Source organism: Bacteroidota bacterium, from assembly GCA_016715425.1.
Lineage (GTDB): Bacteria > Bacteroidota > Bacteroidia > Chitinophagales > BACL12 > JADKAC01.
Genome location: JADKAC010000005.1, coordinates 461,374 through 576,716 on the forward strand (window position 1 = coordinate 461,374; position 115,343 = coordinate 576,716).

The 115,343-nt window shown below is 34.2% G+C and carries 102 protein-coding genes, 1 tRNA gene and 1 pseudogene (2 of these 104 only partly in view); 46 read left to right on the plus strand and 58 right to left on the minus strand.

Annotated features, from left to right (window positions below):
• The 4 genes in view from IPN31_07785 to IPN31_07800 are tightly spaced (at most 11 nt apart) and all read right to left on the minus strand, a layout consistent with a single transcriptional unit that may run on beyond the window.
• Window positions 1–602, minus strand: partial view of an ABC transporter permease gene (locus IPN31_07785; GenBank protein MBK8681789.1) — the 5' end (the start) only. 607 nt of this gene lie to the left of the window's left edge; 602 of the gene's 1,209 nt are visible here — the first part of the coding sequence; it begins with the start codon at window positions 600–602; its stop codon lies beyond the left edge, outside the window.
• Window positions 603–613: 11 nt separating this feature from the next.
• The gene (locus IPN31_07790; GenBank protein MBK8681790.1) at window positions 614–1,396 is read right to left on the minus strand and encodes an ATP-binding cassette domain-containing protein; all 783 of its coding nucleotides are present in this window, start codon (window positions 1,394–1,396) and stop codon (window positions 614–616) included.
• A gap of 3 nt (window positions 1,397–1,399) precedes the next feature.
• Complete coding sequence (locus IPN31_07795; GenBank protein ID MBK8681791.1) at window positions 1,400–2,296, minus strand: TraB/GumN family protein; 897 nt, start codon at window positions 2,294–2,296, stop codon at window positions 1,400–1,402.
• Window positions 2,293–4,119, minus strand: a complete 1,827-nt coding sequence (locus tag IPN31_07800; protein ID MBK8681792.1) for a S9 family peptidase — start codon at window positions 4,117–4,119, stop codon at window positions 2,293–2,295. Before IPN31_07800 ends, IPN31_07795 begins: the two co-directional genes overlap by 4 nt.
• 335 nt (window positions 4,120–4,454) lie before the next feature.
• On the opposite strand from IPN31_07800, the gene IPN31_07805 reads away from it, so the two are divergent.
• Complete coding sequence (locus IPN31_07805; GenBank protein ID MBK8681793.1) at window positions 4,455–5,117, plus strand: ribulose-phosphate 3-epimerase; 663 nt, start codon at window positions 4,455–4,457, stop codon at window positions 5,115–5,117.
• A gap of 26 nt (window positions 5,118–5,143) precedes the next feature.
• The gene (locus tag IPN31_07810) at window positions 5,144–7,591 is read left to right on the plus strand and encodes a carboxypeptidase-like regulatory domain-containing protein (protein ID MBK8681794.1); all 2,448 of its coding nucleotides are present in this window, start codon (window positions 5,144–5,146) and stop codon (window positions 7,589–7,591) included.
• Between the two features lie 244 nt (window positions 7,592–7,835).
• On the opposite strand, the gene recN is transcribed toward IPN31_07810, so the two are convergent.
• The 5 genes from recN to bamD are packed head-to-tail and all read right to left on the minus strand — an operon-like array spanning window position 7,836 to window position 12,947.
• The gene (recN, locus tag IPN31_07815; GenBank protein ID MBK8681795.1) at window positions 7,836–9,497 is read right to left on the minus strand and encodes a DNA repair protein RecN; all 1,662 of its coding nucleotides are present in this window, start codon (window positions 9,495–9,497) and stop codon (window positions 7,836–7,838) included.
• A 56-nt stretch (window positions 9,498–9,553) separates the two neighbouring features.
• Window positions 9,554–10,453 (minus strand): DUF4835 family protein, encoded by a 900-nt coding sequence (locus tag IPN31_07820; protein MBK8681796.1) that lies wholly within the window; start codon window positions 10,451–10,453, stop codon window positions 9,554–9,556.
• Window positions 10,446–11,663 (minus strand): bifunctional phosphopantothenoylcysteine decarboxylase/phosphopantothenate--cysteine ligase CoaBC, encoded by a 1,218-nt coding sequence (coaBC, locus tag IPN31_07825; GenBank protein ID MBK8681797.1) that lies wholly within the window; start codon window positions 11,661–11,663, stop codon window positions 10,446–10,448. The genes IPN31_07820 and coaBC overlap by 8 nt, the downstream gene beginning before the upstream one ends.
• A complete protein-coding gene (locus IPN31_07830) occupies window positions 11,663–11,989 on the minus strand; it encodes a DNA-directed RNA polymerase subunit omega (GenBank protein ID MBK8681798.1) in 327 nt (108 codons plus the stop codon). The genes coaBC and IPN31_07830 overlap by 1 nt, the downstream gene beginning before the upstream one ends.
• A 4-nt stretch (window positions 11,990–11,993) precedes the next feature.
• Window positions 11,994–12,947 carry an outer membrane protein assembly factor BamD gene (gene bamD / locus IPN31_07835; GenBank protein MBK8681799.1) on the minus strand — a complete coding sequence of 318 codons (954 nt, stop codon included), beginning with the start codon at window positions 12,945–12,947 and terminating at the stop codon, window positions 11,994–11,996.
• Between the two features lie 15 nt (window positions 12,948–12,962).
• Between bamD and IPN31_07840 the strand changes: the two genes are divergently transcribed.
• Both IPN31_07840 and IPN31_07845 read left to right on the plus strand, forming a co-directional pair.
• Entirely contained in the window at window positions 12,963–14,204 is a 1,242-nt protein-coding gene (locus IPN31_07840) for an aminotransferase class I/II-fold pyridoxal phosphate-dependent enzyme (protein MBK8681800.1), read from the plus strand.
• A gap of 61 nt (window positions 14,205–14,265) precedes the next feature.
• Window positions 14,266–14,463, plus strand: coding sequence for a histone H1 (locus tag IPN31_07845; GenBank protein MBK8681801.1), 198 nt, complete (start codon window positions 14,266–14,268; stop codon window positions 14,461–14,463).
• On the opposite strand, the gene IPN31_07850 is transcribed toward IPN31_07845, so the two are convergent.
• The 3 genes from IPN31_07850 to IPN31_07860 are packed head-to-tail and all read right to left on the minus strand — an operon-like array spanning window position 14,460 to window position 16,877.
• On the minus strand, window positions 14,460–15,341 hold the full coding sequence (locus IPN31_07850) for a 4-hydroxy-tetrahydrodipicolinate synthase (protein ID MBK8681802.1): 882 nt from the start codon (window positions 15,339–15,341) through the stop codon (window positions 14,460–14,462). The genes IPN31_07845 and IPN31_07850 overlap by 4 nt on opposite strands.
• 26 nt (window positions 15,342–15,367) lie before the next feature.
• Window positions 15,368–15,895, minus strand: coding sequence for a hypothetical protein (locus IPN31_07855; protein ID MBK8681803.1), 528 nt, complete (start codon window positions 15,893–15,895; stop codon window positions 15,368–15,370).
• Window positions 15,896–15,905: 10 nt separating this feature from the next.
• The gene (locus IPN31_07860) at window positions 15,906–16,877 is read right to left on the minus strand and encodes an acetyl-CoA carboxylase carboxyltransferase subunit alpha (GenBank protein ID MBK8681804.1); all 972 of its coding nucleotides are present in this window, start codon (window positions 16,875–16,877) and stop codon (window positions 15,906–15,908) included.
• A 118-nt stretch (window positions 16,878–16,995) separates the two neighbouring features.
• On the opposite strand from IPN31_07860, the gene IPN31_07865 reads away from it, so the two are divergent.
• Window positions 16,996–17,069, plus strand: a tRNA-Asp gene (locus IPN31_07865).
• Window positions 17,070–17,430: 361 nt separating this feature from the next.
• Here the strand turns inward: IPN31_07865 and prmC are convergent.
• Complete coding sequence (gene prmC / locus IPN31_07870; protein ID MBK8681805.1) at window positions 17,431–18,264, minus strand: peptide chain release factor N(5)-glutamine methyltransferase; 834 nt, start codon at window positions 18,262–18,264, stop codon at window positions 17,431–17,433.
• A gap of 44 nt (window positions 18,265–18,308) precedes the next feature.
• Here prmC and ribD point away from each other — a divergent pair, with 44 nt between their 5' ends.
• Together ribD and IPN31_07880 are read left to right on the plus strand one after the other, a co-directional pair.
• Entirely contained in the window at window positions 18,309–19,337 is a 1,029-nt protein-coding gene (gene ribD, locus IPN31_07875; GenBank protein MBK8681806.1) for a bifunctional diaminohydroxyphosphoribosylaminopyrimidine deaminase/5-amino-6-(5-phosphoribosylamino)uracil reductase RibD, read from the plus strand.
• The gene (locus IPN31_07880; protein ID MBK8681807.1) at window positions 19,334–20,203 is read left to right on the plus strand and encodes an EamA/RhaT family transporter; all 870 of its coding nucleotides are present in this window, start codon (window positions 19,334–19,336) and stop codon (window positions 20,201–20,203) included. The genes ribD and IPN31_07880 overlap by 4 nt, the downstream gene beginning before the upstream one ends.
• A 49-nt stretch (window positions 20,204–20,252) precedes the next feature.
• Here IPN31_07880 and IPN31_07885 read toward each other — a convergent pair whose 3' ends face one another.
• The 4 genes from IPN31_07885 to IPN31_07900 are packed head-to-tail and all read right to left on the minus strand — an operon-like array spanning window position 20,253 to window position 23,336.
• The gene (locus tag IPN31_07885; GenBank protein ID MBK8681808.1) at window positions 20,253–21,662 is read right to left on the minus strand and encodes a Glu/Leu/Phe/Val dehydrogenase; all 1,410 of its coding nucleotides are present in this window, start codon (window positions 21,660–21,662) and stop codon (window positions 20,253–20,255) included.
• An 11-nt stretch (window positions 21,663–21,673) separates the two neighbouring features.
• Window positions 21,674–21,979: a hypothetical protein gene (locus IPN31_07890; protein MBK8681809.1), complete on the minus strand. Its 306-nt coding sequence runs from the start codon at window positions 21,977–21,979 to the stop codon at window positions 21,674–21,676.
• 2 nt (window positions 21,980–21,981) lie between these two features.
• Window positions 21,982–22,671: a cytochrome c biogenesis protein CcsA gene (gene ccsA, locus IPN31_07895; protein MBK8681810.1), complete on the minus strand. Its 690-nt coding sequence runs from the start codon at window positions 22,669–22,671 to the stop codon at window positions 21,982–21,984.
• 5 nt (window positions 22,672–22,676) lie between these two features.
• Complete coding sequence (locus IPN31_07900; GenBank protein MBK8681811.1) at window positions 22,677–23,336, minus strand: ABC transporter permease; 660 nt, start codon at window positions 23,334–23,336, stop codon at window positions 22,677–22,679.
• Window positions 23,337–23,386: 50 nt separating this feature from the next.
• On the opposite strand from IPN31_07900, the gene accC reads away from it, so the two are divergent.
• The gene (accC, locus tag IPN31_07905) at window positions 23,387–24,880 is read left to right on the plus strand and encodes an acetyl-CoA carboxylase biotin carboxylase subunit (GenBank protein MBK8681812.1); all 1,494 of its coding nucleotides are present in this window, start codon (window positions 23,387–23,389) and stop codon (window positions 24,878–24,880) included.
• 89 nt (window positions 24,881–24,969) lie between these two features.
• Here the strand turns inward: accC and IPN31_07910 are convergent, their stop codons facing one another.
• The 6 genes from IPN31_07910 to IPN31_07935 all read right to left on the minus strand — a co-directional run bounded on the left by IPN31_07910 (window position 24,970) and on the right by IPN31_07935 (window position 31,941).
• Window positions 24,970–27,381: a M1 family metallopeptidase gene (locus IPN31_07910; protein ID MBK8681813.1), complete on the minus strand. Its 2,412-nt coding sequence runs from the start codon at window positions 27,379–27,381 to the stop codon at window positions 24,970–24,972.
• 541 nt (window positions 27,382–27,922) lie between these two features.
• Window positions 27,923–28,813 carry a T9SS type A sorting domain-containing protein gene (locus IPN31_07915; GenBank protein MBK8681814.1) on the minus strand — a complete coding sequence of 297 codons (891 nt, stop codon included), beginning with the start codon at window positions 28,811–28,813 and terminating at the stop codon, window positions 27,923–27,925.
• Window positions 28,814–28,896: 83 nt separating this feature from the next.
• The gene (locus tag IPN31_07920) at window positions 28,897–29,934 is read right to left on the minus strand and encodes an FAD-binding oxidoreductase (protein MBK8681815.1); all 1,038 of its coding nucleotides are present in this window, start codon (window positions 29,932–29,934) and stop codon (window positions 28,897–28,899) included.
• Window positions 29,927–30,607 (minus strand): tRNA (5-methylaminomethyl-2-thiouridine)(34)-methyltransferase MnmD, encoded by a 681-nt coding sequence (gene mnmD / locus IPN31_07925; GenBank protein ID MBK8681816.1) that lies wholly within the window; start codon window positions 30,605–30,607, stop codon window positions 29,927–29,929. The genes IPN31_07920 and mnmD overlap by 8 nt, the downstream gene beginning before the upstream one ends.
• Window positions 30,597–31,328, minus strand: a complete 732-nt coding sequence (locus IPN31_07930) for a rhomboid family intramembrane serine protease (GenBank protein ID MBK8681817.1) — start codon at window positions 31,326–31,328, stop codon at window positions 30,597–30,599. The genes mnmD and IPN31_07930 overlap by 11 nt, the downstream gene beginning before the upstream one ends.
• Window positions 31,306–31,941, minus strand: a complete 636-nt coding sequence (locus IPN31_07935) for a thioredoxin family protein (protein ID MBK8681818.1) — start codon at window positions 31,939–31,941, stop codon at window positions 31,306–31,308. The genes IPN31_07930 and IPN31_07935 overlap by 23 nt, the downstream gene beginning before the upstream one ends.
• Window positions 31,942–32,034: 93 nt before the next feature.
• Here IPN31_07935 and IPN31_07940 point away from each other — a divergent pair, with 93 nt between their 5' ends.
• Together IPN31_07940 and udk are read left to right on the plus strand one after the other, a co-directional pair.
• The gene (locus IPN31_07940) at window positions 32,035–33,093 is read left to right on the plus strand and encodes an alkane 1-monooxygenase (protein MBK8681819.1); all 1,059 of its coding nucleotides are present in this window, start codon (window positions 32,035–32,037) and stop codon (window positions 33,091–33,093) included.
• A gap of 1 nt (window position 33,094) precedes the next feature.
• Complete coding sequence (gene udk / locus IPN31_07945; protein ID MBK8681820.1) at window positions 33,095–33,718, plus strand: uridine kinase; 624 nt, start codon at window positions 33,095–33,097, stop codon at window positions 33,716–33,718.
• Between the two features lie 463 nt (window positions 33,719–34,181).
• Here udk and IPN31_07950 read toward each other — a convergent pair whose 3' ends face one another.
• A complete protein-coding gene (locus IPN31_07950) occupies window positions 34,182–35,627 on the minus strand; it encodes a leucyl aminopeptidase (GenBank protein MBK8681821.1) in 1,446 nt (481 codons plus the stop codon).
• A 90-nt stretch (window positions 35,628–35,717) separates the two neighbouring features.
• On the minus strand, window positions 35,718–37,088 hold the full coding sequence (locus IPN31_07955; protein MBK8681822.1) for a 3'-5' exoribonuclease: 1,371 nt from the start codon (window positions 37,086–37,088) through the stop codon (window positions 35,718–35,720).
• 103 nt (window positions 37,089–37,191) lie between these two features.
• Here IPN31_07955 and IPN31_07960 point away from each other — a divergent pair, with 103 nt between their 5' ends.
• Together IPN31_07960 and IPN31_07965 are read left to right on the plus strand one after the other, a co-directional pair.
• Entirely contained in the window at window positions 37,192–37,944 is a 753-nt protein-coding gene (locus IPN31_07960; protein MBK8681823.1) for a 1-acyl-sn-glycerol-3-phosphate acyltransferase, read from the plus strand.
• Window positions 37,941–39,338, plus strand: coding sequence for an MBL fold metallo-hydrolase (locus IPN31_07965; GenBank protein MBK8681824.1), 1,398 nt, complete (start codon window positions 37,941–37,943; stop codon window positions 39,336–39,338). The genes IPN31_07960 and IPN31_07965 overlap by 4 nt, the downstream gene beginning before the upstream one ends.
• 106 nt (window positions 39,339–39,444) lie before the next feature.
• Here IPN31_07965 and IPN31_07970 read toward each other — a convergent pair whose 3' ends face one another.
• Window positions 39,445–40,032, minus strand: coding sequence for a hypothetical protein (locus IPN31_07970; protein MBK8681825.1), 588 nt, complete (start codon window positions 40,030–40,032; stop codon window positions 39,445–39,447).
• A 137-nt stretch (window positions 40,033–40,169) separates the two neighbouring features.
• On the opposite strand from IPN31_07970, the gene IPN31_07975 reads away from it, so the two are divergent.
• The 8 genes from IPN31_07975 (at window position 40,170) to IPN31_08010 (ending at window position 48,918) form a co-directional block, all read left to right on the plus strand.
• A complete protein-coding gene (locus tag IPN31_07975) occupies window positions 40,170–42,554 on the plus strand; it encodes a heavy metal translocating P-type ATPase metal-binding domain-containing protein (GenBank protein MBK8681826.1) in 2,385 nt (794 codons plus the stop codon).
• 128 nt (window positions 42,555–42,682) lie between these two features.
• Complete coding sequence (gene ccoS, locus IPN31_07980) at window positions 42,683–42,862, plus strand: cbb3-type cytochrome oxidase assembly protein CcoS (protein MBK8681827.1); 180 nt, start codon at window positions 42,683–42,685, stop codon at window positions 42,860–42,862.
• 2 nt (window positions 42,863–42,864) lie between these two features.
• Window positions 42,865–44,991, plus strand: coding sequence for a cytochrome-c oxidase, cbb3-type subunit I (ccoN, locus tag IPN31_07985; GenBank protein MBK8681828.1), 2,127 nt, complete (start codon window positions 42,865–42,867; stop codon window positions 44,989–44,991).
• Between the two features lie 6 nt (window positions 44,992–44,997).
• Window positions 44,998–45,195: a hypothetical protein gene (locus IPN31_07990; GenBank protein MBK8681829.1), complete on the plus strand. Its 198-nt coding sequence runs from the start codon at window positions 44,998–45,000 to the stop codon at window positions 45,193–45,195.
• A gap of 11 nt (window positions 45,196–45,206) precedes the next feature.
• Window positions 45,207–46,334, plus strand: a complete 1,128-nt coding sequence (locus IPN31_07995; GenBank protein ID MBK8681830.1) for a c-type cytochrome — start codon at window positions 45,207–45,209, stop codon at window positions 46,332–46,334.
• A gap of 38 nt (window positions 46,335–46,372) precedes the next feature.
• Window positions 46,373–47,767: a cytochrome c oxidase accessory protein CcoG gene (ccoG, locus tag IPN31_08000; GenBank protein MBK8681831.1), complete on the plus strand. Its 1,395-nt coding sequence runs from the start codon at window positions 46,373–46,375 to the stop codon at window positions 47,765–47,767.
• 6 nt (window positions 47,768–47,773) lie between these two features.
• Window positions 47,774–48,205 (plus strand): FixH family protein, encoded by a 432-nt coding sequence (locus IPN31_08005; GenBank protein MBK8681832.1) that lies wholly within the window; start codon window positions 47,774–47,776, stop codon window positions 48,203–48,205.
• Complete coding sequence (locus IPN31_08010) at window positions 48,202–48,918, plus strand: sulfite exporter TauE/SafE family protein (protein MBK8681833.1); 717 nt, start codon at window positions 48,202–48,204, stop codon at window positions 48,916–48,918. Before IPN31_08005 ends, IPN31_08010 begins: the two co-directional genes overlap by 4 nt.
• A gap of 1 nt (window position 48,919) precedes the next feature.
• Here IPN31_08010 and IPN31_08015 read toward each other — a convergent pair whose 3' ends face one another.
• Complete coding sequence (locus tag IPN31_08015; protein MBK8681834.1) at window positions 48,920–50,617, minus strand: serine hydrolase; 1,698 nt, start codon at window positions 50,615–50,617, stop codon at window positions 48,920–48,922.
• A gap of 123 nt (window positions 50,618–50,740) precedes the next feature.
• Window positions 50,741–52,996: an aconitate hydratase gene (locus tag IPN31_08020; protein ID MBK8681835.1), complete on the minus strand. Its 2,256-nt coding sequence runs from the start codon at window positions 52,994–52,996 to the stop codon at window positions 50,741–50,743.
• A gap of 185 nt (window positions 52,997–53,181) precedes the next feature.
• On the opposite strand from IPN31_08020, the gene IPN31_08025 reads away from it, so the two are divergent.
• The gene (locus IPN31_08025; GenBank protein MBK8681836.1) at window positions 53,182–54,411 is read left to right on the plus strand and encodes an ABC transporter permease; all 1,230 of its coding nucleotides are present in this window, start codon (window positions 53,182–53,184) and stop codon (window positions 54,409–54,411) included.
• Window positions 54,412–54,474: 63 nt separating this feature from the next.
• On the opposite strand, the gene IPN31_08030 is transcribed toward IPN31_08025, so the two are convergent.
• From IPN31_08030 to rpsF, 3 genes are read right to left on the minus strand one after another with little or no spacing between them, the layout of a single operon-like run.
• Window positions 54,475–54,921 (minus strand): 50S ribosomal protein L9, encoded by a 447-nt coding sequence (locus tag IPN31_08030; protein ID MBK8681837.1) that lies wholly within the window; start codon window positions 54,919–54,921, stop codon window positions 54,475–54,477.
• A 9-nt stretch (window positions 54,922–54,930) separates the two neighbouring features.
• A complete protein-coding gene (locus IPN31_08035; protein MBK8681838.1) occupies window positions 54,931–55,197 on the minus strand; it encodes a 30S ribosomal protein S18 in 267 nt (88 codons plus the stop codon).
• 10 nt (window positions 55,198–55,207) lie between these two features.
• On the minus strand, window positions 55,208–55,585 hold the full coding sequence (gene rpsF, locus IPN31_08040) for a 30S ribosomal protein S6 (protein ID MBK8681839.1): 378 nt from the start codon (window positions 55,583–55,585) through the stop codon (window positions 55,208–55,210).
• A 251-nt stretch (window positions 55,586–55,836) separates the two neighbouring features.
• Here rpsF and IPN31_08045 point away from each other — a divergent pair, with 251 nt between their 5' ends.
• Window positions 55,837–56,991 carry a 5-(carboxyamino)imidazole ribonucleotide synthase gene (locus IPN31_08045; protein ID MBK8681840.1) on the plus strand — a complete coding sequence of 385 codons (1,155 nt, stop codon included), beginning with the start codon at window positions 55,837–55,839 and terminating at the stop codon, window positions 56,989–56,991.
• Window positions 56,988–57,500: a 5-(carboxyamino)imidazole ribonucleotide mutase gene (gene purE, locus IPN31_08050; GenBank protein ID MBK8681841.1), complete on the plus strand. Its 513-nt coding sequence runs from the start codon at window positions 56,988–56,990 to the stop codon at window positions 57,498–57,500. Before IPN31_08045 ends, purE begins: the two co-directional genes overlap by 4 nt.
• 178 nt (window positions 57,501–57,678) lie before the next feature.
• Here the strand turns inward: purE and IPN31_08055 are convergent, their stop codons facing one another.
• Window positions 57,679–59,061: an MFS transporter gene (locus tag IPN31_08055; GenBank protein ID MBK8681842.1), complete on the minus strand. Its 1,383-nt coding sequence runs from the start codon at window positions 59,059–59,061 to the stop codon at window positions 57,679–57,681.
• Window positions 59,062–59,274: 213 nt separating this feature from the next.
• Here IPN31_08055 and IPN31_08060 point away from each other — a divergent pair, with 213 nt between their 5' ends.
• Genes IPN31_08060 through IPN31_08075 form a run of 4 tightly spaced genes read left to right on the plus strand, consistent with a single transcriptional unit; the run spans window position 59,275 to window position 63,289 of the window.
• Window positions 59,275–60,309 carry a polysaccharide deacetylase family protein gene (locus IPN31_08060; GenBank protein ID MBK8681843.1) on the plus strand — a complete coding sequence of 345 codons (1,035 nt, stop codon included), beginning with the start codon at window positions 59,275–59,277 and terminating at the stop codon, window positions 60,307–60,309.
• Entirely contained in the window at window positions 60,309–61,409 is a 1,101-nt protein-coding gene (locus IPN31_08065; protein ID MBK8681844.1) for a GNAT family N-acetyltransferase, read from the plus strand. The genes IPN31_08060 and IPN31_08065 overlap by 1 nt, the downstream gene beginning before the upstream one ends.
• Window positions 61,410–61,463: 54 nt before the next feature.
• Window positions 61,464–62,135 carry a hypothetical protein gene (locus IPN31_08070; GenBank protein ID MBK8681845.1) on the plus strand — a complete coding sequence of 224 codons (672 nt, stop codon included), beginning with the start codon at window positions 61,464–61,466 and terminating at the stop codon, window positions 62,133–62,135.
• 59 nt (window positions 62,136–62,194) lie between these two features.
• On the plus strand, window positions 62,195–63,289 hold the full coding sequence (locus IPN31_08075; GenBank protein MBK8681846.1) for an AI-2E family transporter: 1,095 nt from the start codon (window positions 62,195–62,197) through the stop codon (window positions 63,287–63,289).
• Between the two features lie 102 nt (window positions 63,290–63,391).
• Here the strand turns inward: IPN31_08075 and IPN31_08080 are convergent, their stop codons facing one another.
• The 4 genes from IPN31_08080 to IPN31_08095 all read right to left on the minus strand — a co-directional run bounded on the left by IPN31_08080 (window position 63,392) and on the right by IPN31_08095 (window position 68,894).
• Complete coding sequence (locus IPN31_08080) at window positions 63,392–64,780, minus strand: TolC family protein (protein ID MBK8681847.1); 1,389 nt, start codon at window positions 64,778–64,780, stop codon at window positions 63,392–63,394.
• Window positions 64,773–66,272, minus strand: a complete 1,500-nt coding sequence (locus tag IPN31_08085; protein ID MBK8681848.1) for an MFS transporter — start codon at window positions 66,270–66,272, stop codon at window positions 64,773–64,775. The genes IPN31_08080 and IPN31_08085 overlap by 8 nt, the downstream gene beginning before the upstream one ends.
• An 84-nt stretch (window positions 66,273–66,356) precedes the next feature.
• Window positions 66,357–67,370: an HlyD family secretion protein gene (locus IPN31_08090; GenBank protein MBK8681849.1), complete on the minus strand. Its 1,014-nt coding sequence runs from the start codon at window positions 67,368–67,370 to the stop codon at window positions 66,357–66,359.
• A 315-nt stretch (window positions 67,371–67,685) separates the two neighbouring features.
• Window positions 67,686–68,894: a DEAD/DEAH box helicase gene (locus IPN31_08095; protein ID MBK8681850.1), complete on the minus strand. Its 1,209-nt coding sequence runs from the start codon at window positions 68,892–68,894 to the stop codon at window positions 67,686–67,688.
• Window positions 68,895–69,071: 177 nt separating this feature from the next.
• On the opposite strand from IPN31_08095, the gene IPN31_08100 reads away from it, so the two are divergent.
• Window positions 69,072–69,914, plus strand: coding sequence for an alpha/beta hydrolase (locus IPN31_08100; GenBank protein ID MBK8681851.1), 843 nt, complete (start codon window positions 69,072–69,074; stop codon window positions 69,912–69,914).
• Between the two features lie 549 nt (window positions 69,915–70,463).
• On the opposite strand, the gene IPN31_08105 is transcribed toward IPN31_08100, so the two are convergent.
• Window positions 70,464–72,767 carry a CRTAC1 family protein gene (locus tag IPN31_08105; GenBank protein MBK8681852.1) on the minus strand — a complete coding sequence of 768 codons (2,304 nt, stop codon included), beginning with the start codon at window positions 72,765–72,767 and terminating at the stop codon, window positions 70,464–70,466.
• Between the two features lie 277 nt (window positions 72,768–73,044).
• Here IPN31_08105 and IPN31_08110 point away from each other — a divergent pair, with 277 nt between their 5' ends.
• On the plus strand, window positions 73,045–73,227 hold the full coding sequence (locus IPN31_08110) for a hypothetical protein (GenBank protein MBK8681853.1): 183 nt from the start codon (window positions 73,045–73,047) through the stop codon (window positions 73,225–73,227).
• 349 nt (window positions 73,228–73,576) lie between these two features.
• Here IPN31_08110 and IPN31_08115 read toward each other — a convergent pair whose 3' ends face one another.
• Window positions 73,577–77,422, minus strand: coding sequence for an autotransporter-associated beta strand repeat-containing protein (locus IPN31_08115; protein ID MBK8681854.1), 3,846 nt, complete (start codon window positions 77,420–77,422; stop codon window positions 73,577–73,579).
• Between the two features lie 301 nt (window positions 77,423–77,723).
• Between IPN31_08115 and IPN31_08120 the strand changes: the two genes are divergently transcribed.
• The 4 genes from IPN31_08120 to IPN31_08135 all read left to right on the plus strand — a co-directional run bounded on the left by IPN31_08120 (window position 77,724) and on the right by IPN31_08135 (window position 83,527).
• Window positions 77,724–78,992: a T9SS type A sorting domain-containing protein gene (locus IPN31_08120; GenBank protein ID MBK8681855.1), complete on the plus strand. Its 1,269-nt coding sequence runs from the start codon at window positions 77,724–77,726 to the stop codon at window positions 78,990–78,992.
• 250 nt (window positions 78,993–79,242) lie between these two features.
• Window positions 79,243–81,702 carry a carbohydrate binding family 9 domain-containing protein gene (locus IPN31_08125; protein ID MBK8681856.1) on the plus strand — a complete coding sequence of 820 codons (2,460 nt, stop codon included), beginning with the start codon at window positions 79,243–79,245 and terminating at the stop codon, window positions 81,700–81,702.
• 220 nt (window positions 81,703–81,922) lie between these two features.
• Window positions 81,923–82,906 (plus strand): pyruvate dehydrogenase complex E1 component subunit beta, encoded by a 984-nt coding sequence (locus tag IPN31_08130; GenBank protein ID MBK8681857.1) that lies wholly within the window; start codon window positions 81,923–81,925, stop codon window positions 82,904–82,906.
• Between the two features lie 84 nt (window positions 82,907–82,990).
• Window positions 82,991–83,527 (plus strand): hypothetical protein, encoded by a 537-nt coding sequence (locus IPN31_08135; protein MBK8681858.1) that lies wholly within the window; start codon window positions 82,991–82,993, stop codon window positions 83,525–83,527.
• A gap of 518 nt (window positions 83,528–84,045) precedes the next feature.
• Here IPN31_08135 and IPN31_08140 read toward each other — a convergent pair.
• A complete protein-coding gene (locus IPN31_08140; GenBank protein ID MBK8681859.1) occupies window positions 84,046–85,500 on the minus strand; it encodes a trypsin-like peptidase domain-containing protein in 1,455 nt (484 codons plus the stop codon).
• A gap of 121 nt (window positions 85,501–85,621) precedes the next feature.
• On the opposite strand from IPN31_08140, the gene IPN31_08145 reads away from it, so the two are divergent.
• Window positions 85,622–86,413 (plus strand): diaminopimelate epimerase, encoded by a 792-nt coding sequence (locus IPN31_08145; protein ID MBK8681860.1) that lies wholly within the window; start codon window positions 85,622–85,624, stop codon window positions 86,411–86,413.
• Here the strand turns inward: IPN31_08145 and IPN31_08150 are convergent, their stop codons facing one another.
• The gene (locus IPN31_08150; GenBank protein ID MBK8681861.1) at window positions 86,414–86,956 is read right to left on the minus strand and encodes a hypothetical protein; all 543 of its coding nucleotides are present in this window, start codon (window positions 86,954–86,956) and stop codon (window positions 86,414–86,416) included.
• A gap of 163 nt (window positions 86,957–87,119) precedes the next feature.
• Here IPN31_08150 and IPN31_08155 point away from each other — a divergent pair, with 163 nt between their 5' ends.
• The 3 genes from IPN31_08155 (at window position 87,120) to IPN31_08165 (ending at window position 90,166) form a co-directional block, all read left to right on the plus strand.
• A complete protein-coding gene (locus IPN31_08155) occupies window positions 87,120–88,076 on the plus strand; it encodes a magnesium transporter CorA family protein (protein ID MBK8681862.1) in 957 nt (318 codons plus the stop codon).
• Window positions 88,077–88,175: 99 nt separating this feature from the next.
• Window positions 88,176–88,982: a hypothetical protein gene (locus IPN31_08160; GenBank protein MBK8681863.1), complete on the plus strand. Its 807-nt coding sequence runs from the start codon at window positions 88,176–88,178 to the stop codon at window positions 88,980–88,982.
• A gap of 362 nt (window positions 88,983–89,344) precedes the next feature.
• Window positions 89,345–90,166 carry a hypothetical protein gene (locus IPN31_08165; protein ID MBK8681864.1) on the plus strand — a complete coding sequence of 274 codons (822 nt, stop codon included), beginning with the start codon at window positions 89,345–89,347 and terminating at the stop codon, window positions 90,164–90,166.
• Between the two features lie 83 nt (window positions 90,167–90,249).
• Here IPN31_08165 and IPN31_08170 read toward each other — a convergent pair whose 3' ends face one another.
• Window positions 90,250–91,173: a methionyl-tRNA formyltransferase gene (locus tag IPN31_08170; GenBank protein ID MBK8681865.1), complete on the minus strand. Its 924-nt coding sequence runs from the start codon at window positions 91,171–91,173 to the stop codon at window positions 90,250–90,252.
• The gene (locus IPN31_08175; GenBank protein MBK8681866.1) at window positions 91,173–92,570 is read right to left on the minus strand and encodes a DUF1343 domain-containing protein; all 1,398 of its coding nucleotides are present in this window, start codon (window positions 92,568–92,570) and stop codon (window positions 91,173–91,175) included. Before IPN31_08175 ends, IPN31_08170 begins: the two co-directional genes overlap by 1 nt.
• On the opposite strand from IPN31_08175, the gene IPN31_08180 reads away from it, so the two are divergent.
• Window positions 92,569–93,675, plus strand: a complete 1,107-nt coding sequence (locus tag IPN31_08180) for an ABC transporter permease (GenBank protein ID MBK8681867.1) — start codon at window positions 92,569–92,571, stop codon at window positions 93,673–93,675. The two genes, IPN31_08175 and IPN31_08180, sit on opposite strands and share 2 nt — an antisense overlap.
• On the opposite strand, the gene IPN31_08185 is transcribed toward IPN31_08180, so the two are convergent.
• From IPN31_08185 to IPN31_08195, 3 genes are read right to left on the minus strand one after another with little or no spacing between them, the layout of a single operon-like run.
• Window positions 93,613–93,825 (minus strand): hypothetical protein, encoded by a 213-nt coding sequence (locus tag IPN31_08185; GenBank protein ID MBK8681868.1) that lies wholly within the window; start codon window positions 93,823–93,825, stop codon window positions 93,613–93,615. The genes IPN31_08180 and IPN31_08185 overlap by 63 nt on opposite strands.
• A 2-nt stretch (window positions 93,826–93,827) precedes the next feature.
• Complete coding sequence (purB, locus tag IPN31_08190; GenBank protein ID MBK8681869.1) at window positions 93,828–95,180, minus strand: adenylosuccinate lyase; 1,353 nt, start codon at window positions 95,178–95,180, stop codon at window positions 93,828–93,830.
• Between the two features lie 54 nt (window positions 95,181–95,234).
• A complete protein-coding gene (locus tag IPN31_08195) occupies window positions 95,235–96,218 on the minus strand; it encodes a glycosyltransferase family 9 protein (protein MBK8681870.1) in 984 nt (327 codons plus the stop codon).
• Between IPN31_08195 and IPN31_08200 the strand changes: the two genes are divergently transcribed.
• Window positions 96,196–96,825 carry a tRNA-(ms[2]io[6]A)-hydroxylase gene (locus tag IPN31_08200; protein MBK8681871.1) on the plus strand — a complete coding sequence of 210 codons (630 nt, stop codon included), beginning with the start codon at window positions 96,196–96,198 and terminating at the stop codon, window positions 96,823–96,825. The two genes, IPN31_08195 and IPN31_08200, sit on opposite strands and share 23 nt — an antisense overlap.
• Here the strand turns inward: IPN31_08200 and queG are convergent.
• From queG to IPN31_08220, 4 genes are read right to left on the minus strand one after another with little or no spacing between them, the layout of a single operon-like run.
• Complete coding sequence (gene queG / locus IPN31_08205; protein ID MBK8681872.1) at window positions 96,822–97,754, minus strand: tRNA epoxyqueuosine(34) reductase QueG; 933 nt, start codon at window positions 97,752–97,754, stop codon at window positions 96,822–96,824. The two genes, IPN31_08200 and queG, sit on opposite strands and share 4 nt — an antisense overlap.
• Window positions 97,748–98,434: an NAD(P)H-binding protein gene (locus tag IPN31_08210; GenBank protein MBK8681873.1), complete on the minus strand. Its 687-nt coding sequence runs from the start codon at window positions 98,432–98,434 to the stop codon at window positions 97,748–97,750. The genes queG and IPN31_08210 overlap by 7 nt, the downstream gene beginning before the upstream one ends.
• Window positions 98,435–98,443: 9 nt before the next feature.
• Window positions 98,444–99,196, minus strand: coding sequence for a glycosyltransferase family 2 protein (locus tag IPN31_08215; protein ID MBK8681874.1), 753 nt, complete (start codon window positions 99,194–99,196; stop codon window positions 98,444–98,446).
• 1 nt (window position 99,197) lies between these two features.
• Complete coding sequence (locus tag IPN31_08220) at window positions 99,198–100,001, minus strand: glycosyltransferase (protein MBK8681875.1); 804 nt, start codon at window positions 99,999–100,001, stop codon at window positions 99,198–99,200.
• 311 nt (window positions 100,002–100,312) lie between these two features.
• On the opposite strand from IPN31_08220, the gene IPN31_08225 reads away from it, so the two are divergent.
• From IPN31_08225 to IPN31_08250, 6 genes are all read left to right on the plus strand, one after another.
• Window positions 100,313–101,365 (plus strand): hypothetical protein, encoded by a 1,053-nt coding sequence (locus tag IPN31_08225; protein MBK8681876.1) that lies wholly within the window; start codon window positions 100,313–100,315, stop codon window positions 101,363–101,365.
• Window positions 101,366–101,367: 2 nt separating this feature from the next.
• Window positions 101,368–102,192 carry a class I SAM-dependent methyltransferase gene (locus IPN31_08230; protein MBK8681877.1) on the plus strand — a complete coding sequence of 275 codons (825 nt, stop codon included), beginning with the start codon at window positions 101,368–101,370 and terminating at the stop codon, window positions 102,190–102,192.
• On the plus strand, window positions 102,192–103,073 hold the full coding sequence (locus tag IPN31_08235; GenBank protein ID MBK8681878.1) for a glycosyltransferase family 2 protein: 882 nt from the start codon (window positions 102,192–102,194) through the stop codon (window positions 103,071–103,073). The genes IPN31_08230 and IPN31_08235 overlap by 1 nt, the downstream gene beginning before the upstream one ends.
• Before the next feature lie 182 nt (window positions 103,074–103,255).
• Window positions 103,256–103,642 (plus strand): hypothetical protein, encoded by a 387-nt coding sequence (locus IPN31_08240; protein ID MBK8681879.1) that lies wholly within the window; start codon window positions 103,256–103,258, stop codon window positions 103,640–103,642.
• Between the two features lie 50 nt (window positions 103,643–103,692).
• On the plus strand, window positions 103,693–104,106 hold the full coding sequence (locus IPN31_08245) for a hypothetical protein (protein ID MBK8681880.1): 414 nt from the start codon (window positions 103,693–103,695) through the stop codon (window positions 104,104–104,106).
• An 11-nt stretch (window positions 104,107–104,117) separates the two neighbouring features.
• A complete protein-coding gene (locus tag IPN31_08250; protein ID MBK8681881.1) occupies window positions 104,118–105,011 on the plus strand; it encodes a hypothetical protein in 894 nt (297 codons plus the stop codon).
• Between the two features lie 109 nt (window positions 105,012–105,120).
• Here the strand turns inward: IPN31_08250 and IPN31_08255 are convergent, their stop codons facing one another.
• From IPN31_08255 to IPN31_08285, 7 genes and pseudogenes are all read right to left on the minus strand, one after another.
• Entirely contained in the window at window positions 105,121–105,561 is a 441-nt protein-coding gene (locus IPN31_08255; protein ID MBK8681882.1) for a PepSY-like domain-containing protein, read from the minus strand.
• 120 nt (window positions 105,562–105,681) lie between these two features.
• Complete coding sequence (locus tag IPN31_08260) at window positions 105,682–106,128, minus strand: PepSY-like domain-containing protein (protein MBK8681883.1); 447 nt, start codon at window positions 106,126–106,128, stop codon at window positions 105,682–105,684.
• Between the two features lie 81 nt (window positions 106,129–106,209).
• A complete protein-coding gene (locus IPN31_08265; protein MBK8681884.1) occupies window positions 106,210–107,496 on the minus strand; it encodes a HAMP domain-containing histidine kinase in 1,287 nt (428 codons plus the stop codon).
• Complete coding sequence (locus IPN31_08270; protein MBK8681885.1) at window positions 107,493–108,170, minus strand: response regulator transcription factor; 678 nt, start codon at window positions 108,168–108,170, stop codon at window positions 107,493–107,495. The genes IPN31_08265 and IPN31_08270 overlap by 4 nt, the downstream gene beginning before the upstream one ends.
• A gap of 211 nt (window positions 108,171–108,381) precedes the next feature.
• Window positions 108,382–108,951: pseudogene (locus tag IPN31_08275) on the minus strand (YkgB family protein).
• Window positions 108,952–109,499: 548 nt separating this feature from the next.
• Entirely contained in the window at window positions 109,500–110,612 is a 1,113-nt protein-coding gene (locus IPN31_08280) for a T9SS type A sorting domain-containing protein (protein ID MBK8681886.1), read from the minus strand.
• Between the two features lie 704 nt (window positions 110,613–111,316).
• Window positions 111,317–111,877 carry a helix-turn-helix transcriptional regulator gene (locus IPN31_08285; GenBank protein ID MBK8681887.1) on the minus strand — a complete coding sequence of 187 codons (561 nt, stop codon included), beginning with the start codon at window positions 111,875–111,877 and terminating at the stop codon, window positions 111,317–111,319.
• A gap of 694 nt (window positions 111,878–112,571) precedes the next feature.
• Between IPN31_08285 and IPN31_08290 the strand changes: the two genes are divergently transcribed.
• Window positions 112,572–113,312 carry a hypothetical protein gene (locus IPN31_08290; protein MBK8681888.1) on the plus strand — a complete coding sequence of 247 codons (741 nt, stop codon included), beginning with the start codon at window positions 112,572–112,574 and terminating at the stop codon, window positions 113,310–113,312.
• Between the two features lie 293 nt (window positions 113,313–113,605).
• On the opposite strand, the gene IPN31_08295 is transcribed toward IPN31_08290, so the two are convergent.
• Window positions 113,606–115,093, minus strand: coding sequence for an SAM-dependent DNA methyltransferase (locus IPN31_08295; protein ID MBK8681889.1), 1,488 nt, complete (start codon window positions 115,091–115,093; stop codon window positions 113,606–113,608).
• Window positions 115,090–115,343, minus strand: partial view of a hypothetical protein gene (locus IPN31_08300; GenBank protein MBK8681890.1) — the end only. The gene runs 340 nt beyond the window's last position; 254 of the gene's 594 nt are visible here — the last part of the coding sequence; its start codon lies off the right edge, out of view; it ends in the stop codon at window positions 115,090–115,092. The genes IPN31_08295 and IPN31_08300 overlap by 4 nt, the downstream gene beginning before the upstream one ends.

A 115,343-nucleotide genomic window follows, 5' to 3' on the forward strand; every position in this document is an offset into this window, starting at 1 on the left:
CAACCGAGTAAACAAAATATCATAAAGAAATACGGAATCATTCCACCGATGATTGCACCTGTTTGTTCACGTTCACTTGCAAGATTAATTCCTCTGGATGATGCAGGATTTAATTGTGTGGCATTTATATTTAGTTGCGCTATTCTTTTTGCACCGAGTATGCCTTGAAATTCTGCATCCATTTTTCGAATACCATCTACTTTATATTCATTATTAGTTGAGTTGTAATAATAATTATAAGTGGTTGGCAAAATAGAATCAATAGCGGCAACAAAATCTGCAGGAAACCAATAGATCACATCAAAGCTATCTGTGGTAACTAATTGCTTTGCTGTAATTGTATCTATTGCAAGATTTGTAATTCTTGTTTGCTTAGTGGAGTGTGCGTATTCATCAAATAACATTTCGCCACCGGTTTCAATAATACCAATTCTTGTAATACTTGCATCCGCTTTTTCTTGCTGTGATTCCAAAAAATTTGTAACCACTGTGAGTATTACAGGATAAAGTAACAAAGGCATTAACAGCATCATGTATAATGTGCGTTTATCCCGTGTAACATCTTTAAATTCTTTTCGGAATATGGTAAATATATTTTTCATCTGTGTAGTATTTAGGCTTTAGTGTTTTCGTGATTAGTTGCAATGCGAATAAACTCATCTTCCAATGTTGGTTCTTGCATTGTTGATTTAAAATTTTCGTAAGTATTATTATAAATTAAATCGCCCTTATGAATAATTGCAAGATCATCACTCAACATATTTACTTCACTCATAATATGCGTAGAAAAAATAACGGTTTTATTTTGATCTCTGCAATCACGAATTAATTGAATAATATTTTTTGCAGTGAGTACATCTAATCCTGAAGTTGGTTCATCAAATACCACTACTTCCGGATCGTGAATCATGGTGCGGGCAATAGAAACTTTTTGTTTCATACCGGTACTGAATTTTGCAATGCGTCTGTTTGCAAATGAATTTATATCCAATCTGTCGAACAATTCTTTTTTTCTTTTTTCAATTAAGTCATCCGGCATTCCACTTAATTTCCCGAAGTAAGTAATAAACTCATTCGGTGTAAGTCTGTCGTATAATCCTGTAGAGCCGGTAAGAAATCCCAATCGTCTGCGTACTTCCACTTCTTGCTCCACCACATCATAACCCGCTACTTTTATATGTCCGCCTGTTGGCTTTAATATCGTTGCAATCATGCGTAACGTAGTTGTTTTTCCCGCACCATTCGGACCCAGTAAAGTAAAGATGCGACCGGGTTTACAGCTAAAGGAAATATTGCTGACTGCATCAATTGTGTTGCCCGAAATTTCGGCGCCCATTTCTTTTTGTTGCTTTTTTGAAAGCGAAAATGTTTTTGAAAGATTAATTACTTCAATCATAATTTAAAGTGGTTTTAATGTATAGCCTTTGTCTTTTAATAATTGTATTACTCCAGTATCGAATGGTAAATGTCCGGCACCAACTGCAATAAATGAAGCACCTGATTGCATGATGGATTCAATTTCAGGAATCCATTTTTTATTGCGGTTGATGAGCATTACATCTTCGTATTTCATCAAGCCTTCATCGCCCTCGTTCATTAGTGTGCTGATAGTTTCCAAATCTTCTGATTTATAAGCTTGAATGATCGCATCCCATTGTGCATTCAGATTTGTTGTATCATTTATTCCATCTACCATCCATTGCAATTGTTCGATATAGGGAATGCTATCAAAAATTGCCAACTGATCATCTACTGTTTCCAAACCTTTTATTTTCTTTTTGTTTTGCATACTCTGCATTAAAAAATATAATTCATACGATTCAATTTCACCATCAATTATATTAGTGAGCAGAAGTTGTTGAAGTGCCAAGGGTTTTTTATTATCGAATTCTTCAAGATTAATATCAAAAGAATCTATCAGATATGTTTTTAATATTTGATAATCATCGGGTGCCATCATGCCGCTGATAGTTTGTCCTTCGGGTAATTCCATTTTTTTTTCTAAACCCATTAATGCAGACATATCATCCAACTTAATTTCAAATGCCACCTGATTGCAAAGTTTAAAAACAGAATCTACTTCTTTACGCACAAAAAAATCTTCTTTGCTAATTAAATGAATAGTGCCATATAAATAGGAAGGAGAAGTAAGTCCATTACCGGAAATTTCCCAAAGCAATGAGGATGTTTTTGTTTCTGTTTGTGCATTAACCGGCTTTGCAAATATTAGAAAAGCAACACAGCTTATTACAACTATTCTTATTTTAATAAATACTATTCTATTTAAATTTATCACGAGTTATTTTTATTTGTATTCAACAAATGTTCTGTAAAGAATTGCTCCATTGCTTCATAAAATTCAAAGCGATTTTCTTCATTTGCAAAACCATGTCCTTCATTTTCTTTCACCATATATTTTACTTCCACACCATTATTGCGCATTGCTTCCACCATCTGATCACTTTCTGCTTGCACTACTCTCGGATCTTTTGCACCCTGTGCAATAAACAGTGGCACTTTAATTTTATCTGCATGAAAAACAGGTGAAGTATTTTCAAATTGTGTTTTATCTGTTTCCGGATTTCCAACCATTTCATACATCATTTCTAAATACGGTTCCCAATATGGCGGAATGGTTTTCATAAACGTAAATAAATTTGATACGCCTACATAATCAACTCCACATGCATATAAATCAGGAGTGAAAGCCAGACCTGCTAATGTTGCATAACCACCATAACTTCCACCATAAATTCCAATGCGATTTTTATCTGCAATACCTTTATCAATTAACCAATGCACACCATCAGTAATATCATCCTGCATTTTTTTTCCCCATTGTTTAAAAGATGATTCTAAAAATGCTCTTCCATATCCTGTACTCCCACGAAAATTCATTTGCAAAACAGCAAAGCCTCGGTTAGCAAGAAATTGCACATCGGGTTGAAAGTGCCATTCATCTCTTGCCCAGGGACCACCATGTGGATTTACAATTACAGGCACCGGCAATTTTGTATCGGCAGGTAATGTTAAGTATCCGTGAATTTTCAATCCATCTCTGCTGCTATATTCTATTGCTTGCATTGATTGCAATTGATTAGGATCTAACCACGGACTTACATTTGCAAGATGTGTGAGTTTTTCTGTTGCAACATCATAGATATAATAATTGCCAAGCGATTTATCGGATAATGTTCTTATAATAAAAATATCTTCTGCTTTATTTCTAGCGGTAATATAAATTTCAGCATCGTAATTTATTTGTGCTCTAATATTTTCATACACCTGTTTTGTAAAGTCATCAAAGAAATGCAGTTCAGTTTTCCAGGTAGTAAATTTTGCATAAGTAATTACTTTGCGTTTGCGTGAATAATATATGCCGGAAATATCTACTGCATCATGTTCAAATAATACTTCAGTTTCTTTAGCTGTTTCCGGATCAAATAATACAACCGCCATTTTATCTCTGTTCAGATTTGATAATGCATATACTTGCTTATTATCAAAATCAAAAAACACCGGCATAATTCCTTCTTTAAAATTTGTGGTAAGAATATTTTCAAAAGTTGCAGAACCATTTTTTCTGTAAAGCAAACTTGTATTCACGCCATCAGTTGTCATAGCCATACGTACTGCTCCCGTATGATCGGTAATCCATTGTGTAATATTCCCGGGATTCTCTTCCACCAATTTTAATTCTCCCGTTAATGCATTTAATTTATATACATCAAAAAAAACAGGATTGCGTTTATTCATTTGAATTAAAACAAATTCCGGCTCATCTATTAATTCATCAACAATACTTGTCTTTACATTTTCGAAAGGAGTTACATCTGTTGATTCTCCTGAAATTAAATCCGTGATATATAAATGTTCATTTTCATCTCCACCGGTATCTTGCAAAAAAGCAAGCTTAGAATTATTCAACCAGAAGTAAAACATGATATCTCTTTCTGTTTGATTCGTAATACATTTTATTTCTTCCGTTTCTCTATTTTGAATATGAATATTTAAACGATTATTTACAGAAGCCAACCAGGAAATATGAGTTCCGTCCTTTGAAATTTTAAAACCTGTTTTATCGGGATTGCGAAAAAAATCTCTTAATGGAATTGCCATTCTACTTTATTAATTTGAAGTCAGCAAATGTAGTACTTCTTGTGCATGGCTTTCACTATTGCATTTACAAATACTATTAAGAGTTGTTAATAGTGAAAAGTGAATGGTGAATTGTGAATTGTGAGAAGTGAATGGTGAATTGTGAATTGTGAAAAGTGAGTAATCAGTATTAAGTGATCAGTAATGAGTAATCAGTGAGGAGTTTTTTTTCAATAGTCAATACTCAATAGTCAACGTTATTTGCCAATAGCTAAAGGCCAAAAGCCAATAGCTTGATTTTTTCATTGTCAACTGTCAATTGTCAATTTTCAACTGTCAAAGTTTATCTTTGCAACATGAGTCATTTAGTAGCTCCTTCTATATTATCCTGTGATTTCGCTTACGTAGCACGTGATGTGGAAATGATTAATTCATCTGCCGCTGATTGGTTGCATGTGGATGTAATGGATGGTGTGTATGTTCCCAATATTAGTTTTGGATTGCCTGTGGTGGAAGCTATGAAACGCCATTCTAAAATTCCTTTGGATGTGCATTTAATGATAGTGGAACCGCAAAATTATATTGATGATTTTCGCAAAGCAGGAGCGGATAGAATTTCTATTCATGTAGAAGCATGTATTCATTTGCATGCTGCTGTTGCGCAAATTAAAAAATCAGGAGCCAAAGCAAGTATTGCAATTAATCCTTCAACATCACTTTCTGCACTGGAAGAAATTTTACCTTTTATTGATGGAGTATGTTTGATGAGTGTAAATCCCGGATTTGGTGGTCAAGCTTTTATTGAAACAGCAATTAATAAAATAAAAAAATTAAAGCAGATGATTCAGCATTGCAGCAACGAAGTATTGATTGAAGTGGATGGTGGTGTGAAGTTGGATAATGCGCAAAGAATATTAGATGCTGGTGCTGATATTTTAGTAAGTGGCAGTGGTGTATTCTCACAAGCAGATCCTATTGCTGCAATTCAAACACTGAAAAATCTTCAAAGAAATAATTAATTATTAAAGCCCTCGTTTACTCATACATGTTACGCAACAGCTTTACTGCGATGTTGATGATAATGTTTTCTGCATTATCGTTTGGGCAAACATCTACAGCAACAATTTATGGAACAATCACCGACACAAATGGGGTGCGTAAAGCAGATGTGAATGTGGTGATTTTGGGTAAGTCCGGCGTGGGTACTAATTCAAATGATGAAGGATATTATTTATTAGAAGTGGAAGCTGGTGATACTGTGGTGCTGGCTTTTTCTTTTACGGGATATCAAATAGTTTATAAAAAAGTATTTGCCGAAGAGGGTAAAACTTATAAGATGAATGTGCGCATGAAATCGGAATTGTCGTTGGAAACTGTGGTGATAACGGAGAACAGGCGCAATGAAATGATAATGCAAATCCCGATTGAAGAAATAGAATATATTCCTGATCCAACAGGAGATCCGATAATTGCATTGCTGAAAAAATATGTTACTTCAAATAATGAATTGAGTTCGCAATATTCTGTGCGAGGTGGAAATTTTGATGAGAACTTAGTATATGTTAATGACTTTGAAATTTATCGTCCATTATTAATTCGTTCCGGTCAACAAGAGGGATTGACATTTGCCAATTATGATTTAATTCAATCGGTTTCATTTTCTGCAGGCGGTTTTGAAGCAAGATTCGGCGATAAACTTTCAAGCGTATTAGATATTCAATATAAAAAACCAAAAGAATTTGAAGCGGGTGTTACAGCAAGTTTTCTGGGTGGATCTTTTTATATCAATAATGGAAGTCCGAATAAAAAAATGTATTCCTTATTTGGTGCCCGATATAAAACCACACAGTATCTTTTAAATTCATTGAGTACACAAGGTGAATACAACCCCGAGTTTTTTGATGTGCAGGGATTATTGGGATTTAATTTAACCGAGAAAAGTACTTTAGAAATACTCGGCAATTACTCTTATAACAAATACAATTTTATTCCTGTGTCAAGCGAAACATCCACAGGAGTTGTAAATAATATTCTTCGGTTGGAAGTATTTTTTGATGGCCAGGAAGTAGATAAATATGTTACAGGTTTCGGGGGTATTTCATATCAATACAGACCAAATCAATCTACAGGATATAAATTATTATTATCGGGTTATCGCTCGTTAGAAGATGAAACTTTTGACATCATCGGCGATTATTGGTTGGGAGTGGTGGAAACAAATCCGGGTGATGAAGATTACAATGAAATAAAATATGGATTAGGTTCTGGTACGTTTCAAAATTTTGCCCGCAATTATTTGGATGTAAATGTTTCTAATCTTGGATTGGAAGCGTATGCTGAAAAAGGTGCACATTATATTCGTTATGGAGGCAGAGTGCAATATGAATTTGTGAATGATGTATTGAAAGAGTGGGAGATGGTGGATTCAGCAGGATACTCTTTACCCTATACCGGCGAGCAAGTGCTGGTGAAAGAGTATTTTAGTTCAAATATCAATTTACAAAGCATGCGCTACAATGCGTTTGTGCAGGATACCTGGTCACCGGAATTTAATCCCAATATATTTTTTACTGCAGGAGTGCGCTCGCAGTATTGGGATGTAAATAAAGAATTGACAATTTCTCCAAGAGCACAAATGGCATGGAAACCGGTGTGGAATAAAACAGATACCAGCTTTTATGATATTGTAATTAAAGCGGCAGTTGGTTTATATCATCAACCACCTTTTTACAGAGAGTTGCGCAATCTGGATGGTGTAATAAATGAAGATGTGTTATCACAAAAATCTATACATATTTTAATTGGTGCTGATTATAATTTCAAAGCATGGGACAGAGATTTTAAATTTATTACGGAGCTGTATTATAAATATTTATACGACTTGAATCCTTATGATTTAGAAAATGTACGCATTCGTTATTATGGTGAAAATATGGCAACAGGTTATTCGGCCGGAGTTGATTTTAGATTATTTGGTGAAATTGTAGAAGATGCCGATTCATGGATTTCACTTAGCTTAATGCAATCCAGAGAAAATATTGATGGTGATTCTACTTTCACCGACAATGGTGAATTAGAAGCTCGTGGATATATTCCAAGACCTACAGATCAATTTTTTAACTTCGGTATGTTCTTTCAGGATTATATACCCGGCAATAAAAATTTTAAAGTACATCTCAACTTTTTATATGGCTCCGGATTACCTTTTGGACCACCGGACAATCCTTACTATCGTAATTCATTTCGCATTCCCGCATATCGTCGTGTAGATATTGGATTCTCTGTTTTGTTGCTAGATAAAAATCGTCAGCGAGGAGATAAAATGTGGAATCATATAAATAATCTCTGGGCAGGAATTGAAGTATTTAATTTGTTGGGAGTATCTAATACAATTTCTTATGTCTGGGTAAAAGATATTAATGATGTTCAATATGCATTTCCAAATTACTTGACAGACAGAAGAGTGAATTTGAAAATTATAATGAAAATATAGTTTGGAGTATTGGGTATCGGTTATCAGACAGTTGACAATTGACAGTTGACAATTGACATTGAAAAAAACGAACTACTGATTACTCATTCATATATAATTTACAATTTAGCATTTACCATTCTTTATTTCTTTCGCTTTTCCAAATTCCCCAATTCCCCAATTCTACAGTTCTACGATTCTACAGTTCTACGATTCTACAGGTCTACATTTTAGCCATCGCCTTCGCTTTTGCCTTCGCCCTTCCTCAATCCACCCCCATTAATTCTTTCGCATTTTCAAACGCCGCTTTCGATGGATTTTCTCCACTTAACATCAGTGCAATTTCTTGAATACGATCCTCCTTATTAAGTAGTCGGAGATGTGTGGTTGTATTATTTTTTTCTATTTGCTTAAACACTTTTAAATGGTGTTTTCCTTTGGCAGCTATTTGTGGTAAATGTGTAATTGCAATCACCTGATGATTCACAGAAAGTTTTTCTAAAATCACTCCAACTTTCATTGCCGTATCGCCTGAAACTCCTGAATCTATTTCATCAAAAATTAATGTAGGTAATGCAGTGTTTTTTGCAATAAGTGATTTGATGCTTAACATTAATCTCGACAACTCTCCACCGGAAGCCACTTTTTTAATATCCTGTAAAGCGCTTCCTGGATTTGCAGAAAAAGTAAATTGAATACTATCACCACCAGTCTTATTTAATTGCTCTGCTGAAAAATGATGATCTACTTTTAAAATGGCTGATTGCATACCTACTTCTTTAAGTAGTTGAGCTACATTTTTTTCGAATGGTGCAAATTGTTTTTTGCGTAAATCAGAAATTGATTTTGCATGTTCAACTACATCCTTTAATTGTTGCGACACTTGTTTGCGCAATGCAGAAATATTATCCGATGCATTTTCGATTTGTGAAAATTGCGTTTGGAAATTTTGTTGAATTTCTAGCAATTCATTTACAGAGGAAACATTATGTTTCTTTTGCAAATGATAAAGTGAATCCAAAACACTTTGAACTGTTGTCAATGTATTTGGATCTGCAGATATTTTATCGGCTTGTTGTGTGAGGTCGGAAACAATATCCTGAAGTTCTAATTTATTACTCTCTAAACGTTGAATAGAACTCTCTAAATCAGGTGCAAATTTTCTGATAGATTGCAATTTACTTGTAGCATCACGCATTAAATCAATCGCATTAAATTCTGCATCTTGCAATATCTGAAGTGTTTCAAAAACTCCACGTTTTATTTCTTCTGCATGCGTAAGTTGTTGCAAAGTATTTTCTAATTCCTCTTGATTAATATCTTCAAGTTTTGCTGTTGTTAATTCCTTTAATTGAAATTCTATATAATCTTTATCTTTTTCTGCTTTTGCTGCATTTTCAATTGCTTCTTTCAATACTTGTTCTGAAGATTTCCAGGTATTAAATAGTTTTTGATATGCAGGAAGTAATTTATTTGTTGATGCAAGACTATCAATTACCATCAATTGAAATTTAGAATCTGCTAATGCTAAAGTTTCGTGTTGCGAATGTATTTGTATCAGGTTATCTGCTAATTGTTGCAACACAGAAAGTGTAACAGGTGTATCATTAATAAATGCTCGTGATTTTCCTGATTCATTTAATTCACGACGAATAATAGTTTCATCCGCATAATCAATATCTGCATTTTCAAAAAATAGTTGAAGCTCATATCCTTTTAAAAAGAACAAGCCTTCAATTATGCATTTGCCGGAATTTTTAAATAATATTTTTGAATCAGCTCTTGCACCTAATAATAAACCTAATGCACCCAACAGAATGGATTTACCTGCGCCAGTTTCACCGGTAATAATATTTAACCCTGCAGAAAAATCAATTTCTGCATTTTCAATAATAGCGTAATTGGATATGTTGAGTTTACGTAGCAAATTAAAATAATTGTATGGGGTAAAATTAATAGGTGCAACGCAAGTAGAAAACAGAATTAATTTCCGCCAACCAAAGATTGATATTTTTGAATGTTAACCGGATCTAATTTCATTAGAAAATTTGCTGCCTTTGCTCTATCCTGAGGAATTGCCTTTGAAAAAATTCCTACTAACTCATCAGATTTTGCAGTAAAAAATAATTGCACATACATGCTGTTCGGATTCGATTTATTGATATTGTCAATACTTTGAAGATTACCCAAAACTACTTTTACGGCATCGGCAGGCTTTTCACTCATTTGATCTAAGGCTTGTCTATGATAACTGTAATATACATCTCGCAACCCGGCATATTTCACATCCAAAATATTATTTATCAGCCAATATCTGTTGCGTGTTCCATCATACGCCTTCCATCCTTTTTCTTCACGGGATGTTGCCTGAGTTACAATAGTAAACGCTTTTTGAAAGTATTTTTCGCCACCCTTGTCGCTAAACGTATCGTAATCCATTCCTATAATTATAAAAGCATAAAATGCAAGTGAGGAAGTGAGATTAGATTGAAATGTGTTTTCATTAAAGTCCAACGGTTCATATTCTGTATAAGCAAATTCAAAATCTTTGTCCACTGTATTTACAACTGTAGAATTATAATCAGTACCAAAAACAGGTCTTCTGGAAATAATACTTGCTTGCGCTTTATATCTGCCTGCAGATTGTTCTTCGGTAACGGTAATAATTATTTCACAATCAATTTTTTCTTCCGGGAGAAATATATCATCCGTCCAGCGACGATTATTCATAAATTCCCGAATAGCAGTTTCTAATGTTTTAAAAACTTTCACATCTGTTGTGGTAAGCTGTTGTGTATTAATTGTAATTCCACAACGCAATTCCTGTGCAATTGAAAACTGTGCAGAACAGATTAGAAAAATGAAAAAAAGTAAATTACGCATATAGAGTTTTGCTGATATATCTCGTGATGTCTTTTGCAACTTCAATTTTTGTCTTTAACTCAAATGTAGAAATATTATTATGCTTATCCAATATGGTAATCTTATTGGTGTCATGCCCAAAGCCTGCACCTGCATCAGATAATATATTCAATACAATGATATCCAGATTTTTTTGTTGTAATTTTTTTTGTGCATTTGCAATAGCATCATTTGTTTCTAATGCAAAACCGACAATCAATTGATTTTTCTTTTTGCAGGCACTTAATGTTGCGAGTATATCAATTGTTTTTTCAAGTTGAATACTTATTTCTTTGGTATCTGCTGATTTTTTTATTTTAATAGTTGAAATATTTTTTGGGGTAAAATCAGCTACTGCAGCAGCGGAAATAAAAATATTACAGCTATCGAATTCTTTAGCCGTTTCTTCGAACATTTCGGCAGCAGATTCCACAGCAATAGTTTTAATTGGAGATGGCAGCTCAGGTAAATTAACAGGGCCATGTACCATAGTAACATCTGCACCACAAGCATGTAAAATTTCTGCTAATGCAAATCCCATTTTACCACTGGAATGATTGCCGATAAAACGCACCGGATCAATCTTTTCATAAGTAGGTCCGGCAGTTATCACAATCTTTTTTCCTATAAAGGAGGGAAGGTCTTGTCTAATAAAAAAGTGGTGAATAGATTGCAAAATAATTTCAGGTTCTGCCATTCTGCCTTTACCATGCAGGCCACTTGCAAGCTCACCGGTTCCCGGTTCCACAATAGAAATATTTTGTGCAGCAAGTGATTTAATATTTGTTTGAGTTGTGAGATGCAGCCACATATCTAAATCCATGGCAGGGGCAATCATAACCGGACATTTTGCAGAGAGATAAGTGGCTAATAATAAATTATCGCAAATACCTGTATTCATCTTTGCAATAGTATTAGCAGTGGCAGGTGCAATTATCATCAGCTCAGCCCATAAACCTAACTCAACATGATTAAACCAGGCTCCTGTTTGCGGATTAAAAAATTCAATTCCTACGGGATGTTTTGATAAGGCTGAAAAAGTAAGGGGACCAACAAATGCGTTTGCACCCGGAGTCATTATTACTTTTACATCGGCACCTTTTTTAATTAAACTTCTGAGCAGGTAAACACTTTTATATGCAGCTATTCCACCACACACACCTAACAGGATGCGTTTGCCTTGCAAGGTCATTATTCACCTGTATTTGTTTCCACTTCTGCATCACGGAAATAGGTATCTCCTTCAATAAATTCATTCAACGCTAAAATGGTTGGCTTCGGTAATTTTTCGTAATATTTGGATATTTCTATCTGCTCACGATTTTCAAATACCTCTTCCAAATTATCCTGATGTGTTGAAAATTCATCAAGTTTTGACTGCAGTTCTGTTAGAATTGTTCCTTTTAATTGAAGGGCTCTTTTGGAAATTATATATATAGATTTATATACATTGCCAGTTTGATTTTCAATGTGCTGCAAGTTTTGAACTTCAGCAGATGTGGATACACTTTGATTCATTTTTTTAAGATTGTTCATCGCAATTGTAGTTTATTTTTTCTTGTTCTGATTTTTGTTTAAGAGAAACACTTCGGTCATATAATCCTTTGGCCAAAATGAGAAGATCGCTTTCGGGAAAACGGTCAATAAAGTTTTTATATGCCAGCATTGCCATATCATATCGCTCTGGCTTTTTACAAACAATACTTAAACCCGCATAATTAAAATAGCAACGAATTATCTGCATTGAAATTTCTTCAGCTTTATCTGTTTCAGGAAAATCCCTAAGTAGATTTTGGTATGTGGTAGCCGCCGCAAGATAATTTTCTGTTTTATAATATAACTCTCCGGATTTATACATCTTTAATTCCAGCTTTGCCCGTAATTCATCCATCAAATCATTTGCTTCAAGCACACGTTCACTCTTCTTATAAGAATCTGTGAAATATTGAAATTCATCTAATGCTGAATAGGTAGTTGTTTGATCTAACTCATAACGAGGAGATGCCTTGTATAAACTATAAGCGTTCATATATAAACATTCTTCTGCACGGTAAGATTTTGGAAATGTTTTAAAGAAATTTTTAAATAATGCAGACGAAACCAAAAATTGACTTTGACCATAATAGCAATATGCGATATAATATCTGATTTCTTCTTCTTTAGTGGTTCCAAGATTTACAGTTAATAATTGATCAAGAAGTGGCAATGCCTTTGCATAATTTCCTTCATTATAATATTTCTTTGCCATTTCATCCTTATTGCCAAAATCATCACTCTTTAGTAATTTATCGTAATTACTACACGAGCTGAAAACCAATAATATAAATGAGAATGCTATAATGGAAATAATCCTGATTGACATAAGAGGTGCAAAGTTAATTAAATAAGCAACAACAGGCAATTGAATGCTGTTGTATATGGTATTTTCAGTTGAAATTTTTACCTGAATATTATCTAAACTATCTTTGCCGAACAAAATCAAATATTTCTTATGGATATTTTTGAAAAGCTACGCAAAGACTTAGGCCCTCTTGGAAAATGGAGTGAGCAAGCTCATGGATATTTAATGTTTCCAAAATTAGTTGGAGAAATCAGCAATCACATGCATTTTAATGGGAAAGAACATATCGTTTGGAGTTTAAATAATTATTTGGGTCTCGCCAATCATCCTGAAGTGAGAAAGGTGGATGCAGAAGCTTCTGCTGAATTTGGACTTGCACTTCCAATGGGAGCAAGAATGATGAGTGGCAACAGTGATCATCATGAGAGATTGGAAAAAGAACTTTCCAAATTTGTAAGTAAGGAAGATACTTTCCTTTTGAATTATGGATATCAGGGAATTATGTCCGCAATAGATAGCCTTTGTGGTAGACATGATGTGATTGTGTATGACAGCGAATGTCATGCATGCATAATAGATGGAGTGCGATTGCATCAGGGAAAGCGATTTGTTTATAAACACAATGAAATAGATAATCTTGAAGTGCAATTAACCAGAGCTACGGAATTAGTAAAAGATACTCCGGGCGGAATATTAGTGATTACAGAAGGTGTGTTTGGAATGAGCGGTGATCAGGGAAAATTGAAAGAGATCGTTGAATTGAAATCAAAATATGAATTCCGATTGTTAGTGGATGATGCTCATGGATTTGGTACTATGGGTAAAACAGGTGCTGGTTGTGGAGAGGAGCAAGGTTGTCAAGATGGCATAGATTTGTATTTTTCCACTTTTGCTAAATCAATGGCAAGTATAGGTGCATTTATTTCTGGTGATAAAGATATTATCTGGAATTTGCGCTATAATATCCGGTCGCAGATTTTTGCTAAATCTTTACCTATGCCTTTGGTAATTGGAAATTTGAAAAGACTTGAGTTACTGAAAACCAGACCGGAATTAAAAGAAAAACTTTGGAAGAATGTGAATATGATTCAGGCCGGTTTCCGTGAACGTGGATTTAATTTGGGTAATACCGATTCACCGGTAACGCCGGTTTTCTTGCAAGTATCTATTCCCGAAACAATTAAGTTGGTAAAGGATCTACGTGAAAATTATAGTATATTTTGTTCCGCAGTTACCTATCCTGTTATTCCAAAGGGTATGTTATTGTTGCGTATTATTCCCACAGCGGTACACACTGAAGAAGATATCCGGAAAACATTGGATGCCTTTACCGAAATTCGTAGTAAATTAGAATCAGGTTTTTATGTGAAAAATCTGGAAACTGCGGTTTAATTTTAATACCCTGCCACGGTAAAGAAATTAATTCAATTATTCACTACTTATTGAAAATTTTATGGAGGAGAAATTTGCTCAGTTAAAATCTATTGTTACTATTCTGGAAACAGATATGGAAAAATTTGTTCACAAAGGAAATAAATCTGCAGGTATTCGACTTAGAAAAAATTTACAGGAAATGCGTGAATTAGCTGCTGATTTACGAAAAGAAATATTAGCTACACGCAACAATACAAAAATGAAAGTCAAGGTTTAATTATTTATTTCTGCAACTGCAAGTTGAATTTTATTATCTAATTCATCACTCACTTTCCATAAGGGTAAACGCAAACTATCACCGCAAATACCACCATGCTTTAATGCAGATTTTATACCTCCGGGATTGCCTTCTTTAAAAATTAATTCCATGAAGTCGAGTAATTTATAATGCAGTGATTGTGCTGTTATAAAATCACCTTTAATTCCACAACGTACCATTTCAGAAAAATCATTTGCTGCGTAATTAGCAACTACACTTATAACTCCACGCATACCAAAAGCAATCATCGGCATAGTGAAAATATCATCACCAGATACTACTAAAAAATCTGGATCTGCACCTTGAATAATTCGCATACATTGCACAAAATTTCCTGACGCTTCTTTTATAGCAATTACATGTTTGGCATCTTTTGCTATCCGTAGTGTTGTATTCGCTTCTATATTTGAACTTGTTCTCCCGGGTACATTATATAAAATAATTGGCAAAGGACTTATTGAATCGATTGCCATGTAATGATGGTATATTCCTTCTTGTGTTGGTTTATTATAATAGGGTGATGCAGATAAAATTGCATCCACACCTTTGAAATGATATCTGCCGATTGATTCTTTTAATGCTTGTGTATTGTTACCACCAAAACCGGCTACTACAGGAATTTTTCCATTCACAGTTTTAACTGTAAAATCAATAATTGAAAATCGCTCTGCTTCGGAAAGTGTTGCAGCTTCTCCAGTTGTACCCATACTCACTACAAATTCCACTTTCCCCATTATGACATGATGAATAAGTGCTTCAAGTCCTTGCCAATCAATGGAGCCATCAGTTTTAAATGGAGTAACTAATGCAACACCTGTTCCTGTAAATTTTGAAATACTATCTTTTGAATAAGAATGCATTATTAATGATTTAAAAGTTTTAAATAATGTTCCACCTGATCTAAATAATTAAACGTATCCGTATGGGAATCTATATGCATCATAAAATCATAGCAATAAGTTTTGTTCTCAGAGAAAACTCCTATACGCAATTTAGAATTTGAAAAAGCAGAAATAAATTCTAATGGTCTGATACTATCCAGACTTGTATTTATTAGGATATCAAAATCTTTTTCAATAAAATCTTTTATCGCATTCATCTTCGGAATCCCTGCCCAGCTCAAATCTTTTTTAGTAATCCATTTTATATTTTCTTCTTCAAATGGAGGTAGCTTTTTTACATAGCCAATCATTTCAATTTTTTTGCCTTCACTTTTATAACCGTATAATTTATTCAGTAATAAGCGCAATTGAATTGGATCAGATCCATCTAGTAAAAACCCAATGGATTTTATCTCTTTCCATTGCAGTGTTTTGCGATGACGGTTTTGGGCATATTTTTTTGATTGGAATAATCGTTGAAATACTTTGTTTTTAATTGGAGTAAACATAGCTGCTCAATCAAACCATTTCATTTGTTTTCACTTCATCATACATTCCCATTGCAGAGAATTTATCAATGCGTTGCTGAATGCGATCTTCCGGAGAAATTTTATTGAGTTCTTTGATAGTGGAAATGATTTGCTTTTTTAAAATTGTAGCCATTCCCTCGGGATCAGAATGTGCACCACCCAAAGGTTCTTTTATAATGCCGTCAATAAGTTTATTTTGAAAATTATCTTCTGCGGTAAGCTTTAAATTTTCTGCAGCCGCTTCTTTATAATTCCAGCTTCTCCAAAGAATTGAAGAACAACTTTCAGGAGATATTACACTATACCATGTATTCTCTAACATTAAAACTTTATCTCCCACACCAATTCCCAATGCACCACCGGAAGCCCCTTCTCCAATGATTAGGCAAATCACTGGCACTTTCATCAAAGTCATTTCATAAATATTGCGAGCTATTGCTTCTGCTTGCCCACGTTCTTCGGCTTCCAATCCGGGGAAAGCTCCCGGCGTATCAATAAAAGTTACAATTGGTTTATCAAATTTTTCAGCAAGCTTCATCAATCGCAGTGCTTTTCTATAACCTTCCGGATTAGCCATACCGAAATTGCGATACTGACGCATTTTTGTATTCACACCTTTTTGATGTCCTATCATCATCACCGACATACCGCCAATAATTCCAAAACCACCAACAATTGCTTTATCATCTCCTACATTTCTATCACCATGTAATTCTGTAAACGAATCACACATTGTTTCGATATAAAACATAGTATAAGGACGTTCCGGATGTCTGGATAATTGTACTTTCTGCCAGCCATTTAAATTGGTGTAAATATCCTTTTTCAACTTATTGATTTTATCAACAAGTGCTTTTTCCGGTTGAGAGATATCCGTTTTGGATTTAGCACCAACCGCACGCAACTTTTCTAATTCCTCGTATAAATCAGCAATAGGTTGTTCAAAATCAAGAAATACCATTTAATAATGTTTTCACAAACTTACGCATTACACAACAAAATGGGCGTGTAAGAAATTTTTAAATCTCGGTTATAAACGTTTGCAAAAAGGCCTTATATTTGCAACGCTTTTTAAGCAGGGAGTGGTAGTTCAGTTGGTTAGAATACGTGCCTGTCACGCACGGGGTCGCGGGTTCGAGTCCCGTCCGCTCCGCAAAAAAAAACCTCCGTTATCGGAGGTTTTTTTTTATTTGTAAACTTTTTAATTTTAATAAAAAGTGTAATGTGAATTTGTCCTTCTCCATTTAATATCCATTCGAAGTCAAGATTGATTTTCCTAAAAATTTTTCTTATCTGATATTCTCAATTTTGGTTAAATGAATGCCATTTTATTTGGCAGGTGTGGTATTGATATATACCTGCAGTGGCATTCCATTCGGACATGATTCTTTTACTTGTGTTGCCGGCTGCATCCTTGCGATAGCACCGGCATTGTGTACTAAGCGTTTCATAATTTTTTGTTTAATTAGTTATAAGATGTTTAGATAGCATAATTGCACAAGTGATGCCACAATTTATTTTTTTGCTTTAGCTATGCGTGCCTTGTTTTGAAAATCTTTTAGTATTTCAACATCTGAAAATCCAAATGTGATTAACAAATCTTTAATAGCATCAGATTGATCTTCATGTATTTCAAATAATAATAATCCTGATGATTGTAATAGTTGTTTCGCTTTTTCTGCAATAACTCTATAGAAATATAGCGCATCATTTTCAGGAGTAAATAAAGCAACATGTGGTTCGTATTGCAACACATTGTTGTGCATAGATTTTTTTTCAGCAGGTAGAATATAAGGTGGATTGCTAATGATAATATCAAAATTAGAATTGCTCTCTTTATAAAAATTTTCAATACTGCTTGTATGAAATGAAATTGCTGTTTCCATTTTCTCTGCATTTTGTTTTGCAATTGTGATGGCGTCTTCTGAAATATCTAGTGCATGCATTTCGCATTGCGGACATTGTTTTTTTATACTGATTGCAATACATCCTGAACCTGTTCCTATATCTAAAATTTTTCTTAGCTTATTTTGAATTAATTCAATTGCGAGATGCACTAATTCTTCAGTTTCCGGTCGTGGGATTAATACAGTGGGAGTAACAATAAATGGCAGATTATAAAACCATGCTTCTTCTAATATATATTGAATCGGTTCCGCTTTTAGCAATCTGTTTTTTAGAATATCAAATGTTGCAATTTCTGTTTCTGTTAATTCTTTATCATCACGCAAAAATTGTTTTCCAAATTTTTCTTCTATAAAATATTTTGAAATATTACTCGCTTCACGTTCATCATACAGTGCAGAAAGTTGTATAGTCAATGTTTTTTGATATTGAGATAATTTCATCGTTTAAAATTACAAGTTGTAAATCAAGTAGTAGCTTTGGCGTAATGGATTATTCAGCAATTATGCAGCGATGTTTAATGCTTGCCGAATTAGGTGCAGGGAATGTTGCGCCTAATCCAATGGTTGGGTGTATGATTTTGTATGAGGATAAAATTATCGCAGAAGGATTTCACAAACAATTTGGTGGTCCACATGCAGAAGTGGATGCAATTCAAAATGCAATTGCAGCAGGGTTTGATGATTTTAGTGAAGCGACCCTAATTGTAAATTTTGAGCCTTGTTCTCATCATGGAAAAACTCCACCTTGTGCTGATCTTGTTATTGAAAAGAAATTTAAAAAAGTAGTGATTGCTTCAGTAGATCCCAATCCACTTGTTGCAGGAAGAGGAATAAAAAAATTAAAAGATTCAGGCATAAAAGTCATCACAGGAATTTCTGATGCAGAGAATAAAAAGTCGAATGCACACTTCTTTATTTTTCAAACAAAACAAAGACCGTATATCACTTTAAAATGGGCGCAAAGCAGTGATGGTTTTATTGCAAAAATGAATCATGAACAAATAAAACTCAGCAATAAATTCAGTGATGTATTAGTACATAAAATGCGGGCGGAGCACATGGCAATATTAGTTGGTGGTCGCACTGCGGTGAAAGATAATCCTTTGCTGAACGTCCGTTTGTGGACTGGAAAATCACCGCTGCGTATAGTTTTAGATAACAAAGGATTTGTTCCTAAAAATTTGCATGTATTGGATAACTCTATTCCCACATTAATATTTAATCCGTTAGTAGAAGGGAAAAAGGCAAATACAGAATTTATTAAGTGTATTGGCAAAAATACTATTCAACAAGTGTTACAATATTTATACACACAAAATATTAATAGCTTATTAGTGGAAGGTGGTGCAATTACTTTGAATGATTTTATAAATAGCGGCGCATGGGATGCAATTAAAATATTTGAAACACCACACATTTTATATAGTGGAATTGCTGCACCCATCCGACCAGAATTGCCAAGTTTAAAGGAGAAAATATTAGACAACAATTTGGTAAGCTATTATAATGTATGATCTATCTGCTTTTAAGTATTTTGAGTTCTACATGCATACTTCTTATTTTCAAGTTTATTGCAATAAGAAATATTCCCGCACTTCCCGTAATTGTAATTAATTATTCTGTTTGTATTCTTTGCGGATTCATCGCTTTAAACAATACATTTTTTGTTTCCGCAATACTTCAAAAAAATTGGTTTCCACTTGCATGTTTACTTGGTGCATTATTTATTGTCGGATTTTATCTCATGGCCTTATCTGTACGATATGCAGGAGTTACTGTTACTTCTGTGGCAAATAAGCTATCATTAATAATACCTGTAATAGCTGCATTATATTTATATGGTGACACATTAAACTCATTTAAAATATTGGGAATACTGTTTGGCATAATTGCAATTTTTCTTTTGCGACATAAAGAAGAAATATCTCAAAAGTCGGGCATAAGTATGTATATTATTTTGCCTATAGTTGTATTAATCAGCAGTGGTATGGTTGATACAATTGCAAACTATGCACAAAAAATTGCAGTACCACAAAATGAATACACTTTGTTTCTGATAGTTGTATTTGGTATGGCGGCAATTATTGGTTGGATAGTATTGATTGTAAATATTTTAAAACGCAAACATGCGCTCAATTATAAAATTATACTTGGAGGGATTGCCTTAGGTATTCCTAATTATGGAAGTATGTATTTTTTAATTATGGGCTTAAGTTATTCCGGTTTGCAGAGTTCTGTTTTCTTTCCTTTAAATAATTTAACCGTGGTAATTTTTTCTTTTATTGCAGCCATTATAATTTTTAAAGAGCAATATTCCAAAAGAAATATTATGGGATTAGCCATTGCAATTACATCCATTATACTTATGGCTATTGCATAAAAAAAGCCCATGTAGACACATGAGCTTTTTTATTTGTAATGAAACTATATCAAGGGAAAATACCCATCGCAGTATAGTCAGAAGCAATTTTATTAATTGCCACCACAAATGCTGCTGTACGCAGGTTTTTCACTTTATCATTTTTCTTTAATTCGTTGCGTATTTCAATATATGAATTAATCATTGTTTCTTCCAGACCGGAACGCACTAAATCAATTTCATCTGCACCACGAGATAATGTATGTTTATCTGCATCTGAAAGAGATGCTCCTGTAATTTTTTCAAATGTTTCAATCAAATTTAAATTTGTTGCCTGATCAAAACGTTTACTCAATCTACCGAAGCGCACATGCGATAAATTCTTCAGCCACTCGAAATAGGAAACCGTAACACCACCTGCATTTAAATACATATCAGGTATAACCATGATTCCCATACTATCTAAAATTTCATCTGCTTCTGCAGAGATAGGTCCGTTAGCAGCTTCCGCAACAATTTTTGCTTGAATTCTAGAAGCGTTCTCTTCTGTAATAACATTTTCTAATGCGGCAGGAACAAGGATATCACAAGGCTGTTCTAAAATATCATTTGTATGCGTAAAGTTTTTTGCATCAGGATAATTTAAAATTGAACCTGAAGTTTTGCGATGTGTAAATACGCTATCTATTTCTAGTCCATTTATATTGTATATAGCACCTTCCATTTCACCGATACCGATAATTTTTGCTCCACCTTCCTGAAAAAATTTCGCAGCATAATAACCTACATTTCCAAATCCCTGGATAATAACTGATTTGCCTTTGATGCCTTTAGTCAAACCAAATTTTTTCATATCCTCTTCAAAAGAACATGCTTCACGAGTTCCGTAGAATACACCTAAACCGGTTGCTTCACGACGACCATTAATACCTTGTTGTGTAACTGGTTTTCCGGTAACACATCCGTATCCATCTACTGAATCAGGATTTAATGCCATGTAGGTATCTACAATCCAACTCATTTCTCTTTCGCCGGTTCCATAATCTGGTGCAGGTACATCTTGTCCCGGACCTAACATATTTTTCTTCACAAGTTCTGCTGCATAACGACGTGTAATTCTTTCTAATTGATCTACAGTATAATCTTTCGGATTGATTTTAATTCCACCTTTTGCACCACCAAATGGGACATCTACAATTGCACATTTATAAGTCATTAAACTTGCAAGCGCCATTACTTCATCTTCATTCACCATACTATCATAACGAACTCCACCTTTTGTAGGTGTGCGGTGATGACTATGCTGTACTCGCCATGCTTCAATTACTCTGTATTCTCCTTCTATTTTAATCGGAAATTTCATGTGATATACACTGTTGCAAGCTCTTATCTGATCGAGTAATCCCCGAGGATGGCCTGTAATGTCTGCAGCTTTCTCAAAATTTTTGACAACGCTTTCAAAGAAACTGATGTTGCTCATTTTATTTTTGTTTAATGTTTGTTATTTATTATTTCTTGTTCTAATTTTTTTAATTTTCTGTCAATCGTATTCAAATAAAAAATTAATCCGAATAAAATTATCAATATCACTCCTACAACTACCCAGATTAAACCTGAACTTCTGAGGCCGGTTGCCATTTCCGGACTATTAATCTCATAAGTTGAAATTGTTGTTGAATCGCTACCTGTGCTTGTTAAGGAGTAAGTTGCTTCACTTGATTGGGCAAAGGTATAGGAACTAAATGGAATACAAAAAGAGGCAAGGAGGATACTTACAAATACAAATATTTTTTTCATGATCAAACAGCAATTTTGTTGATTTTATAATGCAAAATACGTATGCGTACATGCAGAGAAGAAATCCATAATCCCAAACCGAAATAAGAAAGAATGGCCGGATAAAAGATAAAGCGCATTGTATTATCTAAATCGTACATGCTAAAGGCCGGATTGCCTCCATTACCCGGATGTAAACTATCGGTGAGTCTTGGAATTACAAAAATGAAAACAATTAAAAGTACATAAGCAAAAATGCTGTAAACAGCAGAAACTTTTGCTCGCTTTTCTTGATCATCTACACTGCCACGCAAAATAAAATATGCGGCATAAATTAATATTCCGATAAATGCACCCAATATTTTTGTATCGGCATAAATCCATGAAAATAAATCGCCCCAGGTATTACTTCCCCATAACATGCCGGTTATAAATCCTAATATTCCAAATACTACAGCCACCTTTGCGCAGCTTTGTGCGACGATGTCATAAACAAGTTTTGAGGTACGTAAATATTTAATACTATAAACTAAGGATACTAATAATAACAATATCATCGTAAACCATACAGGCACATGAAAAAATAAATTTCTGATTGTTTCATGAAGTACATATCGAGCGGGAACATCAATCATTAATCCACCGATAAAAGTATAGAGAAGAAGCAGCACTGTAGCGTATTTCCACCATGATTTATGTAGCTGCTTTAGCATAATTTTTAATCACGCCAAAGGTAAGGAAATAAAATCATTGCCAATGTGATGATTAAGATATTTAATGCGAAAAGATATAACAAGTCTTGTGCATTTGTTTGTAAGGAACTTGCAGAAAGTGATTCCAATGAAATGCGTATTAAAATTTTTATAACCGGTATTAATATAGGAAACGCCAGCACCGCCATTAAAGTACCACTGTTGTTTGCTTTGGATGCTATGGCGGATATCATCGAAAAAACGGATGCAAACGCAATGGAGCCTGTAAGTAATGCTAAATAGAATGATGTATTATCTACAACAGGATAACCTGCACTCATACTATAAAATAATAATGCGATTGCTGTGAGAATCAACATTACTAAAATGTTGTAAATAATTTTTGATAAAATAATGGATTGCGCAGAAACTAAAGTGTACATATATAATTGTCTGCCGCTACTTTCCTGTAAAAAACTTTTTGCAATTGCATTCACTGCAGTAAATAAAATAACTATCCAAAATAATACAATCCACACCGGACCTTTTACTTCTTCAAACGTGAAAAAAATAATGAGAATGATACTGAGCAGATACAATAATATACCACTGAAGGTGTATTTGTTTCTCCACTCTAACACCAAATCTTTTTTTACAAGCCACCATGTGTTACTCCAGAATTGCATGCTGCGAAGTTAGTTTATGAATAGTTTACAGATACTTACTTTTGTAAACTATGATTCAGAAAATTTTAATTGCCAACAGAGGAGAAATTGCAATACGTGTAATGCGCAGCGCAAAAGAAATGCAGATTAAAACAGTAGCTGTCTATTCAGAAGCTGACCGCACAGCTATGCATGTTCGGTATGCCGATGAAGCGTATTTATTGGGGCCGGCTCCTTCTAATCAATCGTATTTAAAAGGCGATAAAATAATTGCAATTGCAAAAGAGTGTGGTGCTGATGCTATTCATCCCGGATATGGTTTTTTAAGTGAGAATGCAGATTTCTCTCGAAAGGTAAAAGAGGCAGGTTTAATTTTTATTGGTCCGGATGCAGAGAGTATTGAAATGATGGGAAGTAAAATTGCTGCAAAACAAGCTGCTAAAAAATTTGATATTCCGATGGTGCCGGGAACGGATCATGCAATTGCAGATTTGGAAGAAGCAAAAAAAATTGCAGCAAAAGCAGGCTATCCTGTATTAATAAAAGCATCTGCCGGTGGTGGTGGAAAGGGAATGCGTGTTGTAAATTCTGAAGAGGAATTAGATGAGCAAATGCATCGTGCAATGAGTGAAGCGCAAAATGCTTTTGGCGATAGTTCTGTTTTTATTGAAAAGTATGTTACTTCTCCACGACATATTGAAGTGCAAATTCTTGGTGACAGACATGGCAATATTATTTATTTGTTTGAAAGAGAATGTTCTATTCAACGGCGACATCAAAAACTCGTGGAAGAAGCACCGAGTAAAGTTGTGGATGAGGCAATGCGAAAGGCAATGGGAGAGAGTGCTGTAAAAGTTGCGAAGGCATGTAATTATGTGGGAGCAGGAACAGTAGAATTTTTAGTGGATGAAAAACTGAATTATTTTTTTCTGGAGATGAATACTCGTTTGCAAGTGGAACATCCTGTTACAGAATTTATTACCGGTTTGGATTTAGTGCGTGAACAAATTCGCATTGCCAATGGTGAAGCTTTGCATTTTAAACAAGAAGATTTAAAAATTCATGGACATGCAATTGAGTTGCGTGTAACTGCTGAAGATCCTGCAAATAATTTCTTACCTGATATTGGGAAATTAATAACTTATCGCCGACCACAAGGTGCAGGTGTTCGTGTGGATGATGGTTATGAAGAAGGCATGGATATTCCTATTTATTATGATCCCTTATTATCAAAATTAATTGTGCATGCAGAAACCCGTGACTTAGCATGTGAACGTATGATTCGTGCAATTGATGAATATAAAATTACCGGTGTAAAAACTACTTTGCCTTTCGGAAAATTTGTAATGCGACATCCTGCTTTTCTCTCCGGAAATTTTGATACACGATTTATTGAAAATTATTTTACTCCGGATGTATTACTAAATAATGATGCAGATGAAATGAAAATTGCTGCCATTGTTGGTACACAAGTTCTGCGCAATACAAAACAAATTGTTGGCTCTGCAATTCAACAAAAGGATGCCGGTAAAAGCAAATGGAAAACGAATAGAGTGCGGAGATAAAAACTTTATAAATTGACAGTTGACAATGGACAGTTGACAATGGACAGTTGACAATGAAAAATACTCATCACTGATTACTCATCATTTTCTTATTCCATCAGATTACCAATTCTTTTCAATTCATATTCAGTCCAGTTGGTTTCTTGATATACTTTATTAATTATTTCAATGAATGCACTTTGCTGTCTGTAATTTTTCAGCACATTTCGGCTGGGTGATGCTAATCTGTAATTAAAAGATACAACTCCGTTGAATAAATTCTTTACCAAATTTTCATCGCAATAATTTAAAGCAACTATTGCATTGAATGCATAATTGCGTGTGCGAAATTCATAACCCGGTCCGGCGTAATTTACTAATTCATCCAACATTTTTTGTGAAGCATCTTTACCATGCATTTCAATCCATGCAATACGAATATTTTTATTAACCCCCATTGCATCTTTGGTAAGTTCTAAGTAATGATTTGTTTTATCCGGATTTAATTTACATAGAGTACGCAATGCAATCTCGGTATTGAAATAATTAAAATCCTGCAATAGTTTTTCATACTCTTTTTGCAGTTTTTTATTATAAACATTTGTGTTGCCAATTGCAGCACGTCGCACCATTACATCGCTATCGTTAAGTGCAGATTTGAATATTGCTACTACACTTTTATCTTCATCATTTGCCAGTTGAAATAGTATTTCTGATTTTATACCATACCAACTTTCAATATTGTATAGCGCAACAAGATCATTGCGTTTAGTTTCAATTGGAATATTGCGCATATCCGTTAAAGCATCAAATCTATCCATCATATTAGGTGCATTAAAAGCCTGGTAAACCAACTCTTTATATTCCTTTCTAAAACTTACAGCGGCATATACCTGACTATTGGGATCGAATAAAACAAAAGCTAATTCTTTATTATAGGAATTAGGAATTTCAACTATTGTTTTTTCTTCTTCCACCCACACTTTCTTTTCATCGAAACTGCCATCGGTATAATGCACTTGCATGATGATGGGCATTTTAAATAAGCCAACAGTTTCAGTTTGTTTTTGAGTTTGTAAAACTGTTATTTCAGTATTCGCAGAACCACCTGTATAACTCACTGTATATTCGGGATAACCGCCTTTATAAATCCATTCATCAAAAAACCAATCGAGATTCATTCCCAATGTTTCTACAAATTGAATATATAAATCGTACGTACTTACATTTTGTAATTTATGTTCTTCAAGATATGCAGTAATTACTTTTCGATATTGTGCATCACCAACCACATAACGCAACATATCTAAAACCAAACTGCCTTTAGGATAATGTCGTGAGCTACCCGCTTTGGAATGCGCTATCGGTAATTCATCATTTGCATCTGCACCAAATGCCGACATCATTTCATCCCTGCGTTTCCACTGATAAAAATCTTCACCGAATTTATATTGCATAAATTTTTTAGCATAGTGTGTTGCAAAACTTTCGTGCAACCAATGGTGTGTGGGATTCCATTCAGTTATGTAATCACCAAACCATTGATGTGCAAGTTCATGTGCATTAGTTGAATAATAATTTCTATCTGCTGCAGCATGTTCATCCTGCATGTAATAGTCAGTAAATATTGTGGCAGAAGTATTTTCCATTGCACCATATAAAAATTCCTGCACCGGTACATTTGTATAAGAACCCCAGGGGTAGGGTACACCAATTTCATTTTCCATCCAATCCATTAACTCATCAGAATAACCGTAAGTAGATTCAATGGTATTTTCTTTTCCGGGATAATAATATTGTTTTGTTACCACACCGCTTTTTGCAATATAATCTTTATGATCATATTCACCAACAGATAATTGAATGAGATAAAATGCATGTGGTTCGCTCATTGCATAATGCCATGTTGTTGTTTTGTTATCCCTGTTGTTTGTTTCTGAAATTAATTTACCGTTTGAAATAACAGTATAATTTTTATCGAAGGTTACTATCAATTCTGAAACTAATTTATCGTCCACATCATCATAACCCGGAATCCAAAAACGATTATCTGTTCCCTGTCCCTGCGACCAAATTTGATTGCGTATTCTATCTGGATCATTTGCATTTGCAGTTTGCGTAACATTCCAACCGATAAAGTATAAACCTTTTTTTGGAGTTGCGGTGTAATCTATTTGCAGAGTATGTTCTGTTTCCCATTGCAAAGCCGGATTAAAAAATACTGTAACACCTGCACTATCTTTTTTAAATCGTGTTGCTTTTTCATCCAATGTAATTGCGTTAATTAAAATACCGGGAGCATCCAAAAAAACGGAATCCACCAATTGCTGTTTCGGAGTGAAAGTATAATGTGCAACACCTGCAACACTACCCTGATTAGCATCAATAGTTAATTCTAAAAGCAGATGTGTAAAATCTACATTATGATTACGAATTCTACCATCCGGATCAGATATATAGGAGACAGTTTGTGTATATGCAAGTATTGGGAATAGAAAAAGTATTAAAATATATTTCCGCATAATTCTGTTTTTCGTAAATATAGTGAAGAGCTATTTTATTCCATTGGTGGATGTCTCCTTTACCGAAATATTGTGGATGTATTTGAGCACAAATCTGAAATGAAAAGCTTGCTGAAAAATAAAATAATAATTGCATGTTATCACAGAGAGTTACCCGACTCTCTGAACTGAATTTATAACGATACATTTCGAAGGGAACTCTGTGAGAGATGTGATACTAATTTCTCATCATTAAATACTGTGGCACTTCCAACTCACCCCTGCCCCTCTCTTTGGAAGAGAGGGGTGATTCCAATACAATTAATTGCATGTTATCACAGAGTTACCCGACTCTCTGAACTGAATTTATAACGATACTTTTCGAAGGGAACTCTGTGAAGGATGTGATACTAATATCTCATCATTAAATACTGATTACTTATTACTATTCACTACTCACCATCCACAATCACCAACTTTTCAGAAAATTGTTTTCTCGTAACTGAATATTTATTAAATTTTACAACTTCATTATTTTAGGAAACTATAAAGTCTTTTTATATTATTTGCCAGTAAGCCAGATTTTTTTTTGATACACACCTTTTTCACTTTGCAATTGAATTACATATAATCCAGTAGGTAAAGTAAGAGGTATAGCTAGCTGATTTATTTCTGCTTCACTTTCATAGCAAACCTTACCTAACAAATCTGTTATTGAAATTTGTAAAAATTGTAATTCTTCCATCTTTATGTAAACTGTATTATTAAAACTATATATAATAGCTTGGATAGTATTTGGATTATTTATTTGAACATAGCTTTCCGTACTTCCAGCTATTATAGGATGATTGGGCTGAGTTTCAAAAGCATAATCATGCACAATAAGAGTGTTTGCAGAGTCTAAAACGCTACACCGTACCCAACCGTAATGCAGGCTATCATCAGTGCCAACCACACGGATACCGAGAAAGTGGTTGGTTAACTCCGGAAACCAATTTCCTCGCCCTGTATGATTTAATAAAAACGTATAAAAATATCTGTACTCTGCCATCCTTTGATTATTGGCTTCTTCAAATTGAAGGTTGTTATTAATGGTATCTCCTTCTTGAAATGCTAACGGATAAAACCAAGTATATCCACCATAATATCCCCAATAAACTGTGCTTGCAGCTATTGCATTTTGGTCATTGTCAAAAGCACCTGCCTCGGCACGATATAGAAATACATTACTATTCCAAAAAGTGAATACATCCTGAAATGTAACATTGGCAAAAACGAAATCATAATTATCGTTGTCGTTCAAATCAATTCCAAAAAATTCCCATGGTTCGTCCATTACCTGATCGGGTTCCACATCTACATATATTACTTGTGCATCTGCATCCGGTTTTCCAGCGATAAAAGCTCCAGACAAAAGTGAATACTGCATTATTTTTACACTCAGAGTTTTCATAGTATCAATATTTATTCTAAATAATTAATTTGCATTTTAATATTATTGAAATTACATATTGCAATTTATCTAAAGATCACTATTTATTTTTTAGGAATTACATTTTCCGGAAGTGCTGCATCATTTAAAATATGCGCTATTAAAAGTGGTGCATAATACGGTGCCAATGAAAATCCTTTTGTGCCTAATCCATTTAATAAAAAAACATTGTTATGTTCGGGATGTCTGCCAATAACGGGTGTACGGTTTTTCATTGTAGGGCGCACTCCGGCTGCATGTTGCTGAATAGTGTAGGGTGTAATTAGTAATTCATCTAACTTATTTTTTAGTTGATTAAATCCTGTTTCTGTTGGCTCATTATTTATGTTATCCCATTCATTTGTTGCGCCTGCCCAAAATAATTCTTTGCCAAGTGGAACAACCGCTATTTCTTTTTGAAATGTATTTTCTGTTTGTAATTCCGGGATATGCAAAATAAAGTATTGGCCCTTCGCCGGTTTAAATTGTAAAAATTGCAGCAACGGATTTTTAATTGCCGCATATCCTTCACAGAAAATAATATATCTGTAATCCATGTTATTCCAATGAATTTTGTTTTCTTTTAATTGCAAATCTTCATGTTGCAATTCTACTTGTAAAATTTTGTTGTTAAGTAGTAATAATTTGCTGTAAGCAGAAATAATTTGTTGCGGAAATATTTGTAATGCATTTTTAATTTTTATTCCCCCAAAATTATTTCTAAAATGAAATCCTAAATTATCCGAAGCATTAAATTCTGAAAGCCAATCATTCATCGCTAAATCTTGTTTTATAGATTTCCATGCTTGCAATGCATCTGCACTTTTATGTAAACGAATTATTTCTGTATTTCTAAAAGTTTGTATTTGTAATTTTTCTTCTAACTCTTTATACGTTGTTTTTGCTTGTTGCAACAGTTGTTCAATATTCCATTGCAATGCATATTTTCTTCCTGTAACCGGATTTATAATTCCGCCTGCGGATAAAGTAGCACTTTGAATTTTACTGGAATCAACTATATGAAAGCTGAGATTTCTTTTTTCTAATTCATGCGCAATTGTGGCACCTGCTATTCCAAAACCTACTACCAAAAAATCAATCATGATGTGTAGTTATTAAAGCCCGCAGCATTTCTCTTTTTCCTGGTGGTCCGGATAATCGTTCTACAATAAATCCCGCTGCTTGCATTGTTCTTCTCACTTCGCCTTTAGCGCAATAGGTTACCAAAATGCCATTAGGTTTCATGAGATGAAATAGTTTTTGAAAATTATTTAAGCTCCAAATTTCCGGTTGCACTCTTGGACCAAATGCATCGAAGTAAACAAGATCATAATGATTTGTTGATTGAAATGATTCCAGCGTTATTTGCTGTTTAATTAAAATAAAATTTTCTGTAATTGTTATTTCTTTTTCAAAAGGCGCAGAATGCATTGCATGGAACAAATTTTCACTCGCATCATTCCTTAGTTGTTGTGAATAATTTAGAGTTTGAATAAGTGTAATATCAAGTGGAGATGGTTCAAGTGTAGTATAATTAATTTGCAATGTATTTTCTTCTGCAAATAAACAACTCAATAACGCATTTAATCCTGTTCCAAATCCTATTTCAAGAATATGAATTGTGCTTTTTGTATTCAGAAATTGTTGTAATCCTGCATGAATAAAAACATGAAGCGATTCGGTGATTGCACCATGCAGTGAATGATAGTTTTCGTCTAAGTCTTTTAGATATAATGTATGCGAACCATCGGCAGTTATTCGCAATTCAGGATTCATTTTCTTTATTGCGGTTTTCTTCTTTTAATTCATATACAACACGCAAATAATCCTGCTCGGTAAAATCATCTTCGTCATCATCATCCTCATCTTCCAATTCTATTTTTGGCGGAAGATCTACATTGCGATAAATAAATGCGATGAATGCACCTGATATGCCACCCATTAAATGTCCTTCCCAGGATATATGCCAGTCGAGTGGTAATAGACCCCAAACAATACCGCCATATAAAAACACAATAAGAAGTGAAAGAGCTATTGACTGAATATCTTTTCTGAATACACCGCTAAAAAATAAAAAAAATGCAAAGCCATATACCAGATTACTTGCACCGATATGATAGGAGGGGCGACCTGTAAGCCATAACATAAATCCGGAGGCAAGATAAATAAAAACAAATGCTTTGAACGCCACCTTGCGATAAGTAAACAACATTAAAAAACCGAGAATAATAAATGGTACTGAGTTAGAAATAAGATGATTCCAATCGCCATGAATTAACGGCGAAAATAAAATGCCACGCAATCCTTTTACGGTAAGTGGAAACACACCCCATGAAGCCAAACTTATTCCGGTTAATACTTCAAAAATTTTCACCAGCCACATTAATGCAACAAAAACAATCGGCATGAATATGCTGGTATAGAGCAGTTGATTTTCTTCCGCTTTACTTAGCGGTTCACGGTATTGTGCTGCATTAATTTTTCGAAAGTTGAACATGCTTTTTTTCTGCAATTTGAAATAGTAATTCTACTATTTCTTTTTGCAAAGTAACACCTTTATCCTGATTGTACCATTTCTGCAAATCTGCTTTCCATACTTCACCATCCACACCATTTTCTCTTGCTGTTTTCACTAAATCAGCAGCAGGTTTTTGTCGTGGTCCCCAGCTTGCAAGAGGCAAATGAGTTTCTGAATCAATAAAAATAAATTTAGGAATACTGCGAGTGCCGTTAGTGAGAAACATATCCATGATTTCAGGATTTTCATCACGCAGAATAATGTCCATATCAATATGTAATTGCTCAGCTAATAATGCTATCGTTGCGGTATTTGGAGCAGCATCCGCACACCATGATTCCACAATTGCTAATATGCGAACCTGAGGAGAATATTTTTCTGATAATGCCACTACTTCAGGTATAACAGTCCAGGTTTTATTTACCCGTTCCATGCGTTGGGCATTCATTTTTGTATAATATATTTCAGTTTCACCTTGCGTTCCGGTAGATCCTTCATTGGCAGCAAGTGAGCGTATCAACTCCATATATTCGCTGTAGCTGTAAGTATTCAGCGTATCAATATCAATAACCTGATTTGTTTTTAATAACATGTTGTATTTCTTTGATTTTATAAAGTGTAAAAGTATTGCGAAGGTTCATTCTTATTATTGACTTTCGTCACAGAGCTATGTAACTTTGGTCGCATGAGATATTTCAAGTATATATTACCATACTCAATTCCGCTTACTTCTTTTATAAGTATTTATGCGGGAGGGATATTCTCATTCCTCGCTTTGTTCTATAGTTTTATGTTTTTGCCCTTGCTGGAATTATTGTTACCCCAAGATGAAAAAAATTTAAGTGCTGCTGAAGAGGAGTTAGCAAAAAAAGATAAGGTCTTTGATTGGATGTTGTATTTTAATATGCCATTGGTATATGGAACGCTGATATATTTTTTATTTCGTGTTTCGGATAGTAGTCTGCTTTGGTGGGAATTAACAGGGATGGTGTTTGCAATGGGATTATGTTGTGGTGTTATTGGAATTAATGTTGGTCATGAATTAGGTCATCGCAAAAATGAAGCAGAAAGATTAATTGCAAAGTTATTATTGATGTCCTCTTTATACATGCATTTTTTTATTGAACATAATCATGGTCATCATAAAAATGTAGGCACAGAAAAAGATCCTTCTTCTGCAAAATATAATGAACCGGTTTATACCTTTTATTTCCGCACTTTAATATTTTCTTTTTTCTCTGCATGGGATATTCAAATGCGAATATTGGATATGAAAGGACAAAAATTTATTTCCTATCACAATCAAATGTTGATTTTTATGTTGGTGGAAGCAATGCTGATAATTGTTATTGGTGCATACTTCGGTTTAAAAGTTATGTTGCTTTTTATTGCTGCTGCATTTGTTGGAATATTATTATTGGAAACAATAAATTATATAGAACATTATGGATTGCGCCGCAAATTAAAAGGTGATGATTTATATGAACGTGTTATGCCCTGGCATTCATGGAATAGCAATCATTATATCGGACGTATGGTGCTTTATGAACTTACACGACATAGCGATCATCATTATTTAGCAAGCAGAAAATATCAGGTATTGCGACATTTAGAACAGGCTCCACAATTACCTGCTGGTTATCCTGCTATGGTGGTGCTTTCCTTGCTGCCTCCATTATGGTTTCGGGTGATGAATAAACGAGTAAGACAATTAAGTACAGTGCAACATCAAATCAATAATTAAATTGCAACCTGTAATCATTGGAATTGCCGGTGGAACAGGCGCAGGTAAAAGTACGCTTGTAAAAAATATCAGTACTGTTTTTAAAACTCATGGTGTTGCAGTAATTCCGCAAGATGCATATTATAATGCAAACACAAACATTCTTGAGAGCGAAAGAAAATTAAAAAATTATGATCATCCCGATGCAATTGATTGGCTATTGTTGCAACAACATATTATTGAATTGCAGAATGGAAATACTATTCATCAGCCTGTGTATTCTATGCTTACTTGCAGCAGAAAGGAAGAAGTAATTATTGTGGAACCTGCACCTGTTATTTTGGTGGATGGAATCTTGATTTTTACTCAAGAGAATATGCGTAATTTATTTGCTTTAAAAATATTTATGGATGCAGATTTAGAATCTAGGTTTCAACGCATTGTAAAAAGAGATATGCAAGACAGAGGACGTAATCTGCAACAGGTAAATGAACGCTTTACAAAAACAGTTCAACCCATGCATATTGCATTTATAGAACCATCAAAAATTTACGCCGACATTATTATCACCGGTGGAGGAAAAAATGCAGAAGCTATTCAGCTCGCAACACAAGCAATAAAAAAATTATTAGGTGATGACGGGTGAGAAAAAACTTAACCGCAAAGAACGCTAAGAAAAAAACGCAAAGGACGCAAAGCAATTGAAAAAAGGTTGGCCGCCAACCATGGAAAAAAAGAAATGCAGCCACGAATGCACGAATATTTATATAACACGAATGCACGAATAAAAAAAATCTATTCGTGCATTCGATTTTTAATTCGTGCATTCGTGGCTATTTTTTTAAAAAAATAAGAATGCTAACCGATCTCCGTGAACCTCCGTGAAAACTCTGCTAAACTCTGTATAATATTTTTTCAATAGCTAATCGGCTAATCAACACATCTGCTAATTCTAAAAAAATCTATGTAGTAAAAAAATATTTCCTCATGAATTAGGTTGGCGGGGATGCCAACCATGAAGAGACCTAGGACAGAATAACATCTCCGTGAACCTCCGTGAAAACTCTGCTAACCTCGGTGTAATATTTTTTCATTAGCAAATCGGCTAATCATTTCATCCTCGCAATAACTCCCGATAAAAAATGATAGAGCAAACGAATTCCAAAACCAACACCACCTCTTTGACGATAACCATTTTCTTCTTTTAGAAATGCAGTACCTGCAATATCTAAATGCAACCAAGGATAATCAGTGAAATGTTCTAAAAATTTACCTGCAGTAGAAGCGCCACCAACTGGACCGCCAATATTTTTTAAATCAGCAACATCGCTTTTTAATAATTCACTGAACTCAGTCCAAAAAGGAATTTCAGAAACACGTTCAAATGTTTGCAATCCACTTTCTATTAATTTGCTTCTATAAGTAAAGTCAGTACCCATTAAAGCAGCGCCATAAGAACCTGTAATTGCTGAAGCAGCACCTGTTAATGTAGCAAGATCAATTACTAATTCAGGATCAAATTGTTTTGCATAATGCAATGCATCGGCGAGAATTAGTCTTCCTTCCGCATCTGTATTTTGTACTTCTACCGATGTGCCATCACCCATAATAATAATATCATCTGGCACTAATGCATTGTTGCCAATTCTGTTATCTGTTGATGGCATTAATCCAATTACATATACAGGTAATTTATTCGATGCAATAGCAGTGATTGTTCCTAAAACCGCAGCAGCTCCACTCATATCACTTTTCATTGTACCCATATAATTTGAGGGTTTCAAACTATATCCACCTGTATCATAAGTTACACCTTTGCCAACAAGAATAAATGGTTTTTCATTTATTGCATTCACAGGTTTATAAGTAAGCACACTAAATGTTGGAGGAATTGTACTGCCAAAATTTACTCCCAACAAGCCACCCATTTTCAATGATTCTATTTGTTGTTTTTGTAACACCTCTGCATTAAAACCAAATTGTTTTGATTTTTCAATAACCAAATTTCCGAGGTCAACAGAGTTGAAAGAAATCACAGGTTCATTAATAATATTTTTAGCAAGTGTAACAGCATCTATAACATTGGTGAATGCATCCAAATCTGATTGTGAAATATTATTTGCATTTAATTGCACTGTTGTCAGCGATAGTGTTTTTGCATCTTTTTTATATTTATTGAATTGATATTGCGCTAAGCAAAATCCTTCCATAATGGCAAATATCTCTTCTGTGTTGTAAGAGTTATTGTTTTGTGTTATTAGCAGAGATTCTGATTTCTCTTTTGCATTTAATCGAAATAATTTTCCACCTGCTTGTCTGCATGCTTCTTTTATTTCAAAATTTTTCATCTTATCATCCTGCTTTATCATCACCACATATATTGTAGTTGAGCCAGTATAAAACACTAAAGCATCGGTTTCTTTATTCTCTAATTTTTTAGAAATTACCTGTGCAAATGGCTGTAAAAGCGGATTAGAAATATCGTCCTGAGTACGCACTAAAACTACTGTGTGATCCGCATTAGTTTCAGATGATTGTATAAATTTAAAATTCATTTATTATTTAATAAGAGTTTGCAAAAATACGTATTAACTGTTTGTTGACTAATGATGTGAGAATAACAAGGAGATCACAATTAATTGAGATTATAATACAGAAACACGATTGCCGGGAAATTGTTGAAGATATTGCGCCAGAATGCGTTGCACATCAGGTGTGTCGAGCCGCCATTTAATACAGTCATGAATTACTTCAGCAGGTGTTTGTCCCAATGAAGAATCAAAAAAACCAAAGCCGAGATAATGTCCTTTCTCTACATATACCACACTGCTTTCATTGTTGTTTCTGCCATTGCCAATTAAATAATAAGTAGCAGATTCTGCTTCCCAATCTTCAATCATCGCTGTTATTCTCGCATTATAAAAGGTGGCAGATTCCTTTTGTACACATGCACCATAACAATCGCCATTTGGATAATTATAACATGCATTATTTACTGTTTGAATATGGCACAATTTCGGGCAAAGCGTATATTCTTTTATTTGTTCAATAAGAAAAGCACGGGCATCGAGGTAGTTGCTGAAAATGCGCAACACTTCTTTTTTGCGATTATATTTTTCAATGGCAAGATGATCATAACCCAACTGATCTGTGTATTTGAAAATACAATAATTATGACTCCATAATTTTTGTGCTTCATTAAATTTTGGTGTGCGTCGTTTTATTTCTTCACTTTCCAAAAGCAATGCTATTAGTTCATTGCCGGTGAGTTCGTAAGTGATATGATGTGTTTCCAATCGCAATGCATTTTCTTTTCCATGTTTATCCGCATAAGTAAAATGATTGAACACTCTGCTCTTGATATTTTTTGCTTTGCCTACATAAATAATATTATTGTCGCCATCTAAAAAATAATATACTCCCGGCTGCGCAGGCAATGCTTCTAATGTTTCTTTAGGAAGATTCGGCGGTAAGTGTTGTTCTTTCGAATTGCGCTTTAATGCAGTGGCAACAAAATTCTCTTTATCATTTTTCAACACCATTGAAAACAAAATAGCAGTTGCATTTGCATCACCCATTGCACGATGTCTGTTTTCAATATCAATATGTAACGCATCGCATATCTTACCCAAGCTGTAACTTTTATATCCGGGAAATATTTTTTTGCTGAGACGAACAGTACATAGTTTTTTTAAATTGAAATAATAACCTTCTGATTCAAATGCTGCTTTTAAAAATGCATAATCAAATCCTACATTATGTGCTACAAAAATTTTATCGTGCAGTAAATGATATAGCTCTTCTGCAATTTCAGAAAATGTAGGCGCTGTTTCCACCATTTCGTTTGTGATGCCTGTAAGCTGTGTGATAAAATCAGGAATAAATAATTCCGGGTTAATAAGTGATTGAAAAGTATCTACAATCGTATTGCCGTCATGCACAATCACTGCAATCTCAGTGATGCCATTGAGATCAGCTCTTGACCCTGTAGTTTCTATATCAACTATTGCGTACATGTTTTTAATTTCTGCCAGCAATAAAATTATAATTCTTTTGTGAGTTATTGCATTTTACCATTTAGTATTTTACACATAACTTGCACGGCAAAAGAATTTTGATTTGATACGTGTATTACAAATGATTTATTCCGGCTGGTGTGCATTGATGTTTGCACTGATGTTATTAATTACACTGCCGTTTTTTCTTGTTTTCCCACTCATACTTGGCAATAAATCTTTAGGCCCTTTAATTTTTTTATGCAAAGTAGTGGCGTATGGGTTTTCATTTACTACGGGAATATTTTATCGCTTTCATGATTGGAAGAAAGTAGATAAAAAACGCACTTATATTTTAATTGCAAATCATCGGAGTAATCTGGATGCACCGGTGGCAGCAGCAACAGTGTGGGGGAGAGTGAAACCTATTGCAAAAAAAGAGTTGTTGAAAGTGCCTGTATTAGGACCTATTATGAAACGCACTTCTATAATTGTTGACAGAAGCAATAAAGCAAGCAGATTAGAAACCATGCAACAAATGCAACAAACCATTGAATCGGGAGCGCATATATTTATTTTTCCGGAAGGTACTCGCAACAAAACAGAGGATAAAAATTTTATCCCATTTAAAGATGGCGCATTTAATATGGCTGTTCAAACGCAAACACCATTGTTGCCAATTTTATTTTTGAATACTGATAATTTATTGCCCAATAAAAAGCCTTATATGAAGCCGGGTATTTGCGAAATATATTATCTGCCTGTGGTTGAAGTTGCAGGATTAACGGATGCAGATATTCCAAAATTAAAAGAAGACGTATGCACTATGATGGAGGAAACATATATCGCATTAAAAAAGAAAAATAATATACTATGAATATAAAATTTTGTGGTGCTGCAGGTACCGTTACAGGAAGTGCACATCTGATTACATTAAGTGATGGATTTAAAATATTACTCGATTGCGGAATTTATCAGGGCAATGAAAAAGAGTTTGAAAATTTTAATGAAACATTTTTATTTAATCCAAAAGAAATTGGTTGTGTTGTTCTATCACATGCGCATATTGATCACAGTGGCAGATTGCCGAAGTTGGTGAAAGATGGTTTTGAAAGTAAAATTTATAGTACATCTGCAAGCAGAGATCTCACTGCAATTTTATTATTGGATAGTGCGCATATTCAAAAAAGAGAAAGTGAATTCACGAACAGAAAATATAGTGAAGATCATGAATTTGGTGAGCCACTTTATGATGCCGAAGATGTACAAAGGTGTATGGAATTATTTCGCACAGTGGAATATAATTCCTGGTTTGGAGTGCATCCTGATGTGGATGTGATGTTTAAAGATAGCGGACATATTCTTGGAAGTGCAAGTGTGAATATGCGTATTCGTCAACAGGGTATGAAAGATATTTATGTTGGATTTACAGCGGATATCGGCAGACCTGATCGTCCTATTTTACGTGATCCGGATCCAATGCTTCCATGTGATTATTTGATTTGTGAATCTACTTATGGCAATAGATTGCATAAGCCTAAAGAACAGGAAAAAAATGACTTGATAAAAATAATTCATGAGACATGTATTGAGCGAAAAGGGAAGGTGATAATTCCTGCATTTAGTGTCGGTCGTACACAGGAAATTTTATATAATATGGATATGCTGCAACAGCAAGGTAAGTTACCTGATGTTCCTGTTTATGTGGATTCGCCTTTAGCAATTAGTGCAACATCAATTTATCGTCAACATCCGGAATGTTATGATAAGGAATTATTGAATTATATGATGAGTGATCCCAATCCATTCACCTTTAAAAATTTAAAATTTGTAAAGTCAGTAGAAGAATCAAAAAGTATAAATACTAAAAAAGGATGTGTCGTAATAAGTGCATCGGGAATGATACATGCGGGCAGAGTGAAGCATCATGTGTTTAACGCAATTGAACATGCGGAAAATACAATTATGTTAGTGGGTTATGCTGCTGAAAATACACCCGGAGGATTGCTGATGCGTGGCGCAAAAAAAATAAAATTATTTGGTAAAGAATTGCATGTGAATGCGAGAATAGAAAGAATGGAAAGTTTCAGTGCGCATGGTGATTATAAAGAAATGATTTACTATCTGCGTTCGATGGATAAAAATAAATTGCGCAAAATATTTTTAGTGCACGGCAATGAAGATGCTCTAACAGGTTTCAGAGAACATCTGCTCAATGAAAAATATATGGATGTTCACATTCCAGTGTTGGGAGATATTGTTGAGTTGTGAGGGTTGGAGGTTTCGATTTTCGGGTAAAAAAAATCAGTGATAATATAACAGCACTAAGTTTTTTTCATTGTCAACTGTCAACTGTCAATTTAAATACCAATTCCCCTTACAACCCAAACGCCATTCCGAAGCGAAGTGTAAATGGACTGCCATAGATGAGGTTTTGAGAATCCCATAATAAATTCCAGATGGCAAGTATTTGAAAAGATGAATTGGCACCAGCTGAAAGATTTAATCCGCCGCCTACAAATAAACCGGGTTGCACATCTTTATAAGTGATAAATGAATCATCATATTTAAACCAGAGATGTTCATATTCTGCATGGGCAAATAGACCATAAAAAATATCGTAGTCGGCGAATACTCGTGGACCAATGATATTGCTATTATAAGATTGATAGTAACCTGTGGGATCATTATAGGAAACATATTGATAAGTCATTCCCAGACCGGGAGTAAATTTTGGCGTTACCCGATACCCAACTAATGGTGAAACATCAATGGCAGTAAAATTTCCAAACTGGGCACCGAGGTAACCACCCACTACAAAACGATTGGCTTGAAAACCACTTCCTTTAGAAGGTTTATTATCCGTTTCTTCATTATCAATGGGGGTTAATTGTGAAAACACTTTTGAATTGTCAAAGCCTATTATTAACAGAGTAAAAAGCAGGTAAACAAAAATTTTGTGCACTTGTATGAAATTTGATTTCTAACGTCAAAGATAAAAATTAGTTGTAAGCTGCTTGTCCGCTTTTAGTTAACTTTAATTTGCCCGATAAATATCATTTTCAAAATGGATTTTAGAGTTTATCTTTCAGCCAATAAATTATGGGTAGCTCAATAGAAAATAAACTGCTATGCTTTCACTGCGGCGAGCCGTGCCCGGATGCCACTTTTACTATTGAAGAAAAAACTTTCTGTTGTTTTGGTTGTAAAACGGTGTATGAAATTTTGCAGGATAATGATTTATGTGCGTATTATGATATTCAGAATTTCCCCGGTCAATCACAAAAAAATAAAATTGCTTCTGCAAAATATGAAGTGCTGGATCGGCCGGATATTAAACGGCGATATATTACTTTCAGCGATGGCAAACAAATACATGTAAAATTTTATTTGCCATTAATTCATTGTTCGTCATGCATTTGGTTATTGGAAAATCTGCATGCAATAAATCCCGGCATAATACAATCTACTGTTGATTTTACACGCAAGGAAATTTTTATTATAGCCGATGAAACTGTGATTGCATTAAAAGATATTGCAGCGGTTTTAGATTCTGTGGGATATGAACCTTACCTGAGTTATTCGGATATGGGTGAAAAGAAAATTGCAATTACCAATGGCAACCGATTACTTAGAATTGGCATTGCAGGATTTTGTTTTGGCAACATTATGATGTTCAGTATTCCGGAGTATTTTGCAGGGGGTGATTTGCAGGATTTACAATTGCAACGCCTGTTTCATTTTCTCTCTTTCATTCTCTCTCTTCCTGTTCTTTTTTATTGTTCACAGGAATTTTTTAACTCGGCATGGAAAGGTTTGCGCAATCGTTTTCTGAATATTGATGCACCCATTGTATTGGCAATTCTGATTACGTTTATCAGAAGTATGTACGCTATTTTAATTGAACAGCAAGGTGGATATTTTGACTCGATGTCAGGTATAGTTTTTTTTATGTTGGTGGGCAGATTTTTTCAGGATTATACTTACCGCTCCATCACATTCGATCGTGATTATAAATCTTATTTTCCTCTCGCAGTTTCAAAATTATCGAAAGGAGTTACCACACAAATTCCATTATCCGAATTACAAAACGGCGATGATTATTTGGTGCATCATGGTGAATTAATTCCGGCAGATTCAGTATTAATAAATGGTATTGCACAAATAGATTACAGTTTTGTAACCGGTGAATCAGAACCAGTAGAAAAAACTATTGGTGATTTAATTTATGCAGGTGGAAGACAAACGGGTGGACAATTGGAGCTGTGTGTTATTAAAGATGTTTCTCAAAGTTATCTTACGCAGTTATGGAACAATACAGGTGCACAAAAAGAAGTAAATGAGTCGGGTTCTTTTGTGCATCTGCTCAGTAAATATTTTAGTTATATCGTAATTACATTATCTGTTACTGCATGTATTTTTTGGATGTTTGTAGATTCATCCCGTGCATTAGATGCATTGGTTACTCCATTAATAATTGCTTGCCCATGTGCTTTGTTGTTGTCGAGTACTTTTACTTATGGCAATGCAATTACCCGATTAGGTCGTTTCGGTTTTTATTTAAAAAATGCACATGTAATTGAAAGATTGCAACACATTACTACAATTGTGTTTGATAAAACAGGTACAATAACAAAAAACAAAAGTGCAGAAGTAATATATGAAGGTGAATTATTAAGTGAAGAAATGCAATCCATTTTATTTTCATTGGCATCGCATTCTACACATCCATATAGCCGAAGTATAGTTCGTTATTTAGGAAAGCAACACAAAATAATTATTTCAGATTTTACAGAATCTGCAGGTGCCGGCATTGCAGGCATTTATGATAGTGATTTTTTTCAGATTGGTTCTGCAAAATTCACCGGAGCAAGTCACGATAATCTGAGTGCTGCATATTGCGCAATTAATGGAAATGTAATTGGTCGTTTTATTTTTAAAAATAAATATGTAGATGGTCTGGCAGAAATGATTACAGATTTAAAAACCCGATATCATATTTATTTAGTTTCGGGAGATAATGCCCGGGAACATCATGCGCTTTCTGAAGTTTTTGGAACCGACAATCAATTGTATAATTGCAATCCGCATGAAAAGAAAAATTTTGTGCAACAATTGCAAAGCAAAGGCGAAAAAGTGGCGATGATTGGTGATGGATTAAACGATGCAGGTGCATTGCTTGCCAGTGATGCCGGTATTGCAATCTCATCTGATATAAATCAATTTACGCCCGCAAGTGATGCAATATTGGATATTCGCTTTTTACAAAAATTACCTGAATTATTTAAATATGCACGGCAGAGCAGACATGTAATTCTCGGCAGTTTTATTTTTTCTATACTGTATAATCTTGTTGGGTTATTTTTTGCGTTGCAGGGCTTGTTGTCACCTGTAATTGCGGCTATACTCATGCCTTTAAGTACAATAACAATTGTGTTATTTACTACAGGCTTGAGCAGTATTTTAGCAAAATCAAAATTCAAATAACATTTCAACTATTTGCATTGCATAAAAAAGAATTCTTTATTTGTAAAATACAAATGATAAAAGTCATTCTATATTTTGAAGTTAATCACTTTGCTATCTTTGAACGAAAGGCAATTTAGCACCAAATTATGAGCATACTATTTTTACTTATCGGAGTTAGTCTTACAGTTGCAGTGTGTTTTCTGATTGCTTTTATTTGGGCTGTGAAAACCGGGCAGTTCGATGATTCCTATACACCTTCTGTTCGCATTTTATTTGACGACTTTTTGAAAAAAAATAAATCTGAAACCAAACACACAAAAGAATAAATATGGAGCTTGAAAAATTCAGTTACGACAACCGAATTGCTAAGCAATTTACTTACGCTACTATTTTTTGGGGGATAATAGGAATGACTGTTGGCCTTTGGGCAGCATTCGAACTTGCCTATCCATCATTAAATCTGGGAATTGATTTTATTACCTATGGTAGAATAAGACCATTGCATACCAATGCAGTGATATTTGCTTTTGTTGGCAATGGCATTTTTATGGGCGTGTATTATTCCTTGCAGCGATTATGTAAAGCCCGCATGTACAGCGATGTATTAAGTCAAATACATTTCTGGGGTTGGCAATTAATTATTGTGAGTGCAGTAATTACAATTCCATTGGGAATGACTTCCGGAAAAGAATATGCAGAATTAGAATGGCCGATTGATATTTTAATAACTATTATTTGGGTAGTGTTCGGTATCAATATGTTCGGAACAATTATGCGGAGAAGAGTGCGACACATTTATGTTGCTATTTGGTTTTATATCGCCACATTTATCACGGTTGCAGTGTTGCATATTGTGAATTCAATGGCAATACCGGTTACATTATTTAAAAGTTATTCCATGTACGCAGGTGTGCAGGATGCTTTGGTGCAGTGGTGGTACGGACATAATGCCGTGGCTTTTTTCTTAACCACTCCATACCTCGGACTGATGTATTACTTTTTACCAAAAGCAGCTAATCGTCCCGTGTATTCTTATAAGTTATCTATAGTCCATTTTTGGACATTAATATTTTTATATATCTGGGCAGGACCTCACCATTTATTGTATTCCGCATTACCCGAATGGGCACAAACTTTAGGAGTAGCATTTTCAATTATGTTGATTGCGCCGTCATGGGGAGGAATGGTAAACGGCTTACTTACTTTGAGAGGTGCATGGGATAAAGTACGAGAAGATGTTATTCTGAAATTTATGGTGGTGGCTATCAGCGCTTATGGTATGGCAACTTTTGAGGGACCCATGTTATCACTGCGAAATATCAATGCATTAGGACATTATTCTGATTGGATAATTGCACACGTGCATGTGGGTGCTTTAGGATGGAATGGATTTCTCACTTTCGGAATTTTATATTGGATTATTCCTAAAATGTTTCGCACAGAACTTTTTTCTAAATCGTTGGCGAACACACATTTCTGGATTGGCACTTTAGGAATTATTTTCTATGCTGTTCCTATGTATTGGGCGGGATTTATGGAAGGCTCCATGTGGAAACAATTTAATGCAGATGGCATGTTGCAGTATCCCAATTTTGTGGAGACAACTCAATATGTAAAACCATTTTATTTATTGCGTTCCATCGGTGGTAGTTTATATTTAATCGGCGCCTTACTCATGTTATATAATTTGGTGAGGACAGTACGCAAAGGAAGTTTTATTGCCAATGAAGAAGCAGAAGCAGCTCCATTACCTGTAGCAGTGAAAGCACATAAAGGTGAATACTGGCATCGTGCTTTAGAGAGAAGACCAATTCAATTTGGAATACTTGCACTTATCGCAATTATGATTGGAGGAATAGTGGAAATAGTACCTACATTTTTAATTAAATCCAATGTGCCCACTATTGCAAGTGTGAAACCTTATACGCCACTTGAATTGGAAGGCAGAGATATTTATGTGCGGGAAGGATGTTACACTTGTCATTCGCAAATGATTCGACCCTTCCGTTCGGAAACAATGCGCTATGGGGAATATTCAAAAGCAGGAGAATTTATTTATGATTTTCCATTCCAGTGGGGATCAAAACGCACGGGGCCGGATTTACATAGAGTAGGTGGAAAATATCCTGACTCATGGCATTATTATCATATGTTAGATCCAACTTCAATTACACCGGGTTCTATTATGCCACCTTATCCTTGGTTACTCGATAGAGATTTAAATACAAAAAATACAGCGGCAAAAATCAGGGCCATGCAAACTTTAGGTGTACCTTATGAAGAGGGTTATGATCAGATTGCAGTGGAAGATTTAAATGCGCAGGCAGAGGGAATTGCAAAGCGATTGGCAGATGCAAATATCCAGACAACACCCGATAAAGAAATCATTGCATTGATTGCTTATTTGCAAAGATTGGGAACAGATATAAAAGCAGAAAAGAGCGTTCAAAAATAATAGGATATGGATTACACGAATCATTTAACATCAATTGCCGGCGTGGATATTTATCCCTTGATATCGCTGATTATATTCTTTGTATTTTTTGTTTTACTGATTATAATTGTTGTAAGAATGCGCAAAGGATATATTGACGAAATGAAACAAATGCCGTTAGAGGATGACACACCGGAAAATAAAAAAATAATTAGCCAACATTAAAATTTACAGTAATGAATTTACTTTCAGAAAAATCAAAAAAAATAGTAGCAGTCGTTATATCACTCATTGCTCCATTAATGGTAATGGCAGCAAATGCAACAGAAGAAGCATCAAAAACATGGTTTATCGAAGAGCCTGTTTTTTGGGTGTTAATTGCAGTGGCTGCACTATTGTTATATCTTATTTATGCCTTAGGTCAATTATTGATTTTGGGCACAAAATGGAGAATAAGAGATAAAGGCGGCAAAGGAATGATGTTGTTAGCATTTGTTACCTGCACATTATTATCTGGTAACACATATGCACAATCTACCGGAGCTTCGGCTTCACAAACTTCAATCGTGAATGATCCCTATTTTCCATTATATATTTTAATTCTTGTTGAATTAATTATCGTTAGCTACTTATTATATAGCATAAGGGTGGCAGATCGAGCTCGCACACAGTATGGAAGAAAACTGGGAGTGTTATCAATGATGTGGAAGGGATTAAATCCGGCGAAACCTGTGGAGAAGGAGGAGGATATTTTATTAGGTGATCATGTGTATGATGGCATTCAGGAATTGGATAATGTGATGCCACCTTGGTTGCGTTTTTTATTTATTGCAACTATCATTTTTGCAGTAATTTATATTCCTTATTATTTTTTGGGATACGGACCAACACAAAAAGAGCGGTATGATGAATCTATAGCAAAAGCAGATGCGGCGAAGGAAGAACGTATGAAAACGGATGTGGCTTTGGTGGATGAAAATACAGTGGTCATAAATCAAGCACCAGAGATATTATCGGCAGGAAAAGAAATTTTTACAACCTACTGTTCGGCTTGTCATGGTAATGAAGGTGAAGGAGGTATTGGACCAAACTTCGCTGATGATTATTGGATACATGGAGGTTCCGTCAAAAATATTTTTGCAACTATTAAACACGGCGTTCCTGAAAAAGGAATGGCTGCATGGAATGAAATTCTTACACCACCACAAATAGCGGATGTGTGTAATTATATTATTTCTTTACATGGAACAAACCCACCAAACCCGAAAGAACCCCAAGGAGAAATTTGGAAAGGAGAAAGCGCAGCAACAGATTCTTCTGCAGCCACTTCAGATACAAGTGCAGTAGTGATGTTGGAGAAATAAGTAGGGAGTATTTCGTTTAATAAATTTATTTCGGGCTTATGAAAAATGAAGGAAAGGATTCGTTCAGAGATAAGATTTATACCGCTGATGAATCTGGGAAACGCAAATGGGTGTATGCTACAAAACCCTTCGGTAAATTTTATAACTACCGCACTATACTCACGGTTTTTTATATTGTGTTTTTCTTTTCAATGCCGTTTATAAAAGTGGATGGTCATCCGCTTTTTCTGTTTGATGTGTTAGAAAGAAAATTCATTTTATTTGGTGCAATATTCTGGCCGCAGGATTTTTTCATTTTCGCTGTCGGTATGCTGGCGTTTATGGTATTCATTGTTTTTTTTACTGTTGTTTTTGGTAGAGTGTTTTGTGGTTGGATTTGTCCGCAAACAATTTTTATGGAAATGATTTTTCGTAAAATTGAATATTGGATTGAAGGCACTGCGGAGAAGCAAAGAAAATTGGATGCACAACCCTGGAATCGTGAAAAAATATTTCGTAAAACTTCCAAGCATATTATTTTTTGGGTATTATCATTCATTATTGCAAATACATTTCTTGCTTACATCATTGGGATTGATAGTTTGTTTAAAATAATTTCAGAACCAATTTCAAAAAATGTAATTGGCTTTTTATCAATCATGGCATTTACCACCGTGTTTTATGGCGTGTTTGCTTTTGCACGGGAAATGGTGTGCACATTTGCTTGTCCGTACGGCAGATTGCAAGGTGTATTATTGGATAAACATTCTATTGTAGTAGCGTATGATTATGAGCGTGGTGAACCGAGAGGAAAAATTAAAAAAGGAGAGGAGCAATCGAATGGAGATTGTGTGGATTGCGGTTTATGTGTGCGTGTTTGTCCAACAGGAATTGATATTCGCAATGGTACTCAATTGGAGTGTGTGAATTGCACTGCTTGTATTGATGCATGTGATAGCATTATGGAAAAAGTGAATCGTCCGAAAGGATTAATTCGTTATGCATCAGAAAATAATATTGCATTAAAACAAAAAACAAAAATCACTCCCCGCATGATAGGTTATTCTGTGGTGTTGGTTTTATTACTGGGATTATTCAGTGTGTTATTAGCAACCAGAAAAGATATTGGTGCTGCAATTACCCGTGCGCAAGGACAATTATATCAGCAGCCCGACAGTTTGCATTACAGTAATTTATATACTATTAAATTGATTAATAAAACAGTGAAAGATGTGCCTGTTACATTGCGATTGGAAGATATCTCCGGTGAAATAAAAATGGTAACTCCGCAATTAAAAGTTACTTCCGAATCCATGGCTGAAGGTACTTTCTTTGTGATTTTATCTCCGGAACAAATACTACAACGCAGTATGGATATTCGTGTTGGTGTGTATTCAGGTGATAAGAAAATTGAAACAGTAAAAACTAAATTTTTCGGACCTGTATTACAATAGATAAATATGAATTGGGGTAAAAGCATAGTACTGGCATTTGTGATTTTTATAGGCTTCATTATGTATATCGTAATTCGATCTGCACAAGAAAGTGTAGATCTTGTTTCGGAAGATTATTATAATGAGGAATTAAAATATCAGGATGTGATTGATGCAGAAATAAATACTTTACCCTTTAAGGATTCTATTCGCATTGAACAAATTGCTCAAACTATTGAGATGGAATTTCCGGATGAAATTATTGTAGATGCTGAAGGTGAAATTTATTTTTTCAGACCGAATGATATAAAGCTGGATAAAAAAATTCTGTTGCAAACCGATGTTAATGGTTTGCAAATAATCGGTGCCGATCAATTTATTCCGGGCATGTATGTGGTGAAAGTAAATTGGAATAAAAACGGAAAAACATATTTCTATCAGCAGAATATTTTTTTATGATTGAGTTAATTGCTGCCGGATTTTTAATTGGATTTATGGGCAGCTTGCATTGTGTGGGTATGTGTGGTCCGCTTGCAGTAATGTTGCATGCAAATGCTCCCGGCAATCAAGTTGTAAATGGTATGCTGTATAATGCCGGAAGAATTATTACTTACACACTTTTGGGAGTCATCATTGCACTTATCGGAAAGACATTTATAGCAGCAGGTTTTCAGCAAGTAGTTTCTATAATTTCCGGTTGCATTATTTTACTTATTCTTTTTTTACCCATTGCATTAAAACAAAAAATCCCTGGCACTCGAATACTAAGAACTTTTGTAGGCAGAATGAAAAAATCTTGGTCAGGTATTTTAAAACAACACACTAAAACAAGTGTTCTTGCCGGTGGAATTATCAATGGATTTTTACCCTGTGGTTTAGTATATGTTGCATTGGTTGCTGCATTAAATGCACAGTCTATTGGTGGAGGTGCACTGTTTATGACGATGTTTGGTTTAGGCACTGTGCCCGCTATGTTTTTAGCAGGTACCGCAGGAAATTTTTTCAGTATGCCTTTGCGTATGCGCATTCGAAAAATAATTCCGGTATTTACTTTTCTTGTGGGTGTGTTATTGATATTGCGTGGACTCGGTTTAGGAATTCCTTATGTGAGTCCACATATGGATGCCAGCGGACATGTAATGGAATGTTGTAAAAATCCGAATGTAAAATAAATCAATCTACTTTTTTTGCATGCATATCACCACCTTGATGTAAAGTCATGCCTATTGTTTCACCGGCATCATTCAATTGAAAAGTAATAGAAGCATCCACAATTTTTAAAAAGAATTCTGTTTCATTTTCTGCAAACATTTCAAAAGCACCTTGGCCTGTTGCTTGTCCGAATAATTTGTTATCCTTAATAAAAATCTTAATAAAAAATCCACCGCCGAAATCATATTTACCTTCATATTTCTGCAATACTTCTTGTGGTAATTCTATTTCCATTCGTTCCGTGGGAATTGGAATATCTGTTTTCATTCCAATATCATTTGGACCATAATTACCAAACACATCAAACATATTTGTTGTCATAATTGATTTGTCTGCCGCATCATGTCCGAATTTTATCCTTGAAAATTTATCAGTAGTATAAAATTCATCATTACCCAAATAAGTAAGTTTATATTTTGCACCACCTGTCCGTTGTGCATATAAATTATTGCTATCAATTGTAAAATATCTGTAAATCAGTTCATCGGAATAATTGCTTACTAATCTTCCTCCGGTTCGGTTTACCTGATATGTTCCTGTATATTTTTTTAATTGTTCTGCATCTATCGGCACCGCATTTCCTGTAATATCAAAATGAAGTAGCTTATTTAAAATTTCATTCATCACACCATCCGGTCTTTGCTTTGTATTGTTGGTGAGCATCACTATATATAAGTGTTTTTCCGGAATACGAATGGCATCACTTAAAAAACCATTAATTGCACCGCCGTGTCGAATTATTTTTACACCGTTGTATTCGCCAACAGTCCATCCATATCCATAATTTGCATATTCACCGGTGCTTAATTTATAGTTGGTAAATGCTTGTTGAATGAGCTCCTGATTTAAAATTTTATTGGTATAAAGTGCATCATCCCATTTTAATAAATCATTCACATTGCTCACAATCTGCCCTGCAGCATACGGCCATGTCCAACTGAATTCAGAGGCAGGCATATAGTTAACCATACTGGGTTGATATCCATTTACAAATCGGGGAATTATTTTTTCTTTTGAACCTAAAGTTGTACTTGTCATTTTTAGTGGATCAAAAATATTTTTTTGCAGATAATCTTCGTAAGTCATTCCACTAACTTTTTCTATTATCATTCCTGCAAGATTGAAACCTGAATTGCTGTAACTCCAATCTGTTCCGGGCTCAAACATTAAGGGTGCATCTTGAAAAATGCCGACCATTTCTTTTAAAGTAATATCCTTATTAAACAATGTGCTAAACGTATCCATTTCAGTAAAACTTGGAATGCCGGCAGTATGCGTAAGCAGATTTTCTATAGTTATTATTTTATCATGCGAATTATAATCAGGCATATATAATTTGATGTCATCTTTTAAATTTAATTTGCCTTGTTGTACTAATTGAAGAATTGCAATTGCCGTAAATTGTTTGGTCATAGAGCCAATTGCAAATACATAATCTTCTTTCATCGGAACAGTGAGTTCCACGCTTGCCATTCCCAATACTTTTTGATAAATGGGTTTTCCTTCTTCTGCAATTAATAATACAGCTCCCGGTTCTATTGCAGAATAATTTGCATTTAATACACTGTCAATAAATTTTTCCGTAACACCGGAAATTGTTTGTGCATTTGCAGTAAAGAATAATGAACTTATGAAAAGGAGAAAGAAAATTTTTTTCATTTCAAGATTTTTGAATTGGATGATTTATTACTATTAAAGGTAGCGGTAAAAATATTATATATGTAGATACAAAAAAAAACACAGAGTGTTTGCTCCGTGTTTTAAAATGAATTAAAAATGTATTTAACTACCAATCATATTCAAAGCACTTCCTGCTTTAAACCATTTAATCTGTTGTGCATTATAAGTATGATTTACTGTTATAGAATCTTTACTTCCATCCGCATGATTTAAAACAACAGTAAGTGGAACGCCGGGTGCAAAATTTGTTAACCCGATGATGTCAATGTTATCATCTTCCAATACTTTATCATAATCATTTTTATCATCGAAAGTCAATCCAAGCATACCTTGTTTTTTAAGATTGGTTTCATGGATACGTGCAAATGATTTTACTAAAATTGCACGCACACCCAAATGTCTTGGTTCCATTGCCGCATGCTCCCTGGATGAACCTTCACCATAATTTTCATCACCTACAACTATACTTCCTATGCCGGCAGCTTTATATGCTCTTTGCACATTGGGAACAGAATTATATTCTCCGGTTAATTGATTTTTTACAGTATCTGTTTTCTCATTGAAAAAATTAATTGCACCAATCAACATGTTGTTTGAAATATTATCCAGATGCCCTCTGAATTTTAACCAGGGACCCGCCATAGAAATATGATCTGTTGTACATTTTCCTTGTGCTTTAATCAACAGTTTTAATCCTTTTATATCTGTTCCTTCCCATGCAGGAAATGGTGCTAATATTTGCAAGCGATTTGATTCCGGACTAATAATTACTTCAATACCCGACCCATCAATTGCAGGTTCTAAATAACCCGGATCTTTTACATCAAATCCTTTAGTAGGTAATTCAATTCCAACAGGTTGATCTAACATCACCATCTTTCCTTCATCATTCATCAATGCATCGGTAAGTGGATTAAAAGTGATATCACCTGCAATTGCAAGTGCGGTAACTATTTCCGGTGAAGCAACAAATGCATGGGTATTTGGATTGCCGTCATTGCGCTTTGCAAAATTTCTATTGTAAGAAGTAAGGATAGTATTTTTTTTATCAGGATCATTGGTATGTCTTGCCCATTGACCAATGCAAGGACCGCAAGCATTTGCCAAAACAACACCGCCCATTTTTTCAAAATCATCAAGTAAACCATCTCTGGCAACTGTGAATCTTATCTGCTCCGAGCCCGGTGTAATTGTAAATTCACTTTTTGCTTTTAATTTTTTAGCAACTGCCTGACGTGCTATACTTGCAGCACGAGTTAAATCTTCATAACTGCTGTTAGTGCAACTTCCTATTAAGCCAACCTCCAAAATTTTTGGCCAGCCATTCACTATTACCGCATCTTTTAATTTACTTATCGGCCAGGCAAGATCAGGTGTGTAAGGTCCATTTACAAAAGGCTCCAATTCATCCAGATTTATTTCTATAACCCTATCAAAATACATTTCAGGATCTGCATACACTTCCGGATCTCCGGTTAAATGTGCTTCCACTGCATCGGCTAATGCAGCAACATCAGAGCGTCCGGTTGCATTTAAATATCTGCTCATACTTTCATCATAACCAAATAAAGAAGTAGTTGCGCCTATCTCTGCACCCATATTACAAATAGTACCTTTTCCTGTGCACGAAATATTTTTAGCTCCTTCACCAAAATATTCTACAATTGCACCGGTTCCACCTTTCACAGTTAATATTCCGGATACTTTTAATATCACATCTTTGGCACTAGTCCATCCACTCATTTTTCCTGTGAGTTTCACCCCGATGAGTTTCGGCATTTTCAATTCCCAAGGGAAACCTGCCATCACATCCACTGCATCAGCGCCACCAACACCAATCGCCACCATTCCTAATCCACCTGCATTCACTGTATGACTATCGGTTCCAATCATCATCCCACCAGGAAATGCATAATTTTCTAAAACTACTTGATGAATAATTCCGGCACCGGGTTTCCAAAAACCAATTCCATATTTATTAGAAACAGAAGCTAGGAAATCAAATACCTCTTTATTGGAATCCACTGCATTAGCCAAATCTTTGCTTGCACCCACTTTAGCCTGAATTAAGTGATCGCAATGCACGGTAGAAGGCACGGCAACTTTTTTCTTACCGGCACTCATAAATTGCAGTAGCGCCATTTGTGCTGTTGCATCTTGCATTGCTACACGATCGGGTGCAAAATCCACATAACTATTTCCTCTTTCATAAATGCTATGGGCAGCACCTTCGGAAAGATGACTGTATAATATTTTTTCAGTGAGGGTAAGTGGTTTATTTAATACTTTGCGGGCAGCGGTAATTTTTGTTGGAAGTTGTTCATATAACTCCTTAATCATTTCAATATCAAATGCCATAATAAACTTGAAATTTTATAGTGAAGAAAATCATTAAAAAAAATTGAAGTCAAAATATCTTAAATGTTGTTGCGAAGCATAAACTATCTTGCATGTTCATTTAAATTTGCTACATACAAAGTTAACACAATACAAAATGGATAGGTTTATAAATATTCAATTTTATAGTTACAAAAATTTAAATAGTGAGCTTACTTGAAAATATATTCGTTGCACTGCGATCAATAAAAGGAAATTTATTACGCACTGCGCTTACCGTAACTATTATTGCTTTTGGATTAATGGCATTGCTTGCAATTCTGACATCTATCGAAGCATTGAAGTCCAGCATCAATAAAAATTTTGCAACGTTGGGAGCCAATTCATTTAGTATTCGCAATAGCGGTGAAATTGATGGTGGTGATATGAGTGATAACAATAAAGAAAGACCGGAGATTAGTAAAAGAGAAGCAGAATTATTTCAGGAAAAATATGAATATCCTGCAATTGTATCTATTAGTTATATACCCTTCAATGGTTTTGCAAAATTAAAAGCAGGAGATAAAGAAACAAATCCGAATGTAACAGTAATGGCAGTGGATGATAATTATATAAGTATCAGTGGTTATGAAATTGGATTTGGCAGATGGTTTACTTCGGGTGAAGTAGATTATGCTGCACGCACAGTTGTACTCGGCAGCGATGTGGTCACGAAATTATTTGGAGAGGTAGATCCTACGGGAAAAGGAATCACAATTCAAAATCAACCCTTCCGCATTATAGGCACTTTTAAAGGAAAAGGAAATAGCATGATGTCGTCGGATAACATTGTATTTATCCCGGTAAATACTTCCAGGTCTTTATTTCCTGCCAATGAAACCAGTTATGTAATTACAGTAGGGGTGAATGAAGTAATTGATTTGGAACCTGCTATAGGTGCAGCTACAGGCGCTATGCGACAAGTGCGCAAATTAAATGTGCGTGAGAGCAATGATTTCAGTATTATGAAAAGCGATAGCATTGTAAATATCGTTTTGCAAAATATTTCTTATGTAACTATCGGTGCAATTATTATCGGCATGATTACTTTATTAGGTGCCGCCATCGGATTGATGAATATTATGTTAGTTCAGGTAAATGAACGCACCCGGGAAATAGGTATTAGCATGGCTTTAGGTGCAACAGGTGCAGTTATTAAAATGCAATTTTTAATCGAAGCAATTACAATCTGTTTAATAGGGGGTGCATTGGGAATTTTATTGGGGGTGCTTTCTGGTAATGCAGTCGCTTCGTTTTTCGATGTAAGTTTTTTCATTCCTTGGGTTTGGGTGTTTGCCGGCTTGGTACTCACTTTTATCACCGGACTTGCTGCCGGATATTATCCTTCTGTGAAAGCATCTAAGCTAGATCCGATAGAGGCATTGCGATACGAATAAATAGCCAAAAAAAACCCTTTATAACTTGCGCCATAAAGGGTTTTTATTATTCTCCAACCTTTTTTATTCTTCCACTACTTCAAACTGTACATCCACTTTAGAATCCTTTTGAAGATTAATCGTTGCGGTGTAAGTTCCAAGAGTTTTTACATCTTCAGGTACTTGTATTTTTTTGCGGTCAATCTCAACACCAAGTTGTTTTTTAATTGCTTCGGCTAATTGTACATTGGTTACGCTTCCAAATATTTTATCACTCTGGCCCACTTTAGCACCCACTTTAATTACAGTTTCTTTAAAGCGGTCCATCATGCCCTGAATTTGAACTAATATCTTTTGTTCTTTTTTGTCGGTTTGACGTTGACGTTCTTTCAACATATTCAAATTGCCCTCATTTGCAATCATGGCTAATTTGTTAGGTAACAGGTAATTCCTGCCATATCCGTCTTTCACTTTAACCAGGGTATTTGCATCGCCCAGTTTTTCTACATCCTTTAATAGTATTACTTCCATAACAATTTCTTATTTATAAAGATCAGTAACATAAGGCATTAAAGCAATCTGGCGGGCACGCTTTACAGCTTGAGCCACACGACGTTGGAACTTCAATGAATTACCAGTTAATCGGCGAGGTAAAATTTTACCTTGCTCATTCACAAATTTCAATAAGAACTCAGGGTTCTTATAATCAATGTATTTTATCCCGCTTTTTTTAAAACGACAATATTTCTTGCGCATCATCCCCAATTTAGGGGCAGCGAGGAATCTTATATTTTTTGAACTAGCCATTTGCCTCTTATTATTCGTTTGATTCAGTTACAGCTTTTGTTTTCTTTTCTGCTTTTCTTCCAATTTCACCACGGCGCTTGCGCTCATTGTAATCTGTAGAGAATTTATCCAATTTGATGGTCATGAATCTCAATATATTTTCATCACGGGTAAATTGCAATTCTAATTTTGCAACCGTATTGTTCTCACCTTTGTATTCCAATACAAGGTAAATACCTGTGGTTTTCTTTTTAATAGCATAAGCCAGTTGGCGTAAACCCCACTGTTCTTCATGCACTATTTCGCCGCCATTGGCTTTTATAATATCTTTATAAGCATCGGCTGTGCGCTTAAATTCTTCATCGCTAAGTATAGGAGTGAATATTACTACGGTTTCGTACTGAGTCATTTGTATGAATTGTTCAATTTCAAAATGGAACGCAAAGTTAGTGAAATGCAATCTAATTAACCAAACACAAGAAAATATAATAATACAGCTACATGCACCTGTTTTCCACATTGGCTTATTTCGGAGATTTAAATTGAGGTGTTTTGTATATATAATAGGGGTGGAAGATGCAGTGCATCTCTAGGATTTATACATTCTTTTAAAGCTTTTCCTCAAAGTCTTGTCTATACAATTACATGTATTTTTGTGGCATGCAAACCGTAAAGACAGGCGATTTAAAACTGGGAATTCTGGGTGGAGGGCAATTAGGCAAAATGCTGATTGAAGCCGCCAGCAACTGGAATATCCAATGTTATGTGCTGGATCCGGACGCAGAATGTTCTTGTGCACATTTAGCTTTTCATTTTACTTGTGGCAGTTTTAAAGACTATGAAACAGTTTATGCCTTTGGTCAAAAGGTTGATAAAATTACCATTGAGATAGAGCATGTGAATGTGGAGGCATTGCAACAATTAAAAGAAGAAGGAAAAATTATTTATCCCGATCCGGAGGTTTTAAAAATTATTCAGGATAAAGGCAAGCAGAAATTATTTTATGAAGACAATGAATTGCCAACTGCTTTTTTTCAGGTATTAGAAGACAAACAAGAAATAATAGATCTGGTGCATGAGGGAAAAATAAATTTGCCCTTTGTTCAGAAATCTTGTAGGTCGGGATATGATGGAAAAGGCGTGCAGGTAATTCGCAATGAATCTGATCTTGATAATCTGTTGGATGGTGAAAGTGTGATAGAAGATTTAATTGATTTTGAAAAAGAACTTGCTGTAATTGTTGCTAGAGATCACAATGGAAATGTAACAGTATTTCCAGCGGTGGAAATGGAATTTCATCCAACTGCAAATCTTGTTGAATTTTTATTTGCACCGGCGAATATTAGAGAACAACATGCGCACATGGCAGAAGTAATTGCTACTGAAACTATCCGTGCATTTAATGTAGTGGGAATTCTTGCAGTAGAAATGTTTTTAACTCGTGATGGTGAAGTATTGATTAATGAAGTAGCTCCTCGTCCACATAATAGCGGTCATCATACTATCGAAGCGAATTTCACTTCACAGTATGAACAATTATTGCGCTGCATTTTTGATTTGCCACTTGGAAGCACAGCAATGCGCTCGCCGGCGGTTATGGTGAATTTATTGGGTGAGGATAATTATATGGGCACTGCAATTTATTCAGGCTTACCGGAATGTCTTGCACTTGAAGGTGTGTATGTACATCTCTATGGAAAAAAAGTAACAAAACCATTTCGGAAAATGGGACATGTTACAATTATTAATAATGAAATGGAAGTAGCAAAAGAATTAGCAAGATTTGTAAAAGACAATTTAAAAATTATTGCATGAGCAAAACAACAGGCACTACAAAAAAACCTTTAGTGGGAATTATTATGGGAAGCGATTCTGATTTAACTGTTATGCAACAAGCAGCAGATATACTCGCAGAATTTGGTATTGCTTTCGAAATGGATATTGTTTCTGCGCATCGCACTCCAAAAAAAATGTTTGACTATGCATCCAAAGCACATACTCGAGGAATACAAGTAATTATTGCCGGTGCCGGTGGTGCAGCGCATTTGCCGGGGATGGTTGCCAGCATTAGTCCATTGCCGGTTATTGGTGTTCCAATAAAATCCTCAAATTCAATGGATGGTTGGGATTCTATACTTTCAATATTACAAATGCCCAATGGTGTTCCTGTTGCAACAGTAGCATTAAATGCTGCTATGAATGCAGGAATACTTGCTGCACAAATTATCGGAAGCAGCAATGATGTAATTCAAAAAAAGATTTTGAATTACAAAGAAGCATTAGGTAAAAAAGTAGAAGAAAAATCTAAGAAAATAAAAATGTGATTGCACTTTAATTTAATTTTTATGTAGGTTATTAGAACTGATAAAATGTAGAATATTTTTGTTTTGATTATAACAGTTTAAGAAAAATTCAGCCATTAATTTCAAGAATAGCCACGAATAAAAAAATCACGAATAAAATAAAAGCCTTAGGCTGATCTGATTTTGTAGGGTTAAAATATTAATCAATCGTTTGAATAATTTGCATTTCCTTTTCCATTGCAACAATTCCCCGATTTAATTTTTTTTCATTGAACATCATAAAAATTATAGCCGCAACAAAACAAAGCCCTGCACCAAAAACGCCGGATAATCGAATCCCTAATTCTTCAAACGGAATATTGGGAAACAACTGCGCCAGCATTTTTCCTGTGGGATGTTCATTATCTATTCCAATTAAAATTGTAAATACTGCAATTCCCAATGTTTGACCAAACTGTATAAATAAACTGCGAATTGCAAAGTAGGTAGCCTCTTTATTTTGTTTTGTTTTAAACGAATCTAAATGAGTTATCTCCGCTAAAATTACTGGTGGTAATATACCGAGCAATGCTAAAGGCAAACTCATAAGTGCACTTAATATTATTGCTTCCATATCATGTTGCAACCCAAATCTACCCAGATAGAAAATAGATAGAAATAAAAAGCTAACTGCAAATAACGACATCACTATTAAAATCTTTTTTGAATAGCGTTGTGCTACCCAATTCACTGCAGGATACCAAATCCATGAACCGACAACCATTACTAAAATCATAACTGTTGCCATAGATTCGGGCAGATCTAGTAATACAGTTACATAATACAATGCACCCGTGCCCATTGTAGTAATTGAAATAAAGTATGTAAAATCTGCAACTAAGTATATCAAGAAACTTTTATTGCTGAGCACAGGCGCCAGATTTTTAAATAAAGATCCCTCTGCAGGATGTGCAATACAATATTTCTTTTCATTAATTCCAAATGCAGTTATTGCCATAAAAATAACAGCAACAAAAAAATTAATCCATATTGAAAATTGAAATGCCCGCAGTGGATTTACGTGTAATTCATCTCTGAAATATTCAAACATGCCGGGGCCGAATGCAGCGATAATCCAACCTAATACAAATCCAAAATTCTGATAAGTACTCAAGCGTAATTTTTCTAAACTAGTATGTCCTAATTCAGGAAGCATGGCATTATAAGGAATAATATAAACGGAGACAAACAGGTTGAAAATGATTTGAATAAAAACAAGCCACCAAATATTACCCATACTTTCAAATTTAGTTGCGGGTACAAACAACAGAATTCCTGCAATCAAAATCGGTAATAAAGTCCAGCGCATAAAAACAATACGTCTTCCTTTTTTATGTTTACTGCGATCGCTAAACCATGCAATTACCGGATCAATAACAGCATCCCAAATACGGGAAGAAATCATTATCAAACTCATTGCATTCACAATTCCCAACACTCCGATTTTTGGAATAAGATTTATTAATCCTGTTTCTTCCGGCGGTTGATAGAAGTAAACCAACATTACAGCAACCGAGCTTGTAAGCACACTCCAGCCTAGCATTCCGCACGCATACGTAAGTTGGCCACGAAGGGGGAGGGTTTCGATTTTCCTGGTCTCAGTCAAAGTGGGCGTAAAGTTATATAAACCCATTATTGTAAATCCAAAGATTTTGAAGTTTTAAAATAAAGGGCTTAATACAAGTGGCTTTCACATCTTAAGTGAGTGGAATGCCGATAATGTAAGCAGTACTCTTATTTTTGTTTGGAATCAGAGATGCAGATACGTAAAACTTTTATCCAGCTGTTTGGTGCCCCCGCATCCATTATTCCTCTCTCACCTTTAATTTCTATTACAGGACAGCGGCTGATTGTTCCGGTATATCATGTGATAACGGATGAGTATTTGCCCCATATAAAAAATCTATATAACTATAAAAATAGTGCAGTCTTTGAAAGCGATTTGGATTTTATTTTAAAACATTACAAACCGGTGGATGTGCAATCAGTAATAGCGCATGTAAATAAAACCAAAGAAATAATTGGCAACGCATTTTTATTGACTTTTGATGATGGCTTGCGTGAATTTCATGATGTGATAGCTCCAATCCTTTTGCGCAAAGGAATTCCTGCAGTTTGTTTTTGCAATACAGATTTTATTGATAACAGAGATTTGTTTTTCCGCTATAAAGTAAGTTTACTGATTGATCAAATTTCTAAGAATAAAAAAGTATTACAACAACCGGAAATTAAAGCATGGTTTCAAATAAATTTTAATGCCGATGTTACACATTTTAAATCTGCATTATTAGGAATGCGATATTCTGAAAAATCATTTTTGGATAATTTGGCAAGTGAAATAGATTTAGATATAAATGCATTTCTTCAAAATAATCAACCGTATTTAACATCAGAGCAAATAAGCAGTTTACAAAGCAAAGGTTTTGCGTTTGGTGCGCATAGTAAGGATCATCCGGAATATAGATTTATATCCATAGAAGAACAAGTAGAACAAACTACTTCTAGCTTAGAGGTAATGCAAAAAAAATATAATGCATCAGAATCTTTATTCGCATTTCCATTTACAGATTATGGGGTAACAAAATTATTTTTTGATAAAATTGCCGCAATGGAAAATTCACCAACACTTACTTTTGGTTGTGCCGGATTAAAGCAGGATTGTATTGCTAATAATTTGCAACGCATTCCATTAGAAATTGCAAACAAAAGTGCGGAAGAAATACTGACAACAGAATACATATATTTCATTGCAAAATCATGCATCAATAAAAACAGAATAACAAGGGATTGATGGAAATTAAATTTTTAAATAAAATCACTTTACAAGAATTTATTGAATCTGATCAGTTTAATAGGATGCCTGTAATTCCTATTTCAAAACATCGTGCAATTTCACATATTAACAATCCTGCAAATACACCCGAAGATATTTTATTATTTCTTGCTTTTATAAATAATGAAATGGTGGGTTATCTTGGAGTGCTGGCAGATGATATTCTATTAGGTGCAAATAATAAAATGCATTGTGGTTGGATGAGTTGTATCTGGGTTTCAGAACAACATCGTGGAAAAAAAATTGCGCAACAATTATTAGCAGCAAGTTTCAAAACCTGGGATAATAAATTAATTGCCACTGAATTTACATTACCCGCCAAAGTATTGTATGAAAAAACAAATCATTTTGCTGAGATGAAAATTTTAAACGGTGTACGTTTATATTTAAGAAGTGATTTAAAGTATATACTTAATAAAAAGGGTGGTTGGTTGCAAAAATTAAAACCATTTTGGACCATCGCTGATTCTATAATTAATTTTGTTGGAGATATACGTTTTAGAAATATTCCTGCCTTGCCAAATAATTTTCAAGTAAACATTGGCAATGAAATTTCTGAAGAAGCATCTGCATTTATCAATAAACAAAATCAATACAACCTATTTCAGCGCAATGCAGATGCATTACAATGGATGTTGCAATACCCATGGATAATTAGACCCCATGAAGGTGATGACCAAACAAGCCGTTATCATTTTACAGCCACAGATAAAAGTTTTGATTTTATTCCTGTTGAAGTCAAGGATATAGAAGGGAATATTTGTGCTTTTATATTATTTGCAAAAAGATCAAACAACCTTACTTTGCCTTATTGTTTTTTTACTTGTAATGCAGATATTGTGGTAAGTATCATTCAGCATTACATGAAAGTTTTAGCTATTAATACATTCACTGTTTATCATGCGTCTATTGCTGAAAAGTTAAAACAGCAGCCAATGCAAGTACTTTGGAAAAAGGAAGTGAAAAGGAGCTATTTTATTTCGAAAGAATTATTTCAACAACTGACTTTGAAAGAATTACATTTGCAGGATGGAGATGGTGATTGTGCATTTACTTAATGAAATAGTACAAATTGAAAAGTTGTTTTCATATTAAAATATTAATAGGTATACATGCAGTTATCAAGTAAAAAGTATTTTGCAGAAGGAGATATTAAGTCCGTAAATTTATTCATGTTTTTTTTACTCATTTTCCATTGTTTTTTTCTTTCTGCATTATCGGATAATGTTTTGACAATTTATTCCAGAGTAAGTTTTAACCTGATTATTATAACTAGTTTTTTTAGTGTTGAAAAAGAATTCAGGGGAATTTCTGGCCCTGCTATCGCTATTGCGTTTATCACCTATTGGCTTGCTTATTTTTTCGATAAAGATTTTATCGTTGTTATTTCTTCAGTATTATTAGCAATCGTTTTTATTATTACTGTATTTAATTTATTGCGGCAAGTTGCTTCTAAAAAAACTGTTTCTGCCGATACTTTAATACAGGCTATTAGCGGATATCTGTTAATCGGTATTGTATTTTCATTATTGTTTACCTTGATAATTCGAGTAAATCCCGAGTCAGTAAATTTTGCTATGAATAAAGGCGATGGAAATAACGTAGTTATTCTGGATACTTTGTATTTTACTTTTATTTCACTCGCCACAGTTGGGTATGGAGATTTTTTACCCGTATCTCCTTTTGCTCGCTCCATGTCTGCATTTATGGGAATCACCGGTCAAATTTATATTGCCACTGTAATCGCATTATTGATAGGAAAATTTTCCTCTTCAAAAACTTAAATACAATACAATTTTATTATACCGAACAAACAATTATTTAATGTAAAAAAAATCATTTTATGAAAGCTTTAGTTGAAAACCGACGTATTGTCGAAGTGGTAATAATCATACTTTTATTATTACTTCTACTTGTTTCTTTGTTTCATATAATTACCCCGTTTATTGGTGTATTTGCGTATGTAGCTATTTTGAGTGTGCCGCTACACGGGCCATTTGAAAAGTTAGTGCGCTTAGTAGGTAATCGACGAAAACTTGCAGGATTTATTTACGGATTTATTGCAGTTTGCATTATTGTTATACCCTTTATTTTTCTCACTGGATTTTTAGCAGATAAAGTAGATATTGTAATTGATTGGTTTAAAAATGCAAAAGAAAATGGTGTGGGTCCATTGCCGGAATGGGTTTCCGGAATACCGGTGGTTGGTGGAAAGATTGCTGCATTTTGGACGTCTGTTGAAGCAAATCCTGCAGGTACAATTCAAAAATACGAACCACAAATTCTTGGATTTCTTACAGGCTTTTTATCTAAAGGTGCAGGTTTGATTGGAGCCGCTTTGGAAATAGTAGTCGCCGTTATAATTTCAGCCGTAGTATTAACAAGTGGTTCTAAAGTATTGAATCCCTTACATGATCTTATGCGCAAATTATTGGGTGATCCTAATGGAGAAGAGATATTAGATGCTACCGGCAGGGCTATTAAAGGTGTAACTGTTGGCGCTTTGGGTACAGCAATTATTTGTGCAGTGGCAGCATGGATTGGATATGCAATTGTAGGGTTACAATTTGCCGTGTTGTTTGCGATAATTACTTTTCTTTTAGTGCTAGTTCAGGTAGGTCCACTATTAGTTTGGTTACCTGTTACATTTTATGTTGCCAGTTTAGGCAATATTGGCAACACCATTTTTATTGCTATTTATGGCGTTGTAGTTTTATTGGGAATTGATAATATTCTTAAACCAATTCTTATAGGTAGAAGTGGAAAGATGCCCGTGCTCGTTTTATTTCTCGGTGTAATTGGCGGTATGATAGCATGGGGATTTACAGGGATGTTTAAAGGCGCAATTATCCTAGCTATATTCTATACTTTAATTACAAAATACTTGGCAAAGGATAATACTAAAATTGAGGAAGTACCGGAATTACCACAGAGATAGAAAATTTGTTTTCCAGGTAGAAAACTATCAATATGTTTTTAAAATATAGTCTCAGATTTTTATCGGGAAGAATTATAATCATCTAATTCTTTCCGATAAAAATTATCTTATACCTGCACGGAAATTAAAATTGCCCAACACTTTTGTTCCTTCAATTTCATTTAATAAAAGCAAAAGCAATTCATTAAAATATCTCGCTTGATTTTCATACAAATCATTTTCACCTAATATCATATCCTGATTATCTGCAACACCATTTACAAAGGCTTCTTCCAATAAATCAATATTATTTTCTGCAAGTCTTAAATTGATTTCTGCAAAGCTGTATCGCTCCACAGATTTTTTTAATTTGAAATAGGTTGTTTGCCTTTCATTCTCATACTCATTTATAAATTGCGTATAGGAATGCATTGTTTGCATGGACTCTATAGTTCTTTGTTCCACCGCCCGTTTCACATCCATTCCATTAAACACAGGTATGTACATATTTAAACCAATGTAGGCATAAGGTTGCCATCTTTCAGACTGAAATAATGCATCGAAAGAATCTGATGCAGGTAAAAATCCCAAAGAACCTTCAGCACCTATACTCGGTTGATATCTGGATTTTTCAAGACTTATAGATTCATTGGCTAATGAAATTTGAGTTTGAATAATCTTACTTTCAATGCGGGAATTGGGATCAGAAGTTTTTAAATTATTCATGGTTTCAGAAGCATTTAAAACTATTTCATCAATGCCATAGGCATCTGTAAGAATCATGCTGTCTGGTTCTAAATAATTCATTTGAAATTGTAATGCTAATAGTGATTCATTAAAACTATTGATTACATCTGCCAATTCACTTTTCATGCGATTAGAAGTTACCAGCACTCGATTTACTTCTAACGCAATGCCGGCACCTTCCTCATATTTTATTTTAGTCAATTCAGTTAAAGTATCTATCCTCTCAATATTTTCACTGAGAAAGCGAGCTTGTATTTCAAATAATCTGCAACTGATATATGCTTTATATATTCCACTGATTAAATCAATTCTGAAACTCCACATTTCCTGTTCCTGAAGAATTCTGTTTTGTGCATTTAAATTATAACTACTTTGATAAGCGCCATCAAAAATGAGCTGACTTAAATTAAAATTCGGATACCATGCATTGTTATAACCGGAGGGAACGGCAAGTGGCTCACCAATAGGTAAATCATCGGGAGCGAAAAAACTTCCTCCTTCAATAATTTGATTTCGCTGAGCAAGATAATATTGAAATGCAGCAGTGATATCCGCTCGGGGAATATAACTTCCTTTTACTCTTTGCAAATCCAAATCACTTAAACTTGTATCCGCAGATACAATTTGTAAAATCGGATTATTTGCAAAAGCATATTCAATACATTGTTCAAGTGTAAAACTCTTCTGCGAAAAAAGAGATGATTGAAACAGCATAAAAACAATTACAACTGACCACCGCAAATGATATGGTTTTTCTTTAAACATGGTTATGCATTTTAGAATGTTGAATTTGAAATTTATTGGCAATCCACTGTAAATTATTAATTAACCACAGTAAAAAAATAAGGCATGCAAATGCAATACATATTATAGATGCAATATGAAATGTTTGCATCATACCTTTAAAAAATGCCTGCAATTGAAAAGTGCCTGTCATTGCTTTGATAGCAGCTTGATATGCTGAATCAGGATCATATCCTTTGCTGAGATAGAATGCTTTAAAACCGGAAAGTCGTTGACTGAAAACAGAGTCGCCAGCATTAGTATATCTTATCATTGCATTGAAATTCGCCACTCTTCTATAATCAATTATTCTGGTTAAATCCACTGCTGCAATCGCAATTCCTAACAAGAAAAGTACACTGCGGAAATTTCCCACTTTGGCAATTTTTTCGGGAGGCACACTTTTCATCGCAACAATTATTACACTCAATGCAATAAAGGCTGCACCCAGCATACAGACTAAAGACGGTGTTATAATATTATTGATATAAAATTGAGTATTCAATTGTGAAAATTGATTGCAGGCAAATGCAATACACAGTAAACCGGCTATCATCATCCAAAACGCATTTACTTTTTTAGCAAGCAGAATTACGCCTAATAATATACTTACAAATAACAGCAAGGCAAGCAAACTAATAAATACCAAAATATCGCTAAACGACATTTGTAATATACCTCCTAATAATTTCGCTATCATATTAAAATTGAAAACAAACACAACTCCACTTAAAAAGGAAATAAAAAATGCAGCAATAAAACTTGGATATTTGAATAAGGTGGTATCGAAAATTGGATTTGTATGCGTGAAGCCACGAATGAATAATATAGTTGCGCTAATAATAAAAATACTAATACTGCTTGTAATATAAATGCTGCTTAATCCACCAAATGCATCCCAATACATTACAGTATACAGCATTGAAAAAATAAGAATTGCAAAAGGAAAAATGCTTAACCAGTCAACTTCAATACTTTCTTTTTGTTCACGAACAGGAATGAAAAAGAATGCAGATAGGAAAACTGTACTCATTATTGGTACACTTAACACATAAGTAAATCGCCATCCGAAATCTTCAAGAAATGAGCTGTTAATTGCAAGGCTTAAACATATTCCAACTATAGTAGCAGCAAGACTTATAATGGAACCTAATGGTTTTTCTTTTCCCTGATAGGTTGCTATAAATAATAATCCTGCCACTGCTTGCATAAATCCATTTGCGAAGCCTGCGGTAATGCGTGCACATAATAAAATTGAAAATGAATTTGTATAAATAGAAATTATTGTTGCAATTAAAAATATAAACGCACTACAAATAAATAACCACTTGTTTCCAACCCATTTAATAATTACTATTCCAACTATGCTTGTAATAATTGCAGCAGCATGAAAGCCTCTCAACAACCACAATGCATCTTCACTGCTTACACCAAATTGACTGCGGACATAAGAAAAAGCAACACTCTGTCCCATGTAATTAAAATAGCAAATAATTAAAATGAGAAAAAAGTAAATTCTTTTTTGTGCTATACTTTTCATTGTGTTATTGCTGCTCACTTATAATGTTACCATTACGCTGAAACCAGGTCTGAGAAGTTCTTTTGCTTTTTGTAAATCTTCAAAAATTATTTTTACCGGAACACGCTGAATTACTTTCACATAATTACCTGTAGCATTATCGGGTGGCACCAATGCGAATTTAGATCCTGTTGCTGCGCCAACCGTTTCCACAATTCCAAAAAATTCTTCATCGGGATAGGCATCTACTTTTAGTTTTACTTTTTGTCCGATAGGGAATTTTGAAATTTGTGTTTCTTTAAAATTTGCAGTTACCCAAATATTATCAGATTGCACAATTGAAAATATTTGCGTACCTGAACGCACCATCTGTCCGGTTTGCACACTTCTTTTCGAAACATATCCGGTAGCAGGGGATAGCACAGTGGAAAAGAGTATGTTTCTTTTCAATATTTCTATTTGATTTTGTTGTGTAGCTATATTTAATTTGCTCAGCTCTGCTTCTTTTTCTGCATCTAATAAACCTACTTCTGTTTGTCTTAATTTGTCATTTGCATTCTCTAAATTTAAAATGGCTTTTTTATAAGTCTCCTCGGTAAATTCAAATACCTGCACCGAAACAACTCCTTTATCCTTAAGTACTTTGTTGCGTTTATAATTTATTTCTGAATAGGCAAGATCAGATTCATGAATTTGTATTTGCTGCTTTGCAATTTTCTCATCAATTTTTTTTGAATCTAAAACAATTAACGAGCGTTCGAGATTTGTTTTGGAAATATGCAATGCAGTTTCTGCCTGAAGTAATTGCAAGTGATAATCAATAGTATCTAATTGTACTAATGTATCTCCCTTGTTCACCAACTGATTATCTTCTACATATATTTTTTCTGCAAATCCATCAGTACGAGTTAACACAGGCGCAATATCGCCATCCACCATAGCGTCATCTGTGCGGTTTTTGTTATTGTAAAAACTCAGGATGAGCCAATAAATTAATATAAGGGAAAGGGTGATAATAAATATGATAAGAAAGGTACGGGTGTTCGATTTCATCTCTGCATAGTTATGAATTGTAAAAGTATAACTATAAAATTAGGGAATGGAAAAGTGATGATGGTTGCAAACTATTGAAACCAAATGTGATTTGAACTTGAATTTCATGCGTTATATTAAATTGAATAATTGCACTTATCAATCAGCAACTCGCAGACAACTTTTTTTGAAATAAAGTCACGTTCTATTATTTTGTCGATATATAAATTTATCAAATTCCTCACTTTTAGCGAAGAGTAAAGTGAGTTTTAAATTTGAACAAAAAAATATCAACAGGATTTCATCTTGGGGATTTTGCGAAATAAATTACTACCCTTATTTTCTATTCGTATTTCTGTTTGGTCTGCGGCGATTGAAATTATTTTGCCTCCTTGCGCCGGGATTGTATTCAGGAACAGCACCTAACTCAGGTGGCAGATCTAATTTTTTTACAGGATATCCAATGAGGTCTTCTATACTTTTAAATTTTCTTTGATCTTGCTCATTAATAAATGTGAGTGCAACTCCTGTAGTATCTGCTCTTGCAGTTCTTCCTACACGATGAATGTAATCTTCTGCATCGCCGGGCACATCATAGTTCAATACTAATCCAATGGAATCTATATCAATTCCTCTGGATAAAATATCTGTTGCTACCAGTACATGTAACTGTTTACTACTGAATTTCCTCAACACATCTTTTCTTTGATTTTGATCAAGGTCAGAATGAATTGCGGCAGCATCTATTTTTAATTTGCGCAATTCTATTTCTAATCGTTTTACTTTTTCTTTGGTAGATGAAAAAATTAAAACAGTGGCAATTTTTTTTCCGGTAAGCAAGGATTTTACTAAAGGTATTTTTTGATCTTCGAATAATACATATGCTCCTTGCATAACACCTTCGGCAGGTTTGGATGTGGCAATATTTATTTCCTGTGGATTAGTTAATAATTTATTGGCAAGTATGCGGATTTTAGGTGGCATCGTTGCTGAAAAAAATAGGGTTTGTCTTTTCTTCGGCAGCTTGGAAATAATGCGCATGATATCATCATTAAATCCCATGTCGAGCATGCGGTCTGCTTCATCTAAAACAAGATGTTGTAAATTATCAAAGTTGCCATAGCCCTGACTGATATGCGAAAGCAATCTTCCCGGTGTGGCAATAATAATATCGGCACCTTCACGCAATGCTTTTTTTTCTTGTTCAAACATAATTCCGTCATTGCCACCGTAAACAGCAATTGAACTTGCTCGGGTAAAATACGCAAATGCCTGAATGGATTCATCAATTTGCAATGCTAATTCCCGTGTAGGAACAATCACTAATGTATTGATAGAGTTATGTCCGTTCAAAACTATTTTATGTAAAATCGGCAATAGAAATGCCGCTGTTTTTCCGGTGCCTGTTTGCGCACAGGCAATCAGATCTTTTCCTTCTAAAATAATTGGAATAGCTTGTTCCTGAATAGGAGTGGGCGATTCGAATCCAATTGAATCAAGCCCGTCATAAATCTCCTGCACTAAGTGGAATTCGTTGAAAGTCATTATCTGCAAAGTTAGATATTTACAGACTGAGTGTTAATCAATGCAGCTTTACCCATTTATTTTCCAACTACTTTTGCAAAAAATATACAAAGCACAATGCTTACAAAGCGCAATTTCTCAAAAATAATTCTCATCATACTGAGTGTATCTCTACTGTTCGCTGCCTGTAAATCAAAGGTGCAAAAGAAGGATAGATCTCTGGAAGAAATGCAATCCCAGCAAAGTGGTAGTTACACGCCTATTTTAGAATCGGCAGATACCGTCGTATTATTTAAAACTATTGATACGGTAAACCTTCATCTCAATATTTTTTATCCTGATAGTATGCAGTCGGACACTTTATTGCCTTGTATGATTTTCTTTTTTCCCGGAGGATTTATTCATGGCTCACCGGATATGTTTGAAGATCAGGCAAAATATTTTGCATCTAAAGGTTTGATTACTGTATGTGCGGATTACAGAGTTATTGCACGAAATAAAATTACCGCAATTGAAAGTTTGAAAGATGCAAATTCTGCAATGCGTTGGTTGAGACAATACGGTACCGGTTTGCAAATTGATACCAATAGAATTATTGCTTCCGGTGGTTCTGCCGGTGGTGTGCTATGTATTTTAACTGCTTTGGATAATCCGATTGGCGATGATGCTTCTGACGATTTATCCTTTAGTACCAAACCCAATTATATGGTGTTGTTTAATCCGGTAATAAATTTGGAAGAGTTTGAATTCAGAATAAGAAAATTTAATGGAAATGCAGAGGCATTAAATCCATATCAATTTTTAAATATAGCAATGCCACCAACTATTATAATGCATGGCACTGATGATGAACTTGCAGGATATTTTTATGCAAAGAAGTGGGTAGAGAGCATGCAACAATTAGGTAGTGATGCGGAACTGATTACTTATGAAGGTCAGAAGCATGGTTTTTATCAACGCAATAATGCCAATGGTTTTTATTATGATGCTACTTTAAATGAAGCAGAAAATTGGCTGAGAAAACAAGGGCTTATTAAATAGCAATTGACTTAAAAAAGTTGACAGTTGACAATTGACAATGAAAAAAAAACTCATTACTGATTACTCATTATTGATTTTATTACTCACTATTCACTACTCACTACTCACCATTCACTTTTCACCACTCACTTTTTTAACCACATAGATATCATAGGTACATAGAAGTTTTTTTTCAAGAGGAGAAATCAAAAAAAAAAAAAAAAAAAAAAAAAACCCCAATAAAAAAAAAAAAACTTTTTTGTGCAACCATATGGCTCATTTAATTTAAAAAAATTTAAAGTAACGGACATCTTTATTCGAGGAGAGGGGGGGGGGGGGGGGGGGGAATACATAAACGAAAACTTTTTTTTTTTCAAGAAGAGAAATCATTTAACAACATTTGAATTAGATATCTTCCTTTAACACTAAGTAAAACGTTATCTATGTATCTATATCACCTAAGTGGTTAATTTTTTTTTATTTCCGAGAAGAAAATAAAATAGGAAGAGGAAACAAACACTCACAAATTAAAACAAGTGTTGTTTCCTCACCAATAACTATTATGAAAAATTACATCGCCTGATGATCGTGCATCATCGGTGTTTCTGATTTTTGATATTGAAATACAGGAACATTCACAGGAATTAATGTATTGTTATTTTCTATCACACGATAATGCTGATCCAGGGCAACATTTTTAAATGTTTGTGTGGTACCGCTTGTTGGCCAGGTGATAGTAATTTCTTTAATCTGAGTTGCTTTGCCCAAACCTATTTCCATACGCAAATCATTTGCTCCAAAACTTGCTCCGTTAGAAACTGTTTCATAAATATTTCTATCTGCACCATTTTCTAACACTGTAATTTTTATTCTTGCGCCAATTGCTGCACGATTAGTAATTGTTCCTTGCAAGTCTAAACTCACAAAATGATTATTGTAATTTGCGGGATTAGAGAACAAACAATCTCTGAAACCATCCGCTTCATAAGAGCCACCCATTTGCGCAAAAATTTCAGGATATCCATCTCCATTTAAATCTGCAAAACTGATTGCATGTCCTTTTTGTAAATGACCCATACCGGCAGAAGTAGTTACATCTTGCAAATATTTTCCACCATCATTTCTTAATAAACGATTGGGAATTAAACTGCGCAATGAGGGCTTGCCTGTTCCTAAATAAAAATCAATATAACCATCCATATCAAGATCGCCATAGTTGCAACCCATTACTAAAAATGTTTTATTCAGTCCTGCTTCCAATGCAATATCTTTAAAAGTGCCATCACCATTGTTAATATAAAGGGCAGGAATATCGCTTTGAATAGGTACTCCTAAATATTCAGCAGGAATATCTCTATCACTTTGATTTGCAGAATAACTAAAATTGATAATATCTAACAACCCATCATTATTAAAATCTAAAAATGCACATGGAAAACTTTTTTTAGGACCTGTTATACCAGCTTCTTTTGATACATTTTTAAACTGCATTTTCATGCTGCCTTTCTCTGTAATATTCTGAAATAAAATATTTTCTTCACCATTTATAGACACATATAAATCCGGATCTCCATCATTATCATAATCACCGGAAGTAACACCTTTTATAAATGCTACTACATCCACTCCTGATTCTTTAGCAATATTTTTAAAAGTGCCATGATCATTAATATATAATTCCGAAGGATTATTTATTCCTTTGTTTCTGAATGATTCATTGCCAATAAATAAATCCACCCAACCATCATTATTAAAGTCGCTCCATGTGGCAGCCTGAGTAGGGTTATAACTAATTAAACCCACTTTTGCGGTTACATCTGTAAATGTATTGTCTCCATTATTTTTTAGTAATGAATTTGGTACAACGCCTTTTTCTGCTAACCATGCACCACGAGTAATAAATACATCTAAAAATCCATCATTGTTATAATCTGTTTGAACGATATACAAACCACCGGGGTAGTTTTTAAGTCCTGCCGACTCAGTTAGATTAGTAAATGTGCCATCGCCATTATTAATAATATAGTTGCATTGTTCATTCAATCCCCATCCGCAAGTAAACATGTCAATAAATCCATCATTATTAAAATCATCCATAATAACTCCACCACACATATCATTAAAATCTACTCCTAAATCCGCAGCTATATTTTCAAACTTGCCCATGTCGTATTCCGAAGCAAAAGCAGACGGCGGAATAAGAAATTCTGCCGGCACACCATCGGGATAAGTACCTGCCGCCATACATGCAATATTCAGCATATAAGTATTGGTAAGGTCCTGGGGTTCTTCATGTAATATTTGTAAATAGATTTCAATTGCTTTTTCTACGCCGGTGAGATTTGTATGTACAGCCGCTTTTGAAAAAGGCATGATGCAGGATTCTGCATTATGATTTGAAATACAATTTTGAATTTCACCATAGCGCATATAAGTAATTGCTTTTGCTGCCAACCATTTTTTGCGCTGCGATTTTTCAAATTCGTTGATATCTGTTTTGGATTCATATTCGTTGATAAAGCGAATTGCCTCATCTATTTTACCGGAGTTTACTAACTGCGAACACAAGTTAAAATAGTGATCAAACTTTTTATCCGGATCAGCGGGGACAGGTGAATTTAAATAATAGTTAGCCATAGCAATATTGGCAAAACGATTATTTGGAACAAAAACTTTTGAATATACTATATGCAGATAATCTGCAATTTCTGCATTGCTTTTTGCATCCATCGGAAAAGGTATCACTTCTGTTTTAATAATAGTATCAGAATCTTTAGACTGGGCTAAGTATTCTTTAATGTTTTTTCTCTGAGTAAATGCCAGTGTTGCTAATATTGCTACTCCAGCAATGATTGCGATTAATTTTTTATTCATGATTTTATTTAAAAGCGTGTTTATGTTTCTGAATTACAAAGTTGAGCAATGGTTTCCGTAGCAACCGTTAATTACATTTAAAAAAATGCTATTTATAATTTTATATTCTTAAATTATTTTTAAATGGATGATTAAGTATATAGTAAGCCTGTAATTCAATAAAAAGTCGGATCCCTTAACTCTGTTACAAATTCCCTAAATATGTCTGTGCGTGTAGCGCAACGCAAGCGGTGTTTCTTGCATTTAATAAGTAATTACTTAACAACAAAAACCAAAAATGAGAAAAGCAGCACTTGCATTAATAATGATTCTTCTAATAGGTATGGCTTCAAAAGCGGAGCCTTTACTGAAAGCTGAGAAATGTGAATATAATTATACGAGTACTGCCATAGTTTTGGCTGCCGGATATTCCGCAGTTATAAAGCCTACGGTTATTTTCAAGACACCTGAAGCACTGTAGTTGGAATACAAATTAGAATATGCTATTACCGGATTATTCCATGAAAGGAGTTTATCCATCAATGAAGAGGACTAAATTTAAATGCAATCCCTAACCAATTGTAAATAGAAGTACCTTAAACTTTGCTCCATAGAATTTTTCTTTTCATACATACACCAAAAAAAACCACTCGCTGCTGAGTGGTTTTTTTTTGTGAATGGTGAGTGGTGAATGAAAAAATCAGTAATGAGTAATCAGTTTCTTTTCATTGTCCATTGTCAACTATCAACTGTCAATTTTATTAAGTCCATAGTCTAAGTTTTTTTTCATTGTCAATTGTCAATTGTCAACTGTCAATTGTTTTGACCCATTACTCATTATGAAAAATCTTCGTATTCCCTTTATTACTCAGTTGTAAATAAATACCCGTAGGTGCATTTTCCAATGATTCAATTTGCTGTCCGGTAAGTGTATAATATCCGTAAATAATGTAAGCTTCATTACCCAAATTATTTACAACACGAATAGGACTGTATTCATAATTGCCATTAAAATCAATTTGCTTTAAACGATAATACAACACCATTCCCGGTGCATCCTTATCCGTAAAATCATAATGGTTTACAGTACTTGTAGAACCTGCGCCATCTACCTGACCAATGGCATTCCATATACTGCCATCCATACTGCGCTCGATACTGAAATAATCGTTGTTTACTTCCGATGCTGTAATCCAGTTTAATACCACATCAGTATTAATTAATTCAGCAGTAAATTCTGTGAGAACGATGGGGAGAATATACGATGCTGAACGACCTATTGCGAAATATGAAAAGCCGGATACATTGGTATTTTGTAAGTGTAATGGATTTGGAGTTAAGGTGTATTGATAACCTGAAGTTCCAATATCCGAATCTCCCCAAATATCTATAGCATCACCTGCCTGAGCCCAACCAGTTGGGCCAGTTGTACTGTTTTTAAAAATAGTATGTTGTTGTGCATATACAGCCAGATTACCTGCTCCACTTGCTGTTAAATCTATCTGATAATTATTAGGAGCGCCAGTGCTAGTTATTTCCCAATAACCATTATTTAAAAATTCTGTAATCGGCGTTGGAACATCCGGCTCATCACTTAACCCAGCATAAGCTAAAGAAGTTAATCCTGTAGGATTACTTAATGTTGCAGCAATAAATCTTGTACTTAATTGATCTGTTCCCGAAACACCAGACCATGTAATTTTAGCAGGATCATAATTTGTTGAAGTACCAACAGGAAAATCATAAGCATTTGGACCAGTAACTGCACGGCGCACATAACCTGCTCCATCGGTTACAAAATATTTAGAACTGTTATAACCTGCTATTGCACCAACTGCATTACTTGCAAGAGTTATACTATTTGCACCCATAGTTAATTTACCACTTGTAAAAGTGAGTACATTATTAATAGTAGGCGAACCACTTAATGAAAAACCGCTGGCATTATTTAATTCTAAATTACCGAGAGTAGCTCCGCTGATAGTTGCGCTTGCTCCGGTCATTGATATTTTGCCACTTGAATTTGTTTGAGTAGCTGTTCCTAAGATACTTCCGGCTAGATTGATTGTATAAATTAAAGCATCTAAAGTGCCTGCATATAAATCTAAATTTCCATTAACCGTAATAGCACCTGCTAAAGTTTTTGTACCCGCCGCACCTATTCTTAAGTTTTGATATGCAGCAGTTGTAACACTTTGTGTACTTCCTCTGTAACCGATTGTGGAATTTGGTTCTAAAACAATGGTAGGCGAGGGAGAATTATTTATTGCAGTATTTGTAGCTCCAGAAAAACCATTTGTATTTTTAAAAGCAAACACAGCTCCATCCTTAACAGTAAAAGTACCACCCGATTGGAAGGGAAGACCGTCTGTTGTGCCGGTGATATTTACATTTGTTCCACTTATAATTACATTATAATATGAAATAGATGCAACACGAGGATTGAGATCACCTATACCGCTGAACTCAATTGTAGTTCCTCCTCCTAATGAATATGCTCCTTCGGGACTTGGTTTTAGGCCTGCATTTCCAGTAATTAATTTTGACGTTTCTGTCATTGTAAGATTTGTTCCGGTTCCTCCCATTGATGCATTAGATACATCTAATATTACCGTACCAGCAATAATCAAAGTTCCTGTGATAGAACTTGGTGCTGAGGTAACTCCCTTAGTTCCAGAATTTGAAAAAGTAAGATTGCGGTACGCTCTTGCTCCACGTAATGTTTGTGAACCTGCGCCATTTAATTCAATAGTCCCTCCGGATATTGTATAATTACTTGGAATTTCCGGCAGGATTGTACTAAGTTTTGCAATTTGCAATGTACCTCCAGACATAATTAAAGCTGCTGACCCCGAGCCTGATAGTGAATTATTGCCGGCATCTAAAATACCGTTAGAAATATTTAACGCTGAGCCTGCACCCAGAATATTTACATTTGATTGAAGGGTTGTAGTTCCTGTTCCTGACTTTTGTAAGATATAAAAATCCTCACCATCCGTGGTGTTAATAGTTTGTGAACCTGAGCCATTTAAATTGACAGTACAAGCTGTATTGGAAAATCCAGTCGCATTATAATTTATCCAATTTCCTGCAAGATTTACAGTATAGGTAGCGCCTGAAAAAATAGACGAGCTTGTAATTGAAAGATTGCCATTAACACTTATCGAACCTGTTAGAGTTTTCGTACCTGAGGATCCACTAAAGGTTAAATTATAATAGGTAAATACTGGTACATTTTGATTCCCATTTCTGCTAAATTCAATTGTAGAACCTGTAACTGTATGGCCAGTTGCTGTACCGGGAATGAAGCAGTCTGTTGCACCTGCAATATATATTATACCAGTGTTTGATAATACTTTATTGAAATTGTTAAATTGGAGATCACCGTAAGTTCCAGGCATTACATTTTGACCATCAGATGATTGATTATAAATTATCTTTCCATTTGCAGCTGATGATAATGTTCCTCCTGTATAAGTTACCGTTCCATTTATTGTTAATGTTTTGCTTGCATCAATTAAAATTGATCCTCCCGAGGAAATGGTCAAATCATTAATTATTAAATCGTCGCTAACTCGAAGGATGCCTGTTCCACTGATTGTAACGTTATTAATGGATTCTAATTTATCACAATAAAATGTTCCTGCGGAAATATTAAAATTTGCCGAATTCGAAATTATATTATTTGTTGCAATTCTAAAATCACCTCCGTTCAAGATAAAGTTGGTAGATGACATCGTTACTGAAGTAGATAATTCACCTCCAGATATAGTCGTTGAACCTGAATAACTTTGAGTACCGTAAAGCGATAAGATTCCTGTTCCTTGTTTAGTAATTCCTCCTGTACCGGTTATACTATTTTGAAATCGTGTGCCTGTCCAGCCTCCAGAAATAGTAAGATTACCTGAGCCTAGCGAAACTGTACCTCCATTACCAGTGCCCGTTTCAGATACAGAAGCTACAGTTGAATTAATATTATTAAGTGATAAAGTTGCACCAGAGCTAACATAAACCGATGAGGCACTTCCGAATGTTCCACTACCTGTTAATTGAAGTGTTCCGGCGGTTACTCTTGTTTCTCCTGAATAAGTATTTGCAGCATTAAAAATTGATGTACCGCTTCCTTCTTTGGTGAAATTTAAAGTGGAACTTACACCGTTAGAAATTATTCCATTGAAAGTTATTGTACTACTGCCTAATGTTACTAATGTACGTGTACCACCCGAGGCACGAATGTTTCCTCCAAAAATGATTCCTCCACTATTTGCATTTAGCTCCAAACGATTTGCTCCATTTGAATTACCATTTGCGAAAGGAAAGTTTATTGTGTGTGTTGTACCAGAATTATTATAAATGGCTGGAACATTACTTGAATAATCATAAAATATATTTTCGGTGGTACCGGTAATAGTTCTTGCATTACTTGCTCCAATGATAAAATTTATTCGATATCTGTTTGACGCACTTCCAGAAAGATTATTAATCATTGAAGTCTGATTATTATTATCGAATTGCAAAATTTCGCTTCCTGTTGGAGTTGTTGTTGCAAAGCCATTCCACCAATTATTTTCATTCCAATTCCCATTGGGTGCATTACCATCCCAATATAATATAGTTTGGCTAAAAACATTGGCGCATATAAACGCCAAAGAAATAAGGGTTATTAGTTTTTTCATAATGGATATTTTTAGGGTTATCCCGGCTCACGACTTCCGAAGATTCTATAAAAGTAATAAAACCTCTTGCTTTTTTAAAAATTTAATTGACATAAAAGCGAGTTTCATATTAAGAATTTTTGTAATTAAATATTTCTAAAACATTGAATTACAGAGATGTTTCTAATCATTAAAACATTTCTTATAAAGCTTTGTTTTTTTTTAATATTCAGAAATCAAATAATAATTTTGAAAAGTGTTAAGTGGAAGTCGTGAGCCACTAAAACTTGAACCTAATTTTTTTTAAATAAATAAAACTGTTATGCGCAAAATATTATTATTTCTGCTGCCGCTTATCTGTGAAATAAGCTTTTCTCAAACTATTGTTATTGATGGTACTATGGATGATACTCAATGGGGTGCTGCCATTGCAACTTCAGCAGGTGGTCCTCCGGCTTCTTCCGGATTTGGAACAGACCATGTTATTAATGCAATTTATGTAGATGAGGATGCAGACTATTTATATTTTGGTATTGCTGGTAACGTACAGAATGGCAATAGAATTTTAATGTTTTTGGATACACAAGGAGGTGGATATGATGATGGAGATTTTGGAAGGGCTGGAGCACCCCAAGGTGTAGATGGTTTTAATCCAGGAAGCACTTTTGATCCTTATTTTAAACCGGATTATTGTTTGGTAATTGGTACTAATTCTTTTCACGATAATTTTTTCTGGGATTTGTATCCTTTAATAGGCTCGTTTGGCTCTGGTGGCGGACCAAATAATTATCTTGGTGATATTTATGATGCTGAATACGCCGCAAACCCTGATAATACAGATATAACAAAAGGATTTGAATTTAAAATATTGAAAACTGATTTAGGACTTTCTGCAACATTAGATGAACCCACTAATTTTCAGTTGTTTATTTGCTATATAGCCGATGATGGGACACTTTCTAATCAGTTTTTAACTCATGCTGATCCAGGTTCAACTACTTATGGAAGTGGAGTAGTGAATTTTGATGCAGACACCTATGCCAATGCCATTCTTATAGATACGAATATGGTTTATGTATTGCCAATAACACTTACCCAATTCGTTGCTGAAGTTTCGGGAAATGGAATTGCATTACACTGGCAAACAGCTACTGAATTAAATAATGATTATTTCGAAATTCAACACAGTGATGATGGCATGCAATGGAATAAAATAGCAACAGTTGAAGGTGCAGGAAATAGCAGTAAAATATTAGATTATTATTTCACTGATTATAATCCTGCATTGGGAATAAATTATTATCGTTTGAAGCAAGTGGATTTTAATGGCGATTATGCTTTTAGTAAAATTAAATCTGCAGTATATAATTCAAATACAAATGCTATTCTTTTTCCAAATCCTGTGGGAGAATATTTAGAATTAAATTCTGCTGCTGAGTTAATTCAAATATTTAATGTGTCGGGAAAAATGGTTTTACAATCAAGCGGAGAAAACGGAAAAGTAGATGTATCTGATTTAGCTAGCGGAACCTATTTTATAAAAATTATTTCCGGCGAAAATTATTCCTCTGCGATTTTTATTAAGCAGTAAATTTTTTGAAGAGGCTATTGGCTTTTAGCTTTTGGCTATTGGAAAAAAAACTCATCACCGATTTAATGACCATTAACCATTAACCATTAACCATTAACCATTGACAAAAAACAACTCATCACTAATTACTCATCACTGATTACTCAATACCCTATACCCGATACTCAATACCTTCCCCTTAACAAGTTTTAAACAATTCTTTTGTTTTAATTAAGAGTAGATGTAATAACCTTGTGCTAACAATCCTACTATGTACAAATCAAATCTGCTCGTCAGTATCCTGCTATCGTCAGGAATTGTATTTTCCCAAGATGCGGGATTTGATAAAAACAAAAAGGAGCTCACTGCTACCCGCATTGACAGCGATATAAAAATTGATGGCGATTTAAATGAAGAAGCATGGAGCAATGCAGAAATTGCAACCGACTTTATTCAGTTTCAATTTAAAAATAATTTGCCTTCTGCATATCGTACCGAAGTGAAAGTTTTATATGATAACACGGCGGTGTATTTCGGTGCTGTATTGTATGATCCTTCTCCAGATAGTATAATAGCTGAACTTGCACGACGTGATGAATTTGGCAATGGCGATTTTTTTGGAATTGTAATAGATACGTATGCGGATGGCTTAAATGGTTTTGAATTTATTATGATGGCAAGTGGTGTGCAGAATGATGCAAAAATGATTGATGGTGGTAATGAAGATTTTGCATGGGATGCAGTTTGGCAAAGTGAAACACATATTACTAATCAAGGTTGGGTTACAGAAATTCGAATTCCTTATTCGGCAATTCGTTTTCCTAAAAAAGATATTCAGGATTGGGGCATTCAGTTTTTTAGAGATGTAAAACATAATCGTGATAAAAGCTCATGGAGTTATGTGAATCCCGAAGAAAGTGGATGGCTGCAACAAGCAGGTGCATTGAAAGGTATTGAGAATATTGAGGCACCGGTGCGCTTGTCTGTTTCGCCCTATGTATCTGCGTATTATGATGTGTATAATGATAAACCCATTGATGTTACAAGCACAGGAACTTCATTAAACTATGGTGCCGATTTAAAATATGGAATCAGCGATGCATTTACCTTAGACATGACTTTGATTCCTGATTTTGGTCAGGTGCAAAGTGATAATCAAATATTAAATCTTACACCCTTTGAAGTTTACTATAATGAGAACCGTCAATTTTTTACCGAAGGTGTAGAACTGTTTACTAAAGGCGATATTTTTTATACACGCAGAATCGGTGGAAGGCCAATTGGTTTTAATGATGTATATAATAATTTAAATGAAGGCGATGAGGTGATTGCCAATCCACAAAATGCAAGATTGCTAAATGCATTTAAAATTTCAGGTCGCACAACAAACAACACCGGAATTGGAATTTTAAATGCGATTGAAACAGAAACCTATGCAACAATTCAAGATGCGGAAGGCAATACAGAAAAAGTATTGACGAGTCCACTTACCAATCGCAGTGTAATTGTTTTTGATCAATCATTAAAAAATAATTCGGATGTATATTTTTCAAATACAAATGTAATTCGCAATGGATCTTATTATGATGCGAATGTAAGTGCCGCAGGATTGGATTTGCGCAACGAAAAAAATTCAATTCGGTTGAGAGCAAATGGCGCATTAAGTCAAAAGTTTTTTAATGCTGATAGCACTGCTTTAGGAGAAGCGTTTTTTATTGAGCTCGGAAAAATTAGCGGCAACTTTAATTATGGTGCTAATGTGGATTATACAGGTGATACTTACGAACCCAATGATATGGGCTTTTCTCAAATAAACAATATAGTGAATTATAATGTGCATGCAGACTATAGTATCTACGAACCGTTTTGGATTTTTAATAATGCCGGTACGTATTATTCAGTGGATTATTCAAGAATAATTAATCCGGATGCATTTCAGAATTTTAGTTTTTATTTAGAAGGCTGGGGCACATTTAAAAATAATATGGAAGCAGGAATTTTCTATTATGCAGAGCCGATTACCACTTATGATTATTTTGAAGCTCGCAGTCCCGGTCGTTATTATACTTATCCAACAAATAATAATGTGGGGGGGTATTTTAGTTCTGATTATAGCAAAAAATTGGCGGTGAGTACTAATATGAATTATCGCTGGTTTGATGAAGAGGATAGAAATCGTTTCAATTTTAGTTTGTATCCTACCTATCGGATAAATGATAAAATGAATTTCTCAATTGGAGCTTACAGCGAAAACTGGAAAAATGATGTGGGTTGGGTAAATACAACAGCGGATAGTATTATTTTCGGAAGAAGAGATGTGAGAACAATTGAAGGATCACTATATGCATCTTACACACCAAATACAAAAATGTCGTTTAGTATAAATCTTCGTCAGTATTGGAGCTATGCAGCATATAATCAGTTTTATAATTTAGAGGAAGATGGTAGTCTTGGCAACACTACATACGATACCTATAATGATGATGGAACTACAGATGATGATATTAATTTCAATGCATTTAATATTGACTTTTCATATACATGGTATTTTGCTCCGGGCAGTGAATTAAGTGTTGTATGGAAAAATGCAATTTATCAGTTTGGTTCTGAAATAGCTCCCAACTATTTTGAAAATATGGATCTCGTTTTTGACTCACCACAGGATAATAATTTCTCGATTAAAATTTTATACTATTTAGATTATTTGTATTTGAAGAAAAAGAGTAATTAATGTTCAAATGTGCAAATGTGAGAATGAAATAATTAGTCGATTAGCTGATTTGCCGATTAGCAGATGGAAGTAATGTGCAAATAAAAAAAAGCTAAGGCTAATGGCGAAGGCGAAAGCAATGGTTAATGGTTAATGGTAAATGGTCAATAGTCAACAGTTCATTGTCTACTGTCAATTGTCAACTGTCAATTGATAACTATCTTTGCAAAAAATAAATATAATGAGAGAGATACGATTCAGAGATGCTTTACGTGAAGCGATGGTAGAAGAAATGCGGAAGGATGATCGAATATTCCTGATTGGCGAAGAAGTGGCTGAATATAATGGCGCATATAAAGTGAGTCAGGGTATGTTAGAAGAATTTGGTGAAAAACGTGTGATTGATACCCCAATATCTGAATTAGGTTTTGCGGGAATTAGTGTGGGTGCGGCTATGAATGGCTTGCGACCAATCGTTGAATTTATGACTTGGAATTTTGCATTATTAGCTATTGATCAGGTAGTGAATTCAGCAGCGAAAATGATGGCGATGAGTGCTGGGCAATTTCATAGCTCTATTGTATTTCGTGGACCTTCCGGTAGTGCCGGACAATTAGGTGCGCAACACAGTCAGGTATTTGAAAGCTGGTATGCGAATGTGCCCGGATTGAAAGTAATTTCTCCATCAAATCCTTACGATGCAAAAGGTTTATTGAAGTCGGCAATTGTAGATAATGATCCTATAATTTTTATGGAGAGTGAAATGATGTATTCTGAAATGGGTGAAGTGCCTGAAGAAGAATATTATATTCCGATAGGAAAAGCAGAAGTAAAGCGTCCGGGGAAAGATGTTACCATAGTTTCCTTTAATAAGATGATGAAAGTAGCACTTGCTGCAGCAGAAGAATTAGCGAAAGAAGGTGTGGAAGCAGAGGTAATTGATTTGCGTACTATTCGTCCTTTAGATATTGAAACTATTGTGAACTCAGTGAAAAAAACTAATCGCATTGTAGTAGTGGATGAGTCTTGGCCATATGGTTCTGTAGCTTCAGAAATTTCTTATCAATTACAAAAAGATGCATTCGATTATTTAGATGCACCCGTGCGTCGTGTAACCGGTGCTGATACAAGTATGCATTACGCACCAAATCTTGTAGAAGCATATTTACCAAATCCTATAAAAGTAATTCAGGTAGTGAAAGAGGTGATGTACGCTAAGAGTTAAAGTAATTGTTATCTGATTTTTTTATTAAAATCTGTAGCAATAAAATACAGCCACTTAAATTTATTAATCCAATACACATTTTAAATGTTTAATTTTTTCTCTTCACCAAAACCTGCGGTCAACGTAATTGATAAAATTTGGATTAGCAAAGAGAATAAATATGAAGCCTGTATGCAGATGGTTCAGATTCAACCTATGTATCAGTTAGTGGTGTGGTTTGAAAATACTCAACAAGAATTATTAGAATATATTTCAGCGCATGGTGGTGATCAAAAAGTATTTACCACTTCTCAAATAAATGAAATCACTGCAAAAAATCAAATCCCTGTTATTATAGAACATTATCCGCTTGAAGCAACAGAACAAATATTATTTTCTCAAAATGGATTGCAGGATGTGTATGTTTTTTCTTCAATGGATGAACCGCTATTTATGCAATTTGGTGGTGAAAATATAATACGATTAATGTCGCACTTAGGAATTCAGCCGCATGAAGAAATTTCGCATCCTTCAATTACCCGATCCATTTCAAATGCACAAAAGAAAATTGCAAAAAAAGTCTCTCTCGAAAAAAAAGCAAAGTCTCAGCAAGAATGGTTTGATTTGAATTTTAAGGAATAAATAAAAAAGTAATAGTTCCGGTTGTCAGTCAAGTAAGCTCAATTTATTAGTTTATCTGTGCAGATGATTTAAAATCTATTATTCGGAGAATCCGCAGCCTTGGCAAGGATGATAATGAAGAAATAAAAAAAATATATTCAGCCACGAACCTGTCTGCCGTTGGGCAAGTCCACGAAAAATAAATACGAACGCACGAGATAAAAAAGAGCCTTAGGCTCGATACATTTTATTTATACGGAGAAATGTGTAATTCTCACAAATTTTTTTTCCCCTTTCAAAAGAATTATAGCTTTTCAAAATGAGATTGAAAAGAGAAGATTTCAGAAAGAATTACTCGATGATAATTCCGGAATTTAAAATTCTATTTATTCCAGAAAAATTTTTATTTTATTAAAATTAGGGGGAGATAAAATTTTTATTTTGGAGAAAGAAAAAGTTCTAGTAAAAAAGAACCCCGCCCGTGTTTCTTAACCGTGGCGGGGTCAACCTGAAAACCCAATTACCCTAAAAACTTGATTCTATAAGCTTAACCCATAATTATATATTTTGTTCGGATAAGCTGGATAAATTCCTTCAATTATTATACTTTTTCCTGTTTTGTCCTTCAACGCCTTCACCAACTCATTATTATCTTTTATTGAAACACCATCTATACCAGTAATAATAAAACCCGAACGAATGCGTGTTTGCTGAGAAATAAATCCATTTTTTATTCCCGTAACTCTTACACCACCGGACAGTTGATAATAGCTTGCTTCTTTAGAAGAAATTTCTTCGGTTTCAATTCCGAGATTATCAAAATTTACATTTGTTTCTTTTACAATAATATCTGTATTGCCTTCTTTATTTTTTAGAGTAACAATTACATTTTCTCTTTCTTTATTTCTCAACAGATCTACATTTACTTTATCACCGGGACCATATTTACTTATTTGTTCTTGTAATGCTGGGAACGAAGTAATTGGTGCAGTATTTATATGTGTAATAATATCACCTGCTTGAATACCCGCTTTATCGGCTCCTGAGTTTGGAAGAACACCAGAAACAAAAACACCACCGAGATCTTGTTTCGTAACATCCACTTCCACACCGATATACGCTCTTTGTACCATTCCGTAATTGCGAATATCACTCACTACTTTTTTTACAATATTTACAGGCACTGCAAAGGAATATCCTGCAAAAGTACCTGTAGGTGTTGCAATGGCAGTATTTATTCCAATTAATCTACCGTCAATACCAACTAATGCACCACCACTATTTCCCGGATTTACAGCAGCATCCGTTTGAATAAAAGATTCAACAGGAGCAGACGTATTTTCACCTAATATATTTATGTTTCTTCCTTTTGCACTCACAATACCTGCCGTAACAGTAGAAGCAAGATCAAAAGGATTTCCAACAGCGAGCACCCATTCGCCTACACGCAAAGAATCAGAATTACCATATTGAATAGTAGGTAAATCTTTTTCAGCAATTTTTAAAAGTGCAATATCTGTTGAAGGATCAGATCCTATTAATTCTGCAGAAAGTGTGCGGTTATCATATAACACTACTTGAATATCATCTGCATTTTTTACCACATGGAAATTCGTAACAATATATCCATCCGCATCCACAATTACTCCCGAACCACTTGCTTCCTGAGATCTTAAGGAGCCATCATCCCAAAAGAAATCATTTCCGAAAAATTGTTTCATCACATCATTGTTTGCATTTGTTGCATTGCGATTATAGGTTGTTTTCACATGTACAACAGCTGGTGTCGAAATTGCAGCCGCATAGGTAAAATCGACAGGCGCCATCCCACTTGGCGCAACAGGGAATGACATATTTGCAAACTGATAAGGATTCCCGGAATTTGAATTATTAGTAATTGGAATCTCTCCTCTAAAAGTATCGAGTGCGAAAAAGGTAGCAGCACTTACTAGAATGGCTACCAATGCAGTGGTGAAAAATTGTTTGGTATTCATGTTACTGTTTTAATTTTTTTTCAATTTCTTTTTCTAACAAATACAATGCACAAACGGTTGCATTTGTTTTGATGTATTTTCGCTTAACAAAATTTAACGGAATTTATTATTTGCTAAATTAATGAAGATTCATTTCTATAAATTTCATGGTACAGGAAATGATTTTGTTATCCTGGATAATCGCAATATGTTTTTTAAAAAAGACATGACTTCCCTATATCAATTTCTGTGTGATCGACATTTTGGAATTGGTGCAGATGGGGTTATGTTATTTCAGGAAAAAAATGAGTATGATTTTGAAATGGTGTATTTCAATGCTGATGGTAGAGAAAGTACAATGTGCGGTAATGGCGGAAGATGTCTAGTACAATTTGCAGAAATGATGATTGGTAAAAAATCTCAATACAAATTTTTGGCAATTGATGGAGAACATTTAGCAGAATCTGATGGTGAAAATATTCGATTAAAAATGTCGGATGTAAATTCGGCGTCCCGCTATCTTGCATATTATGAATTAAATACCGGCTCACCACATTATGTAGCATTTGTAGAAAAAGTGGAAGCAGTTCCGGTAAAAAAAGAAGGTGCAGAAATTCGTTATAGCGAAAAATATAAAACCGAAGGAATCAATGTGAATTTTGTGCAACGCAATAATGATGGAATAATAATGAGAACGTATGAAAGGGGAGTGGAAGATGAAACACTTTCTTGCGGAACAGGAGTTACTGCTGCTGCACTTATGTTGAGCAATGAAATACATTTAGAAAATGGTGTGCATATAATTGATGTAGAAACCAGAGGAGGAAACTTACAAGTAAAGTTTAATAAAATATCCGAAACAGAATTTACAGATATTTGGTTAATAGGCCCGGCAGTGTTTGTATTTGAAGGGCAAATAGAATTGCAATTATAACTACTTCAGCATATTCATAACCCAATGCACTCCTAATCCAAAAATGGGGGCCTTCTGATTTGTTAAATCAAATAAGTAAGAAACATTTAAATCAAAAGGTGAAGTGCCTAAATAAAGTCGCATCCCGGCATTAATAACCGGACCATGAATCACATAATTATTCCAGGCATTTTCATAACCATAACCACCGCCAAAATAAAATCCTAAATAATCATCGGTAGTGCGGGTAGCACATGCACCCGAATTAAAATTAATAGTTCCCGGAACATACAATAACGGATAATTCTCTTGCACATAAGTACCGGATTCAAATGCATAGCCAACACCAATGCGAGCATCAATGGATATTGTAGAACGACTTGTGAATTTATATAAATTTAAGCGTGGTGAATATTGAATATTGGGATAAGCAACCAATTCATTAAATGCTGCACCTACACCTATCTCATGAAGATATTGAATATCGAATTGAGCCTTCGCATGAAATTGCATGCTGATAAAAAATAATACGGGTAGTAATCGTTTCATTGCCTGTTCTTTCATCAAAAGTTTAATTAAATATCTGTCGCTGCAAAAATATCATTTAATTCGTTCTGTACATTTCAATATCTGTGAAGTGTAATCATTGCAATTTGTTATTGTGGCTGCTAATTTTAATAGTATATCTTTGCCCCGTTCCAAATTTTTAAACGTTACATGGCCAGTCATGATCAAATACTACATCAAAGAACAGAATAATATTGTAGAAATTGACAAGCCTGTAAAAGACTGTTGGATCAACGTTTACCCACCATTCGACCATAAAAGAATAGCTGCACTCAGCGAAAGTATTAATATCCCGATCGACTTCCTTTTAGACTCTATAGATATAAATGAGCGTTCACGTTTTGAAGTGGATGATAATGTGAAATTGATTGTGATTAATACACCTATTGAAAATGATTTGGAGAATTCCATTGATAACGATGCATTTTATATCACTATCCCTATTGGAATTATTCTTACTAAAGATCATAATATCATTATTTCCTCCGCACAAAATCGTGTGATTGACTGGTGCTTTTCTATAGCTATAAAACATTTGGATCCCAGAGATAAGGATATGATAATTCTAAAAATCTTTGAGAAAAATGTGTTTTATTTTATTCAATACCTGAATGAAATGAACAAGAAACGTTATCTCATTGAAAAGGAATTAATGGATAGTTCCAGAAATACAGAACTTGCCAAATTGCTCAATATCCAAAAGTCGCTTGTCTATTTTGTAACTGACCTTCGTGCCAACGAATTATTAATGATGAAACTTTCACGCACCAATTTATTAGGCATAAAAGAACACGAAGAAAAAAGCGATTATTTACAGGATATACTTATTGATTCCAGTCAGGCACTTGAAATGGCAAACATCTACACCAATATATTAAATGGAACGATGGACGCCTTTGGAAGTATCATTTCAAATAATCTGAATATGGTATTAAAGCGTTTGACATCAGTAACAATCATTTTAATGGTACCTACACTAATTGCAAGTTTTTACGGTATGAATCTGGAACCACTGCCGTTCGAAAATCAAAGTAATGCCTTCACTCTTATCATTATCGTGTCCATTGCAATATCTGCTTTACTCTATTATATTTTCCGCCGAATCCGTTGGTTTTAAAGACATTTCTTGTTGTTTAATAAATATTAACAAGCATTACCTATTGCATTGTATTGCATTCATGTATATATTTGTACTTGAACTTAATGCTTAACCAACATGAAACATACATTCCTAACTATCACCTTGTGCTTGGTGGCTTTATTAGCCATTCCAAATGACATACAATCTCAACTGTACGAAAGTCCAATACATGTAATTCTTTACAATGATGATCCGGCTTATAATTCGGGCATCCAACAAGCAATAAATAAGTATTGGAGTTTGAACAACTATCAATTTGTTACGGAAGAGGAATTTACTAATCTTAAAAAAGAAAATGCTAATCTCTTTCTGGTAAAGAATGAATCGCAAAGTGTGGAATTAGGCACAGTGGTTTATGATGAAGTAATTCGCATAGTACATTTTTCTAAAGGGGGGAAAATGATTACACAGGTAGCTGGTACACCGGTTATTAAAAAAGATGAAGACGACTCTTCTATTTCCTATGTAAATGCAGTACTTGGTTTACAGGATAAAGTGCAATTTGAAATTAGTAAAGGCGAGAATAAAACTGCATTCAACAGTTATTCAGAAAAAGTAAAATATCGAACTAACATTGTAAAATTAAAAACACTCTATATTGCAGACGAGGATATCAAACAAGGTCTGACAGTTGAAATGGTGAATGAATTATATTCGGGAGAGTTGGTAGTATTAAGTCGCTCAGAGTTGGCAGACTTAATTAACAGCCAGTCAAATATTGTTTATGCTATTGTAAACAATAAAGCGACGTCAGGGTTTACTTATGTGAATACAAAACAAATAATAGATGCATCCAATGGTCAGGTACTTTTTACAAATGAAAGTACTACTATAAAACCGGAAGGATTCAGTAAAAAAGATTGGAAGAAACTGGCAGATTGAGGGTTAAGCAAATTGTCAGACTTAAGAAGGTTGCCTGAAAAGGCAGCCTTTTTTATTTCTGTGGATAAATTAAAACTTGTATTCACAAATTCATTTGAATAAAAGAAGTAGATTGCTTACCTCAAAGGGTTTAAATACTTTTAATAAAATATAAAGACTATTTCCCGCAGTCACGAATTACAAATTTATCACCCACAAAAATTTTTAATGACTTTTGGAAATTATACCTAAAATTCAATGATGATAAGGGTATTATAGATTGGCTGTCACAGAAGGATATGTACCGAAATTGACAGATTGTTGCGAATTGCCACCACCAGTATTTCGCCACAACTTTGCCTTGCTTAATCAATCAATAAATAATGAAATTTACTTCAATCTGCTATCTCGCTATTATAATTGCACTGCACACACACACACTTCAAGCAGCAAGCACTTCTGACAAACATGAATTATCTGATCGTATTGATTCAACAGTTTATGTGATTTTAAATAATGATGAGAAGACAAATGATGTAATTCAAAAAAGCTTTGAGCAAAACTGGACGCTCTCTGCAATTAAATGTATTTCTAAAGAGGAATATCAGGAAATTAAAACTTCCCACGATAACCTCTTTATCATGTTATCCCATAATGAAGGGATAGACGGAAACGCTTTTGTATATGAAAACACAATACAGGTATTTTACCTGGTACGCAGCGGTGCGTACCGGGTAAATATTACCGGTGTTCCTGTAGCTGAAACTTCAGTGGAAGGTAATATGGATAATGCAGTGCATTTACTTCAGGATAAAATAAGTTTTCAGCTTGCGAAAGAACAAGAAGAAATGGATTTTGCAAGTTATAGTGATGCTGCTAATTCCAGAGTGAACATTGTAAGAACAAAAGCATTATATATTTCTTCTGATGATTTGGATAAAAATATTGCAGGCTTAGATGCGATAAAAGAATTGTATTCAGGAGAAGTATTTATTGTTAGTCCGGAACAGATGCAAACAATTGTATTTCAGAAATCTGATAATGTGGCGTATGTGATTGTGGAGAATTTTAAATCAGGACTAAATTACCAGAACAGTAAACAAGTGATTGATGCCGCCAACGGAATGGTATTATATTTTGACGAATCAAAAGGAATGAAAGCGACTGGATTTTCCAAAAGCGATTTCAATGCCTTACAGAAATAATAGAATAAGAACACACCAACTTTTTATTCGAATTCGGCTTTAGTAGAAACACAAAAATCCTGCACGTCGTGGTGCGGGATTTTTTATTTATTAAATCTGTAACCTTTCAGAAAATCAGTAACCGACATTTTTTTCTTGCCCTCTAATTGCAATTCAGTAATATCAATTAAACCATCAGCAGTGGCAAAGCGTAAATATTGTTTTCCATCCGTAATGTAATTGCCCGGTGATTGCGAAGTTTTATCGAATATTATTTTTCCTGAAAATATCTTCAGTGTTTTATCTTCCAATATTGTCCAGGCTGTTGGGTAAGGACTTAATCCACGAATGAAATTATAAATGGTTTGTGAAGAATTATTCCAATCAATTTTGCAATCTTCTTTAAAAATTTTTGGAGCAGTTTTATTTGAATTTTTGTGTTGTGGCATTGTATTAAAACTTCTTGACTCAATTGCTTTTACAGTTTTAAATAATAACTCAGCACCTGCCAACATCATTTTATCATGCAAACTTCCTGCATTATCATCTGGAAGTATTTCAATAGGTTTTGTAAAAAGTATATCACCCGTATCAATTTCTTTTTTTAAAAAAAATGTGGTTAACCCGGTTTCAGTTTCACCATTTAGAATTGCATGATTAATGGGTGCAGCCCCTCTGTAATCAGGCAACAAAGAAGCATGCAAATTTATGGTTCCCAATTCCGGCATGTCCCAAACAATTTCAGGAAGCATTCGAAAAGCAACTACTACAAATAAATCTGCACGTAATTGTTTTAATTCATCAATAAAGGATTGGGCTTTTAGATTTGTCGGTTGTAAAATTTTTATTCCGTGTTGAATCGCACATTTTTTTACCGGTGATTCAGTGGATACTAATCCACGACCTGCGGGTTTATCTGGTGCAGTTATTACAGCAGCAATATCAAATCCTTCATGAATTAATTTCTCTAACGAAGACACTGCAAACTGCGGCGTTCCCATAAATACAATTTTTAATCTATCAGCCATTATTCAAAATCGGGATATAATAAATATTTTTTTCTCATCTGCTTAAATGCCACCAAATCATTCTGCCAGCTTAAGCGTATTTCTTCTTCTGTTAAACCTGCTTCAATTTGAATTCTTAATTCATCCGTTCCTGCGAGTTTATTAAAGTAACCACTAGTCAGGAAAAACTTTTCTTTATTGGTAAATCCCGCATACATCTGTAAGAGATATTGCAATGATAGCTTTTGTTGAATGAGTGCAGTATTTGAATTTTTGGTTAAATCAAAACCATTACAATGCTCTCCTTTAAATGGTGGTGACGATGATCCAAAACTACTTTCTGGAATAAAAGAAAAATCAGTTGCAGGATAATAGGGTGATCCGAAAATTTGAAATGGATTTGCTGTTCCTCTTCCTACCGAAACATTGGTGCCTTCAAAAAAACATAATGAGGGATATAAATAAATGCTTTCCATGCTCCTCAAATTCGGTGAAGGATTTATCGGTAATTTATACAATGAAGTATGATCGTAATTTTTACAGGATATAATTTTTAAATCGCAGTGTACACCATTTGCTAACCAAGCTTCTGCATTAATCATTTGCGCAAGTTCGCCAAACGTCATTCCATGAACAACAGGAATTGGATGCATGCCTACAAATGAATTGAACTCTTTTTTCAATACAGGACCATCCACATAAAATCCATTTGGATTGGGCCGGTCAAGAACAAGTAAGGGAATATTATTTTCAGCACAAGCTTCCATTACATAATGCATGGTGGAAAGAAAAGTATAGAATCTTGTTCCCACATCCTGAATATCAAAAATTACATAATCAATATTTTTTAATTGCTCCGCAGTAGGTTTTTTATTCGTACCATATAATGAAATAATTGGAATACCGGTAGAAACATCTTTTCCATTTTGTACCGAAGCCCCATCATCATGGTCGCCACGAAAGCCATGTTCCGGTGCAAATATTTTTTGTACCTGGATACTTCTTTTAATCAAGGAGTCCACCAAATGCGTATTGTTAATCATTGAAGTTTGATTTACCACTACGGCTATTTTCTTATCAATGAGCAGCGGAAGATATAATTCCGTTTGATCAGCACCTGTAATTATATCAGTATCAAAAAATGCAATTTCCTTTTCGGCAAATACAAGATTTGCTTCCGTTGCGGAATTGCTATTTTTACAACCATAGTTCAGGCAAGCTATTATGCAGAAAATAAATGTGTACATTATGCAAGTTAACGTCGTAAAAATAGTGGTTGTTGTCTGAATGCGATTTGAGTTATTCATAGCACGTAGAATTATACGCAGGGAACCGAGATCTTTTTCACGGTTAATCGTAATTATTGCACGTATCGCAATTACACTGAGTTTATCTGTAATGATTATTTCCACTTCCATGGTAAATGGATTTCGCAATTCTATTTCTGAAAAGGTGTATAGCTTTTGGGGGCATATCAATATTGCAAAAGAAAGTTTGCGCAATTCTTATGACGACCTGCCAGTTGTATTAGAGCCAAAATTTATTGAGGACATTCAATCAACAGATGGTGTGAAGCATGTGCAGGTGTATGCAAGGAAAGCCGGTATAATAAAATCTGCTACGGATATTGAAGGTGTAATTTTTAAGGGTATCAGCTATGATTTTAATTGGGATCATTTTAATCAGTATATAGTAAGTGGTGAGCCATTGCAGATCTCTGCAGACAGCACTTCCAGTGATATTATGCTTTCACGCTCTATTGCAGACAGAATGAAATTTAAAATCGGCGACAGTGTTATTCTGCATTTTGTGGATCAGCAAAAAGATGGTGATTATGTGCAGCGCTTTCGAAAATTGCGTGTGTGTGGAATTTATAATACAGGGCTCGAAGAGTTTGACAGAATGTTTGCATTAATGGATTTAAAACAAGTACAACGTTTAAATAATTGGCAGTCCAATCAAATTGGAGGTTATGAAGTCTTTGTAAACAATATTAATAATATTGATAAAATACAGGAAGTGCTGGACACTGAAGCGGATCCTTTTTGGAAAGTGCAAACTATTTATGAAATCATACCCGGAATATTCGATTGGTTAAATCTGCAAAAGATTAATGAACGTATTATTATTATTTTGATGCTGATTGTTGCAATCATTAATATGGTTACCTCATTGCTTATTTTAATTTTAGACCGTACACAAATGATTGGAATCTTAAAATCTATTGGTGCAACAAACTGGTCGGTAAGAAAAATATTTTTATACAATGCTTCTTACATCATTTTTATCGGATTACTGTTTGGAAATATTCTCGGGTTGGGTATTTGCTTTTTGCAAAAAGAATTTGGAATAATAACATTACCCGAACAATCGTATTATGTTTCAACAGTTCCGGTTGCGATAGATTGGTATAAAATCACATTACTAAATGCAGGAACATTTGTTGTTTGTCTTATCTGTTTACTTATTCCTTCCGTTATCATTTCCCGTATTAGGCCGGTGAAGGCTATTCGGTTTAATTAATTCTGAATTATTGTTCTCATTGGATTTATAAGGGCAATGCCTACATCCATTGTTACAACAATACCCTCGATCTAATAAATATTTTTCAGTGAAAACTAAAAGTCCGGAAATATCTATGTAATAATCAATATTTTCTTTAAGCTCGGACATAATCAGAAGTATCGGAAGCCTGTGTAATTAAATGGGGTAATACTGCGCAACTGTTCTTTTATTTCATTGCTTACTTCCAGAGTATCAATAAATTTTTGGATAGATTCTTTTGTAATATTTGCATTACCTCTTGTTAATGATTTCAACGCTTCGTAAGGTTTAGGATATCCTTCTCTGCGCAAAATAGTTTGTATGGCTTCAGAAATTACTGCCCAGTTATTATCCAGATCGTCGTGAATTTTTTGCTTATTCACTTCTAATTTTTTTAATCCTTTTTGAATTGATTTTAATGCAATAACTGTATGAGCCATCGGCGTTCCGATGTTGCGCAATACTGTTGAGTCAGTGAGATCACGTTGTAATCTGGAGAGCGGAAGTTTATTTGATAAATGTTCAAAAATCGCATTAGCAATTCCGAGATTACCTTCTGCATTTTCAAAATCAATTGGGTTTACTTTATGTGGCATTGCTGAGGAACCTACTTCATCTTTATTCACTGTTTGCTTAAAATAATCCATACTGATATAGGTCCAGATATCTCTGCATAAATCAATCAGAATTGTGTTGATACGTTTTAAGCCGTCGAAACTTGCAGCAAGATTATCATAATGTTCCACTTGAGTAGTGTATCTGCATCGCACTAAATTTAATCTTGAAGAAACAAATTCATCTGCAAATGAAATCCAGTCAATATCCGGATACGCAACAAAATGCGCATTGAAATTTCCTGTTGCACCACCAAATTTTGCAGAAAAAGGAATGGCATTTAATAATTGTCGTTGTGCATTTAATCGCTCTATAAATACCCGTATTTCTTTACCTACCATTGTGGGTGAAGCAGCTTGTCCATGTGTGCGTGCAAGCATCGGAATCTGGCTCCACTTGTTTGCGAGATCACTTAAAATTGCAACCGTTTCTTCCAGCATCGGATAATACACATCAATAACTGCATCACGAAAACTAATCGGTATTGCAGTATTATTTATATCCTGTGAAGTAAGCCCAAAATGTATAAATTCTTTATACTTCTGCAACCCTAATTTTTCAAAATATTCTTTGATATAATATTCCACCGCCTTCACATCATGATTGATAGTTTTTTCTATCTCTTTTATTTTAGCACATTCGGTGATATCAAACTTCTTATAAACATTGCGCAATAGCGGACGCAATTGCGGATCAAAAGAAGAAAGTTGTGGCAATGGAATTTCTGTCAACGAAATAAAATATTCTATCTCCACATATAATCGAAACTTAAATAAACCAAATTCTGAAAAATAAGGAGCAAGCTCAGAAACTTTTCCACTATAACGACCATCAATCGGCGAGATATTCATTAAATCATTTTCTGCCATATAACATTTTTACAAAAGTACGGAATAATGCACTTTGGATATTGAAAAACCGGATTAGGAAATAGAGTCTAAATCTATTTCACGCATACATTTAAAATGTTTTTGCGGACATTTTTCAAAGCCGATTTTAGAACATGGTCTGCAATAAAGCCCTTTCACTTCCATGATTTGATTTTTCTTTCTCAACATATCCAACGAAATATTTTTACCATAATAAGGATACATACCAAACTCAGGAATTGTATTTCCCCAAAAGGATATAATCGGTTTTTGAAATGCTGCGGCAATATGCATCATCCCGGTATCATGCGTAAATACACGATTGGATTGTTGAATGATAGATGCGGATGTATTAATAGAAAATAAGCCACATGCATTCCAAATGTTTTTATTTGTAATTGCAATTAAATTTCCGTTTTCTGTATCCTCTTTTCCACCTACTAAAATTATTGGGTTGTTAATGCGATTACATAATTCTATTAATTTTTCTACGGGTAATTTTTTAGTAAAATGTGCAGCACCTATTACTACTGCATCATATCCATTGCGATGTGTTTCGGGAAATTCAGTGATAGTAATTTCATCTTCTTTAGGAATATAATATTCCAATCCATCACCATCATCCATCACACCCAATACTGCAGCTGCTTCTAAATAGCGTTGTACAATATGTGTATCGGGTAAAATATTTTTCTTGAAACGCACCATCACCCATTTGCGAAAATTGAGTTTATCAAATGAACTCACAGATAATTGCAGATTAGATGTAATCATTCCCGACCGCAAATTTTTATGCAGGTCAATTACATAATCATATTTTTCAGCCGCTATAATCCGTAATAAATCATGCAGATGTTTTTCAAGAACAATTACTTTATCTATGTGTGGATTCGCAGTTAGAATTGATGCATATACTTTTTTTGTTAAGTAATGTAATTCCACATCGGGCAATTGTAATTTAATACATCGCACAATCGGAGTGGTGAGTACAATATCACCAATACTTGAAAATCGTATGATCAGAATTTTCTTACGCATTACCTTTGTTCAGCAAATATCAAAAATGTTAGGATTAAAATTACCAACAGATCCGAGATGGGTGGATTTAGCTTCGATGAGTATTGAGAATATTCTTTCGGATCATGCATATTGTGAGCAGAAAGCGGCTTCCACTTGTATCTCTATTATTCAACTATTTCCGGAGCATGAGCGATTGGTAGAAGAATTATCGCCGATTGTTACAGAGGAGTGGGGACACTTCAGAATGGTGTTGAAAGAATTAAAACGCAGGGAGTTAAAATTAGGCAGACAACGCAGCGATAAATATGTGAGTGCGCTCATTAAATATCAAAAAAAGGGTGGCAGCAGAGAATCGCTTTTGTTAGAAAAATTATTAATGTCGGCTTTAATTGAGGCTCGTAGTTGTGAAAGATTTCGTTTGCTGAGTGAAGGATTGGAAGATGTACATCTTCAAAAATTTTACAGAGAGTTTATGATTTCCGAAGCAGGGCATTATAGAATGTTTATTGATTTGGCGAACGCATATTTAGGCAAAGATGTAGTGAAAAAACGCTGGCAGGAATGGTTGGAATTTGAGGCAGAATTAATACATCAATTAGAACTTGATGGTAAACGCATGCATTAATCGTTTTCGGTTTTTAAAAAATCTATGTTGCGTGTTAAGCCAATATATTTTGTTCTTTTAACAGGAGATTTTTTAAAGACACTATTGAAAGTTTCCAAAGAAAGCGATTCCCATTCTTCTTTGCGCATCGCCATTAATTTTGCTGAAGGCATAAATCTAATTTCCTGATGTGGTTTACTAAACCTATTCCACGGACATACTTGCTGACAAATATCACAACCAAACATCCAGTTATCCATTTTACCTGAAAAATCTTCAGGAATATTTTCTCTCATTTCAATAGTGAGATATGAAATACATTTTTGTGCTTCTATTGAATAAGGTTGCAATGCATCTGTAGGACATGCATCAATACATGCTGTGCAAGTACCACAATAATCCTTTATCGGACTATCGTACTCTAATTCTAAATCACAAATAATTTCAGCAAGAAAATAATACGATCCATTTTTCGGATGGATGAGAGTTGTGTTTTTACCCTGCCATCCTAATCCACTTTTCTTTGCCCATGATTTTTCTAATACCGGAGCAGAGTCAGTAAATATGCGATATGAAAATTCCCCTGCTTGTTTGGAAATAATGTCAGCAAGCAATTGTAGTTTTTCTTTTATTACAAAATGATAATCTTCTCCATACGCATACATCGAAATTTTTGGTGCCAATTCATCTTCCTGTTTTATTTCGGAATAATAATTATACATCAGGCTAATAACTGATTTTGCACCGGGAACTAATAGTGTAGGGTCAACACGTTTTTCAAAATGATTTTCCATGTAATGCATTTTGCCATGCAATCCTTTTTGTAACCATTGTTCTAATTGTATTGCTTCCGTTTCTAATTTTTCTGCTTTTGAAATTCCACAAAAAGCAAATCCTATTTTACCGGATTCTGATTTAATAAATTGTGTGAGTGAAGTGCGATTCAAGATTTTATCTCTTTTGCACTTTGTAAAAGCACATCATTTTTAATGATATGCAAACCGTATTTTAAATGCAGTGCATTATGCATCATCACTAAGGCTACGTCACTTGCATGTATGCTTTTATATTTGCGCAAACCACCTATCAATATCGGATTAAAAATGCGCATAATAATTTTGCCAAAACCTTCACCAAATCTTTTTTCTTTTCTCTCTCCTTCTAATAATCCCGGTTGATAAATGCACAATGTGGAATGCGATACTTTTCCTTTCCACTCCGCAATTACCTCTTCCTGCATTTCACCTTTTAGTTTTGAATAAAAAATAGTGCTGTTTGGATTAGCACCCATTGAAGACATAATGTGCAGTGATTTACAATTATGCATTGCACTGTGTCTTGCTATTTGCACCGGATATTCTTTATCCACTTTTTTATAGGTTTCTTTATTTCCTTTTTCTTTTTCCATGGTGGTGCCCAGACAACAAAAAATATGATCAGAAGAAAATAAATCCGGATAATCATGTAGTTGTGAAAAATCAATTACTACCTGTTGTAATTTTTCATGATGCACATTCAATGGCTTGCGCACCACCACTTTTACCGAGGTGAAAGCTGTATTGCTTAACAGTAATTCTGTTAAAGCACTTCCTGTTAATCCGCTTGCGCCAAAAACTGTTGCAGTTGCCATATATTGAGTTTAGAAAAAATATTTTTTTGTTTTAAAAAACAAAAAATGAATAAAGTACCACATACATGCAAACAAGGAAAGCTGCTGATAGTTGCGTAAAATCTGCCAGTTATATTTTGCCACTTTCCATTTGTTTGCCGATAAAGAATTTTCGGAAGTATGATAGGTAGCTAAAATTTCGGGTAAACAATATCCTGTTATTCCTGATTGTAAAATTTTTAACCACAATCCCCAGTCTTGTCGCATACGCAATTCAGGCATATATACTTTTCCCAATGATTCTGAATTGTACATTGCAGTTAAGTTTCCGATTGTATTGTGTTTTAATAATTGTTTGTAGGTAACCGATGCAGGTGCTAAAATTATTTTTTTATTGTGTGTTTTAGTTTGCAAAGTTTCGTACCAGGTATAAGTGAGTAAATGATTATTTGCTTCCATAAAAGCCACCTGCTTTTCTAATTTTAATGAATGCCATGTATCATCTGCATCTAAGAATGCAATATATTTTCCAATCGCTTTTTTAATACCTGCATTTCTTGCAATGCCGGGGCCTCCGTTTTGTTGCAAATTTATTATTGAAATTTGTGCATGTTGTTGTGCAAGTGCAGTAATTATTTCCAAAGAATTATCGGTAGAAGCATCATTAATTAAAATTATTTCGAATGATTGCAATGTTTGATATAGCACACTATCCACTGTTTTGGCAATAGAGATTGCTGCATTATATACCGGAATTATTACTGAAACTTTAATTGCGGTCATATCATTTAAAATTGATGCTGCCGAAATAAATATAATGTATAAAATGCCATGCACTCATACTTGATTTGTACTCTCCATATTTGCGCATAGTGTATGCTAAATTTATAAATAAAAATTGCCAGCCATATACTTTACGAATCATCGCTCCTTTTGCGGTAACCATTGCAGGTGTATAAATGCGACCTGAAGTATTCATTGTTTTTAAAATGCAAATGTTTATAGGAATATATCTGGCTGTTCCACCTGCTTTAATTATATCATTCAAAAAAATAAATTCTTCACCTCCGGGATAAGTGGCACCCAATCCAAACTGCTCGTTAAATGTTATTTTATTCTGTAGAATCCAATTGCGTTTCAACAGCATTTCACAAGAACTCACTTTTGCGGCAGTGCGTACGCTGTGAAGAAAAGTATTGTTGCTATAATTTTTTATCGGCTGCATTTTATCATCCAGCATCTTTCCCGTTAAAGTAATTGCATCCGGATATTTTTCTATGGATTGCAAAAGTGTGCTGTAAATATTTTCGGTAAGTAAATTATCATCATCGCATAACAGTAAATAATCTGTAGTGATATTTTCTATACAGGCATTTCTGCTTTTAGATAAGCCGGTTTCCTGCATGCTGATAAATTTAATATAGGGGGCGGATAATTTTTTATAAACCAACTTATACTCTTCTATCTTTTCAAATGCAGTAATTTGATGTACTATTACTATTTCGTCGAAACCTGCATTACATAAAGCATCAATTTGGAAAATGCCATCATTCAATGTAGATATTGCAAGCCCGATTGTGGATTTCATACGGGTAATTTTGTTTGTAATATTTTATTCTTCATCAGTATTGAAATCGGAAATCAATAGTAATTTTTTTCGGATTAAAAATAGCGAAGTTACTTGTAAAACATTTTACCATATACAATACCTTTTTCCTGATAAGCTGCATTATGTTTAACCTTTAATCAAAATCAACATCATATCATTTATAATGTTTCTAGTGAAAATTTCATAAAATACCAATCACTATATTTTTTATAAACAGAATCAATTTTATTTGAATTTTAAAAAGGTTTAATTAGCTTATTTTTGAGCTTTCCAAAAAAAAATGAAAATACTTGGCTCAAAAAAATAAAATAGCATTTTTCTATCCATCGCATTTTCCGATTAAAGGAGGTTCTTCCATTCATGGGTACTATCTGGTTAAATATCTTACTGAAGCAGGTTTGCAATTAATTACTTTTCCCGATAAACCTGATAACATCAGTATATATTATCCTTCACGTTTTAAATATATTCTAAAAGCCATAATGCAGTCTGATGTTGTTTATGTACGAGTGCATACGGAAGGGAACACAAGATTTTTACCCTTAATTGCAAAAATTTGTGGTAAGAAAGTTATTGTTGAACTTAACGGATTGCCGGATGAATTGAAAGTGACCAAAGGATATTCCGATGTGCGGATTAAATATATTGATAGGCGATTGAAACTTTATTTTCGTTTGGCAGATGTAGTTATTACACCTAGTAAAATGCTTGCTGATTATTGTAAAACTTATCTAAGAAAAAAGAATGTTGTGATAATTGAAAATGGTGGTGAACATTTTGGTACAAATTTTAAAAATATTGATGAAGATGTATATGCTTCTGTAATGGACATCAGAAGAGTACATAAAAAGATAGCTATATGGTCGGGCACAGCAAATCCTTGGCAGGGAATTTCTATGGTGGAAACACTTGCAAAGATTAGTGGTATCGATTTAGGAATAATTATTATCAGCAACGACAGACATGTAGAGTTTACTTTTCAAACCATTGAACGGGTGTATATTTATAAAGGGCTAAACCGAGAAGAAATTTCTTTTATAATATCAAAAGCAGATGTGGGAATGGCATTTTATGATGATCATCATTGGTGCAGATATCAAGATTATTATGGTAGTTCATTAAAGTACTATGAATATCGTGCAAATGGATTATCTGTTGTTGCAACACCTTCCGGTCATTTAAAAGATGAAGCTGGTCCGGAGGTTTTTATTTCCAATGATATCAGTGCAATGTATAAATGGATTATGGAACATGCAGAAAGAAAAGAGGATAACTACTCCTATCGTTCATGGAAAGATGTTGCGGATGAAACGATAGCGGTTATTGATAAATTAAAAAATTAGGTATGGCAACTATCAGACATAAAAAATATATTGGTTATAGTACTTTATTATTCATTGGGTTAATCGTGGTTGCCTATGTAATAAATACAATAATTTTTAAGGGAGAAATATTTATTCTTATGGCTTTTGGCCTTGCCATTTTATTTCTTACTATTTTGATTACTGCCCGCAATTTGCAGGATATTATAATTGAAAAGAAAAATGAAACCGTAGCAATTTCAGATGGATGGAATTTATTTTATGCTACCTATCCCTTGCAATTACATTTACCATTAATTACTTCCTTTACTATTGCACCAGATTTTGCATTTATTTTAATCAAAACAATTCAAACCAGAAAACCTAAAACAATTTTAGAATTAGGATGTGGAAGAACTACACTAATTGCAGCAGCATATTTAAAACAAAATGGATTGCAGGGAAAAATTATTTCTGTAGATGGCGATAAAGAATATCTGGAACAGTGCCGCTATTTTGCAACATTAAATGGATTGGAATCTTATATTCAATTTGTGCATGCGCCAATTACAGAACAAGTGATAAATAAAAAAACTTATAATTGGTATAATGCGGATATGCTTCCAAAAGAACAGTTTGATTTATTATTAATTGATGGTCCTCCTGAAAAAGTGGGAGTGCTGAGCCGCTATCCTGCATTGCCTTTGCTCATACAGTATGCAGCCGAACATGCAGTTATTCTTGCCGATGATGCAGGTCGCCCGGATATGATTATCACTGCACAACATTGGCAAAAAGAATTTCCCAAATTTCAACAGCAATATATTCAAACCTTGCGAGGTACATTGATTATTAATGTAGATGTATAATGCAGATTTCTGTAATCATTCCTGTTTATAATGCCGAAGCTTTTGTGGCTGAAGCAGTGCATTCTGCTTTACAACAAACACAGGTTGAAGAAATAATTTTGATTGATGATGGTTCTACAGATACCTCCGCAGAAATATGTTTACAATTAGCAAACATAAATTCTAAAATAAAATTTTTGCAGCATACAGATAAAAAAAATCATGGTGCCGGTGCTGCAAGAAATTTAGGAATTGCAAATGCATCTTTTCCTTTCATCGCTTTTTTAGATGCAGATGATTTGTATTTACCGAATCGTTTTGACAACACTGAAAAAATATTTGAATTACATTCTGATGCGGATGGAGTGTATGGTTGTTTGGGAATTCAATTTCAAACTGCGGAAGATGAACAACAATGGAAATCCAGATTTTCTCATACGCTCACACACATGTATAGTGATGTTGCACCGGAACAGCTTGCACTGCAAATGTCGCCACTTGGAAATCAAGGTTGGTTTAGTATTGATACACTAACAATTAAAAAATCAGTGATTGAAAGAGTAGGAGGGTTTAGTAATTTACGACTTAGTCAGGACACAGAATTTATTTTAAAACTTGCAATTACATCCCGATTATATTCTGCCGATAATATTGCACCGATTGCAGTGCGCAGAGTGCATGGTAATAATCGCATTACGTCCGGCAAAGAATATTTTTATCGCAATCGTTTGCAACTGTGGAAGAATATGATGCATTGGAGTAAGAATGAAAATATGAATCATTCCTGGTATAAGAGATTTCGCAAACAGTACAATAAAACAGTTTTAATTTATCTGCGATTTGTTCCGGGATTTTTTGCAAAAATTAAATTTTTGTTTTCTTCTTTCAAAAATGTCAATTAACTACTCACACAGGATTTAATTCCTAAACAGTTCAAATATATCATGAAGTAATTTTCTTTTGCTTCATAAACTTTTCCAAGTATGAATTTGTAGATATATCGTGTTGTCTATGTCAATGATGCACCTGCAATAGTGAGATTTGTCATTACATAGACTTCTTTTTAGATTAACTTTGTATCGAGATGCAAATCAGGCAAGCTACAGCATTTGGTTTTATTATCCTTTATCTTATAGCAATCAGCTATCCGTCCATTTTGAATTGTTCTTATACTCTCAACAAAACTTATATCAGTAATAATATTTGTGTAAACCGATATGTAAAAGATTCCACCTGTGATGGAAAATGTTATTTGATGGAACAGTTGAATCAACATACTGATGGACAAAATACTAACCCCACATCTACACCGGTTACAACACAAATATATGAAGTACCTGCGCATCTTACAACAGATTTAGTAAAACCATTTTTTAGATCTGAAACATTAATTTCATTTCTCAATTTTGAAACAATAATTCCAAAAGATTTTTATCCCGAATTAATTATTCCTCCTCCGCAATCAGTTTAGTTAAGTACTCAAGTACACACGCAATTTTTATTAATAACTAAACTGAAAAAATGAAAAATAAATTTATAGTATTTATAGCTACGGCAATGGTATTCTCATTGAGTGCCTGTGATGAAAAAGTAGATGATACCCCAGATCCCAATTACGATGCAAGAATCACTATTATTGAACCTGATGAAGGGATGGTAATGAATAGCGGTGAAGAATTACATATTGAAGTGGATGTTGAAGTGGTAGGCACAATACATAATGTAGAAGTCTTAGCTTTAAATGAAACCACCGGAGATACGATTTTGTATTATTTAGATATGCCGCATACACAAAACCTGTTTCAATTTCATGATCACGTTGAGCCAATAGTTACTGAAATATCCAACTGTATTGTAAGAGCATCCAGTTGGGGAATGGATGAAACTGCATTGGATGCGGATTCAAAAACAGTTCATTTTACAATTAATCCATAATAATGGAATATGTGAAAAAAATAATACCGTTAGCAGCCATTGTGTTGCTAACGGTATTTCAATCCCGTGCATGTAATATGTGTGGTTGTCAAACTTCACTTAACTACACCGGATTGCTGAATTATACAGGCTCAAATTTTTTAAGTCTGCAGGGTACTTACAGTGGTATGCATACCCTTGATGAATTTACCGGTGCTGATATTTATTCAAAATATATAAGTACTATGCTAACCGGAAGTGCACAAATAATTAAAGGACGTTGGGATATGCAGGCGTATGTTCCTTATGTATTCAACAGTTATCATCTTGCGGATTCCGATCCTTTCGATGTGAATGACTTAGCTGATATTGGTTGGTTGAATCATATTAAAATTTTTGGTAGTAATGATTCATCCAAGGCCAATTGGAATTTATATGTGAAAGCCGGAGTGGAAATGCCAACAGGAAAATTTTATAGCACATATCGTGAAGAAGATGTACCACCGGCAATGTCGGCAGGGTCGGGGAGTTGGGATGTTTTGACAGGATTACGTTTTTCTTATTTCAAAAATAATGTGGGGGTATTTGCTAATTATTTATTTAAGTACAATACTGAAAACAGCAATAATTATAAATTCGGAAATCAGAATATTGCAACTGCATTAGTAACTTATAGAATGGATGCAGGTAAAAATTCTTTTACACCATTAGTCGGAACAATTGCGGAGTTTATTAATTACGATGAATTCTATGGTTATAATCAACATGGTACCAGTGGAGTAAATATTTATGCTACGCTCGGATTGGATTTTAATGCAGGTGATTTTAATATTGGTTGTAATGCAGATATACCTGTTTATTCAAGGTATGATAATGATGCATCTTCTGTGTTGCGTGGCTCTGTGCATGTGGGATATTCGTTTTGATTTGTAAGTGTTTAAACTAAACGGTTTTATTTCTCTTCCACTTAGGCCATAAAGCTTAAATTACTTAGGTCAAATCAAATTAAAATTTGATGGTTTGTGTAAGACTTATTTAGTCAACAATTCTTAGAAAATTTCCATTTGAATCAAACTCAAGAACTAAAGTAGTATTCAATTCAATTTGCTGATTAATTCCTTCCAGTTCCCAACCAATTATAAAGTCATTCGGATATTCGATTAATGTATAATCTAGAATGTTGCCTGGTATAACTGAGTTTGGTAGTTGAGAAATTCCATCAATATCAATAACTTCATTATTGCCATTAAATTCAATGTTGATACCACAATCCAATGTTATGTCGTAGGTTAATTCTTTATTTTCTTCATCCTTTATAATTCTTATAGTACTACAAGATGGGAAATGTGTTTCTAAATACATTTTAATATCGGTAGGTAATTTATTTTCATTAATTATTCCCTCCTTTTCACAACCAAGTGCTGTAAAAATGAACACTACTAATGTCATGAATAATACTCTTTTTGAATTTTTCATAATGATTATATTTTGTTTAAGAAGTTGATGGCTGAAAATGTATCGGTCGGTGAGATGCCGACCGATAGAAATTTTTGTCAGAACTGAAGACTTCATCAGGAGATAATGTCTGTAAATTAATTAATCAGCCATTTTGTTTAACACCTTTCCGTTGGCATCTATTACTACATCCCAATCTTGTTGCATTATGTGGTTTAGCTCCATTTTATAAACAACTTCGCCATTATCAGTGATGCGTTCCAAATCATCAATAGAGTAACCACTAAAGTCTGTTTGTATTCTTTCACTTACCACTTTTGGTAATTCACTTGGGGATATGTCTTCTTTATGCTTTACCATTTTTCCCTCTGTGTTGTACCAAACTTCATGGTCAATGTTCCAGGTAAGTTCAAATTCAACACTGTAATAGCTACCATCCATTTCCCATTCCACAGCAGTTGCTTTTGGAAATTGGCTGTTGAATTGATTTTGAATAACCGATGGAATTTGGCTTTGTAAAATGTCTTGTGCTTGAGAAGTAAAAGTGATGCCTATTACTGCTGCAATAATTAAAATTTTCTTTTTCATTTTGTATATTTTTTTAAGTTTATAGTGCAAAGTAATAAGCTGAATTTGGAAAGAATTGGGAATTACAAAATTTATTCACTGTTATTTTGAAACAAAAGTAACTTCAAAACAATGTAGTGAATTTTCAAAATGATAACGGATTGTAATTCCATATAAATCCGCAATTGCTTTTGCAATGGCTAACCCAAGACCTGTATTGTTTATTTTAGAATCAGATTTGTAAAATCGTGTGAAAATTTGCTTTTCATCAAGCATCATATTTTTTCCTGTATTGAATATTTTTAGTGAAGTATTTGAAATATAAATTTCAATTTTTCCATTTTCTATATTGTGAAAAGCAGCATTTTTAATCAGATTTGAAATCATGATATTAGCAAGTGAAACATCCATTTCAGTTTTCAATTCTGATGTTTCATCAATAGCAATTCCAATATGTTTATAATCGGTTATATCTTCCAGATCATCTACACAATTTCGCACAATTTTATTTATAGAAACAGTTTGGTTTTCCAAAAACTGTTTATTTTCAATTTTAGTCAAAAGCAATAGCGATTTATTTAAACGAACCAATCGCTGAATTATCTGATAGACCTCAGCAATGTTTTCAGCATACTCACTCTTTAAATCGTTGTTCTCTAAAAGTAATTCTAATTTGTTGGTAGCAATAGCTAAAGGTGTTTGCAATTCGTGGGAAGCGTTACCTATAAATTGTTTTTGCTGCTCAAATGCATTGATATTATGTTCCAAAAGTGTGTTAACTGCATTTTGTAAATCTGTAAACTCTCTGATGTTGGTTTGTGCATTCGGAAGCTTTTGCGCACTACCAAGACGAAAGTTTTTTACCTGATTTAAAAATTCATAAAAAGGTTTCCATAACCTTCTTAATACAACATTATTAATAAAAATAATTCCGGTAATCAGGATAACATAAAGCCATATCACATCCCGAAGCAGATTTTCAATAAGATCGTCTTCGTCAACCATTGAGTTGGCTACTTTCAGTTTGTAATATTGCCCATCTATCTCAAAGGAACTTATAAGCATTCTTACCGGCTCGGATTCGAGCTCGTCATCATCTGCATCTTGCATTAAAAATGTAGTGTCGAGATATATATCTTTTCTGGAAATAGCTTCCTGTTTATTAATCTTTTGAATGGTGAAAAAACTTTCATCAAAATAATTTTTTGTTAAAATGCTTGAATCTTTCTTTGCATTTTGAATAATAATACGTTTGTAGTTTTCCAACCCTTCATCCATTTTACCTTTTATATCGTCGAGCATATTTACGTAAAATATTATTGACCAAACAGTAATAATACCTAAAATGGAAACGGATAAATATTGTATGGACTTATTGAGTAATTTCATTTTTCAACAAGTTTATAGCCAATGCCATATATAGATTCTATTTCGATTTCGGCATTTGATTCTATCAATTTTTTTCGCAAATTTTTAATTTGATAGTAAACAAAATCCAGATTGTCAGCTTGGTCGGTGTTGTCCCCCCAAACGTGTTCAGCAATTGCAGTTTTAGTTATCAAGCGATTTTTATTTACCATGAAATAATTTAGAATATCAAACTCCTTTCGGTTGAGAAGAAAGACTTTTTTATTTACGAGAAACTGTCTCTCATCAAGGTCTAATATGGTGTTGGCTAATTCAATAGTGTTTTTACCACTGAGATCTTTTCTTCGCACAACAGCTTTTATTCTTGCATTAAGTTCAGCTAAATGAAAAGGTTTGGTGAGATAATCATCTGCGCCCATTTCTAATCCTTTTAATTTATCGTCAAGCGAATCTTTAGCAGAAATAATAATGACATTTTCACTTTTACCTGCCTTTTTAATCTCATTGAGAATATCCAATCCACTGCCATTGGGTAACATTATATCTAATAAAATACAATCGTAATCATGTATGAATACTTTATCAATAGCACTATGAAAATCAGTGGCAGTTTCTACCAAAAATTTTTCTTTTTCCAGCGACTCTTTGATATTATTAAGCAATTGTTGCTCGTCTTCGATTACTAAAATTTTCATGCCTTAAAATTGATTCTGAATTTAGGAAAGATGTGGGAATTATGTTGCTTTTATATTTGCTACAAGACCTGTCCATTTAAAATTCTAATTGCAAATTAAAGGTAGCAAATCAATTCATCTGAACTATGATCTATTGAATTGTATGATACATTATCAATTTTAATGAAGATGTTGAACTGAATTAATAGTTATTATTTGAAGCAGTTATTTTCTAATTTTTTTGAAGTCGCTTCGCACTGTCAGATGCGCATATTAATCCGGCAGCCATCATTATTACATCTTTTAAAACCAATCTTCCGGCGCCCGATAAAAAAGGAAATCCATATTGTGGGGTTGCGAAATCTCCGCCAAGATTAGGAACATATACTTCTGGTGTTGTAATTAAAAATGTCAGTGTTACCAGCGACATTCCAAACGTCAGTAATCCTCCAATGAGTCCAATTTTATTAAACCAAATACCTGATAAAGTGGATAGGCCAATTATAACAATTACCGTCCCTAAACCGTACGCAAATTTGTATGTTCCATTTTCTTTATGCCATTCAATATTTTTATTTACAGTTTTTCCTTCCGGATTTTTATAATCCTTATATTCCGGTCCACGCTTATTTTAAAAAAAAGACATCAACGGACTATTAGCAACAAATGGCACAATCCCATCTGCTTCATATTGAAAGGCTTTGAGGCCTCCAATCCAGGCCATTACAATAAATATTGATATTCTAGCCAGGTTAATAAACTGAGATTGACTATTAGCTAAAAAATTTATTATTTTATCCATTTCTATTTTATTTTGTTGTTGTTAAAACATTACATTATACTACTATTTCTATTCGACATTCAACTATCGTTAACGTTTAAAACTACTAAACTCTAACCGATTAAAATATTGAATTTAAATCAGCATTTATATCGTGTTTGTAAAAGAAAAAATATTTTTGAATTTCATTTTTCAATGATGCTGATAAATTAATTCTTGATTGCACAGCATTCACGAATTTTATAAATAGCTATTCATTCCATTGGTAAAATCGTTGCGAAGAATTTTATGAACTCGCCAAACACAATTCATTTTTTTTCTGGTTTTGATGAATACGCTGAAATGTAAATATTTAATATTACCGTAAAATTTCTGAACTATGATTTAATTGATTGTTGGATGGGCTATGAATTTAAAGCTATGATTTTATTAATCATAGCTTTCATGAAATCATTCTAATCATAGTGCAGACAATCAATCAACGCAGGTTATAAAAGCCATACGCACAAGACCGTAATTTGAGGAAACGGAAAAATAAAAAAAATCGAAAGTAAATTATTTGAATAGGATTATTCTATACAAACAATGCGTTTGGAAATTGCAAATTCTTCTGTTTGAACAGATAGAATATACACGCCATTAGCAAGTGTATTTTCCTGAACACTAAAATCTTTTTTTCCCTGTGAAATTGTTCCTTCAAATATCTGTTTTACTTCTACTCCCATCAAATTGTAAATGGATATATTTATTTTTTCGGTCTGATTAAAATGCATTGAAAAACTAAATTCTGAGTTGAAAGGATTTGGAAATACATCTGATAAATAAAATGACTGAGGTTTAATTTCATCAATATCTACTACAGTAGAACATGGAGAGCCTCCAAAAGGGAAATTACCAAGGCGATATAAATTGCCTGTTGATTTATCACCCACCCATGCCTCGCCTGAAAAGCAATCAATAGCTATGCTGCTTAAATTACCCACTGTTGCAGGCAAGCCATGCATTTGCACCAAACTACCTGTTGGTGTAAACTCGACCATACTATCACGAATACTACTAACAACAAATATATTTCCTGTTGGGCCAATATCTATATCACCATAAGACACTTCATAATTGTTTGTTGCTTCTGGTATGCTAAAGGATTGAATTGTATCGCCAGTGTTAAGATCAATTTCTGCAATTCTGTTGGCTTGATTTCCTGATGGAACATTATCTTGAACAAGAAAAAAAGTTTTACGGATATGATGATAAGCACCACCCACCACATGACTTGCACCAAATGCTGTAATCAGAGTATCCAAAGCCTCGCCAGTTAGATTATCAATTACATAAATTTCAGCTGCACCTACTTCACCATTGATTAAAAGCAATTGACCTTTTGGATATTCAATTCCATTAATTTTAAATGGTTCTGGAGCAAATTCAAGATCAACATCATTTGCACCTCCGCCTGGTAGTGGAAATGAAATTACCAAATTGCCTAACGTATCATAGCTCTGAATTTCGAGAGCATTGCAGCCATAAGACCATAGGAATGCGGAATCCGCATCATAAGCCAGACCGCAAACATCGCCTGTGGATGCAGGATTAAGAGTGGATATTAAAGTAATTTGAGCAAAGGCCCTAACACAAAAAAAAGTGTTGAATAAAATCGTGATGGCAAGTATTTTGTTTTTCATAATGAAGAGGGTGTTTTTTTAGTATCTTAAGGTTCATTTTTAATTCCATGCCCAAATTTAATCTTTAGTTTTTTATATAATCTGATTTATTTTTTTGTTCCCGTACAATCTTCCGCAGGCGACTTTGTGGTTTTTGCATATTTTTTTATTCATGACAGTGAGACATCAAATAGTAAAAGTACCTGAGATATTTTTCATAACTATTACTTGTTTTAAGTGGTTACATCTATTTGATATTGCCTTATCATATTGATGCTTAATTTATTTTACAAATGCTAATATATCCGTGAACCAGTATATAGGAACAGGTAAAAGATTTATGGCATATAATATTGTAAAACTTCTCACTGAACGGGTGAACACACAAATACTTTTTAAATTGGAATCAGGTGTAAATACTACGCAAAAAAGTATGAATAAAAAGCATCAAGTATTTGAATCTTCATTCGATTGCAAAAAATGTTTTAGTAATGCTTTTACTCTTTAACAATTCAATTATATACACACTAATCCAATCAGAGCGAAATAGAATTTAGTTAACCATTCTTCAGATTATAAATACAGTTCAGCTTTGCAATATAAATCCGATAAAGTAAGCAGCTATACTGTTACGCTTTTAAGTACTATGGATGCATTTGATTTTTCAGTATGATTGTAAGTAAGCCGCAAAGTTTCCTGCTGAAAACTGTGGGAACAGAAAAAGATTAAATGTTCTGAATGGTGATTCTTCTTTTTTCTTTTAATGCTTTAAAATGTGATGGAGTCAACCCTGTAATCTTTTTAAACTGCGCTGATAAATGTGCTACGCTGCTGTAATGTAGTTTGTAAGCAATTTCTGAAAGAGTATGTTCACCAAATATAATTAACTCTTTTATCCGTTCAATTTTCAATGCAATAACATATTGTTCAATAGTAGTTGCTTCCACTTCCGAAAAGAAGTTAGCCAAGTATGTATAACTATAATCTAATTCTTTGCTTAATAAAACAGAGAACTTAACTTTAGGTTTTTCATCTGATTTGTAAACATAATCTACTATCACTTTTCTGATTTTCTCAATTAACGCCCCTTGCTTTTTTTCTAATAATTCCAATCCAACTTTTTTAATTTTAATATTTAATTTCATCTTTTTCTCATCAGAAATATCTTCCTTAGTTTCTATTTCTCCCAATTCTACTTTTACCGGCGATATGTCAAGTTCTTCTAAAGCTTCTTTAACAACGACTTTGCAACTTTCACAAGCCATATTTTTTATATAGATTTTCATTGATTGTATTTTTTGCTTATTGAATTAATGCACCTACACTTAAAATGTAGGTAATGATTGGTGTGATGATTCAAGTTACAAAGGTATTTTTTTACAGTTCATTTATTGCACAACTGTTGGGGATATAGCAGTGTCTCCATTAGTTACGCACAACTCGTATAAAAACGAAACTACAAATTACTAAAAATTGATTTTCAAATACCACTGCTTTCTTTATTTTTTGTATTGAGTTCGATAAGTGGATGCAAAGATTTTTCAGCAGTTATTTTTATTAAGTGGTTCATATTATTGAAGTACATGGAAGTGTATTTACCTCAGTGATATCAGCCCAAGCAATAAAGTGAATATACATATTTTAAAATTTAGAGAAGTGTAAAATGATGTTGTACTATAGCAAATTCAAAATGGCAAACACACTAGGTTATTATTTGAGGAAGTTGCTGAGATAGAAATTTATTAGCTTTCGTAAATTATCTGAACTATGAATTATTTTATTGTTTGATGGGCTATGAATTTTTTAATCATAGTTTTCATAAAATTATTCTAATCATAGTTCAGACAATTAACCAACGCAGGTTCTCAAAGGCTAACACAAAAGGCTTTGTTTTGAGGAAGTTGCTTGAATGGTTAGGGAACATGGTAGGAAGGAAAGAAAAAATTTGGCTGAAAGAGAATCTACATATAATTTTATTAAATGAAAAACTATGATCGGATGGATAATCTACCGCCGGGACTGCCAAAAAAACTATTGGATCTTTTAGATCGTGCTGGCCGTGTTTTATATTTTGGTGAAGTTTTACATTATTTCAGAGATACTTTGTATCCCAAACTACAAGAGTTAATGCTTTCGCAATATCCTTTTATGCAAGGCCACACGCATCCTATCTTTAAAGAATATTGTACAGATATTCATAATTGTGTTGCATACGACATGTATTGCTTTGCAATGCATACAGAAGAAGATATGCGACTGAAGATAAATCTTCGGGAAAAATATACCTACTTCGAAGAGATAAAAAAATTTTATGGTTCGCCGGAGAAAGCGAAATTAATTACACTTGGCGATAGAGATATTTATAGATCATATAATGATGCGGAATTTGAAAAAATGATGCAGGAGGAAAACATTGAAATAGAACGCATTCATAATTTCCGGCAAGAACGCATGAAACAGTTTTACGATATTGTGCAACCCGTGTTATTTGAGACATGCCCCTGGCTTATGAATATGGATCCCGATTCCTGGATAATTTATGCTCGCTACATCAGAGATGCATATCATATCTGGGAAAACGAAAGTTTTCGTGTAGAAGAAATATTGCGTTTCGGTTTGCCTTATGAATATATCAATAAAGGGTATCGCCATTATATGGAAGAACTTGCTTTAAAATACAGTGAAGAAGATGCCGCAGGTTTGGAATATCCGTTAAGATGATACAGTAGATAATTGTATAAGGGGATTATTTTACAAACCTGCTGAGAAAGAAATAACAATACATAAATTAAATGTCGGAACTGTGATTTAATTGATTGTTTGATGTGGTATTAATTTTAATGATGGTTATTTTTTACGCCTAGTCTTCATGAATTCATTCTAATCATAGTTCAGACAATCAATCAACGCAGGGTCTCAAAGCCAAACACACAAGGCTACGTTTTGAGGAACCTGCCTGGACGGTGGGGGAACATGGAGGGAAGGAGAAAGAAAAATATTTTTGTATTCTGATTTTATTCTTTTCTATTTATTGTCAACATTATTTCTCTGAAACTTTCCAAACCTGCTTCTAAGTTTTCAATAATGTCTCCTGCTAAAACATCAGGGTCGGGAAGATTATCAAGGTCTGCAAGTGAATTGTCTTTGAGCCAACTTATGTCAAGCGAAGTTTTATCTCTTGCAATAATTTCTTCGTAAGAAAATTTTCTCCATCTGCCCTCGGTGTTTGTTTCAGTATTATAAATTTCTTTGCGTTTGTGTCGGTTGTTAGGATTGTAGCAAGTGATAAAATCTTTCAAGTCTTCCAACTTCAACGGATTTTTTTTCAGTGTGAAATGAATGTTGGTTCTGAAATCATAAATCCAAATTTCTTTTGTCCATGCTTTTTTTGCTGCTGGTTTGTTGTCAAAGAAAATCACATTCGCTTTTACTCCTTGCTTGTAAAAAATTCCTGTCGGTAAACGGAGTATGGTGTGCAACTCTGTTGTCTCCATTAATTTTTTACGAACTGTTTCACCTGCACCGCCTTCAAACAAAACATTGTCGGGAACAACAACTGCTGCTTGTCCTGTTGACTTCAACATGGTTCTGATATGTTGCACAAAATTCAATTGCTTGTTGCTTGATGTTTCCCAAAAGTCCTGACGGTTGTAAGTTAATTCATCAGTTTCCTGTTCGCCTTCTTCGTTTGTTGCAGTCATGCTGCTCTTTCTTCCGAAAGGTGGGTTGGCTAAAATATAATCAACTCGTAAACCTGTATCAGCAACCAAAGCATCGGCAGGTGAAATTATATTATCACTATCAATGTCGCCAATGTTGTGCAGAAACATATTCATCAAACACATTCGTCTTGTGCCCGCAACAATTTCATTCCCATGAAAAGTTTCGAACTTCAAAAACTTTTTTTGCACTTTATCCAGATTTTTATTTGCGATGTAATCATAAGCAGCAAGAAAAAATCCTCCTGTGCCACATGCCGGGTCTGCAATTGTTTTCATTGGTGCCGGTTGCACACATTCCACCATTGCACGAATCAAAGCCCGTGGTGTGAAGTACTGTCCTGCTCCGCTTTTGGTGTCCTCTGCATTTTTCTCTAGCAGCCCTTCGTAAATTGTTCCTTTAATGTCTGCACCCAAAGTTGCCCACTGTTCTTTATCAATCATGTCAATGATTTTATAAAGCATGGCTGGCTCTTTGATTTTGTTTTGGCTCTGCACAAAAATTTGTCCTAAGATTCCTTTTTGTTTTGACAACTCACCAAGCAATTTTGAATAGTGAAGTTCTAAAGCATCACCTCGCTTTGAAGTCAAACTTTCCCAATTATATTCTTTTGGAATTGGAAGCTGACGACTGTAAGGCGGCTTGCTGAATTCATCAGCCATTTTCAGAAACAACAAGTACGTGAGTTGCTCCAAATAATCTCCATAGCCAACTCCAATATCTCTTAGCGGATTACAGAAACTCCAAACTTTGCTGACTATTGCTGATGTGCTGTTGTTCATATTTTATATGATATTGCTTTTTGAATTAATTGCATTTCGTCTACCGATGTTAATGGCTTTAATCTTTCATTAGTTAAAATTATTGCACGGATATGTGAATAATGGTAATCATCCCATTTAAAAAAATTAATCGTCGCTATTCCTAATGGTGTGCAGTTTGGTAAGTCAAGATAAATCCTTTCAGCGTCTGTGAATACTATTTCATTATTCGGAACATTGTAGAAAGGATGTACTATGGAAAAGGTGCATT

Excerpts from the sequence above, each read along its gene's own strand:
- IPN31_07790 (MBK8681790.1), bottom strand. The coding sequence starts at position 1,396 with ATGATTGAAGTAATTAATCTTTCAAAAACATTTTCGCTTTCAAAAAAG.
- IPN31_07800 (MBK8681792.1), bottom strand. The coding sequence starts at position 4,119 with ATGGCAATTCCATTAAGAGATTTTTTTCGCAATCCCGATAAAACAGGT.
- IPN31_07805 (MBK8681793.1), top strand. The coding sequence starts at position 4,455 with ATGAGTCATTTAGTAGCTCCTTCTATATTATCCTGTGATTTCGCTTAC.
- IPN31_07810 (MBK8681794.1), top strand. The coding sequence starts at position 5,144 with ATGTTACGCAACAGCTTTACTGCGATGTTGATGATAATGTTTTCTGCA.
- IPN31_07820 (MBK8681796.1), bottom strand. The coding sequence starts at position 10,453 with ATGCGTAATTTACTTTTTTTCATTTTTCTAATCTGTTCTGCACAGTTT.
- coaBC (MBK8681797.1), bottom strand. The coding sequence starts at position 11,663 with ATGACCTTGCAAGGCAAACGCATCCTGTTAGGTGTGTGTGGTGGAATA.
- IPN31_07830 (MBK8681798.1), bottom strand. The coding sequence starts at position 11,989 with ATGAATCAAAGTGTATCCACATCTGCTGAAGTTCAAAACTTGCAGCAC.
- IPN31_07840 (MBK8681800.1), top strand. The coding sequence starts at position 12,963 with ATGGATATTTTTGAAAAGCTACGCAAAGACTTAGGCCCTCTTGGAAAA.
- IPN31_07845 (MBK8681801.1), top strand. The coding sequence starts at position 14,266 with ATGGAGGAGAAATTTGCTCAGTTAAAATCTATTGTTACTATTCTGGAA.
- IPN31_07855 (MBK8681803.1), bottom strand. The coding sequence starts at position 15,895 with ATGTTTACTCCAATTAAAAACAAAGTATTTCAACGATTATTCCAATCA.
- IPN31_07860 (MBK8681804.1), bottom strand. The coding sequence starts at position 16,877 with ATGGTATTTCTTGATTTTGAACAACCTATTGCTGATTTATACGAGGAA.
- prmC (MBK8681805.1), bottom strand. The coding sequence starts at position 18,264 with ATGAAATTATCTCAATATCAAAAAACATTGACTATACAACTTTCTGCA.
- ribD (MBK8681806.1), top strand. The coding sequence starts at position 18,309 with ATGGATTATTCAGCAATTATGCAGCGATGTTTAATGCTTGCCGAATTA.
- IPN31_07880 (MBK8681807.1), top strand. The coding sequence starts at position 19,334 with ATGATCTATCTGCTTTTAAGTATTTTGAGTTCTACATGCATACTTCTT.
- IPN31_07885 (MBK8681808.1), bottom strand. The coding sequence starts at position 21,662 with ATGAGCAACATCAGTTTCTTTGAAAGCGTTGTCAAAAATTTTGAGAAA.
- IPN31_07890 (MBK8681809.1), bottom strand. The coding sequence starts at position 21,979 with ATGAAAAAAATATTTGTATTTGTAAGTATCCTCCTTGCCTCTTTTTGT.
- ccsA (MBK8681810.1), bottom strand. The coding sequence starts at position 22,671 with ATGCTAAAGCAGCTACATAAATCATGGTGGAAATACGCTACAGTGCTG.
- IPN31_07900 (MBK8681811.1), bottom strand. The coding sequence starts at position 23,336 with ATGCAATTCTGGAGTAACACATGGTGGCTTGTAAAAAAAGATTTGGTG.
- accC (MBK8681812.1), top strand. The coding sequence starts at position 23,387 with ATGATTCAGAAAATTTTAATTGCCAACAGAGGAGAAATTGCAATACGT.
- IPN31_07910 (MBK8681813.1), bottom strand. The coding sequence starts at position 27,381 with ATGCGGAAATATATTTTAATACTTTTTCTATTCCCAATACTTGCATAT.
- IPN31_07915 (MBK8681814.1), bottom strand. The coding sequence starts at position 28,813 with ATGAAAACTCTGAGTGTAAAAATAATGCAGTATTCACTTTTGTCTGGA.
- IPN31_07920 (MBK8681815.1), bottom strand. The coding sequence starts at position 29,934 with ATGATTGATTTTTTGGTAGTAGGTTTTGGAATAGCAGGTGCCACAATT.
- mnmD (MBK8681816.1), bottom strand. The coding sequence starts at position 30,607 with ATGAATCCTGAATTGCGAATAACTGCCGATGGTTCGCATACATTATAT.
- IPN31_07930 (MBK8681817.1), bottom strand. The coding sequence starts at position 31,328 with ATGTTCAACTTTCGAAAAATTAATGCAGCACAATACCGTGAACCGCTA.
- IPN31_07935 (MBK8681818.1), bottom strand. The coding sequence starts at position 31,941 with ATGTTATTAAAAACAAATCAGGTTATTGATATTGATACGCTGAATACT.
- IPN31_07940 (MBK8681819.1), top strand. The coding sequence starts at position 32,035 with ATGAGATATTTCAAGTATATATTACCATACTCAATTCCGCTTACTTCT.
- IPN31_07950 (MBK8681821.1), bottom strand. The coding sequence starts at position 35,627 with ATGAATTTTAAATTTATACAATCATCTGAAACTAATGCGGATCACACA.
- IPN31_07955 (MBK8681822.1), bottom strand. The coding sequence starts at position 37,088 with ATGTACGCAATAGTTGATATAGAAACTACAGGGTCAAGAGCTGATCTC.
- IPN31_07965 (MBK8681824.1), top strand. The coding sequence starts at position 37,941 with ATGAATATAAAATTTTGTGGTGCTGCAGGTACCGTTACAGGAAGTGCA.
- IPN31_07975 (MBK8681826.1), top strand. The coding sequence starts at position 40,170 with ATGGGTAGCTCAATAGAAAATAAACTGCTATGCTTTCACTGCGGCGAG.
- ccoS (MBK8681827.1), top strand. The coding sequence starts at position 42,683 with ATGAGCATACTATTTTTACTTATCGGAGTTAGTCTTACAGTTGCAGTG.
- ccoN (MBK8681828.1), top strand. The coding sequence starts at position 42,865 with ATGGAGCTTGAAAAATTCAGTTACGACAACCGAATTGCTAAGCAATTT.
- IPN31_07990 (MBK8681829.1), top strand. The coding sequence starts at position 44,998 with ATGGATTACACGAATCATTTAACATCAATTGCCGGCGTGGATATTTAT.
- IPN31_07995 (MBK8681830.1), top strand. The coding sequence starts at position 45,207 with ATGAATTTACTTTCAGAAAAATCAAAAAAAATAGTAGCAGTCGTTATA.
- ccoG (MBK8681831.1), top strand. The coding sequence starts at position 46,373 with ATGAAAAATGAAGGAAAGGATTCGTTCAGAGATAAGATTTATACCGCT.
- IPN31_08005 (MBK8681832.1), top strand. The coding sequence starts at position 47,774 with ATGAATTGGGGTAAAAGCATAGTACTGGCATTTGTGATTTTTATAGGC.
- IPN31_08010 (MBK8681833.1), top strand. The coding sequence starts at position 48,202 with ATGATTGAGTTAATTGCTGCCGGATTTTTAATTGGATTTATGGGCAGC.
- IPN31_08015 (MBK8681834.1), bottom strand. The coding sequence starts at position 50,617 with ATGAAAAAAATTTTCTTTCTCCTTTTCATAAGTTCATTATTCTTTACT.
- IPN31_08020 (MBK8681835.1), bottom strand. The coding sequence starts at position 52,996 with ATGGCATTTGATATTGAAATGATTAAGGAGTTATATGAACAACTTCCA.
- IPN31_08030 (MBK8681837.1), bottom strand. The coding sequence starts at position 54,921 with ATGGAAGTAATACTATTAAAGGATGTAGAAAAACTGGGCGATGCAAAT.
- IPN31_08035 (MBK8681838.1), bottom strand. The coding sequence starts at position 55,197 with ATGGCTAGTTCAAAAAATATAAGATTCCTCGCTGCCCCTAAATTGGGG.
- rpsF (MBK8681839.1), bottom strand. The coding sequence starts at position 55,585 with ATGACTCAGTACGAAACCGTAGTAATATTCACTCCTATACTTAGCGAT.
- IPN31_08045 (MBK8681840.1), top strand. The coding sequence starts at position 55,837 with ATGCAAACCGTAAAGACAGGCGATTTAAAACTGGGAATTCTGGGTGGA.
- purE (MBK8681841.1), top strand. The coding sequence starts at position 56,988 with ATGAGCAAAACAACAGGCACTACAAAAAAACCTTTAGTGGGAATTATT.
- IPN31_08055 (MBK8681842.1), bottom strand. The coding sequence starts at position 59,061 with ATGCTAGGCTGGAGTGTGCTTACAAGCTCGGTTGCTGTAATGTTGGTT.
- IPN31_08060 (MBK8681843.1), top strand. The coding sequence starts at position 59,275 with ATGCAGATACGTAAAACTTTTATCCAGCTGTTTGGTGCCCCCGCATCC.
- IPN31_08065 (MBK8681844.1), top strand. The coding sequence starts at position 60,309 with ATGGAAATTAAATTTTTAAATAAAATCACTTTACAAGAATTTATTGAA.
- IPN31_08070 (MBK8681845.1), top strand. The coding sequence starts at position 61,464 with ATGCAGTTATCAAGTAAAAAGTATTTTGCAGAAGGAGATATTAAGTCC.
- IPN31_08075 (MBK8681846.1), top strand. The coding sequence starts at position 62,195 with ATGAAAGCTTTAGTTGAAAACCGACGTATTGTCGAAGTGGTAATAATC.
- IPN31_08080 (MBK8681847.1), bottom strand. The coding sequence starts at position 64,780 with ATGTTTAAAGAAAAACCATATCATTTGCGGTGGTCAGTTGTAATTGTT.
- IPN31_08085 (MBK8681848.1), bottom strand. The coding sequence starts at position 66,272 with ATGGGACAGAGTGTTGCTTTTTCTTATGTCCGCAGTCAATTTGGTGTA.
- IPN31_08090 (MBK8681849.1), bottom strand. The coding sequence starts at position 67,370 with ATGAAATCGAACACCCGTACCTTTCTTATCATATTTATTATCACCCTT.
- IPN31_08095 (MBK8681850.1), bottom strand. The coding sequence starts at position 68,894 with ATGACTTTCAACGAATTCCACTTAGTGCAGGAGATTTATGACGGGCTT.
- IPN31_08105 (MBK8681852.1), bottom strand. The coding sequence starts at position 72,767 with ATGAATAAAAAATTAATCGCAATCATTGCTGGAGTAGCAATATTAGCA.
- IPN31_08110 (MBK8681853.1), top strand. The coding sequence starts at position 73,045 with ATGAGAAAAGCAGCACTTGCATTAATAATGATTCTTCTAATAGGTATG.
- IPN31_08115 (MBK8681854.1), bottom strand. The coding sequence starts at position 77,422 with ATGAAAAAACTAATAACCCTTATTTCTTTGGCGTTTATATGCGCCAAT.
- IPN31_08120 (MBK8681855.1), top strand. The coding sequence starts at position 77,724 with ATGCGCAAAATATTATTATTTCTGCTGCCGCTTATCTGTGAAATAAGC.
- IPN31_08125 (MBK8681856.1), top strand. The coding sequence starts at position 79,243 with ATGTACAAATCAAATCTGCTCGTCAGTATCCTGCTATCGTCAGGAATT.
- IPN31_08130 (MBK8681857.1), top strand. The coding sequence starts at position 81,923 with ATGAGAGAGATACGATTCAGAGATGCTTTACGTGAAGCGATGGTAGAA.
- IPN31_08135 (MBK8681858.1), top strand. The coding sequence starts at position 82,991 with ATGTTTAATTTTTTCTCTTCACCAAAACCTGCGGTCAACGTAATTGAT.
- IPN31_08140 (MBK8681859.1), bottom strand. The coding sequence starts at position 85,500 with ATGAATACCAAACAATTTTTCACCACTGCATTGGTAGCCATTCTAGTA.
- IPN31_08145 (MBK8681860.1), top strand. The coding sequence starts at position 85,622 with ATGAAGATTCATTTCTATAAATTTCATGGTACAGGAAATGATTTTGTT.
- IPN31_08150 (MBK8681861.1), bottom strand. The coding sequence starts at position 86,956 with ATGAAAGAACAGGCAATGAAACGATTACTACCCGTATTATTTTTTATC.
- IPN31_08155 (MBK8681862.1), top strand. The coding sequence starts at position 87,120 with ATGATCAAATACTACATCAAAGAACAGAATAATATTGTAGAAATTGAC.
- IPN31_08160 (MBK8681863.1), top strand. The coding sequence starts at position 88,176 with ATGAAACATACATTCCTAACTATCACCTTGTGCTTGGTGGCTTTATTA.
- IPN31_08165 (MBK8681864.1), top strand. The coding sequence starts at position 89,345 with ATGAAATTTACTTCAATCTGCTATCTCGCTATTATAATTGCACTGCAC.
- IPN31_08170 (MBK8681865.1), bottom strand. The coding sequence starts at position 91,173 with ATGGCTGATAGATTAAAAATTGTATTTATGGGAACGCCGCAGTTTGCA.
- IPN31_08180 (MBK8681867.1), top strand. The coding sequence starts at position 92,569 with ATGGTAAATGGATTTCGCAATTCTATTTCTGAAAAGGTGTATAGCTTT.
- IPN31_08175 (MBK8681866.1), bottom strand. The coding sequence starts at position 92,570 with ATGGAAGTGGAAATAATCATTACAGATAAACTCAGTGTAATTGCGATA.
- IPN31_08185 (MBK8681868.1), bottom strand. The coding sequence starts at position 93,825 with ATGTCCGAGCTTAAAGAAAATATTGATTATTACATAGATATTTCCGGA.
- purB (MBK8681869.1), bottom strand. The coding sequence starts at position 95,180 with ATGGCAGAAAATGATTTAATGAATATCTCGCCGATTGATGGTCGTTAT.
- IPN31_08200 (MBK8681871.1), top strand. The coding sequence starts at position 96,196 with ATGATCAGAATTTTCTTACGCATTACCTTTGTTCAGCAAATATCAAAA.
- IPN31_08195 (MBK8681870.1), bottom strand. The coding sequence starts at position 96,218 with ATGCGTAAGAAAATTCTGATCATACGATTTTCAAGTATTGGTGATATT.
- IPN31_08210 (MBK8681873.1), bottom strand. The coding sequence starts at position 98,434 with ATGGCAACTGCAACAGTTTTTGGCGCAAGCGGATTAACAGGAAGTGCT.
- IPN31_08215 (MBK8681874.1), bottom strand. The coding sequence starts at position 99,196 with ATGACCGCAATTAAAGTTTCAGTAATAATTCCGGTATATAATGCAGCA.
- IPN31_08220 (MBK8681875.1), bottom strand. The coding sequence starts at position 100,001 with ATGAAATCCACAATCGGGCTTGCAATATCTACATTGAATGATGGCATT.
- IPN31_08230 (MBK8681877.1), top strand. The coding sequence starts at position 101,368 with ATGGCAACTATCAGACATAAAAAATATATTGGTTATAGTACTTTATTA.
- IPN31_08235 (MBK8681878.1), top strand. The coding sequence starts at position 102,192 with ATGCAGATTTCTGTAATCATTCCTGTTTATAATGCCGAAGCTTTTGTG.
- IPN31_08240 (MBK8681879.1), top strand. The coding sequence starts at position 103,256 with ATGCAAATCAGGCAAGCTACAGCATTTGGTTTTATTATCCTTTATCTT.
- IPN31_08245 (MBK8681880.1), top strand. The coding sequence starts at position 103,693 with ATGAAAAATAAATTTATAGTATTTATAGCTACGGCAATGGTATTCTCA.
- IPN31_08255 (MBK8681882.1), bottom strand. The coding sequence starts at position 105,561 with ATGAAAAATTCAAAAAGAGTATTATTCATGACATTAGTAGTGTTCATT.
- IPN31_08260 (MBK8681883.1), bottom strand. The coding sequence starts at position 106,128 with ATGAAAAAGAAAATTTTAATTATTGCAGCAGTAATAGGCATCACTTTT.
- IPN31_08265 (MBK8681884.1), bottom strand. The coding sequence starts at position 107,496 with ATGAAATTACTCAATAAGTCCATACAATATTTATCCGTTTCCATTTTA.
- IPN31_08270 (MBK8681885.1), bottom strand. The coding sequence starts at position 108,170 with ATGAAAATTTTAGTAATCGAAGACGAGCAACAATTGCTTAATAATATC.
- IPN31_08280 (MBK8681886.1), bottom strand. The coding sequence starts at position 110,612 with ATGAAAAACAAAATACTTGCCATCACGATTTTATTCAACACTTTTTTT.
- IPN31_08285 (MBK8681887.1), bottom strand. The coding sequence starts at position 111,877 with ATGAAAATCTATATAAAAAATATGGCTTGTGAAAGTTGCAAAGTCGTT.
- IPN31_08290 (MBK8681888.1), top strand. The coding sequence starts at position 112,572 with ATGAAAAACTATGATCGGATGGATAATCTACCGCCGGGACTGCCAAAA.
- IPN31_08295 (MBK8681889.1), bottom strand. The coding sequence starts at position 115,093 with ATGAACAACAGCACATCAGCAATAGTCAGCAAAGTTTGGAGTTTCTGT.